The following is a 115343-nucleotide window of genomic DNA, read 5'->3' on the forward strand; positions in this document are numbered from 1 at the left end:
CTCAACTTTTGGCTTGAACCATGACAACTCCCCTCCGTTGGCTGCATCTCTCCGACTTCCATGTGGGCAAGGACAATTACGCGCAGCGGCGTTTGTTCGACAAACTCATCGCCCATGTGAAAGAACAAAAACAAGCCGGATTCGTTCCCGATTTGATCTTCATCACCGGCGATATCGCCAACAAGGGGCTGAAGGCCGAGTACGAGGATTTTCGGAAAGGCTTTTTCTCGCCTTTGCAGGAAGCTCTGGGAGGGTCGGCATGGAATGGCAAGATTTTCACCGTGCCCGGCAATCACGACGTGGACCGCTCTAAAAACGCGACGTTTGACCGGATCAAAGCCGCAAACTCCGAAACCAAGTTCTTCGAACCTTCCAAAACAGGAAGATCGGCGCGGGACGTGGTTTTGCCCAGATTCGGCCAATACCAAAAACTCGCGCCCGGCGATGTTTCACCCAGTTGGGTGAAATCCGATGAAGGCGCTTTTGCCGAAACTGTGGAAATCCAGGGCCGGAAAATCGGCGTCGTGGGACTCAATACCGCGTGGCTCGCCATGGACGAGCACGACAAGGACAAACTCACACCCGGCTATGAATTGGCCGAAACGGCGTTGAAAAAAACCGAAGGCTGTCATGCCCGCTTCGTGCTGGGTCATCACCCGCTGCGTTGGTTGATCGAAGATCAGGAGCGGCGCTTGCGTACCCTGTTCGGTCGCCATCGGGTGATTTACCTGCACGGCCACATGCACCGGGCGGAAAGTCGCCCGGAGGACGGCGCGGGTGAATCCTTCCTGGTCGTCCAAGCGGGCGCGGCGTTCCAGGCCCACGACAGCGATATATGGAAAAACGGCCTGCTATGGGGCGAGTTGGATTTTGCCCAAAACGAAGTGCGGCTGAGTCCCCGGTTTTGGAATCCCGACAATATGGATTGGCCAGTCGAAACCGGGCGGTTTCCCGAGATTCGCAAGGTGCCGGGCAATGGCGAATGGTGGCGCTATCCCCTGCCGATGCCGGAAGCCGCCCAACCCGCCCCATGGCAAGCCCCGCAAGGCTGGGAAGTATTGGATTTCACCGCGTTGGTGCGCCGGGAAATATCCGCCGAAGAAGCCAGCCGCTTTTTCGACGGTGCCGAGCCGGATTGGGCGCTGGCCCTGTGCCCGGATTTGCCGCGCCGGGCGGTGGTGGGGGCTTTGGTGGACAAGATCGCCGCCTACCCAAGCCAGGAGCGGCCCTTGGTGGTGTTGCTGACCGGGCCGGGGGGCGAAGGTAAATCCATGGCTTTGCGGCAAGCCGTGGTCGATGCGCTGGAACGCGAGCCTAAGCTGCGGGTGTTGTGGCGGAACGATGATGAAGCGGTCTTGACCGCCGAGCTTTTGCGCAGCCTGCCCAAGCACGGAACGCCCTGGCTGATCGCCACCGACACGGCGGATTTGCTGACTAAGAAGCTCTCAAACCTGCCGGAGGTATTGAAAAACGCCGGGCGTGGCGATGTGCGCCTGTTGTTGGCGGCGCGGGATAGCGACTGGCGGGCGGCGGGTGGCCTCGGCCTAGATTGGCGGCGCTCCGCCGAATTCGCCGAAGTCGTCTTGAGCGGCTTGAGCGAAACCGATGCGGCGGATATCGCCGGGGCGTGGCTGCAATTCGCCACAGTGGATGGCGATATCGACGGCGCGGCCAACCCGTCCGATTTGAGCCGCCAGTTGTTCCAAGCGGCGAAAGCCGAAGCCGCCCAGGGCGAGGGCGCATTGCTGGGCGGCGTGCTGAAGGTCCGCAAAGGCGATGGTTTGCGTGCCCATGTGCGTAGCCTGCTGGACCGCTTGAGCGAAACCAAGCTGGCGGGCGGTGGTTCGCTGTATCTGGCCTTTGCCTATATCGCCGCCATGCACGCCGAGGGCTTGCGTTTCCTATCGCGCCCGGTGTTGGCCGAAGCTTTGGGCTGTTCGACCGGGGATTTGCACAAGACCGTGCTGCATCCCTTGGGACGCGAGGCGGCGGCGGGTGGCGGTACGGTGCTGCTGACCCGTCACCATCGGATTGCCGAGTTGGCGGTTGCGGTGATGCGGGAGGATATTGGAGAAGAAATGGGCGGATTTTACGAAGCCTTGGCGAGCGCGGCTTTGAGTGCTAAATCCAAAGGGGTCTACGTCTATGAGTTGCCGCGCTGGGATTTCGACTTTCCCAACCATTTCCTTGCCCAACAGCAACCCGAGCTTGCCATCCGCATAGGCCGGGTCTTGCTGGACAAAGACCCGGAAAATAACAAGCTAGCAGTCAACTTGGCGCGTATCTACCGCAAAGCCAACGAACCCGGAGAAGGTGCCCGCGTACTGGCCGGATTCACCGGGGAAGTCGGCGATAACCGGGGCTTTTGGTACGAATGGGCCACCTGTGCCGGTGGCGCGGACAATCACGCGCTGAACGCATGGCTAAGCGGTTGGTCGCTGGCGGACCAGACCGGGGCGGCGGCACCGGATGACTACGATGCCAAATTAACCCTCGCCGGGCTGGGAGTCGCCTTTGCCGAACTGTACCCGCGTTATCACGACCGGGCTTTTGTCGAAGCCCGCATGGCGGTGGCGCAACTGGGCTTGCGCTTGCACTTGGATGATAAAACCCGTGGCTATTTCGAGAAGTATCTTGCCGAAGCCCAAGCGGCGGGCGCTAAACCCACCGAATTGCCAGAAGCCTTCGCCCGCCTGCAAACGGGACTGATCCGCGCTTGGGAAAACAGCGCCGAGCGGGAGAGCTTCCTGGCGCGGATTCCGCCGCCGGGAGCCATGGGCTTCGCGGGCTTGCGGCGGCTGTTCGGGCTGGCTTGACAGACCCGGTGTGAACAAAATGAAAGACGAATACGATTTCTCCCAAGCCGAACAAGGCAAATTTTTCGTACCCGCCGAGGCGATCCAAATCCCGGTCTATCTCGACCCGGATATCGCCCAATTCCTGGGCCAGAAATGCGGGGGCGGGGCCGACGCCCTGCAAACGATGGTCAACGACCGGCTCAGGAAAGATATCGAAATCGCCCGGTGGGTCGCGGCCTGATTCCGTTCAAGCCCCGCTCACACTCAACCAAGCCTTGATCTCCTTCTCTTCCGGCGGATTCAAGCGCACATCCAACAGGTAGATACGCTTATCCGGCAACCCCGCCTGGTTCACCAGATAATCGCGGATGACCTCGGCGCGGGCCTGGGCCAACAGCCGCAATTCCAGTTCGCTGACATTCCATTGTTCCAACACCCGCCGCTTGGCCGCGTTGAAGGTCGCGCCTTCCAGGCTGGGTTCCTGGCCGCTGGGCGGTGCCACCACGGCGGGCACAGGCGCTTGCCGCTGCCGGTAATAGCGGCTGAACAAACGCCGATAATCCTCGTCCGACAAATCCAAGCCCTCGGTCTGCGCCACCCGCCGGCCCAAGGCCCGCAATTCCGCCGCCCGGTCGCTGCGCAACTGCTTCAACAGCGCGGCCTCGGCCAGGGCCATGCGGTCCTGCACCGGATCGGCGCTGCCCTTGATGTTGAGCTTGAGTTCGGGCCGTTCCTTGAGCGCCGCCGCGACCTTGTCGAGTTCGCCCTTTTCGTCCGCCGACAACTCGGCATCCCCGGCCCGGAACCGCACGGTACTCAGCTTCTCGTCGCCGCCGCCGACCAGGTTGCCCAGCAAACTGAAAGGCGAACCCACCAGCTTGGTCAACATCTGCTGCACGGCGGTCGAGTACAGGTTGCCCAGGCTGAATTGGGGATTGCTCAAATCGCCGCTGATGGGCAGGTCGATATCGATCTTCCCCGCCGAATCCTTGAGCAAAGCCACCGCCATATCCACCGGCAGGCTGGTCGCGGTCGGGCTTTCGACCCGCTCGCCCAGGACGAGTTGATCCAGCACCATCCGGTTGGACACCTCCAGCTTGGACGCTTTGAGCTTATAGCGCAGGTCCATATCCAGCTTGCCCTTTTCGATGCGGTAGCCGGCGAACTTGCCGGAATAGGGCGAGAGCGTGGTGAGGTTCACGCCGCGGAATTCCAGGCTCACATCGGTGTTGTCCTTGAAATGGGCGGGTTGTAGCTGGCCGTAGAGCTTGGCCGGGGCACTCTGGTTGATATGGCCTTCCAACAACCATTCGGCCTTGGCGTTCTCCTGCGAGGACAGGCCGCGGATATTGCCGTTGAGGTCGCGGATTTGGGTGGCGAAACTGGGATTCAAGGTCAGGTCGCTGAAATCCATATGGGCATCGACCACCCGCACCGAGCCGATGACATAGGACCAGGGCGCGGTGGGGGCGGCGGCTTGCCTGGGCGGCGGCAGCGCGGCTTGGGCTGGCGTTTCCGCGGGCGGGACGATGAGGTCGCGGGTCAGGTTCAAAGCGCCGTCCGGGCCGATGAACACCTTGGAATAGGATTGGTCGGCGGTGATGCTGCGGATACTGGCGCGGCGCTGGGCGGTGCCGACCACCACGCCGTCGAACTTGAGCGAATGCCAGCGCAGCAAATCCTGGTTTTCGCGCCGGTCCACGGCGGTGAAATCGACGATATCGAACGCCCCGGAATAATCCACCGCGATATCCTTATCCTGGCGCACCACCAAATCGCCCCACAGGTTCAAGCGGCCCCGCGCCAAATTGAAACCGACGAATTTCTCCCAATAGGGCTGCACCGAACGCAGCCACAGCTTGTCCACGCCGAAGCGCATTTCCGATTTCAAGGGGAACAATTGGGCCTGGCCGTCCACTTCGATCTTGCCTTGTTCACCCAGGCCGGTGTTCAGCAGGAATTGGAACTCCTGGCCGGGTTCGGTGGAAAAACCATCCATGCGTAGATGGGCCGGGTCGAGGCGGATGCGGACCGGGGTGGCGGGGGTTTCGTCGCGGAAACCCAGGGTGTAGCCGGTGAGCCGGAATTGATCGACCCGGACGCGCCAAGGGTCCGGCGGCGGGGACGCACCGGCCCGGTCGCCGGAAGACGGGGCGGACGGCGCGTCGGGCAATCCCGGCACCTTCAATTCGCCCGTGGCGGTGCGGCGCAGGCCGATTTCGCCTTGGTCGGTGGTGAGCGTGCCGATATCCACCACCCGGCGTTTGAGCGACACTTCCACATCAGCGATTTTCAAGGAGCCGATGCGGACGCGGAGCGGGATTTCGCGCTTGGCTGCGGCGACCGGGGTTTCGGATGCGGCGGCGGGGTTGGGCTTGCCCTCGGCCGCGTTGGATGCCGCTTTCCGCTCCGAATCCTGGCCCGCCGCCCGCCATCGGTCGCTGGCCGCTTCCTGGTCGGCGATGGCTTCGTCCAGGGCAGCGGATTTCAGCTTGAGGCTTTGTTCGGCCACGGCGTAGGTCAAACCCCCGGCGCTGAACTGGCCGAGGCTGGCCCAGGGCGTGTCGAGGCTTTGCAGCGCCACGACATCCAGACCCAAGCTTTGTTGCGGCAGGGCGTAGGCCAGCTTGCCCAGCGTGAGTTGGCCGAGTTGGATGCCTTGCGGGGTGCTGGCGGTGGCGAGCCGGGCCGATTCCAAGGTCAACTTGCGGTCGGCCAGGGTGAAGGCCAGCTTCCCGGCGTCCAGATGGGCGAACTTGGCCCAGGTCGAATCGACGTTTTCGACCTGGATCGAATCGAGGTCCAGGCACTGCGCGGCCCCGGCGTAGCGCAGTCCGGCCAGCTTCAATCCGCCGAGCTTGATGACGGCCCCGCCCGCGCCGGTCGCGGTGGCCGCGAGGTTGGTGCCGACGACCTCCCCGGCTTTGAGGTCGATGGCTGGTTTATCCCCGGCAGCGGCGCTGAATTCAACCTGGAAACCCAGTTTGCCCGAAGTCAGCCGCCACGGCAGGGCCGGGGCCAGCCCGCCCACCCAAACCGCCAAATCCAAATCCCGCGCTTCCAACTTGCCCGCCGTGCCGAACGGTGCCAGCGCCAGCGTACCGCCGATGCTCAGGGTTTCCCGCTGGGAGGTCGTGGCGGAGAACTCGAAATGGGCGGGATTTTGGGTGGTGGAGCCCAGGTTTTCCAGGTCGAGGCGGATATCGCCCAGGCTGATGACGAAAGGTGCCGGGCCGGAAATATCGCGGTATTCGATCCGGCCCCGCGCTAGCGTGAAATGGGTCAGCAGGAATGGGAATCCTCCGCCGACACTGGGCTTGCCCTCATCCGGCGGCACCAAGGCCAGGAGATTGAGCCGGCCATCGGCCCCGCGCTGGAGGTGGACCGAGAGCGCATCCAGCTTGAGTTCGAGCGTGGCGGCGCGTTGGCCCAAGGAACCCAGGCCCGCCAGATCGGCCTCCAAACGACCCAGTCCGATCAAAGGCCGACCTTCCTTGTCCTTGAGCGCGAAGCCCTTCAGCACCAGCCGCAAGGCGAAGGGATCGAAGGCGACGGATTGGGCGCTGAGTCCGACGTTCAGGCGGGTGGACAGCCGGGGCAGGACTTGGGCGCGGACCAGCCAGGGCGTCAGGTAAAACCCGGCCAAGGCATACAAGCCCAACGGCACCAACAGCCCTAGGCTCCAAAGCATGAGTTTCCGCTGTTTCGTGGTCGGCTTGAACACGGGCCGCTCCGGCAAGTTGGGGGAGGAGGTGTCGATTTTACCGCCAGTCGCCCCCAACGTAGCCGGAGTTCAAAGCTTGCCTTGGAGACCCGCATCACCAAAACCAGCCCTGGACTCCGACCGTAGGGCCGGGCTTGGTTTTAAGTCAGTTTTAAGACCCAGGCTTTATCGTGTTCCCATCGCGAATCGTATCGCGCCTTAATCCATCGAATGGAGGTGAATATGCCTACCCAAACCCTGCGCCATAGCTTGATCGCCGCCGCCATCGCCGGTGTCCTGGTGGCGGGCTATGCCCGTTTCGGCGGCGATAGCCCGCAGCCCGCTTCGGCGACCGCGACTCCGCCCGCGCAAATCGCCGCCGCGCCGGTCCCCGCCGCCGCCCCGACCGTGACCCTGCCCGACTTCGGCAGCATCGTCCGCCAGAGCAGCCCGGCGGTGGTGAACATCAGCGTCAGCGGCACCACCAAGGTCAGCGCCCGCGACATCCCGCAGCTCGACCCCAACGACCCGTTCTCGCAATTCTTCCGTCGCTTCCAACCGCCCCAGGCCGAAACGCCGATGCACGGCATGGGTTCGGGCTTCATCGTGCGGCCCGATGGCGTGATCCTGACCAATGCCCATGTGGTGGAGGGCGCGTCGGAAGTCACGGTGAAGCTGGTGGACAAGCGCGAGTTCAGCGCCAAGGTCGTCGGCGTCGACAAGCCCACCGACACGGCGGTGCTGAAGATCGAAGCCCAGGATTTGCCCACGCTGAAACTGGGCAGCCCGACCCAGACCGGCGTCGGCGATTGGGTGCTGGCGATAGGCTCGCCCTTCGGCTTCGAGAACAGCGTCACCGCCGGGATCGTGTCGGCCAAGTCGCGCTCGCTGCCGGAAGAAGGCTATGTGCCCTTCATCCAGACCGACGTGGCGGTGAATCCCGGCAATTCCGGCGGGCCGTTGCTCAACACCCAGGGCGAGGTGATCGGCATCAATTCGCAGATTTACAGCCGCACCGGGGGCTACCAGGGCTTGTCGTTCGCCATCCCCATCGATGTCGCTCTCAAGGTCGAACAGCAATTGCTCGACCATGGCAAGGTCAGCCGGGGCCGTTTGGGCGTGGGGGTGCAGGATATGAACCAAGCCCTGGCCGATTCCTTCGGCCTGTCCAGGCCGGAAGGCGCCCTGGTCGATATGGTGCCGGAGGACGGCCCGGCGGCGCGGGCGGGGGTCAAGGCCGGCGATATCATCGTCGCCCTGAACGGCCAGCCGATCCACGATTCCAGGGAATTGCCGCCCTTGGTGGCCGATCTCAAGCCGGGTTCGGAGGCCAAGCTGACCCTCTGGCGCGATGGCCAAAACGAAGAAGTGGCGCTCAAGGTCGGCGAATTGCAAGAACCCGCCCAGGCCAGTGCCGAACCCACCGAGGCCAAGGGCCGCTTGGGGTTGGCGGTGCGCCCCTTGAGCCCGGAGGAACATCGGCAGGCCGATATCAAGGGCGGCTTGGTGGTGGAACGGGTGGCCGGCCCCGCCGCCAAGGCCGGCATCGCGCCGGGCGATGTGGTGTTGGCGGTGAACGGCCAGCCCATCAACGACGCCGGGCAATTGCGCGAACTCGCCGCCAAGGCGGGCAAACATCTGGCCCTCTTGATCCAACGCGGCGAGGCGACGATGTTCGTACCGCTGGATTTGGGCTGAACGGTTGAGGCGTGGGCCAGGGACGGCCCGCGCCATTCCCATGTGGACCAATAACGACCGGAGCGGTCCGGGCCACCCCGCCATCTTTCCTCCCGCGAGCGGATGAATTTCATCCCAGCGTGCAATCTTTCCTCCTGCCGCACCTCGAAATCGCTTCCCTCAACGCCCATATCGGCGGATTATCGAAACAATCAGCAAATCTTGTTGGTGATTGTCAACCCGACCCCTATGATTGCAGCTTCCGTTCCTGGCACCCAAGGCCGGGCAAGGATTCCCACGAACCTCCCAGGAGGATCAACATGTTCAGCAAATTCACTTCGAGCCTGAAACTCCATCTCCCAGAGTTGAGACTGCCCGAGTTCGAGCTGCCGAGCTTCAATCTACCGGCTATCGGCCTGCCCCAACTCTCCACAGCGGATTGCCAGACCCTGGCGGTGCTGGGTTTCTTCGCCACGCTACTGGCCCTTGAAGCCCCGTCTTCCCGCGCCGAGCGCCGCCCCCAGGTCTACCGGCAGTCGTACCTCGCCAACCTCGGCACCTTCTTCCTCAACGACACCTTACTGTCGCTGCTGTCGGTGTCCTCGCTGTGGCTGGTGGCCGAGCATTACGCGGGCTGGGGCTTGTTGAGCGGCCTGCGCGACTCGTTTTGGAAAGCGGCGCTGTCGTTCCTGTTGTTGGACCTGACCTTGTATGGCTGGCACCGCGCCAACCATACGTTCGACTGGCTGTGGCTGTTCCACAAGGTCCACCACAGCGACCCGGCCATGAACGTCACCACGGCTTTCCGCCTGCATATCGTGGAAGTGCTGCTGACGACCCTGGTGAAGGCGCTGTTCATCGTAGTGGTGGGCGTGGATGCCACCCTGGTGCTGGCGAACGAGGCCATCATCACCGTGTTCGTGATGTTCCATCACAGCAATCTGGCGTTCCGGGGCGAACGCTGGCTCGCGCATATCGCCATCGTGCCCGCCCTGCACCGGGTGCATCACTCGGCCCGGCGCGAAGAACACGACCATAACTATGGCTTCGTGCTGTCGCTATGGGATGCCTGGTTCGGCACCCTGGCCGACACCCGGCCCGCCGCAATGGGCCTGCGCGGTGTGGATGGGCAGAACGCCTGGCAATTGCTGAAATTCGGTTTCACCTGGCGGACCACGCCGCGGCCGTCCCCGCTCGCCAAGCCCCAGCCGCCGCGCGGGAGCCTGCTGGATGTGGTGAAATTCGGCCTGAGCCCCGCCCATGCGCCCAAGCTGCCGAATCCCTCCGCCTTGCAGGCCATGATCGCGGAGGCGGCCTATTTCCGGGCCGAAAAACGCGGTTTCGCGCCCGGCGACGAATTCCACGATTGGGTGGAAGCCGAACGGGAAATCCTGCGGCACCTGGCCCACCGCTGAACTTCAACCCACAGCGGTCCGCGGCACCGGAGCTGGCCGGGCATGGCATCCCGTCCCGGCCAGCCACTAAACTAGCGCCCTCATCCACCTCTCCCACGGGATACCTTCCATGACCACCGTCCGCAAATCCGCCACCCTGCTTTCCAGTGTCGTCCTGGGCTTCGCGCTCTCCGGCTGCGCGGGCCTCGGGGGATTGACCCAACAACTCAGCACGCTCAAGGAACCCAAGGTCTCGCTGGCCGGGCTGTCGATCAAGGACATCAGCCTGACCGAACCGAGCTTCCTGGTGAAGCTCAAGGTGGAAAACCCCAACGACTTGAACGTCAACCTGGACGGGGCCGATGTGAGCCTGGCCCTGAACGGCCAGCCGGTGGCGACCGGCATCAGCCGCAGCCCGCTGACCCTGGTCAAGCGGGGCGCTTCGACCATGGATGTGGAGGTGAAGGCCAATACCCTGGGCGTGCTACAGCAAATCATGCAGCTCGAATCCAAGGGCGGGGTGCAATACGGTGTCAGCGGCCATTTGAACCTGCTGAACTGGCTGGGCGCCTTGGGAAAAGTGCCCTTCAATTTCCAAGGTTCGGTGGACAAGGCCACGCTGTTGAAAGGCGCGGAGGGTTTGGGCGGCTTGGGGAAGTTATTGTTGCGCTAGGGCATTTCCGGTTTGGGGGTGCACGGTCCTCAGCGTAGCCCACCCTTTACGGGCCGCCGCGGTGGGCACGGGATACGCGCCCACCTCACCAACAGCCCTGGGCACGGGCGGCCCCGGTGCCCGGCCCTTTCATCAGCGGGACAGCGCCTCGTAGTTGGCCTTGTCGCGTTCGTACAGGTCTTCCAGCCGGTCGCAGGTGGGGCGGCCCGGCTCGCGGTTCTGGATGCAGGTGTCGTATTCGCGCTTGGATTCCTCCAGGCGGTCGGCGGCTTCCTCGGCGGTCAGGCCGGGCGGTGGCGGCGGATAGTGCTTGCCCAGGAGGGCGCAGCCGCCCAACAGGACGGCGATAGCGCCGGTCAATATCAGCTTCTTGTGCATGAATCCCCCTTTGGATGGATCGGGTGTCGTTGTCTGCGGCCAGGGGCAGGGTAGACGGCGGCGCGGGGCTTTGGCAAGGCGCGGCTATTTCGGCCTGGCCACCAAGACCTTACCCACGTCCAAATGCAAGTTGTAGAGGACAAAGGCCGAGACCTCGCGTTTTTCCATCAAGGCCACGGTGCCGACACCCGGCGCGAAGAAACGGTATTGCACATCGTCGAGTTCGGCGGGACCGACCCGGCCCGCGAAGCTCGATTTGATCACCACCGCGTCGAAGCTACCGAACGGCACCACCAACCGGCACGCGCCCAGATAGCGGTAGACCACATCCAATTCCCCCTCGTGTACCGGCTCCGGGCTGTCATCCTCGTAGACGCGGACCTTCATGCGCTGCCGCCGCTCCTGTCCGGGGGCCAAACCCTTGAGCAACAGGGGTTCGGGCGGGGCGTAGCGGGTCGTGGCCGCATCGCGGACTTCCCGCACCCCGGTCAGGTACACGCCATCGGCGCGGGACTCGACGAAGCCGGTTTCCTCGCCGCCGGCATCGTAGCGCCAGCGCGGGCCTTGCTCTCCGCGGCCCTCGTGGCTCCAGCGGTAAGGTTCGGCGGGATGGCCCTTCGCGCCCGTGCGGATTTGATAGGTCCACACCCCCGGCGCGAAGGCGAGGTAATGGGCGGGATCGGCGATCACCGGCGCGGGCACCGGCTTGCCCAGGACGCCCCGGCCCAGGGCGCGTTCTATCGCCGCGCGGTCGGCGGGCGGCAGGGTCAGGACCGGGCCGGTCTCGGCGGCGGCACCTGGGGGCATCATGGCCAAAGCCGCCAATAACAGCGCGGTCCCGGCCTGGAAGGGCGCATTCATAGGCAATACCCGGTGGGATTCACACTTTCAGCCGATAACCCACGCCCGATTCGGTAAGGAAATATTCGGGCTTGGCCGGATCGGCCTCCAGCTTCTGGCGGAGTTGGCTCATGTAGATGCGGAGGTAATGGGCGTTGTCCAGGGCGTTCGGACCCCAGACTTCCTTGAGGATTTGATGGTGGGTCAAGACCTTGCCCGCGTGTTTGACCAAGACCCCGAGCAAGCGGTACTGGATCGGGGTGAGATGGACTTCCTCGCCGTCGCGGTAGACCAAGCGCTTGCCCAAATCGACCTTGAGCTTGCCCGTGGTGAACACCCCGTCCTTGGCATAACCCGCCCCGGTGTTCAGATGGCGCAGCGCCACCCGGATGCGGGCCAGCAATTCCCCCAGCCCGAACGGCTTGGTCAGGTAATCGTCGGCCCCGGCGTCCAAGGCGTCGATCTTGTCCTGCTCGGCGCTGCGGGCCGATAGCACGATAATCGGCAGGGGACTCCATTCCCGCAAGGCCCGCACCACCTCGATGCCCTCCATGTCCGGCAGGCCCAAATCCAGGATGACCAGATCGGGCTTGCGCATCCCGGCCTCGACCAAGCCTTGCTTCCCGCTATCCGCCTCGAACACCTGGAAACCATGGCTGGACAGGCCGGTGCGCAGGAATCTACGGATCGGCGGATCGTCCTCGATGACGACGATGGCGGGGTTGGCTTTGCTCATGGCGGCGGCCTAGGCTTCCTCCTCGGGCAGCGGGGGCGGCGGGGTTTGGTCCTGCATCAGGGTGAAGGAGAACACCGCCCCGCCGCGGGGCCGGTTGCGGGCGCGGATATAGCCGCCATGGGACTCGACGATAGCCCGGCAAATCGCCAGCCCCAAGCCCACGCCGCTCTGGGCGCTTTCCCGGTCCACCTGGTAGAACTTCTCGAACAATTGCTCCTCCTGCCCGCGTGGGATGCCCGGCCCCCGGTCGGCCACCTCGACCGTGAGGGTGAAGTCCGATTTCTCGGCGGAGATTTCGATGGGGCTGTCGGGCGGAGTATACCGCGCCACGTTTTCCAGGAGGTTGGTCAGGACCTGCTCGATCATCACCGCGTCCACATGCACCAAGGGCATATGCGGCGGCAGCTTGACCTCGACCTCGCGGCCCTCCAAGCGCTTGCCCAGGCGGTTCAACACGGTGCCGATGATTTCCTCCAGCATGTGCCATTGGCGGTTGAGCCGGGCCGCGCCGGCGTCCAGCCGCGCCATGTCGAGGATGTTATCGATCAGGCGCGACATGCGCAGGGCTTCGTCGTGGATGGTGCGGCTGAGTTCGCGGCGGTCTTCCGGCTTGAGGCCGGAGCCGTTCTCGATCAGGGCGCTGGCCGAACCGACGATGGTGGCGAGCGGCGTCCTGAGGTCGTGGGAAATCGAACTGAGCAGGGAATTCCTGAGGCTCTCGGCCTCCATCTGCACGGCGGCGGTGCGGGCCTGCTCGGCCAGGCGCACCCGCTCGATGGCCTGGACGATCTGGCCGGTGAAGGTTTCCAGCAGCTTGCGTTGCTCGGGCAGGAACACCCGCCGCAGGTTGGCCGGTTGCACCACCAACACGCCCAGCACCTTGTCGCCCGCCGCCAGCGGGAAATAGATGGCGTTGGCCCCGGCCAGGGTATTGGTGCCCAGCCCGGCCAGTTCGTTGTGGTCGTAGACCCACTGCGCCACGCTCAAATCGCAGCCTTCCAGCGATTCTTCCTGCTTGCGGCCCACCGGGTAGACGATGCGGCCTTCCTCGTCGGCGAACAGGATGATGTTCTTGCCGCCGAATTCGCCGTGGATATGGCGCACCGCGCAGCCGACGATCTCCTCCTCGGAACGGCTGGCCGACAGTTCCTTGCTGATGGCGAACAAGGCCGTCGCCCGCCGTTCGCGGTGCCCCGCCACCTTGGCCTGATAGCGCACATGGGACATCAGATGGCTGGTCACCACCGCCACCACCAGCATGGCGAGCAAGGTGATGAGGTATTGGCTGTCCGACACCTTGAAGCTGTAGTACGGCGTCACGAACAGGAAATCCACCGACAGCACGCTCAACACCGAGGCCAGCACCGAGGGGCCGCGCCCGTAGCGGGTGGCGATCACGATCACCCCGACCAGATAGATCATCACCAGGTTGGCGAGGTCGAAACTGCCGCGCATCAGGGCGGCGATCCCGCTACAGAGCGCGGTGACGGCCAAGCTCCAGCCATAGCCGGCGTAGCTGGTGTGGCGGCGGCGGTTGACCGGATCGTTCATTCCCGGCGGCGGCGGCTTGCGGAACAGGACCGGCGCCTCCTCGACCTCCTCGCCTTGGGGCAGGCTGCCGGGGCGGGGGCTGCCGAGCAGATAGAGGTTGATGTTATGGGCCTCGGCGATGAGGACATCGACCACCGAACCCAACAGCCAGCGCCGCCAGCCGCGCCGGGTCGGCTTGCCCATCACGATCTTGGTGACATTGCGCTCCCTGGCGAATTTGAGGAGGGCGGTACTCATCTCGGGGGCGCTAAGGGTGACGGTCTCCGCGCCGAGTTGCTCGGCCATGCGCAACACCCGCAGCACCAAATCGCGGCGCTCGGCGGGCAGGCGCTGAAGCTCGGGGGTTTCGACATAGGCCACGATCCAGTTGGCCCGGAGGCTGGTGGCGAAACGCTTGCCGGCCCGCACCAGCCGCTCGGCCAGGGGCGTATGGCCGACGCAGACCAGGATCAACTCCCCGACCTGCCAGACATCGCGGATGGCGTGGTCCTCGCGGTAATCGCGCATCTGGGCATCGACCCGGCTGGCGGTCTGGCGCAGGGCCAGTTCCCGCAGCGCCATCAGATTACCCTTGCGGAAGAAATTCTCGGTGGCGCGCTGGGCCTGTTCGCGCAGGTAGACCTTGCCTTCCTTGAGCCGCTCCAGCAATTCGCCGGGCGGCAGGTCCACCAGCTCCACCTCGTCCGCCGCCTCGAACACGGTGTCGGGCACGGTTTCCCACACCCGGATACCGGCGATCTGGCCCACATCGTCGTTGAGGCTTTCGAGGTGCTGGACGTTCAGCGTGGTGTAGACATCGATCCCGGCGTCCAGCAATTCCTCGATATCCTGCCAGCGCTTGGGATGGCGCGAGCCGGGGGCGTTGCTGTGGGCCAATTCATCGACCAGGATCAAGGCCGGTTTGCGCTTGAGGGCGGCGTCGAGGTCGAATTCGCGCAAGGTGGTGCCGCGGTATTCGATGGCCTGGTGCGGCAACACCGCCAAGCCTTTCAGGAGGGCGGCGGTTTCCTTGCGGCCATGGGTCTCCACCAAACCGGCCAGGACGTTGATACCCTCGGCGCGGCGTTCGCGGGCGGCCAGCAGCATGGCATAGGTCTTCCCCACCCCGGCGGCGGCCCCGAAGAAAATCTTCAGCCGACCGCGGCGGGCCTTGGCTTCGTCGCGTTCGACCTTGGCGAGCAAGGCATCGGGATCGGGGCGTTCGGAACTCATGAGGGAGGTTCTCACAGGGTGGATGGCGGGCGGGACGCCCAGGTTAGCGGGCTTCGGTCTTGAGCGCCCCGCAACGCTCGCAGCGGTAGGCCGTGACCAGCCTGCCCTGCTTCACGTCGAACACCTTGTCCTTGTCCACCTTCCAGCGATGGAAGCCGCTACGGCAAAGGGTGGTGTCGGGTTTCTTGGCGGCCTTGGGTTTGCGGAAGGGGAGGATATCGGCCATGGCTCAGGGCGGGGGCAGGATGGCCCGGAAGGTGAGGTTGATGCGCGGGGCGCGTATTCCCGGCTGCCGCGGAACGCGGTGCCGCCAATGATGCTGCAACATCCCACCCATCAGGAGCAAGCCGCCATGGGCCAGGGGTAAATTCAGTATTTCGCGGCTCCGGTTGTGGCGCAGGTCGAAGCGGCGTTCGGCCCCGAAGCTCAGGGAAGCGATGAACGGCCAGGGTCCCAATTCCGGTTCCCGGTCGGCGTGCCAACCCATGGCGTCCTCGCCATCGCGGTAGAGATTGCCCAGCACGCTGTTGAAGCGCCGAGCGCAACGGGACTCGACCCGCTGTCTGAGCAGCGCGAGTCCGGGAGTCCAAGGTTCGGGGGCATGATCCACGCCGGCGTAGCGGTAATGGGCTTCCGCATCGCCATACCAGCACACGAGGCGCGGCACCGGCACGGCGCGGCCCGCGACGACGATGGACTCCGTCCGCCACGCCAATCCGGCCAGGAGGGTTTCCAGCCAGTGGTCGGCCTCCGCCGCGGGGATGAACTGTTCGAGGTAATAAAGCTCGCCATCCTGGCGGGCGAGATTGGGGCCGAAGCTATCCGCCGCGCTCAAACCGGACGCGCCCACGGGCCGGCGTGGCGGGATGCCGGGGTTTGGCCCGGCGCTTGGATGCGACTTATAATCCGGCGACCCCCACAAGGGCCAAGTTCCCGGCGGACCCGGCCCTGGGGCCGATTGCAACCAGCCAATATCGCTAAGAGGGTGAATGCCATGGCAACGATAGTCCTACAGGTAACCGGCATGAAATGCGGCGGATGCGAGAATACGGTCAAGACGGCGGTATCGGCCCTGGCCGGGGTCGCCGCGGTCACGCCCTCCTTCAAGGCCAACACGGTGGAAGTCGATTACGACGAGGCGCAAACCGACCCCGAAACCATCAAGCAGGCCATCCAGGGCAAAGGCTTCGCCGTCGCCTGACCCCCACCGGCGGAACAACCCCGTTGCTCCACCGCGCCGAATCTTCCCCCACCGCCATAAGGTAATCAAGATGAAAACGCCTGTGCAAATCACCGTCACGGGAGCGGCCGGACAAATCAGCTATGTGTTGCTGTCCCGGCTGGTCGCGGGCGACCTCCTGGGCGATGACCAGCCCATCGCGCTGCGGCTGTTGGAAATCCCCGAAGCCCTTGGCGTCGTGCGCGGGGTGAACATGGAACTGATCGACTACGCCTCGCCCTTGCTAGAGGACGTGATCATTTCCAGCGACCCGGAAGTGGCGTTCAAGGATGCCGACCTGGCTTTCCTGGTAGGCGCGAGGCCGCGCGGCCCCGGCATGGAGCGGCAGGATTTGTTGCAGATGAACGCCGATATCTTCTCGGTGCAGGGCAAGGCCATCGACGCGGCGGCGAAACGCTCGGTCAAGGTGCTGGTGGTGGGCAATCCCGCCAACACCAACGCCCTCATCGCCCTGCGCAACGCCCCCGGCATTTCCCCGCGCAACTTCACCGCCATGACCCGGCTGGACCACAACCGCGCGGTCAGCCAATTGGCGCAGAAATGCGGCCGCACCACCCGCGATATCCGGCAGGTCGCCGTCTGGGGCAACCACTCCACCACCCAGCATCCCGACCTCTGCCACGCCCTGGTCGATGGCAAACCGGCCTTGGACTGGGTCGGGCGCGATTGGTACGAGAACGATTTCATCCCCACCGTGCAAAAGCGCGGCGCGGAAGTCATCCAGGCCCGCGGCAAATCCAGCGCCGCCTCCGCCGCCAACGCCGCCATCGGCCATATGCGGGATTGGGTCCTGGGCACCCCGCCGGACGACTGGACCAGTATGGCGGTCCACAGCGACGGCAGCTACGGCATCGAGCCGGGGGTGATGTGTTCGTTCCCGGTGCGGGTCCGGGACGGGGATTACGCCATCGTCCAGGGTTTGGAGATCGACGCCTTCACCCAGGAACGCATCAAGGCCACCGAAACCGAACTCATGATCGAACGGGACATGGTGCGGCACCTGCTCGGTTAAGCCTTCCTTCCCCTCCCCTCCTGTGGGAGCGGTCTTCAGACCGCGCCCCACGTCCCCGCCCCGCCCCGAATCCACGCCAAACCGTTTTGGTGCGAAAATACTCCCCAATCAGGTGCATATCTTCCCATCGGCCAGATGGGCGCGATTACCCAGCCTACGCTCACCCGCCCCACATCAAGACAAAAAATAAAACCAAATTAATGATTTAAAAAAAGCCGCCTTCCTCAGGGCGACGGTTTTACGAAAATTTCGCCGCCCAGCATTCCATATCGATACGAAACCATGTAGGCTATACACCACTTTGGTGCAAAAATGCACCAATAATGTATATCACTTACAAGAACAGATCGAGAGTTTTAGGAGGAAGCCGCCATGTCGCCCAGCCTTTCCCGCGCCGTCCTAGCCATCGCCGTTTTAGCCGCCACGGGCTCCGCCCTGGCCAAACCGGACGAAGTGTCCGAAGCACAGGTCCGGGGTTGCCAATACCTCAGCACCGTCGCGGGCAGTTCGGGCTACGGCAAGCACTTCGGCTGGCAACCCATCGCCAAGGCCGACGCCGAAAAGCGGGCCGGAGCCATCGGCGCGACCCATATCGTGTGGAGCGACATCAGGCAAGTGGGTGCCTTCAACGGCGAGGCCAAAGCCAAAGCCTATGCCTGCCGCTGACCGGGGAAGCGCCGGGCAATAAAAAACGCCGCCACTCCCCAGGGAATGGCGGCGTGTCAAGCCACAGGAAAATTGGTGATCCCATCCTGGCCGCTGAAGCCAACGACCAGGACGGGATCAACTTTACCGTCCAGGTCGGCCGGTGTCTTTGAAATCGGTCACAAAAGGCCGGGCCGCATTGGCCCATCCGCTCAGTTGATGGTCAGGATTCGGGCGAACACGCTACCGTCCGCCCGTACATACCCCTCCCATTCCGCGATATCCCCAACCTTGATCGCCTTGGCTCCGCCATTGAGTTCGAGCCGGGTGCAATCGCCGTAGACCACCTTGACCGTCCCCGCGTAGTAATAGCCCGTCCCGACCGCAGTCACTTTCTTCTTGCCCTGGGTTGGCTTGGCCCCCTTGGGCAGGGTGCAGGAAAGCTGGGCAGCGGGCGCGATGATGACGGCCGCGCCCAGGCTGGCGGTCTGGCCCAGGGCGTCGGTCACGGTCAGCACCGGCTGGAAGGTGCCCGCTGCGGTCGGCGTGCCGGAGAGGGTGCCGTCCGACGCGATGTTCACGCCCGTGGGAAGGCCGGTGGCCGTCCAGGCCAGGGTGCCGACCCCGCCGCCGGCGGTCGCCGACCCCGTGTAGGCCACGCCCACCGTGCCCGTCGCCGGGAGGCTGGCGGCGCCCAGCACCAGGGCCGGGGCCGGATCGACCGTCAGGCTGGCGCTGACGACACGGACCCGCCCGGTGGCGTCGCCGACCGTGATGGTCAAGGGATAGGTGCCCTGCTGGCCCAGGGCCGGGGTGCCGACGATGGCCGAACCCTGCACGCCCAACGAAGGCGGCAAGCCGCCGACCGCCACGCTATAGGGCGGGACGCCGCCGGTCGGCGCGAGCGGGACCGACACATAGGCGCTGCCCACCGCCGCGTTGGCAAAAACGGGCACGGCGAAACCCAAGCCCTGCGAGAGCGTGGCAGTGGTGGGATGGCACATGCCGATGCCGTCCAGCGTGCCCTGAAAGCTCACCAGGTTGCCGAGGGTCCAGGCCGTGAGCGGGGTCAGGGGCGGATTGATGACCGTGGCGTTCTGGGCCGGATAGGTCACGGTCTGGCCGCCGCCGTTCATGCCGCCGTTCACCTCGAACCACGCGCCGCGGTTCGCCATATTGGTGATGACCGCGTTGCTGGCCGAGCAAACGGCGGCATCGACCACCAGTTGCGGGGTGGCGACCACCTGCTCGTGGATGGCGTCGGCGGCGGTGATGGTGAGCGTATAGGTGCCCGGCGTGGTCGGCGTGCCGGAGATGACCGCGCCATCGAAGCCCAGCCCTTGCGGCAATCCGCTCACGAACACCGTGACCGGGGCGATACCGCCGACCGGCGCGATGGAGGCCGTGGTGTAGGCGCTGCCGGCCGTGGCGGGCAGGAAGCTCAAGGCGGGCAGGTTCAGGCCCGGCAGCGAGGACAGCGTGTCCGCCACGCAATAACCCTGGCCGTCCAGCGTGCCGGAAAAGCTCAGGAGATCGCCGACCTGGTATTGGGCCGCGCCCTGGCCCGCCGGATACAGGATGCTCTGCCCGCCATTGGCGACCCCGCCGCCCACGTCCACCGAGGCCGGGCCGACGTTGGTGATGACCAGGTGGCTGTCGGCGCAGGCCACCGGCGGCGGCGGCACCGCCGCGGCGACGATGGTGACGGTCTGGCTGGCGTTGGCGATGAAACCCAGGCTGTCCTTGGCGAGCAAGGTCACGTTATAGCTGCCCGCCGTGGTCGGGGTGCCGGTGATCTGGTTGCCGGACAGCGACAGGCCCGGCGGCAGGCTGTTGTTGAACACCAGATAGGTGATGCCGCCATAGCCGCCGCCCGCGGCCAGGGTTTCGGCATAGGCCGCGCCGACCGTGCCCTGCGACAAGCTCAACCCGAACACGATGGGCGCGTCCGCCACGTTCAGCGAGGTCGTGCCGACGGTCGAGAGTTGGTTGACGGTGTCGGTGACGGTGATGTTCAAGGGGAAATCGCCGACCACGGTGGGCGTGCCGCCGATAGTATCGCCGACGAGGCTCAACCCCTGGGGCAAGCCGGTCACGGCGAAGCTCAGGGGATCGCCGGGAACGCCGGGCGTCGCGCCGATGACCTGGGAATACGGCGAATTCACCACCGCCCCGGCGAGGGTGGCGTTCAGGGTCGGCGCGACCGGGATCGGCGGGGCCGGGGGAATCTGGCCGTCGAAATTAAGCCCGGCGTTCTGGGCCACCAGGAATTTGCCGAGGTCGGCGGGATCGGGCTGTTGCGGGGTGTCGGAGGTCTTGGGCAGGGCTTGGTTGGTCTCGGGGTCGCGGGCGCCGGTATAGGCGTAGAACTCGAAGCGGTAGACCACGCCGGTCGCGCCCGGATCGAGCGCCACCCCGGTCAGGTCGATCTGGCCGGAGCCGGGACTGCCGATATCGGTCTGCAACAACTGCCATTCGACCTGGACCTGGGTCTTGGCTTGCTTGATGACCCGGTCCTCGGCCATGAGGTTCTCGATGCCGATATCCTGGAGGGTGCCGGTCGCCGTGACCTTGACCCAGCGCGGCTCGCCGAACTCGTAATAATTGGGCCGGGGCGCGGCGATGACCACGTTCACCTTGGGCGGCTGCGGCTGCACGATGGGCGGGGGCGGCGGCAGGTTGGGGGCCGGGGGCGGCGGTTGGATCACCACCGGCGGCTGCGGGACCACGGTCCAGACCGGGGTCGGCACCGCGACATCGACCGGCGCCAAGGACGCGGAACCGGGGGTGGATTCGACCAGCCAGCTGTATTTCACCGGGCCGGTAGCGACCGAGGTGGAGATGCCGAAATGGTCGCAGGGATAGTTCGGCCCGTATTGGCCGGACGCGCCCAAGGGCCAGCAACTATCGCTGGGCTTGACCGGCAGGGTGCCGGACGGCGTACCCACGGCCCAGCCGCCACTGTATTTGGACTGGAAGGTGATGCGGGTGGCATAGCCCTTGGCTGCCATGGGCTTCTGGATTTCGACGATGGCCGGGTCGCCGTAGCGGTTCATGCCGGTCCAGCGCGGCGCGACGCCGAAGATCGAGGTGATCTCGTTGGGATGCAAATCCTCGATTTCGATCTCGAACCCATGGGCGGTCTGGCCGGTGTCGTTGATGACATCGAAATTGGCCAAGGGTCCGAACGCGGTAGCGGACCCCGCCACCGGGCCTAGCGCCAAGGCCGCGCCGATGGCGGCTTGCAGCAAGTTTTCCTTCATTGATATCTCCCGTTTAAAAGCCCCAATCGGACGGATGCCGCCCAGTCCACGCCCCGGCCCGCGCCGTGCAGGCAGGATGGCTTTACCGTCAATAAATAGTGACTTTTTGTTTTAACATGTCTAAAAATTAAAGACTAAATTTAGTCTTGTAACTTTATTATGAAGATAAGCCGGAGAAATGAATTAGAAATGCATCACATATTTCTAATTTTCTACCCTGGGAGCCCATGTGAAGGATCGGGGAGGTGGCGGTGTGGCCGGGCTAGGCCCATGGATGCATGGGCCAAGGTGGGGGTAGGCACACCGCCGACAGGGGCGATAGCGATTATCGGGCCAGTCCCGGATGAACCCGTCCCGGCGCGGGGCGGATCGGCCCGATCCGCAGGTGGCGCGGGGCGGTGCGTGGATTCCGGGGTGGGGAGGTGGGCGAGACGGTGCCAGGCCCGGAACGGGGTGGACCACGAAATTTACCGACAATCTTTGCGGGAATACCGCAACGATGGTCGGATACCCACCACGGGTAGGCTACGCGTCCAGGACGCGGACGATTTCGGCGAACACGGCCTCAGACGTGGTCCCTTGGACGCATTCCATGCCGGGGCAGCCGCCGCTGAGATGGCAGGGCGAACAAGGCACGGGATGGACCAGGGTCTTGGCCGCCGGATGATAGGGCCGCCAGATCGAGGTTTGGGTCGTGCCGGAATAGATCGACACCGCAGGCACGGCGCGGGCGGCGGCGATATGGCCGGAGGCCGATTCCAAGCCCACCAGGAGCCGGGCCTGGGCGATGGCCTCGGTCATGAGCCGCCAGTCCAATTGGCCGGAAAGATCGTGGATCGTGCCGGACAGCCCGGCGATGGCCCGGCAAACCGCCTGCTCGCGGAGGCCGTGGCCCAACAGCACCAGGGACAGGCCACGCTCCAGGCACAGCGCGGCCAGTTCGCGCCAGTGCCCGTCCGGCCAATGGCGGTGGACGCCGCCCGCGCCGACATGGAAGGCGATGAACCCCGCCGGAATCCCCCGCGCCGCCGCCAATTCCCGCCATCGCCGCCGGAGGGTCTCCGAAGCATGCAGCCGGGGCCGCGCCAAGGGCAAATGCTCGCGGCAGGCGGTGAGTTGGCCCAACAAGCGCCGGTGATGGTCCACCACATGGTCCGGGCCGTGCGACCAATCCAGCGCGTGGGTCAACAGCCCGCCGCAACCGCCACTGGTCCAGCCCAACCGCAACGGAATCCCGGCGGCGAACAGCAGCGGGATGCTATTGGGAAAATAAGGATAAAGGTCCAGCGCCAGATCGTAGCCGATGGCACGGATATCCCGGATCGCGGCGTAGCGGGACCGGCCATCCCGCGCCAATTTGCGCCACAGCGCGGATTCCTGGCGGTCGAGCCGCCAATGGGAGAAACAGTGCGCCCAAGCGATATCGGGATGATCGGCCAGGACTTCGGCGGAACCGGGATGGACCAGGAAGCCGATCCGGGCCTCCGGGAACGCTGCCCTGAGCACCGGCAGGACGCTGGTGGCGAGGATGGCGTCGCCGATATGGGCCTGGTTGCAGACCAGGATTTTGCCGGGCCGGATATCCAAGGGTTCCGGCGAGGGCCGGTGCAAGGTTTCCAACACCGCATCGAGGCCGCCGATGACGGTACGCAGGGCGGGATGGCGGAACAGGTAGCGGCCCCGCTTGGGGGCGCGGCGGCGGATGTCGGCGTCGATCATGGCGGGCTAGGCGGCCTGGCCGACCAGACGGGCGATGATCCGGGACGTGGCGCGGCCCGCCAGCACCGGGATCAATTCGACCCGGCCCCCGGCGGCTTTGACCTCGGCGGCACCGACCACCTCCGCCTCGGCGTAATCGTCGCCCTTGACCAGCACATCCGGGCGCAAAGCCTGGATCAAGGCCAGCGGCGTGTCCTCGTCGAACACCACCACGGCATCGACCGCCTCCAGCGCCGCCAGCACCCGCGCCCGATCGGCCTCGTGGATCACCGGGCGGTCCGGTCCCTTGAGCGCGGCCACCGAGCGGTCGGTGTTGAGTCCCACGACCAGCCTTTGCCCCAGCCGCTTGGCGGCTTCCAGATAGCCCACATGGCCGGCGTGCAGCAGGTCGAAACAACCATTGGTGAACACCAGGGTTTCCCCTTGCGAACGCCAATGTTCCGCCTGTCGCACAAGGTCCGGGAGGGCGCGGATTTTGTCGGCCTGGGTCTCGATCCCGGCCTGTTCGATGGCGCGGAGCAATTCGGCGCGGTCCACCGGCAGGGTGCCGACCTTGGCGACCACGGTGGCGGCGGCGTGGTTGGCCAGGCGGCAGGCGTCCAGGGGACTCAAACCGGCGGCGACGCCCGCCGCCAAACCGGCGATGACGGTATCGCCCGCACCCGACACATCGAACACCTCGCGGGCCTGGGCGGGTAGGTGCCGGGTAACTTCGGCCTCGACCAGGCTGATGCCCTGCTCGCCACGGGTCACGGCGATGAAATCCAGGCCCAGTTCGCGGCGCAACCGTCCGGCCCGCTCCAGCACCGCCGCCACGTCCTGGGCCGGTTCGCCCACGGCCTGGGCGGCTTCGCGCAGGTTGGGGGTGATGGCGTTGGCCCCGCGGTATTTGCGGTAATCCAGCCCCTTGGGATCGACCCACACGAAGATGTTCTTGGCCCGCGCCGCGCCGATCAGGCTTTGGCATAGCTCCGGGTCCAATGCGCCCTTGGCGTAGTCCGACAGGACCAGGGCGGCGATGGGTGCCTGCTCCAGCCGTTCCAGCACGGCACCGAGCAAACGCCCGCGCTCCGCGCCCGGATAGGCTCCGGTCGTTTCCTGGTCCAAGCGCAGCATCTGCTGGCGTCCGCCGATGACGCGGGTCTTGGTGATGGTGGGGCGCGATGCCGAACGCACCAAGCCGCCGCCGTGGATGCCGGTGTCCGCCAACATCTCCGTCAGCCGCAGCCCGGCCTCGTCATCGCCCAGATAGCCCGCGACCCAGGTTTCGACGCCCAACCCGGCGAGGTTCGCGGCGACATTGGCGGCCCCGCCGAAGCGCTCGGTCCTGTGCCGCAAACGCACCACCGGCACCGGCGCTTCCGGGGAAACCCGTTCGACCTCGCCCCAGAGATAGCGGTCCAGCATCAAGTCGCCGACCACCAAAATACGCGGGATTTCCAAGGTTCCAGCGGCGCGGAATCCACCGCGCACGGCTTCGAGCAAGTGTCGTTGTGGGTTCATGGGAGGGTTTCCAGTAATTCGCAAAGGATATGGCCGATGAGGATATGGGCTTCCTGGACCCTGGCCGTGTCGTGGCTGGGCACGATCAAGGCGTGGTCGCAAAGCCCGGCGATCTGCCCGCCGCCCGCACCCAACAGCCCGACCGTGGTCAGGTCCATGCAGCGCCCGGCGCGGAGGGCGGCGGCGACATTGGCGCTATTGCCCGAGGTCGAGATGCCAATCAGCACATCGCCGGGCTGGCCCAGCGCCTCGACCTGGCGGGCGAACACCCGCTCGAAGCCGAAATCGTTGCCCACCGCGGTCAGCACGGAAGAATCGGTGGTCAGGGCGATGGCGGCGAGGCCGCGCCGTTCGCGGCGGAAGCGGCCAACGATCTCGGAAGCGAGGTGCTGGCTATCGGCGGCGCTGCCGCCGTTGCCCATCCACAGCAGTTTGCCGCCGCGGGCGATGCACTCGCGCATGAGCCGGGCCAACCGTTCGATGGCGGGATAGCCCTCGGGCAGCCGGTCGAGGATGGCCCGGTGTTCAGCGAGCGCTTGGTCGAAGATGGATTTGCAGTGCATGGGTTCCCTGGCGCTAGGCCGCTGCTTGGAAGGAGAGTCCGGCGACGGCGGCGGGCCATGCCTTGGCCGGGTCGAGCCCCGTCGTCGCGGATCGATGGTGTCGATATCATCCTAGGAAAAACCGGCTTCGACCATATAGGTATCGCTACGGATACCCCGGCCACCCGGCCCAGCCGTAGATTAACCCGGCTGCTATAAAGGGGGTAAGCTTTGGGATGGAAAGCCAAGGCATCGCAAGGATGCATCAACCACGGCCAGGAATTTTCCGGCGGAATGAACCGCCTTGGAATAGCCATCCGGGTCCGGCATATCACGCTGCTATGCACCCTCTTTTTTGGCGACCCGGCCTGGGGAGCCGCCGATCCCACCGATAGTTTCCAGCCGAATTTCACCGAAACCCTCAGCTACGACGACAACCTGTTCCGCCTAACCCATAATGCCAATCCCACCCTGGTGGCGAATACGGGCCAGCGCTGGGATATCATCAACCGGATCGCGGCGGGACTCAAAATCGAATATCCCTGGGGACGGCAGAGCCTGGCTGTCGATGGCAACCTGGGCTATCAAACTTACGCCAACCATAGTTATCTGGATAACCTCAACGGTTTCGTCAACGGCAAATGGAAATGGCAACTCGGCAGCGATTGGGATGGTTTGATGAGCTATGGCTATCAGCGGGCCATCGGCGGTTTCACCAATACCGGCTTCTTCGGCAAGGATATGATTTCCAACCATACCGCGCTGTTCGATATCAATTATTGGTTCCACCCTAGCTGGCGCATCAATGGCCAATACCTATGGCTGGACAGCCAACACAGCGCCGATCAACGCCAATTCCTCGATCTCGTCGCCAATACCGGAAGCGGCGGGATTTATTATCAATCCACAGCGTTCAAGGATAGTTATGTGGGTTTACGCTATCGGCATAGCGATGGTTTCCAACCCCACCGGCAAATCGATTTCCTCACCTTAATCGATAACAGCTATACCGACGACGAGGTGGTCCTAGACAGTCTTTGGAAACCCACCGGAAAATCCCAGTTGCAAGGCAATATCGGCTGGTTGCGCCGTACCCAGCCGGATTTTCCCCAACGCAATTTCCAAGGACCGACCTGGCGCTTAGATTACCTCTGGACCCCCACCCATCTGACCCAGATCGAATTCGCGACCTACCGGCAACTCCGCAGTTTCCAGGATTTGACCGCGAGTTATATCCTGGTGGACGGCATAAGTTTGACTCCGGGTTGGTCGGCCACCGAAAAAATCTCGCTACACGCCCGGCTGGCTTGGGAACTATGGTCCTACCAAGGCAATCCCAGCACCGTCTTCGGGGTCAAGACCCGCGAGGATAATTTTTGGACCGAGCAAGTGGTGGCGAGTTATCAATTCGCCCGCAATGCCGAGGCCAGCCTTACCTATCAAGCCGCCCAGCGTACTTCCAATTATCCCCACCAAAATTTCCAGGACAATATGGTTTTTGCCAGTCTGGGCCTGAAGTTTTAAAATCCTCATCGTTCCCACGTTCTACGTGGGAACGTCGCCCCGGACGCTCCGCGCCCTATTAGGGATAAATAGAATCCAGCAACATCCCCGTAGTTTTGATGGCATAGCGCTGGGTCCAGGAAAATCCGTCCAAAATCGGCTCCCGGAACGAAATTCTTATCAAACCCTTATCGTAGCGGTCGGGATTGCCCTGTAGCGAATGATATTCAGCCGAAGGTCGCACCGTGGTTTCATTCACCCAAGCAATCGAATCGACGAGATCGCGATATTCCGCACCCAACACCGTATTCAAAGCAGGCTTGGGCGCGGCGGTGAACTTTTCATAATCCAAGCGCTTAATAAGCCGGTGTTTCGCCAACAACCGGGACGAATGCTCCACTTTGAACCAATCCCAAGCCGCGCCCAGCAACGACCGCTTCCGCATCAAAGCCGTGGTCGCCTTATCCCATTTCGGCCTTTGACTGGAAAACAAGGTATCGGCAGCATCGCGGCGTATATGTAGGAAACCGACCTGCGGGTCCAGGGCAAGAATCCAAGCCCTAGGCCCAGCTTTTGAGCTATCGATGAGTATATCGGCACCCGAGCAGTGTAGGATGGCATCGAATAGCCGGGATTGGATTTCGAGAAACGCCCTACATTGCGGGTCTTGCGCCAATGTCCGCAATGAAAATCTCTTATATAATAAATATCTATTACGGATAATTTGGTTTTCAAAAAATCGCAATCTCTCCAAATCACGGCCCGCGAAGCCCGCTGCTTCCAGCGTCCGACTCCAAAATCCACATTCCTGCAACCTAGCTCCGCAGGAACATAGAATCTGAGCCCAAGGCAAACGCCATAGGCAATGGAATTCACCCAAGGCGAAAGCCTTCGGGCTGGAATCTAGAGTCCGCTCCAACACCGTCGAACCACTCCGACCAGCTCCCATGATATATATGATCCGCACGTCCATGATTTTTCTGACTGTCCTTATCGATGGTTATTTACAACAGAAATCCGCTTATCCTAAGCTTGCCATTCCTTAAAGAAAACCCAGCCATTAATTAAGATTTATTTAAGCCGTTCTGGAGCCGGATAGCTATGACTCGATAATGCTTCTCTATCCCCAAGGTCCAATAAGCACCATAAACCCAAGGCCCGATAGGATAAAATATCAAATTTTTAGCATATAACCCGCCCAAGCCATCAAAACCAAGGCGCTGATAGTCGCCGCTATCCATAGACCCAAAACCAGTCTCGCAATACGGCTTCTAATAAACTCGAAAGATGTAGCTCCTTCTGCGGTATAGGCGATTACGAATCCAGATAGCACAAAAAACACTTGCACGCCCACCCAACCAAACCATGAATATTCCCACCACGAGGGCAAATCTGGAGCGATATTGAGCTGGCTATTGAGGGCATAATTGGGTGAAGCCCAAAGCACGGAAACCCAAATGATATACCGAAACCATCAATGCCGCGAGGAAGCGGATGAGGTCCAAGCCATAGATATGATTTTTTGCACCCTTCATAGCCGCCTCAACAAAAAACCGGCCATATTAAACACTGGATAATCGCGCCCGCCCCCACCGCGCCACCGGGGCCTCAAACCAGCGGAACGAGATATAAGCCACACTTATGGTAATCAACCAGACCATCGAGAAATACAGCACACGCTCGGGAATCGGCAATTCCCGGACTGGCGAACCTAAAAAATACTTCATCATCCATAGCAACAAAGCATGGAACAAATAACCACCATAGGAAATACTCCCCACCCAAACCAGTAAACGCGACGATAATAAACCAGATAAGGGACGCCGCAAAACCGCATGAATCAGCACCGCCCCCATGAATAAGTTGACGATCAAATACAGCAAGACTTCGCGATGTTGGCCGAAGATAATCCCGGAAATGATGTTACGGAAGGCGCTAATACCTGTAGCCCCTGCCTCACGATTAATATTGAGATAAGCGGCCACGTAAACCAAACCGCATATCATAGCGACCACCCAAGCCGCATCAGACAAACGATGATTGCCGTGCAACTTCGGCTCTACCCTGGCGATCAGCGAACCCAGCAAAAAAGCATCGAAGTGACAAATGGATGAAGCGTACACGGCGAACGCGGCCCAACCTGAATCAGGATTAATAGGGGTTATTACCGAGGAATAAAAATAACGAATAATAGGACCAGATATAATAAAAAAAACCGTAATTGGCAAACGAGAATGAACCGGCACGACCAGGGCAATAATGGGAAATAGCAAATAAAATTGTTCTTCGACGCTCAGCGTCCAAAGATGTCCGAAAGCGCTCCAAGTACCTGCTCCACTGCCCGGCACGTAACCGAATATCATCTGCCAATTGAAGGTGAAGCTGGCGAGATAAGGCAAATCTTGGAGCGGCTCGGACTGGCTTAAAGCCGATAATAAGACTATATTAATGATGATATAAATAAAATATATCGGCACGATCCGAAAGAAACGCCGCAGCATAAAATGGGCATAGCGCCTACGGATATCCTGTTCGATTTTTTCTTCGGCGACGAAGCCACGGGTGATGACATAACCAGAAATCGCATAAAACAGCCAAACCCCCATCCAGCCAAACGGTAATAATCCGCAATGCTGGGCGATCACCATGGTCATGGCGATAGCCCGCAAACCATCGATTTCGAGTACCCTGGTCCGCGCTAGCCATGCCTTTCCGCTGGTTTCCATACGCTATTTCTCCGCCCGCTATTCCATGCATAAGATTCGGCGTGGGTCCATCCGACCCCGTGCCAAATCGCCCAAAGCCCTGATATTCCCTTTCAACCTACCACGCCGATCCACCCAAGGTTCCGGCCACAAGGATTTAAGGATATTCGCCAATAGGTTTTTTAGCACCATCCAACCCGCGTATCCCGGTGACATCGTGCCTTTTTTGCATAGGTAAACCGGGTTGGCGATCTGGGAATACCCGAATCTCAGGCCGGAAGTGCGGCCCCGCTTGGTGCCAAGATGAACCCCGGTCATCCGCAGACAAATCACGACACGCCCATAAGCGGCCAAAGCGCGGCTGAAATCTATATCTTCCTGCCAACCGTATAAAGGCAAATTCTCGTCGAACCTTATCCCATGCTGCCGCACCGTGGCCATCTTGATAACCATATTGCAGCCATAACCTCCATAAGTTGTCTTAATTGCGGAATCCCAGGGTGGCAATGGCTTCCTATCCGCGATCAGACGCAAAGCCTGTTCCTGCTCGATACCTGGCCCACCGATGCCGTCCGCCAATAAATATCCCCGTGCCACCACAATATTCTGTAACTGCAATAGCTTTTCAGCCTCGGCAAGGTAATCGGGGTTGGGATAATAGTCATCGTCGAAAAACACCATAATATCGGCATCAGCGCAGGCGGCAATAATCGCATTGCGCTGGGACGACGAACCCCGTGGCGCGGCCACGCTTAGCACCGGGAACGGCAGGATGCCGGCCACGGCTGGATCGTAATCCGAGACCTCCGCTGGACAAATCACCAGGGCATCCGGTAGCCGGGTTTGCTTAGCGAGTTGAAATAGGGTTTGTGTCAGTTGCTCGCGGCGACCCGCAGTCGCTATGCCCACGACTAATTTCATCCGGGTTCTCCATGAATATCTTCCGACCCAAGTCCAACTTCATCAAAACCATCGCCAGGAAACAGGTAGTCACTACCTCGGCGACCACCCGCGCCCCCGCCATCGTGGAGCCGCCCACTTCGCCGAATAAGGCGCTCGCCAATACCGTGGCGATGCTCGATACCGCGCATACCGCGGTGGCCTTGATGATGTAGGCATCTTTACGCAAAGGTATCAGGACGTAGCTGGAAACCGCTTGGTTGAACGCGGCGAAGGGGAACATAAACCCGAATATCTGCATAATCAGGATAGTTTGCTCGAAACCCGGCCCCAGGATCAACGGTATAATCCAAGCCGATAACCCGACGGCAGCGAGCAAGGCCAAACCTCCGAATCCAAGCATGAACAGTATTCCATTGCGCATCAAGCGATAAGCCTCCCATTCATTTTCGCTGGAGCTGAGATGCCGTGTCACCGTACCTATCAATACCTGGCCTACCGGCTGCATGAAACTCAAGCCAACACTGGAAAAGCGCTCGGCGGGCCCGTAATAACCAACCTGGGCAGCGGACGCGAATAAACTCAAGAGATAAGTGGAAGCATTCGCCATCATGACTCTTAAACCACGGGAAGCGAATAAAGCCGTGGAATCCCATATCAGTCGGCAGGCACCTGCTAAGCTGAGATACTTCAAATTGATTTGGCGGGTGACCAAGGCATAGGCGACACCATTGATTATTAAGCCGGATAATAACAGCGCCTCCAAAACCCGCGCGCCCTCTTCCCGGTCCCGCACCATCAGCAAGATAAACCCCAGGCTGAGCGCGAATCCGAACACTTCCAACAAGGCTTGGGTGCGGAATTGCAAAGTGCCCTGGAAATACCATCCCAGATTGAATCCAGAATTGATGCCGATGGCGATGGCGTAGGCCATCAATTCCGGCTCGGTCCGCAATACCGGGGACAGCCAAGCCCCGCCCACGCCGATGGCGATAGCCAGGGGAATCATGATGACGCGGGCCATGGTTTGCCGTCCGACCTGGGCCGCGATACCGGAACGGTCGGTGGTTCCGGCCAGATCGCGCACCCCCGCGACCGAGCAACCATATTCGACACACAGCCATATCACCTGGAATAAGGCCGAAGCCGCCAAAACCTTGCCATATTCCTCCGGCCCCAAAACCCGGCCATAATAGGGAATCAGAATCAGCCCATAGATATAGCGGAACACATGGGCGATATAGACAAACCCCAAGGAATGCCGGGTCGATAGGGGTTTTTCCTGCCGCGCCGCGAGCGGTGGGCTGGCCGGCTCCAACCGGGCGGCGCGGCGGCGCTTCTTCCCGCGCCGATTCCTGGCGGAAGACCGCTGGCCGCGCTTCATGACGGCGCCTGGAAACTCAGGGGCATAATCCCAACCGCGCCAGCAGGGGATGGTCGGACTGCCGCGCCAAGACCTGCCCCACGGCATCGGCCAAGGCTTGCCTGAAGTTCTCCTGGGAAAAGCGCTCGGCATTGGCGCGGCAGACTTCCGGCCTGAAGCCGCCCATGGACTCGAACTCGCGCACGGCTTGGCATAGGGACGCCGCCGTCTGCCGCGGGAAAAACCAGCCGGTGCCCCGCTCGGGGTCGGGATCGGCCACCACGCTTTCCAGCACGCCGCCCGCGCCGTAGGCGATCACCGGCGTGCCGCAAGCCTGGGCCTCGACCGGGGTGATGCCGAAATCCTCTTCCGCCGCGAACACCAGCGCCTTGGCCCGCGCCATGGTGTCGGCCAGCACCGCGCCGGGCTGATAACCCAGCACCTCGATATTGGCGGCCCGCCGCGCCAGGAACCGCACCCGGTCCAATTCCGCGCCCTCGCCGATCATGACCAGGCGCTTATCGGGCATGGCGGCGAAGGCTTCGGCGATCAAGGGCATGCGTTTGTAGGCCACGTAGCGCCCGGCGGCGAGATAGAAATTCTCCTTATCCCGGCGTAGCTGGAAAGTCCCGGTATCCACCGGCGGATACACCACGCTGGCCGTGCGGCCATAGACTTTCCGTATCCGTCGGGCGACATAGGCCGAATTGGCGATAAAACCATCCACCCCATGGGCGGTACGGGTATCCCAGAGCCGCAGATAATGCAGGCAAGCCCGCGCGGCCCAGGATTTCCAGCCGGTTTCCAACCGGGATTCGCGCAGGTATTGGTGCTGCAAATCCCAGGCGTAACGGATCGGTGTATGCACATAGCTGATATGGATTTGGTCCGGCCCGGTAATCACCCCCTTGGCCACCGCGTGGCTGGAGGAAATCACCAGGTCGTAATCCGACACATCGAATTGCTCGACCGCCAGCGGCATCAAGGGCAGATAATGACGGTAACAGGTCCGCGCCCTGGGCAGGCGCTGGATGAAGCTGGTCCGGGCCTGGCGCCCCTCCAGGAACGCCCGCTCGCCCTCGTCCAGGAAATCCACCAGGGCGAACAAATCGGCCTGCGGATAGACCTTGAGGATTTGCTCCAGCACTTTTTCCGAACCCGCCCGGCTCACCAGCCATTCATGGACCACGGCGACCCGCAACGGCCCGGTGGCGGCATGTGGTAGCGACGGGCTGTCGGGGGATGGGGCTTGCAATTGCAAGCGCCGTGGGCTGCCGCTCAAGTTTTGCACAAAGCCTCCTGCATGAATGCCAGATTCAGCCGGGCGCTTTCCTTCCAGGAATAGCGCTTGGCCCGCGCCAAACCGGCCATGGACAAGCGCTGGCGCAGCCCGGCGTCGGCGAACACCGCCCGGATTTGCCCGGCCAGTTGATCGGGACGCTTGGGATCGAAATACAACGCGGCCTCGCCGCAGACCTCGCGCACCGCCGGGGCGGTCGAGGCCAGCACCGGACAGCCGCAGGCCATGGCTTCCAGCGGCGGAATCCCGAAACCCTCGTAGAACGAAGGGAAGATGAAACAGCCCGCCTTACGGTACAGCGCCTTCAAGGCCGCGTCGGAGACATAACCCACCCGTTTGATCGCCTCGGGATGGGCCGCGGCGCTACGGAACACGCCAGGGTCGGCCATCCCGGCGGCGACGCAAGGCGGGGCGGCGTCGCCCAGGAGCCGGATGGCCTCGGCGATGGTGGCGAAATTCTTGTTGGGCGTCGGGCTGCTGACCGCCAGCGCGTAGGGATCGGTCCCCAGCCCGTAATGGTCGAGGACGGCGTCGTCCGCCTCGATGCGGCTCAAATGCTGCCAGCCCTCGGTGGCGATCCTGAGCCGGTCCTCCGCCACGCCGAAGCACTGGGCGATTTCCTCCGCGCTGAAGCGGGACACGGTGATGGTGAGCGGCGAGCGCCGGGTGATGGAGCGCAGCAAAACCTCGTGCCAGAGCCGGAAACGCCAGCCGAAGGATTCGGGAATCCGCCGCACCGAAGTATCGTGGACGGTGATGGACTGCCGCCGCTTCAACACCGGCCCGGTCGCGCCGAAGCTGAACAAAAAACCGCGCCCGACCCGCCAAGGCAAATCGAATTGCTCCCACAAATGGCCCCGGAAATACCCGAATTGTTCGGCGGGAATCGCCCGCAACTCGGGTAAATCGACCCCTTTGGGCGCGAGCAGCCGACAACTCAGGCCATCGCCTTCGCCATGGGCCAATAGGGAATCCAACTCCGCCAATACTTCGCGGGCATACCGTTGTATTCCCGTCACCCGCTGCCCCAGGAAACGGCCATTGATAAACACCGTTTGCCGGGGCGATAGATAAGCGATCCCGTGCTGACTCATAATCAAACCCCAAGGGCCAGCGCCCGGACCGGATAATATCCCTGATCCCGCATATCGATCACATCCCTGTCGTGTCAGACGAATAAGCCAAAACGGCCCTGACGCTATTATCCGACTAATAGTGTAGGTATTATCCAGCGCTCCTGCTGGGGTCGGCTATATGAGAAACTGCGTATGGTTCAAACCTTGCCTGGATGCCCACGCCAGGAATGGCTATCGGGATATTGGCGTGGCTTGAAACCAGCCCCGTCCCGGGCGGATTCCCATTGCGGTTTTCGGCAGACCCCACCCGCCGCCGCCACGGCGGATAGGGTATAGAAAACCATCCCAGGATCGGCCATGGTCCCGGAAATCGCCCCCGCCACCAGCACCGCCATCAGACCATGCCGCGCCGCCCTGGCCACCGCCGCGACCGTGGCGGACTCCACGAAGACCGGCACGGCGAATAACCGCGAGCAAAACAGCGTAAACAACCCGACGCCAATCACTCCGATATTCGATAACAACGCCATGGGAAAACTAGAGGCCCGCGCACTGCCAAAGCCTATCCCTAGCCCATAGGTATCGATAAAATTAACCCAAGCTTGCTGGTTCCATAAACTTCTTTCCCGGCCCGAGGCACTATCCAGTTTATTCACCAGGGTCAAATCGAAGAATTCAAAGATACGGCTGAAGATTCGCGGCTGGCTCAACGCCAGGAAACACCCAGCCAAAACCACCACCCCCACCATCAGCGTGGTCGGTCCCAAATACAAAGCCTGCCTATGCCAATAGGCCTGGGCCAAGGCCACCGCCGTGGCGAGGGTTCCATAAATCAGTAAGCCCGCATAAGCGGTCGAAGAAGTCGTCATCAATAACAAGCCCAAGGACGCCAAAGCCACGATACCGCTATAAACCCCGCGCACCCCATCCCGGCACAGGCTGGCCGTGAACGCGAACAAAGCCAGGGTAAACGATGAAAATGCCGAGGTTTCCGGGAACGTACCATAAATACGCAATAAACCTCCGACCTCGCCGCCAGTGAACGTGGCATAGCTCGCATTGCGGAATAGGTTCAATACACTGGGAAAACCCAGGTTATTCTCCGCCAACTGCAATACCCCGGCCCAGATATTCAGCATCGCGAGCAATAACACCGCATCGCGCATCCCCGCCATGCGCCGCTCGGAATCCAGCAAGCTACGCACCGAGAGGAAACACGCCAAACCGAGCAAGGCATAGATGGATTGGGTGAGGTTGGTCGAAAGCGGTTTGAGTGGCATCAAGGCCACGCCGCCGATCACACCGCGATTGGTGCTAAACACATAAGTTTCACCAGAGAACAAGCGGGGCAACCCTATGGCGCTCAGCACTTCCCATAACACCAGCAATAATAACCAAAACCCAGGTTCTGGATACGTTATCAGCCTGGGCGATAAGGATATTCCACGGTTGGCTATCGCTTTCCATATCAAAAACGGCATGAGTAAAACAGCGGGCAGGATGGGCGCATCTCCGAGCATGGAAAACGACAGGGTCGCGGTTCCGCCGAATAAAAGGCAAATCATCAGCGCATAGAGAATTCCCTCGCCCGATGCGAGCAGTCCCGCGAGAATCACGGGGATTGCGAAAACCGTGATTTCCATGAGTCGCCACACCCTATCAGCTTAATAATTCACGCCAATATCCAAAGGCGCATCCAACCAGGTGCCGGAAATATAAACCGGGGCGGCCCCCAGCTTAATCCTACGCCTGCCCTGCACGCTGGTATCGAGAGCCACGGGTTTACCCAAGACATCGACCGCCTCGATGGTCTTCTCATTCGCGGGAACACTGAGATAAGGCGCCGCGCCTTCCACGCTCCAAACCACCAGTTTCCGACCCCGCGCCCCGGTGAATACGAATCCCTGTATCCCGCTGGCGGGATGGTCGGCACCGGCGAGTTGGCTCAGCAAAATCATATCGCCCAATTGCCGGGCCATGGTTTGATAAGCGAAATAGGTTTGCCGGTGCTGCCCATTATTGCGGGTCAACCCCATGAGACCATCGACCGCATCATAGGAAGAAAACCAGCAGGTCGCCTTGATACCCGCCGCCGCCGCTAGAATATAAGTCCTGGGCAGATAAGCCACCAAGGTGGATTCTGGAATACTGCCTTTCGCCCCTTCTAATGGCCAGCCCCATTCGGTAATCCATATTTCCGGGGTATAACCCAGTTTGGCCTTGCCTTGATCGCGTAAACGGCGCACCGCCGACCGGAACGAGCGGTCCTGATCAACCACGTTGAAAGGCCGGGTCCAATCGGTATCATAGGCGACGGCGGTATATTCTGGATTAGCGGGCGCATTATAAGGATGGACCGCAAAACCGGCGATTTCCTTGGGCAGACCGGCTTCGAGAAACCAATAATGCACGATCCACATATCGTCATCGGTCAACAGCTTGATGGCAGGGTCGATAGCCTTGACCGCGCGCACCGATTCCTGGGTGATCTTGATATATTGATCCACCCAAGGCGAAGGCGCTTTACCCTGCCAATGACCCCCGAATTTTTGCAGTATCGCGTCGTTATGGGGTTCGTTCCATATTTCCAGGACGAAAGGTACCCCGGAGGCTTTCATCAAGCCCGCCACCTGGGCGGCATAACGGGAGAAACCCGATGCATTCACCGAGTGGGTAGGATTTTCTGGGGTATTGGGATAGGCTTTCTGATTGCCATAAGCGAGCATGAAAACCACGCCGATGCCATGTGCCTTATAATAGTCCAGGCGTTGCTGGAAGTCGTTGGGGAAGTGGCTTAAAAACTGTCCAGCGGTGGGCTCCATAATGGACCAGCCGACATTATCCCGTACCCAGCGCACGCCCAACTCGGAGAGATTCGATAAGCTGGCAAGCGGTTCGCCTTGGCTGAACTTCACGCCCAGGCATAAAGTCTCGCGGAAAGGCGTGGCAGCGGGCTGGAAATCGCCGCCGGGCGGAGGCAATACCGCGCCCCAATCCGCCGCCATCGCGCTTTCCAAGCCCATCCATAACACGAAGCCTAGCACTATCCATAACAATCGCTTTCCCTGCTTGGACATGGGATGGCCTCCAAAAATTATCCGCCCATACTCCACTCCCGGCCAGTAGGTTCCGGGTTTCAGATATCGTTGAACACCGCCGCGACCCATTCCACCCTGGCATCGATGAGATGGGTTTTCACCGCCTCCAAATCCTTCATCCGGGTTTGGTTTTTCCTGACCACCAGCAATACATTCTTGGTATTGGCCGCGATGATCTGGGTATCGGCATAGCGGTTGGCGGCGGGGGTATCCACGATCACCACCGCGTAAATCCGCCCGCACTCGCGCAACAAGGCCGCGAAGGCGGGCCGGTCCAGCAATTCCTGCGGATTGGGCGGCACGGTCCCGGCGGGCAGGACGGAAAGGCCACCGAAAGCCCCGATCTCGGCGATGACTTCGGTGCCGCGGCGTCCGGCCAAAACATCCGCCAAGCCTTGACGCTGGGCCAGCCCGAAAATGCGGTGCTGCCGCGGCTCGCGCAGATTGGCGTCCATCAACAAGGTCCGCACGCCCAATTGGGCGAAAGCCACGGCGAGATTGGCGGCGACATAGCTGCAACCATCGCCCCGGTCCAGGCCGGCCACCGCCAAGGCAGTGGCATCTTCCAAGCCGAACAGCCGCAAATTCAATTGGCTGCGCAAACGCCGGAACACCTCGGCGCGGTCGCCGAACGGCGCATGGGCCAGGGTCAGTTCGGGGCTGAACGCCTGGGCCTCGGGCTGGCCGGGCACGAAATAGGCATAATCAAACTGCCGGGCCAGGGCGATTTCCACATCGGCGTTCTCGACCAGACCCAGGCTCACGGCGGCCTCGCCGAAGCGCAAACCCCGCTCCTGCTGGCGGCGCTCGATGGCGTCGATATCCAGGAAACCGATCTTGCCGGTTTCGGCCAACAGTTTGCCGATGGGCTTGCTGGCCAGCGCTTGCGGGAAGCCGGCCCGGCGCTCCAAGCGCTCGACGCGGACGGGTTCCGCGTGCGATTCCTTGTGTAATTCCTTCATGGATATGGGCCTCCTCGTGGGGGCAAAGCCGGTTTTTGGAGGAAGCCCAACGCGGGACGCCGCGTCCGCCCTGGGGCGATGCTGACCAGGACCGGCACGCCCAAACCCCGCCCGATATCGTCTTCCGCCCGCACCCGGCGGTCGAAGACCTCACGCAACAGGGCGCAGGCCACGCCGAACAGGACGCCCATGACCACGCCGATGGCGAGGTTCAGCGCCAGGCGCGGCTTGGATGGCCACAACGGCGGCACGGCGGAATTCAGCACGGCGATCTCGGTCTGGCTGCGCTGGCTTTCCAGGCGGATTTGCTCGGTGCGCTGGCGGGCGCTGTCGTAGGCACGTTCGGCGTTCTCGACTTCGTGGGTCAGCACCATGGCGCGGTCGCGTCCTTCCTTCAGTTCGAGGACGCGGTTTTTCTGGCGGTCCAGGGCGTGTTCGATCTGGGTTTCGCGCTGCTGGGCCTGGGCCGCCGCGTGGGCTAGGGAACCTTTCACATTCTGGATTTCGGCGGCGATCTTGCGCTTGAGGCTGTCGCGCTCGGCGCGGGCGCTTTGGTGGACCGGATGCTTGGGGCCGAGTTGATCGGCGGTCTCGGCCAGTTTGGCCTCGGATTGGGCCAGGGCGTGCTTGAGGTTCTGGATCAAGGCGTTGCCCTGGATATCGGGCAATTCTTCCAAGCGGCCCTTGGCCTCGGCCTCGGCGACTTGGCGCTGGCGGGTCTGGATATCGTAGGTCTGGGTCTGGGCGATCACCCATTGGCTGGAGAGTTCGGCCAGCCGGGCGTTTTCCACGTCGAGCTTTTCGTCGGAAGCCACGATGCCGGTGCGGCGCTGGTATTCCGACAGCCGTTGCCGGGCCGCTTCCACCTGGCCGCGCAGATTCTTGATCTGGTCCTCGAACCACGAGGCCTGGGTGCGGGCCGGATCGACCCGCAAATCCAGGTTGGTCTGGATATAGGCGCGGGCGAAGGCATTGGCGACCCCGGCGGCGAAGTCCGGGTCGGTGCTGGAAAACTCGATGGCGATGACGCTGCTATCGCGGCCCGGCCTCGCGTCCAGGTACTTCACCAAGCGGTCCGCCACCCAATCGCGCACGCTGCCCCGGCCCTCGGTTTCCTGGTCGAATTTCTCGACCAGTTCGGGAACCTCGGTCAGTTTGAGGCTATCGACCACCCGCAGCGCCACGGCGTGGCTGGTGATGATATCGACCTGGGTCGCCAGATAGCCGGTCAGCAACTGCCCCGGCAGGATCATCCCGGTGATGGGGTCCACGCCCTTGAAATCGACCAACACCGAGGCCCGGGCGGTATAGGTCTTGGGCAGCGCCCAACTGAGGCCGGCGACCAACCCCACCACGCCCAGAAACACCGCCAGCACCGCCCGCCACCGCGCCGCCAGGATCAAAAACATTTGGGTATAGGTCATGGACGGCTCCTAGAACCAGCTTTCGCGCACATAGATCACATCGTCGGGGCGCACCAAATCCCCGAGTTCGGCCGTCTCCGTCAATAATTCGCCCTGGCCACCGCGGCGCTTCACCTCGACGCCGTCGTCGGTGCCCCGCGCCGTCAGCCCGCCGCCGATGGAAATGGCCTGGGCGATATTGATATCGCGCTCCAAACGGAACACGCCCGGATGCTGCACTTCGCCATAGATATAAAAGGTCTGGGCCTTGGGCACGTACACCAGATCGCCGCCCGTCATCCCAATATCCTTGGAGACATCGCCCGCGAACAAGGCACGCAGATCGATTTCCCGATGCTGATTGCCGCCCCCGGCGGTCCGCACCAAGACCGCCACCTCGCCGCCCTCGCTGGACACCCCGCCCGCCGCCGCCAAGACCTGCGACAAGGTACTGGCCCGCTCCAAGGCATACTGGCCGGGCTTGCTCACCGAACCCATCACCGAAACCTGCTGGCTGGCGAATTCGGTCACCACCAGATTCACATGGGGTTGCTTGATAAAACCCTGTTCGGTGAGTTTCTGGGCCAGGAGGGTTTCCGCCTGCCTGGGGCTTTTACCGCCAACCAATACCTCTCCCACCAAAGGGAAGGTAATCCCGCCCGACGCGCTGACGCGGGTTTCGACCGCGAGGTCTGGATAATCGAATACCGTGATTTTCACGAAATCACCCGGCCCCAATAAATAATCCTCGGCCCCGGCCACTCCATAACCCCCAAGCAATAGCCAGAAAACCACCCACCACCGCAAGATCGTTCCCATGCCGAGCGTGGAAACGATAGATATCTCTTTGTTCATAAGCCATCGATCCCCTTTTGTAGATGCCGCCCATCGGACGAGGTCAATTCATTTTGCCCAGCGTTGGACCGTTGCATTGTCTCGGGCTCATACCCGGCGAACTCGCCTTGATAATGAATTTCCGCCACCTGCCATAGACGGTTCAAATGTATACGGCTGACTTCCACATTGCGGACGCTGGACAAATAAGCCTCGATGGCGGGCTTGGCTTTCTCTTCGTCCACCGGCGCTAATAGAGCCGCTTCCAATTGCAGGAGCAATACGGTTTTACCCCGCTGTATGGAAGCAATATCGCCTGGTTTCATACCGACCAATCGTGGCAATAGTTCCAAGGGTGCCTGTTCCGCGCTCCATTGCAGCCATTCGGTTTGGTAGTCGATCATTTGCGCTTGCAAAATATTGGCGGTTGCCTGCGGGGTTTGTATCAGATCCAATAGTTTTTGGAGTCCTGGGTCGAATCGGTCGGCGGGTATGGAGAACGCCTGCAAGCGGTATAGCTTGCGTTGGGAAAAAAGTTCGGAATGCTCGCGATAGAAAGCCGCGGTGTCTTCGGGCGTGGGCGGAACTTTGGGCAAAACCTTGCGCTCCAGATAAGCCAAGGCCAATATCCGGCGCTTGGCGTCCTCGATAGCAAGCATAATTTTAGGATCGCGCTCTAAATCCTCCCGCATCGCTTGTTGGACTAATAACTCCTGTTCGATCAAGGTCTCCAAGGCATCGCGGCTAGCCTCCCGTGGAGTTTCCCCGGTTTTGACCCTAGTATGTGCCAGGAAGCTATTCAACTGATGGACGGTGATTTCCGCATGGTTCACCCGTGCCACAACCTGGGAAGAATGCTTGGCCTCAGAGCCACCGCAACCCGCGAGCGCAAGACTGATAAATACCAGGATGATCCTGATCAATACCTTAGTCATTCCTTTGGTCTCGCTCCGTCGAATCCTTACCATCCAAGTGACATAAATCCCAGTCTGAATCCAAAGCCTGCTTTGACCCAAACATCAAAAGCCTTCCATGGCAAACTTTGGACCCCTGGAAATTCCGCTTTAATAAGCATGTTTATCCCCGAACAAGACCTTCACAGTCTTTAGGATAATCCAGCAATCCAGGCCCAAAGACCAATTCCTGAGATATTCCAAATCGCATTCGATGCGCCCGCGCATATGTTCCAAGTCGTCACCGCCGCGGAATCCATTGACCTGCGCCCAGCCAGTAATTCCCGGCTTGACTTTATGGCGGATCATATAACCCAGGATTTGCTTGCGGTATTGCTCGTTCACCGCGATGGCGTGTGGCCTCGGTCCCACCAAACTCATACGGCCCTGTAAGACATTGATGAACTGCGGCAACTCGTCCAGTGAGGTTTTACGGATGAACTTCCCGAACACCGTTACCCGGTTATCATTCTGCGTGACCTGGGTATAATTCGCGGCGCCATCCTCGGTCACGGTCATCGAACGGAATTTGTAAACAATGACCTCTTCCCCGTCCAAGCCATAGCGCCGCTGGCGGAATAAAACCGGCCCTGGTGAATCCAATTTCACCCCCAGCGCGACCAAGAGCAAAACCGGCGAAATCACCAGCAAAATCGCCAAGGAGCCAACGATATCGAAACCCCGTTTAATGAGTCCACGTAGGCCATAAAAAGGAGTATCGCAAATCGCCACGACAGGCATTCCATTGACCTGTGAAAACCGCGCCTGGATCAAATCGAAGATAAAAATATCTGGCACGAAGAACACCGAAGCCGTGGTATCGCGCAAAGATTCTAGTAACTGCTGTACCCGTGGCTGTAAAGACATGGGCAGGGCGATATAGATCAAATCGATCCCATGTTTGCGGACATAATCAGCGGTTTCCGCCACCCGGCCCAATAACCGGTCTTCCATATTTTCGGGCAAGCGCCAAGCTTGGCGGTCGTCGAAAAAACCCACGACCCGGATACCTAGATAAGCATCCTCGGTGACTTTCTTATGCAGCGCCAAGCCCAATGGGTTGGCGGCGATAATCACGGCTTTGCGGGCTTTGGTGCGGTTCGCCACCGAGCGCAGGGCGTTACGCGCCAAAAGTTGCGAACCCAGCAATGCGACGGGCACCATCACGAACCAGGTGAAAATGATTCCATGGGAAAACATGCCCGCAGTTTTAGTGGCATAGCCCACCAAAAGTAAAACCCCGAACACCACGCACCAATTCCACAGAATAGAATTGATCGCCTCGAAGTAAGGAAACCGGGCACGGTCGCGGTATAAGTTGATTTCGTCGAACACTTGGGCCGATACCAGAAACCCCAGGACTCCGAGAATCACATAGGGTTGGTCCAGCGCATGTCCATAGCCTAGAGCGACCAAGGCCAAGCCCAAGCTAACCACCACCGGGCATAGTAGCCATTTAATCAAGATCACGCCGGGCAAATCCAGCGAGGTGGCCCCATGGGAAGGGGCTTTGGTCAGTCGGGCCGAGGGCAGGCATTCGAGTTCGGCCTGGGTTTCCGTATATGCGCCATGATTGCCTTTGAGCCAACGCGGCGGGCGGGTATTCCGCAAGAGCGTCCCTGATTTTTTCATCTGATACAACATCCTTGTTTATCCGCCACGCAGTGCAGCCTATTTCCCAAGATACAGGCCACGCATATTGATTACGGATTCCCAAACCGGGTTTGGGAACGAGTATCGATAGATGTCAGCGCAAAGCCGTTTTCAGGGGGGTCTTTGGCGCCCAAAACTTGCTTTCGGGGCCATGCACGGCCAAGACAAACCTCTTGGATTCCAAAACAGTTTCGCGGACACAGATATGCAAAATCCAGCTAACCGGAAATGGTTCCTTGTCCTTGCCCCAAAGCCTTATGCTTGCGGCGGATTTGGAAGGCGATCAAGCTGACGCCCACCACCATCATGGCCCATTCTTCGGGTTCGGAGACCGCCAACACCTGGAATGATCCCGCGAAGCCGGTGTGCGGGTCGATGGCGTTACCGCTGGCGACCAGCGTATAGGTGATACCGCTGGTAAGCCCGGCGAAGGTATAAGCATGGCGGACAGGTTTGAAAGGCTTGAGGGCGGAACTGCCCGTCAGGTTCAAATCCAATCCGGCCACGGTTTGAAAGCTGGTCAAAAACCCGCATCCGAACGCCGAATCGGACAGAAAAAAAACAATATCCTTAGTGAAACCGCCGCCCCCTGCGATATTGTCTTGGAATTCCACGAAATTACCATGATCCAGCGGGGTGCTGATGGTAAACGAATCGTTGATAGAAACACTGGATTGCAATACGTTGCGGTTGATATCCTTGACCGTGACCGAATTAATGGCCGCTCCCGCTGTGCAGGATAAAAGGCCGGACCACAGTGCAGCACTCAAAGCGATAAAATATAATTCCTTCATCGCCGTATACCTTCCATGCTGGAATGAAAAAACACCATCCTTGTCACCATCACTTGGACGATTCCGTATTGGCCTGGAACCTTATGGATCGACTTACGATCCTTAGGTTCTCCATTTTCACGTCTGCCTACAGATCGTCACACAAGCAATATCAGCCAGTTTAGGATACGTAAATCTTGCCCAGCTGGGTGTACGTAGCTTTCCTTAGTTACGCGGCGTAGATAGGGAATCGGGCTGTTTATAAGAACCCCCTCTGGTAAATACTGCATTCCCACCGGGTAGCCGTGGTGTGCCCTATCCCTATTGTCGCCAGGTGGCATACACCCCCGTCACCACGATGAACAGCGCCAATCAGCAGTATTTCCACGATATGCAGGCGGAAGGCCGTGGCCATGGTCGGGCCGCTGTGGTGGACTTTGTAGAACCGCCACAGCGAGTCGAAGGTATGGCTAGCACAGTGCCAGCCATACAAGGCCAGGTTCCAGTAGCACGAACGACAGCGCCGCTTTGATCTTACGCGCACAAAAAAGCCCGGCATCAAGCCGGGCTTTTTTGTTTTAGGCTGGCGTCCCCAGGGGGATTCGAACCCCCGTCGCCGCCGTGAGAGGGCGGTGTCCTGGGCCTCTAGACGATGGGGACAGTAACGAGGGCGCAAAGCATAGCGCCATGCGTCCCCGAGGGCAAGGCTGATTTAGCCGATCTTGGCGCAGATGGCCTCGGCCATCTGGGCGGTGCCGCAGGTGGATTCGGGATTGAGGTCGGGGGTGACGTATTTCCCTTCGCGGATCACCTCGCGCACGGCCTGCTCAATCCGGCGGGCCGCGGCCAGCTCGCCGATATGCTCCATCATCATGGCCCCGGCCAGGATCATGGCGGTCGGGTTGGCAATGCCCTTGTCGGCGATGTCGGGAGCGCTGCCATGCACCGCTTCGAACAGCGCCGCGTCGGTGCCGATATTGGCCCCGGCGGTCAGCCCCAAGCCGCCGATCAGGCCCGCCGCCAAGTCCGACAGGATATCGCCGAACAGGTTGGTGGTGACGATCACGTCGAAGCTCTGCGGTTTCATCACCATGTGCATACAGGTGGCATCGACGATCTTGTCGTCGAACTCGATGTCCGGGTATTCCTTGGCGATTTCCCGGCCGATCTCCAGGAACAGGCCGGACGTGCATTTGAGGATGTTGGCCTTGTGGACCAGGGTGACTTTTTTGCGCTGGGCCTTGCGGGCGTACTCGAAGGCATAGCGGATGATGCGCTCGGAACCGACCTTGGTGATGACCGCGATGCTCTCGGCGGCGATCTTCTCCGCGTCCACCTTGATGAAATGCTCGATCCCGGCGTACAGCCCTTCGGTATTCTCGCGGATCGTCACCAGATTGACGTTGTCGTACATCGTGTCGGTGCCCTCGAAGGAGATCACCGGGCGGACGTTGGCGTACAGGTTGAAGGCTTGGCGTAGGGTGACGTTGACGCTGCGGTAGCCCCCACCCACCGGGGTCGTGAGCGGTCCCTTGAAGCACAGGCGGTTGTTGCGGATCGATTCCAGGGTGGCGTCGGGCAGCGGGTTGGCGTGCTTCTCGACCGCCGCCATGCCGGCCAGTTGCCGATCCCAGGCGATTTCGACGCCGGCGGCTGCGATGACCTTGATCGCCGCATCGACGATGGAAGGGCCGATGCCGTCGCCGGGGATGAGGGTGATGGAATGCATGAAGGGACTCCTACGGTTACGGGATGGTTGGGCGTTTGTTTAGCCGGGATTATCCACCAGGACCCCGGCGGACTTAAAGCAGGGTGGCGGGGAACGGACCGCCGCCGGGAACGGCGGGATGGCATGCCCCATCGGCGACGGTTCCGCACCGGGGTGGTGCGCTTTCCGCCCCATGCCAATATCTGATAGATTGACTCGGAAATCACCCGCCCACGGAGCCAAGCATGGACATCAACGACCGCATCAAAGCCCAACTCGCCGAAAACCCCGTCATCCTGTACATGAAGGGCACGCCCAACTTCCCGCAATGCGGTTTCTCGGGCCGGGCCGTGCAAATCCTGGAGCAGTGCGGCACCGACTACGCCTTTGTCAACATCTTCGAAGACCCGGAAATCCGGGAAGGGCTGAAAGCCTACTCGAATTGGCCGACCTTCCCCCAGCTTTATATCAAGGGCGAATTGATCGGCGGCAGCGACATCATGCTGGATATGTTCCAGAAGGGAGAGTTGCAGCAGCATCTGGCCACGACCGGCAGCGCCAACCCGGAAGCCTCAAGCTGAGGGTTCGGGTTCGGCCCCAGGCCCATGGAACCGGCCTTCGGTTTCCACCAAGTCCGCCCAGCGGTTGACGATGCCGCAGAACAGCCGGGCGGTCTGCTCGGCGTCGTAGATGGCGGAATGGGCTTGCTCGCCGTCCCATGCCAGGCCCGCCGCCTGCGCCGCCTTGGCCAGCACGGTCTGGCCGTAGACCAAGCCGCTCAGGGTCGCCGTGTCGAAGGTGCTGAAGGGATGGAAGGGATTGCGTTTGATCCCGGCGCGTTCCACGGCGGCGTTCAAGAACCCGAGATCGAACGCCGGATTGTGCCCGACCAGGACGGCGCGGGTACAGGCGTTCCGCTTCACCGCCGCCCGGATCGGGTGGAACAGCTTGTCCAAAGCCTCCTTCTCGTCCAGCGCGAAGCGGAACGGATGGAAGGGATCGATCTTGTTGAAGCTCAGCGCCGAGGGTTCCAGCTTGGCACCGGGGAACGGCTTGACATGGCTGGCGTGGGTCTCCGCAAGATGCAGGCGGCCCTGGCCGTCCATCTCCATGATGACCGCCGCGATTTCCAAGACGGCGTTTTTGGTGGGATTGAACCCGGAAGTCTCGATATCGACGACCACCGGCAGGAAGCCGCGGAAACGGCGGGCGAAAACGGGATGCGCTGGATTGTGCATTAGAAAAGTGCGATTTTTCCTCGACTCGGCTGGGCAAGCTCATTATATTTGTGTATCTACCTGGGTTTAAAGCTTAACGCCGCGCCGAAGCTTCCGCCCAACGGCCAAGCCGGTAGACTTCCGCCAGATTTCCGAGCAAGGGCTTACCACACAATGAAAATAAGTCGCCATCCAAGCCGCGCCCGGCGTAGCCTCGGGTTCGCGCTAGCCGCCAGCCTCGCCGGTTGCGCCAATACCGGAACCCCCCCCCAGAGCGATCCCCGCGACCCTTGGGAGGGCTGGAACCGGGAAGTCCAAAGTTTCAACGACAAGCTCGACGACTACATGATGAAGCCGGTGGCCCGTGGCTACCAATACATCACCCCTTCGATAGTCGATCAAGGCGTCACCAACTTCTTCAGCAATGTGGACGACGTGGCGGTCATCGGCAACGACCTGTTGCAATTCAAGCTATTGCAAACCGGCCAGGATGTCGGGCGCCTGGTGGTCAATACCACCTTGGGGCTGGGGGGCTTCGTCGATGTCGCCAAACACCTCTCGATGCCCAAGCACAACGAGGATTTGGACCAGACCCTGGGCACCTGGGGCGTCCCCTCGGGACCGTACCTGGTGCTGCCCTTCATCGGTCCCAGCACCCCGCGCGGCGTGGTCGGCGTGGCCGGGGACACCATGTCGAACCCGATCAACTGGATCAATCCGGTCGCCATTCCTTGGGGTTCGGGCATCGTCAAGACCGTGGACATGCGGGCGGATTTGCTGAGCGCCACCAAGATCATGGACGAGGCCTCGGTGGATCGCTACGAATTCATGCGCAACGCCTATTTCCAGCAACGCAAATACCTGATCTACGATGGCAACCCGCCGGTGGACGAGGATTTGGAAAAGGAAATGGATTTGGAACTGGAAGGACTGGATTCGGGCGGTTCCACCCCACCGCCCCCGGTGGCCGCCCCCCTGCCGACGGAACAGCAACCCGCCGAAACCGCCGGCAAATGACCCCGCCGGGGCGGGTTCGCAGCCCGCCCCTACGCCGCCGCCACGATCAAAGGCACCCGCATCTCCGCCGCGCTGACACCGCCGTGCATCCCGATATGCTCGTGGCGGTGTTCGCCCGGCAGCCAATCCTTGATGACATAGTCCTCCTTCATCACCAGGGTGTAATCACCGATCCGGTCCAAGAGGGCGGGATGCGGCGTCCCCAACCCGAAAAAGCCCCGCCCGATCAATTCGGCGCTAGGCAGCCAGTCCGCGCAATGGCCCAGTTCGGCGCGGACATAAGCCTCGAAATCGCCGCAGCGCTCCGGCTTCACATAGCAATACGCCACCCGCTGTTCCCCGCACAAAGGCAGCGCCAGGCAAGCGGCCAGGGCGGGATGGTCGTCGAGGCGGATGCGCCGGTCCTCGGGCACATCGATGAAACCATGGTCCGCCGTGACCAGGACTAGGGTGCCAGTGCCCTTGATATAGTCCAGGAACCTGAGGAAACCTTCCTCGAACGCGGCGAAATGCCAATCGGCCTCGGCGCTGAGCGTGCCCGCCTCGTGGGAAATCCGGTCCAGCTCCGGCCAATAGGCGTAGACGAACTTGCGGTCCGGGGTCTTGCGGAGGGTATGGGCCAGGGTCAGGAAGAAATCCTCCTGCCCGTCGTAGGGCCGCAGTTCGGCCTTGCCCCGGTGCGCCAAATTGAAATCGGAATGGATGATCCGGCGCGGCACGGCCACATAGCCCGGCACCGGCACCCGGTCGAACACGGGCAAGTGGTCGAACAGCTTGTTGGCGTCCACCCCCGCCTGGGACAGCGCCACACCGCCATAGCGCGGCGTACCGGGCAGCACCGCGATGACCGCGCCCAGTTCCCGGAAATACATATGCCAGCCGGTCAGCCCATGTTGTTGCGGGGCGACCCCGGTCAGGAAGGTGGTGATGGCGGCGGCGGTGGTGGAAGGGAACACCGAGGTCAGGGAGCCGCGCACCAGGCCGCCGAGCCGGTTACGCCGGGCACGGCGGGCCAGGAAATCGCAGCCCAGGCCATCGACCACCAGCAGCACCACCTGCCGGTAGTCGGCGACTTCCTGGGGACTTAGGATCGACAAGGGCGCATAGCCCGTAGCTTCCCCGCCCAAGCCCTGGATCAAGCTCGCCATCAGGTTGACGATGCTTCCGCCCGCGTAGTCCGGCAATACCATGGTGTTTCCCCGTTGTTGTTGTCTTACGCCTTCCGGGCGCGTGGTCGAATCGGTGCCGGGATCGATAGGGCGCGCGCCCGGCTCGGACGGGAAGCCCAACGCGATCCCGGAGCGGCGTTCCTCAAACCGCCTCCCGCAGCCGGTCGATGGCGGACACGTCGGCGGCATCCAGACGGAGGGCCGGGGCGCGCAGGCTGTCGGCGATACTGGCGGGCTTGCTCGCGCCGGGGATCGGCAGGATGTGTTCGCCCTTGGCCAGGAACCAGGCCAGGGCGATTTGATAGCGGGTCGCCCCGTATTTTTCGGCGAGCTGGCCGAACAAGGCGTTTTGCCCCAGGCGCTGATGGCCGCGATGGCCGCCCACCGGGCTGTGCGGCAGATAGGCGATCTGGCGTTCCCGGCAAAAATCCACCAAGCCCGAGGTGAAATCATGCTGCTCGAAGGGATTGCAGCGGTTCTGCACCGAGACGATGGGCGTATGGGCCAACGCCTGTTCCAGCAGGTCGCGGTCGACATTGGACAGGCCGATATGCTCGATCTTGCCTTCCTCTTTGAGCCGGACCAGGGCTTCCAGGGAGGGCAGCAAGCCGAGCCGGGTATCGACCGCGTGCAGTTGGTAGAGCGCGATACGCTCCACGCCCAGGGCTTGCAGGCTTTGCTCGCAGGAGCGGCGCAGGAAGGCGGGATCGCCATCCACCACCCAATCGCCTTGGGGCCGCCTGAGTCCGCCCTTGGTGGCGACCAAGGCGAGGCCGCGCTGCCCGAAATGGTCCAGCGCCTGGGCGATCAAGCGCTCGTTATGGCCGATATCGGCATCGTCCAGGCAGTACACATTGGCGGTGTCGATCAAGCCGCCGCCCGCGTCCAGGAAGGTGCGGATCACCTCGAACGCCTGGCCGGGGTCCGGCCTGCCCTGGATCGACAAGGGCATCGCGCCCAGGCCGATGGGGGGTACGCGCCAGCCGGTTCCGTTGATTTCCCTGTACATGGCTTTTCCCTCCGAATGCGAGAATCGATAAACGGTGAATTTCTTGAAGCGTCGGATCATAGCATTGTTTGAGCCAGATCAAGAATCCCGGCCTCGGGAATCGCAAACCTTGCCAGAACAGCCTCGCGCCCCAAACCGGCTCCACCCCGATCCCCAAGCCCCGCCCGCCTAAAAAGCACCCCGCCGGACCGCCCTGGATGTTAAATTACCCAGCAAACCACTCCTTATCCAGCCGACCGGAACCCGCGCCATGGACCCCCATCCCCCCGCCGAATCCCCGCTACCCAACAGCGCCGCCGACCTGCTCCGCGTGGCCCTGTTCGCCGCCGAGCGCCATAAGAACCAGCGCCGCAAGGACGCCGAAGCCTCGCCCTATATCAACCACCCGCTCACCGTCGCCAACATCCTCGCCAACGAAGGCGGGGTCGGGGATGCGGTGGTGCTGTTCGCGGCCCTGCTGCACGACACCATCGAGGATACCGCGACCACTTGGGAAGAACTGGAAGCCGAGTTCGGGAGGGAAGTGACCAGCGTGGTGCTGGAAGTGTCGGACGACACCACGCTGCCGGCGGCGGAACGCAAGCGGCTACAGGTCCAGCACGCGCCCAAGGCGTCGGAGCGGGCCAAGCTGGTCAAGATCGCCGACAAGATCGCCAACCTGCGCGACCTCAGCCACCGTCCCCCGGCGGGTTGGCGGCTGTCGCGCAAGCAGGATTATTTCGATTGGGCCAAGGCGGTGGTGGATGGCTTGCGCGGGATCAACCCGGCTTTGGAAGCGGCCTTCGACGCGGAGTACGCCAAGCGGCCGCGGGATGCCTAGGAATCGCTGGCGGGCGGGTTCCCAAGCTCTGTTTGGGAACCCGCCCGCCTTGGGCACGGAATACGCGCCCACCTTACAAACAACGTGAAAATGCCCTAAAACGCCGCCAAGCCATTGATGGTCGCGGGCAACCCGGATGCCCCGCCGCTCATCGGCGCCAGCGCCCCGTCGGTTTCGATATGGAACAGGCCAATCGACCCCGCGCCGCTGTTCAGCGAATACAGGTATTGGTTGTCGTCGCTCAGGACCAGATCGACGGGCTTGGAACCCGCCGCGAAGCTGGCCGCGACCCCGCTGGGATCGAGCAAGTCCGGCTTGCCATTCTCGCTCAGCCGGAACCCGCTCACGGTATCGTTCGGGGTGTTGGCGGTGTAGGCGAAACGGCCATCCAGCGTGACCGCCACCCAGCAGGCGGCGGTTTGCCGGGTCGCCACCGGGTTGCCGACGGGCGACAATTTGCCGCCGGGTTGGGCGGTGAACACCGCCAGGCTGCTGGCCCCGGCGCTGCCGCCGTTGGCCTGGGTCACGAACAACTGGTTGCGCCGTCCGAAGGCGAAGCCGAACGGCGTCGGCGCCGGGGAATCCGTGATCATCGCCGGTCCCAGCCCGCCCAGGCCGTCCACATCGAAGCTAACGATGTGGTTGGTGGCCTTCTCGGTCACCACCAAGGTCCGGCCATCGGTGCTGAAATGGACCTGGGCGGCCCCGACACCCGTGCCGCTGAGGGTGTGGGCCGGACCGGGCAAGGGGGACAGCTTGCCGTTATCGCCGATGCGGAAACCGCTGACACTGTCGCTATCGGCGTTCAGCACGTACAGGAGATCGCCGAACACGGTGAGACTGATGGGCTTGTTCCCGCCCGAGGCGATGCGCTGGATCGACCGCAAACCGCCTTGGGAACCACCAATCGCGAAGGCGGTGATGTCGTGGCTACCCGCGTTGACCACATACAGCCAGCGGGCGTTCTGGGCGATGGCGAGGCCACCCTGGTTGCCCAACCCGGCGCTGGTGCCCAGCCCGCCGGTAGGATAAACCTGGATGGGCGACAAATCGCCATTTTTGGCGCGGTGATACGCCATCACCGCATTGCCCGCGGCGTCGTTGGTCGCGGTGTAGACGCCACCGGCCTGGACGGTGGAGGCGACCGCCAAACCCAGCCAGACGGAACGCAGCGCAAGTTTCATAGCACGCATATCGAGAACTCCATGGAAAGTGAGGATTGATCCGAACCCTTGCGTTCGGGTGGCGGAATTATGCGATTCCAAACATCACGGAATCCTCACGCGGGCTTCAAATCGCCGTGACAATACGGGCTCAAGCCCTGGGCAGGTCGAAACGGAACACCGAACCCCGCCCCGGCACGCTTTCGGCCCGGATCGTCCCGCCGTGCAAGGCCACGATCCTGCCCACCAAAATCAGGCCCAAGCCCCCGGCGATCCCGCCCCCGCGGCGGCTCAAGGGCGAATCCCAAGCGAACAAGCGCGGCAGGTGTTCCGGCGCGATGCCGACGCCGGTATCGGACACCGCGACCTCGATCCGGCCCTCCCCCGGCTCGGCCTCCACCCACACCCGCCCGCCGGGTGGCGTATGGCGCAGGGCGTTATCGAGCAGATTGGTCAACACCCGCTCGACCAAGGCCAGATCGGCCCGCACCCAGGGCAATTCCGGTCCGGCCCCGGCCCGCAATTCCACACCGCGCTGGCGGGCGCTCAACTCGAATTTCTGCGCCACGTCCTGGAGCAATTCCGCCAGCGGGAACGCCTCCGGCTGGAAACTGGACTCGTCGCATTCCAGCCGGGCCAACTCGAACAACTCCTGCGCCAACTTGCCCAGTTGCTCGCTGTGGCGCACGGCGACCGCCAGATAGCGCTCGCGTTCTTCCGGTGTCAAGGGGGCGGCTTGGGCGCTCATGGCTTCGAGATAGCCGCGCAGCGCGGTCAGGGGCGAGCGCAGATCGTGCGAGACATGGGCGACCAACTCCCGGCGCACGCGGTCCTTGTGCTTGAGTTCGCCCATTTCCAGCGCCATGCGCCCGGCGCGGCGGAAAGTTTCCGCCAGCCGTCCGAGTTCGTCGCCGCGCCCCTCCGGCAAGGCCGCGTCCAGCTTGCCTTCCATCAGTCCTTCGCCGGCGCTGGCGAGATCGCGCACCGGACGGGCGAGTTGCCGGGCCAAGGCATAGCCGCCCAGCAACGCCGCCCCCAGCCCGAACAGCGACAAACCCAGGACCAGATAGAACAGCATCGTATAGGGTTCCATGGCGCTGCCCAGGTCGAGTTGCAGCACGGCGAGGACGGGCCGGTCGGCCCCGGTCAAGGGCCGCACCGCCACAAGATAGGATTGACCCGCTAATTCGGCCCGCCGCGGCCAGGAACCTTCGCCGCCGCCCGGCCCGCCCAGCCACAGGGCCAATTCGCCCCGCGCCCTGGCAGGCAAGGAACTCGCCAGTACATAGCCATGCGGAGCGGCGGGCTCGATCAGGCTGAGCGCCAGACCGGGCGGGGCCAGATCGAGGAACCGCCCGAGATAGGCTTGATCGATATGCAAGCCTATCGCCACCCAGCCGATAGTGACCGGCGCCCGCACCGGCACCACCGCCCAGGCATGGAAAACACCGTCCAGAAAACCGAACAGGGTCGCCCTGCCCTGCTCTTCCGCCCGGACCAGCGCCGCCGGATAGGCGAAGGCCGCGCCCCGGCCCTGGGCGGCGGTATCGGCGACGACCTGGCCGTCCAGGCCGACGAACAAGGCGCGATGGCCGCGGATGCGGTCGTTCAGGTTATCCAGGGCGGAGCGGACGGTTTCGGGGTCGGCGGCACTGGCGGCGGCGCGGAAACCGAAATCGGCGACCAGGATACGCGCCTCGCTGGCGATGCCCTCGCCCCGCTCCGTCAGGAAGGCGTGGAGGATGCGCTCGTCGTAGGCCAATTCCTGGCCCAGCCGCTCCATGACATTGGCCCTGGATAAACCGTAAACCGCGAACAGGATGAACGCCTGCGCCGCCACCAGCAGCGCGGAAAAAAACAGCGCCAGCCGGGCCTGGAAACTAAGGTTCACCGGGGTAGGCTTCCTGTTGCGGATGGACGGGCGGCTTGCCGTTGCGGTGCAGGCGTTTGAGCGGAATCACCGGGTTCCAGCCCATCGGCGTATCTTCCGTCGCCATCATGGCGGGGCCGGGCAGTTCGCCGTCGCGCTCGGCGTCGGGCTGCCAAACGGCCAGCCGGTATTCCCCGGCGGGTACCGACAGCGACCAGCGCCCCTCGGCGTCGCTGACCGCGAAATAAGGCGTGTCGGCGACATAGACATAGCCCAGCATCCAATCATGGATATTGCAGCCCAACACCGCCACGCCGGCCTGGCCGAAACGGACCGGCTGCTCGGGCCGACCCTTATACAGTTTGATCTCGAAGGCGTTGCCGGGGGAAAAGGAATAGACATGGTGCTGGATGCGGTCGCTATTGGGGAAATCGACCGTATCGCCCCGCTGGATCGCCAACACATGGGGGATGAACTCACGGTCGCGCTGGTCGATGACCATTGTGGCCGGTGGACGGGGCGGCGCGGGCCGGGCCGGGCGGGCCAGGATCACCGCCTCCGCCAAGGGTTGTCCCGCCTCGTCGCGCACTTCCCCGGAGAGGACCGCCGCCCGCGCCGACAGCCATCCGGCCCATAGGACCAGCGCCGCCAACCGTCTCAAAAGAACACCCGATAGGACAACAGCCACAGATTTTCCCGCTGCCGCGCCGCCTCGCCCCACAGTTCGCGGGCCGGGCGGTTGCTGTCGATCCACACGAATTCCAGGTTCAACTGGTGCTGCACATGGAAATCGAAGCTGTAGTTGTAGTTCACCGTCCAAGCCCGCCCCGATTCCCGGTTATCGTCCTGTGGGAACAAATCGTCGCCGCCCGCGGAAAAACGATCATGCCGCAGGCTCAGGCGGTGCCCGCCGCTGGCCTTGCTGAGCAGGACCGAATAAGCATGGAAGTCGGCATCGACCGGAAACACCCCGCCCATCGGCGCACCCATCTGGGTCCGCCCGAACAAACCCTGTCCGATCAGTTCCAGCGCCCAGGGCAGTTCCGATTTAAATCCCAGGCTGGCGAAACGGGTATGCCAGCCATATTGCCCATTCTCGACCACCGAGGTGCGGGCGCGGTTGTCGTAATACAACGCCCGGAATTTGGCGAGGCCGGGCCGTTCCAGGCTCAGGCCGAGGTAATAGCCGGGACGGCCATCGACCTCGACGAAAGGTTGGGTGGAACCGGCCTGCTTGGGGAAAATGCTTTGGATCACCCCGGACCGGGTGGGCAGGGGCAGGCGGTCGCCGAAAGTGGCTTCGTAATCGTGCAGGCTGAAACCGCGCCAAGCCAGCAAGGCACCCGCCGTGTCGTTGTTGCCGAAACCGGCCCCGAACAGGCCGAGTTGGTCGCCATTCCCAAGCCGGAGGGCCCATTGCGCCTCGCCGCCGAACACGCGCAGTTCCTCGCCGACCCAGGTATTGATGGCCGAGGAAGTCAGGGTATAGGGACTGGTCCAGCCGGTACCGGTGTTTTCCAGCGAGACCGGCGGGAAGAACGCGCCCAGCCGGGCGCTGTAGCGCAGGGATTCCATGCTGGCCGGTCGCCAGTGCAAAAACGCTTCGGTGGCGTCGAGGGGATGGGTTTGGCGATCCGCCGCCTTGAGCGTGGCCGTGGCGGTCCAATCCCAGCCCAACCGCATCCGCGCCGTCAAGGCGGCTTCGTTGGCACGGACCAGATCGGTGGAACCCCCATCGCCATAGCGGAATTTGCCCAACGCCCGGTCCAGCCAGGTGGGGTCGGATTCGACATGCAAATAGCGCAGATCGGCGAAACCATGCCATTCCATCGCGGGAAACCCGGCTTCGTCGGCCCCGGCACAGGCTGGCGCGAGCGATAGCAAGGCGCTGCCCACGCCCAGGCCGATGCGCCGCCGGGCCGGGCCGGGCCGATTCATCCGGGATTCCGGCCCGTCATGCCGCCGACCCGCCGTCCGGCGCGAACTTATAGCCCACGCCCCACACGGTGAGGATATGCGCCGGATGGGCCGGATCGGCTTCGACCTTGCCGCGCAGGCGGTTGATATGGGAATTGACCGTGTGTTCGTAGCCGTCGTGGCCATAGCCCCAGACCTGGTCGAGCAATTCCAAGCGGCTGAACACCCGGCCCGGATGGCGCATGAAGAAATGCAGCAGATCGAATTCGCGGGCGGTGAGGCTCAACACCGCGCCGTCCAGCTTGGCTTCGCGGGCCACGGGATCGAGGACGAAACGTCCGCCCCGCAACGCCGCGCCCTGGGGCGCTTGGGCCAGCGCCTCGACCCTACGGAACAGCGCCCGCACCCGCGCCACCAATTCCAACACCGAGAACGGCTTGGCCAGGTAGTCGTCCGCGCCCAGTTCCAGCCCGAGGATGCGCTGGCTCTCGGCGCTCTTGCCACTGACGATGATGATGGGGAGATAGCCCGGTTGGGCACGGACCCGGCGGCAGATTTCGAGGCCATCCACGCCGGGCAGGTTGATATCCAGGATCAAAAGATCGGTGAGGGCGGATTCCAGCGCCGCCATTCCGGCTACGCCGTCCTGGACCCGGCGCACGACATAGCCCTCTTCGCGGAGGCCGCGTTCCAGCAAGGCGGCGACCTCGGGATCGTCCTCCACCACCAGGATGTGCTTGTCGGTGTTCGCCACTGGATATCTCCCCGGCCTTGCGTTGACGGATGGTCGTGCGCGGAAGCGGCCCCCGTTGGGAGCGCGGCGGGATGATGGCGGGAAAGGACGGAGGATTTCAAGCGGGACGGAGGGCGGCGGCCCGCGGCGCGGGCCGGATGATTCGCACGGAGCGGCCAGGGAATCAGCGCAAGTGCTGCGCCTTGTCCAGCTTTTCCCACGGCAGTTCGGTGAACGAAGCCCCGAAATGCCCATTCACCGGCAAGCGGGCGTAGAAGCCGCCCTTGTGCTTGGAGGGTAAATGGCGCAGGTCGAAATCGCGGATGATGGCCCCGAGCCGGAAATCGATGCACTCGGCCAGACGGCTCTCGATCAAATCCTCGGAAACGGTGCCGGTGCCGAAGGTGCGGACCTCGATGCTCACGGGCCGGGCTTGGCCGATGGTATAGCTCAGTTGCACCTCGCATTCCTCCGCCAAGCCCGCCGCCACCACGTTCTTGGCCGCGTAGCGCGCGGCGTAAGCCCCCACCCGGTCCATGCGGCAGGGGTCTTTGCCCGAGAGCGCCGAGCCCGCGTGGCGGGCGTAGCCGCCGTAGGTGTCGCTGGCGGTCTTGCGCCCGGTCATGCCGGAATGGGCCACCGGGCCGCTCTTGGCGAAGCCGCCGCGCGGATTGACGAACAAATCCGTGGCCTCGTCCGGCTTGAGGGCGACGCCCGCGAACACCGGCATCACCACATGCTTGAGCAAGTCGTTCCTGAGGTTGGCCGGTTCGACCTGGACCTTGCCTTGCTGGCCCACGATCAAGGTGACGCTGTGGATGCGCTGGGGCACGCCCTCCACGAATTCCACGCCGACCTGGGTGGTGCAATCGGGCGAGAGATAGGGAATGGCTTTGGATTCCCGCGCCGTGCGCAGTTGCCGCGCCAGCCGGTTGGCCATGGCGATGGGGAAGGGCATGAATTCCGGGGTCTGGTTGCAGGCGAAACCGAACTGGGTGGTTTGGTTGCGGACCTCGATGCGGTCGAGTTCCTTGTCGCTCAATTGCCGCTCGTCCCAAGCGTAACGCTGTTCCAGGGGTTGGGCGGTGAGGCTGGTGACCACGGTACATTCCGAGGCGTTGAAACCTTCCTTGCGGTAGCCGACCTCGCCCACCACCTGCCGCGCCAATTCCGGGATATCCACCGTGGCCTTGGAGGCGAACCGCGCCGCGACGAACACCAGCCCCTTGGACAGGGCGCATTCGGTGACGACATGGGAATAGGGGTCTTGTTGCAAGAACCTATCGACGATGGCATCGGCGATGGTATCGCAAACGCGGTCGGGATGGCCCTCGGCGACCGATTCCGAAGTGAACAGGAAGCTCTTTCTCATCGCAGCACCTCAATCTCGTTGTTATTTCCCAAAATCCGACGCGGGTTCCGGCGGGTGCTGGAGCCGCTTGATGCCCTCGTTGACCACGAAGGGCAAGGTCGCCCCGGCCCCGATGGCGAGCCAATCGACCGGGCCGATGGGCGCGAGCCGCAACAGGGCGCGTAGCGGCGGAATATACGCCGCCGCGATCTGCAACAGGATCGACCCGCCGACAGCATAGGTCAGATAGCGGTTCTTGGGCCGCTCGCCCGGATGGAACACGCCGGTCTTTTCCGAACGGCAACTGATGGCGTGGAGCAATTGCGCCAGGGTCACGGTCATAAAGGCATTGGTGCCGGCATTGGCGGTGAGGCCACCATAGCGCATCAGGCTGTAGGCATAGACGCTCATCGCGCCCCCGGTCAAGGCCAAGGACTCGCGCACCAGGCGCAGGGCGTCGTCTTTGCGGATGATGGGTTCCGCCGGGTCGCGCGGCGGTTGCTTGAGGACGTCCTGTTCCGGCGGTTCCAGCGCCAGCGCCAAACCGGGCAGGATATCGGTGACGAGATTGATCCACAGTAATTGGATCGGGTTCAGCACCTCACCCGCGCCGATGGCGGTGCCAATCAGCATCATCTCGATTTCGCCCAGGTTGCTGGACAACAGGAACCTGAGGCTTTTGCGGATATTGGCGTAGATGGTGCGGCCCTGCTCCACGGCGGTAATCATGGTGTGGAGGTTATCGTCCTCCAGCACCACGTCGGCCACCGAACGGGCGACCTCGGTGCCGCGTTCGCCCAGGGCCACGCCGACATCGGCGGCCTTGAGGGCCGGGCCGTCGTTGATGCCGTCGCCGGTCATCGCCACCACCCGCCCGGCCTTTTGCAGGGATTGCACGATTCTGAGCTTGTGCGCCGGGCTGACGCGGGCGAACACCGTGGTGTCGTTGACGATGCCGGACAAAAGTTCCGGCTCCAGCTTTTCCAGGCTGGCCGAATCGACGATTTCCAGCGGCTTGTCGCCGCTGAGTCCCAGGCGCTTGCCCACGGAAAAAGCCGTGGTGCTTTGGTCGCCGGTAATCATCACGGTATCGATGCCGGCCGAATGGAATTGCGCCATCAGTTCGGCCATGCCGGGGCGGATGGTGTCTTCCATACTGCCGAGGCCGAGCCAGATCAGGTTTTGGGTCACGGCGGCGGTCGAGGTATCGACGGAATGGCCGTAGGCCACGCCCAACACCCGCAGCGCCTGTCCGGCCAGCCGTTCGTTGCAATGCAGGATGGTGGAGCGCTGCTCATCGTCGAGTTCGATAGAGGTGCCGTCGGGCAAACAGCGATGCGAGCAGAGTTCCAGCACATCGGCGGGGCTGCCCTTCACGGCGATGAGGTGTCCGGCCCCGGCATCGGTGTGGACCGTGACCATATAGGGCCGGTCCTCGGCGCGATGCAGGGTCTTGACCAGCGGATACGCCTCGCGGATGGCCCGGACATCGGCCCCCGCCGCCAGGGCGATTTCGATCAAGGCCGACTCGGTGGGCGAGCCATCGAGGCCCAGGCTATCGCCCCGGTCGATGAATTTGACCTCGCTGCACAACGTCACCATGTCCAGCAAACGCTTGAGGTCGGCGCGTTCCAAGGGCGCGATGGGCTCGTCGTTGGCGAGGAAACCGTCGGTCCCGAACGTCACCGAATGCTCGAACAATTCCACGCCCACCGCCCGCATCCGGTTCTCGGTCAAGGTGCCGGTTTTGTCGAGGCACAAGGTTTGAATCGAGCCCAATCCTTCCACGGCGGGCAATTGCCGCACCAGTACCTTTTTCTCGCGCATCTGGCGGATGCCGAGCGCCAAGGTGGTGGTCGCCACGGCGGGCAAGCCTTCCGGCACCGCCGCCACCGCCAGCGAAATCGAGGACTTGAGCATTTGTAGCACCCCGAAGCCGCGCACCAGCCCCAACCCGAACATCCCCGCGCAAATCGCCCCCGACAGCACCGCGAGTTGGGTGCCCATCTGGTCCAATTGGCGTTGCAGCGGGGTATCCGGGGTCTTGACCTCGCCAACCAGGGATTGGATCACGCCGATTTCGGTATGCCGCCCGGTCGAAACCGCCACCGCCAAACCGCTGCCACCCGTGACCACGGTGCCGCGATGCACCATGTTCTTGCGGTCGGCCAGGGGCGTATCCTCGGCCACCACCAAGCCGTGATGCTTGCCCACCGGCAGGCTTTCGCCGGTCAGGGCCGATTCGTCCACGGTCAGGCGGTTGCTGGACAGCAAACGGGCATCGGCGGGGATGTAGGTGCCGGGTTCCAGCACCAGGATATCGCCGGGCACCACCTCCTCGACCACGATCTCCCGGCGCTGACCGCCACGGACCACCTTGGCGTGGGTCGGGGTCATGGTGCCCAGGCTGCCGATGATTTTTTCCGCCGCGCTTTCGGTGGAATAACCGATGGCGGCGTTGATCAACACCACGCCCAAAATCACCAGGGCATCGGCCACGCCGCCGGTCGCCACCGACACCGCCGCCGACAGTCCCAGCAAAGCCACCGGAGGATTCAGCAATTGGCCCGAGATCATCGACCAAGCCGAGCGCGGTTTCTGTTCGCTGAGGACGTTGGGACCGTAGCGGTCCAGGCGCACCAGGGCGTGGGTGTCTTGCAAACCTTCGCGGTGGGTTTCCAAGGCGTCCAGCACCACCCCGCCTTCCGCCGCGTGCCAAGTCTGGCAGGGCGGGGCTTGGGTCTTGGCCCAATCCACCACCGGGCGCTGGGCCTGGGACGGCTGGGCCGGGCCGCGCCGTAAGCGGGGCAAGCGGAGGCTGAATCCTGGGCGCTGTCCGGCGGCGGGACGCTGGGTACGGGCCGCAGGTTCCGCCGGAGCCGCCCGCTCGGCCTGGGCACTGGCGGCGGGCCGGATCGCGCCGCCACGCCAATGCTCGCGGACGCAGGCTTCCAGTTCCTCCACCAACCCGGCCAGGGCGAGTCCGGGCTGGAAATGCACCACCGCGCTGCCCGTGACCGGATTGGCCTGGATGGCAACGAAAATGGCGTGGGTCGCCACCAGCCCTTCCAGGGCATGGCGCATCGCCTCGGAGCGATAAAGCCCCTTGACCTTGACGCGCATCCGTCCATGCGCCCCGTAGTGGACCAAAGTGACCAGCACCGCATCGACCGGGGCTGTGGCCTGGGCGGGAACACGGCTGGGATTGAGGGAATCGTTCATCGGTGGCTCTATGGAAGCTCGAAAGGGCGGAACCGATCCGCCGGGGTTTTCCAAAGCGGACGGATGACCACGCGAGTTTAATCCCGCAAGGTTAAAAAATCGTGACAATCCGTCCTTGTACGTAGGTGGCCCGGACCTGGGCCGGACCCGCGAGATGGAGCAGGCAGAACAAGCGTTCTTCCCAACTGCCGCAACGCGCCAGCCGGGCCGCGAGATAAGCGTCGCCGCCAACGGCCAGCGCAAAGAAATCGGCGTCCTTGCCGGGCGCGAAATTGCCGGTGGCATGGTCCAGCCGCAGGGCTTTGGCACCGCCCAGGGTGCCGAGATAAAGCAGCCGCGCCGCGTCCAGCCCCAAGCCTTGCAATTGCTGCACCTTATAAGCCTCGGCCAGTTCCCGCCATAGCGAGAACCCCGTGCCCGCGCCAATATCGGTACCCATTATGACCGGGATGCCGCGCTCGACATGGCGCGTGAGCGGAAACAAACCGCTGCCCAAATACAGGTTGCTGGTGGGGCAATGGCAAACCGCGCAGCCCGCCCCGGCCATGCGGTCCAGTTCCCGCGCGGTGGAATGGAGGCTGTGGGCCAGCACCGTGCTAGGCCCGACCAACCCATAGCGGTCGTAAACATCCAGGTAATCGCGGCTCTCCGGGAAACCGGCCGCCACCGCCGCGATTTCGCCGGGGTTCTCGTTGATATGGGTTTGGAGATAGGCGGTGGGATGGTCGCGCAGGAGTTCGCCGCAAATCCCGAGCAAGGTTTCGGTGCAGGCCATGGGCCAGCGCGGGGTGATGGCGTAGTGGAGGCGCGGTTCGCCCTCGCACAAGGCCATCAGCCGGACCGTGCCGTCCAGGGCTTGATCGAGGGTTTGCAACAGGACCGACGGGCCGTTGCGGTCCATCAGGGTCATCCCGGCGATAAGGCGCAGGCCTGAACGCTTCGCCGCCGCGAACAAGGCGGCATTGGCCGGATAATACTGCGAGCCGAACACCAGGGCAGTGGTGGTGCCCGAGGCCAGCAGTTTGGCGACGAAGCGCCCGGCGGTCGCCGTGGCGAAGTCCGCGTCCTGGAAGGCCGCTTCCGCCGGGAACACCGAGCGTTCCAGCCAATCCAGCAATTGCCCGCCGGGGGCGGCGGTGGCGTAGAACTGTGGGAAATGGATATGACCATCGACCAGGCCGGGAATCAGCCAATCCGGGCCGTGATCGATACGCCGGGCCTCCGGGAAGCGGGCCAAGAGTTCGGGGCCGGGACCGTAGGCGGCGATGCGGCCCTGGGCGTCCACGGCCAACGCGCCGTCGGGGATGATTTCCAAGGCATCGGGTTGGGCGAAAGGGTCGCCGCGGAGGTGGGCGAGCGTGCCGGTGTGCAGGGTGGTGGCATTCATGGGGAAACCTCCGATGGGAAACGGAGGGGGCATTTTATAGCGGGTGGATGCCGTGGGTTTCCTTTCCCCCAATGATCTTGCCCCAGCGTCAGCCCCAGGCCATGGCGTACGCCGACACCAGGATCAACCGCGCTGGCGTAACAACACCTCCAGATGTGTCTGGAACTGGCTTTGCCCAGGCGCAAGTTCTACGGCCCGCCGTACGGCGGCAATAGCCTCATCGATCCGGCCTTGGGGGCGTAGCGCGTGACCGAGCCCATTGTGTGCTTCAGGGAAGTTGGCATCGAGCGCGATGGCCCGGCCATAGCATTCCTCCGCTTCGATCCAACAGCCCCGCCGGATCAGGGTCCAGCCCAGCACGGCTTGGGGTCGGGGGTTTTGCGGCTCCAATCCGGCCAAGTGGCGGAAATGGCGTTCCGCGCCCTCCAGATGGCCGCAGTCTAGTAATAACCTGGCAATCCAGCGGTGCAATTGGGTGGAGCGTCCCAGGGTGAACCCGGCCAACCCATTCAGATGCTCGTCCGCCTCCGCCGCCCGGCCCTGCCGGAGTCGCAAGCGGACGAGTTGTCCGCGAACCAGCGGCTGGTCGGGATCGAGGGCGATAGCCTGTTCCAGGCAGCGCCCGGCCAGGGCTAGATCGCCCTCTTGCATCGCCGTTTTGCCAAGCAGGTACAGCGCGGGCGCGTGCTGTGCGAGGTGAATGGGGGCCTCGTTGCCGAACCGGTCGGCCCCGGGATCGCCCACCGCCCGCAATGCCAGATACAGGTCGCGGTAAACCCAAGCCGACGGTGCCTGTCCCAACGCCAATACCCGTCGGTAGGCGGCGATTTCGCCAGCGATATCGCCCCGCCGCCGGAGTTCGGCAGCTTCCCGCCACAGTTCCGGCCAACGCGGATCGCCGCCCGCCCATGTTTCCCCGCCGTCCGCGCCTTCCCGCAGGCAACGGTCGAGCAAACCACCCAACTGGGCTGCCCAAGGCTCTCGTACCAGATCGAGATGCGCGCAGGCGAGAACATGGTGCCGCACGCCGCCCTGGACCAAGCCCGCCCAGCCCGCATCGGGCAGAACATAGCGTTCCTCCGGCCAGTCGTGGCTTAAAAACAACACTGCGGTACCCGGATAGCTATGGGCCGCATAGCGCTGGGAAGCGGCGCGGTTCCTGGCGGCGACCCGGTTGCGACCGGTGGAATCATTTTGCCCATGGACGGGTGTGGGACCGGGCAAAGGAGGCGGGGCATTGGCATCGATAATGCCGAGGAAAGCTACGTCTTGACTCTGAAGGCGTAATTGGCGGGCGATCTCGAACGCCAGCCGCCCGCCGAACGAATAGCCCGCCAGATGGTACGGTCCCGTCGGCTGAAGGCCGCGTATCTGCCCAAGACAATAAGCGGCCATGGCTTCCAAGGTTTCGTCTGGAACGAGGCCGTCGCCGAAACCCCGCGCCTTGAAGCCATAGACTGGCCGGTCGGTGTCGAGATAAGGCAGCAGTGGACGGGCATAGAGGCTCTGACCGAGCACACCATAGGCGAAAAACAAAGGCGGCAACCGGCCTTCCGCCCGTAAAGGTTCCAAGCCTCCCGCCACGCGGGGCGCGGACTGTTCCAGATGGCGGGCGAGCCGGGCCAGGGTCGGATGCTCGAACAAGGCCACCAACGGCAATTCCCGGCCCAACGCCTGGGTGATCCGGGTGACTAGGGTGAACGCCAGCAACGAATTCCCGCCCAGTTCGAAAAAATCGTCGTCCATGCCGATGGCATCCAACCCCAGCAGGTTTTCCCACAGGCGCTTGAGGCTCCAACCCAGCGGGGTGGTCGGCAAGACGGTTTCCGGCGGGGCGGGCGGGTCCAGTTGGGCCAGGGCGGCGCGGTCGATTTTGAAATTGGGCAGCAGGGGCAGCGCCTCGATCCGGGCCAGCCGGACCGGCACCATGTAGGGCGGCAAGCGTTCCCGCAGGAAGGCTTTCAGGGCGGCGGCATCGGGTCCGGCATCGGGGGCGGTGGCAGTAGTCCAATAGCCGACCAGGCGTGGTTCCCCGCTACCCGGCGTGGGACGGCCCAAGACCGCCGCCTCGGCCACACCCGGATGGGTTTTCAAAATGGCCTCGATAGCGGCGGGTTCGACCCGGTGGCCCTGGATTTTCAACTGGTGGTCGGCGCGGCCCAGGAACTCCAACAAACCATCGGGCCGCAGCCGTCCCAGGTCGCCGGTACGGTAGCGGCGGACACCAGGGTCTCGCGGGTGCGGGACGAAACGTTCGGCGGTCAATGCCGGGGCGTTCCAATAACCCAGGGCGATATGGCGGCTTTCCACATGGATTTCGCCGATTTCACCCGTGGCGACGGGATCGCCTTCCGGCCCCAGCAGCAGCATTTCACGGTCGGGGATGGCGTGGCCGACCGGCACCCGCTCCGGTTCGATGGGCGTGGCATGGCCGATAAAGCGGTGGCGGTAGAGGGTCGCGGCCTCGGTGGCGCCGATGCCGGTGTACAGCCACCCCCCCAGGGGGAAATGCCGCTTGAACGCGGCCACGTCGCCGCCATCCAGACGGTCGCCGGCGATATAGACGATCCTGACTTCGTCGAAACCCTGGCCGGGGTCCAGGTCGCGGACCAGATGGCGGAACACCACCGGCACGGAATGGTAGATCGTGATGCGCCGCTTCCGGACAAACCCGGCCAGGTCCACGCCCTCCCCCGGCGGCAGGATGTGCAAGGACGCGCCATTGAGCAGGGCACCATAAATATCGCGGATGGCACCGTTCACGCTGGGCGAATAGCACTGGGTCAACCGGTCGTCCGCGCCCAGGTGGACCGCGTTGGTGTATTGCATGACATCGTGCAATAGGTTGCGGTGGTTCTGGAACACGCCCTTGGGCGCGGCAGTGGTGCCGGAAGTGTAGAGGATATAGGCGAGGCTATCCGGGGTGGCTTCCGGCAGGGCGCAATCCGGCGCGGCCACCCCCGCATCGTCCATGACCAACAACGGCAACTCCGGTGCCAGCAACCCGGCGGCCTGGGCCCAATGGGCTTGGTCCGTGACCAGGGCGGCGATGCCCGCCTGGGCCAGGATCAGGCGGTTGCGCTCCGCCGGAAACCCGGCATCGAGCGGCACATAGCCACAGCCGGCCCGCAACACCCCCAACATCGCGATGGGAAACAGCGCGTCATGGCCGAGCAGGATACCGACCGGCGTGCCCGGAATCAGCCCGGCTCCGGCCAGCCTCAAGGCCAAGCGTCCAACGGATTCCCACACCTCGCCATAACTGAACCGGCGCTGCCGGTCGAGCAAAGCCGGACGGTCGGCATAACGGCGGGCGATGGTGGCGAAACGGGTCGGCACCGATTGCTCGATGGCTTCGGGCGCGAACGGTTCGAAAGGCCGGTCGGTCGGCCCACCGTGATCCAGTGGCAAAACCCCGTTCATGGCGTCGTCGCCCCCCAAACGGCCGGGCTGGGCGACCGCGCCGCATCCACGATAGCGGCGATCTGCGCGGTACCCGCCACCAAGGGCAAGGCACAACCCGCACCCAGCACGAATCGCGGCCCCCGGCACTCGGCCAGCAAGCGTCCGGTCGCCGCCGCCACCCGGGCCGCGCTCTCAGCGAACACGGCGTGGGTATGGGACAGGCCGGTGCTGATCCCGCCCGGCCAGCACCGCGTCAGGAAGGCCGGCGGCGGATTGTCGGCTTGGGTATCGTAATGGAGGATGGCCACGGGCAAGCCCGCCCAATCCCCGAGCAAATCGGTATAAACCGCCGCGCCATGCACATGCAGCACATTGCAGGGCAGCGCGGCGGCGGCGGCCAGACAGGCCCGGTCGCCGGGCAACGCATATTCCCGGTAGTCGGCGAGGGACAGTCCTGTCGGCTGGGCATGTTGGGTGGCGAAATAAATGCCATCGATGCCGGTATCGACCAAGGCCGCGATCAAGCGGAGGGTATTGGCGGTAATCTGGCCCAGGCCGGCCCGGACCTGGGCCGGGAAATCCCGCAACAAGGCCGCGAATAATTCCGCGCCCGCCAGCAGGCCAAGCTGGAACACCGGATTGAATACCGTCATCAGCACCGGGATGGCGCTGGGCAGGCTCCGCCGGGTCACCACGGCGGCGCGGAGCAATCCACCCACGAAACCGGCTTGGGGATTCAAATCGGGCAGCGCCCATAAATCATCGGCCTGGGCGACGACCCGCCCCACCACTGTGCGACGCCCGAAACGGTCGCCGTCCCAGGTATCGGTCAATCCATAATCGCGGACCTGATAGGTGGAGGCCGGGGTGATTTTGCTGAAATCGAGATCGAAAGCGCGTTGGAATTCGACGCTGGCGCGTCCCAGGGTTTCGCCATCCTGGTCGAGTCCGGGATGGTGCAGCCAGAGCGAAACCGGCGTGACCGGCAGGGCGTCCCCCGCCAAGGTCGCCATTAATAACTCCCGATAGGCCAATTTTCTCGGCATGGAACTGGAAAGGGGGCAAGCGCATATCAAATACGGAAAGGGGATGCCCGTTGTCATCCGTCCACTCCGGCCGTTCGTCCGCCGACAGGCCGATATTGGCCCGCCCTGGGTTTTTAAAATAGCTCCAGCTATCGATCCTGCAAGAGCAAGGCAATCGCACCGAAAACAGCGCGACCCCCAGGCGGATGAAGGCGCGTGGATCAACCCGCCACGCCAGCAACCTACCAACGGCGCTTATAGCCCCAAGAACCCCGGCAACTCCCGCACCGAATCGACGACGGCATCGGGCCGCACCGCCGAAGCCCGCGCATAAGCCTCCCGATACTTGCCAGTCCGCACCAAAATCCCCGCCAAGCCCGCCGCCTGCCCGCCGCCCACATCCGCATCGATATCGTCGCCGACCATGGCGACCTCGTCCGCTGCCAAACTCATCTCCCGCAACGCCACCCGGAAGAAATCCGCCGCAGGCTTGCCCATCACCAGGGCGCTCTGCCCGGTGCAATATTCCAGCGCCGCCACCAAGCCGCCGATATCCATGCAAAGCCCCGCTTCGGTCTGCCAAAAGCGGTTGCGATGAATGGCGATGAGCTTCGCCCCCAGCATCAAACGCTTGAACAGCCGGTTCAGCAACCCATGGTCCCAGGCCGGGCCGATATCGCCCAGCACCAGATAATCGGCGCTTTCAATATCAACCTCCTCCACGGCGGCGAAATCGCTTTTCACATCCCCGGTCAGCAACAGGGCGCAACGGGGTCGACCCAGGCGCTCCAAGTACAGCCGGGCCGCTTGCGGGGCGCTGATGATTTCGCTGGCGTCGATGTCCAACCCCAGGCCCAGCAGCTTCCGGTGCAGGGAAGCCAGGGACAGCGTGCTGGTGTTGGTGGCGAAGCGGAGGGCGAGACCTCCGGCGCGGAGGCGGGCGAGACTTTCCGCCGCGCCCTCGATGGGGGTCTGGCCGACATACAACACGCCGTCCAGATCGATGAGCAAGCCTTTGGCGGCGATGGGCCGCGGCGCGGCGCTGGCTATGGGGTCCATGGCGGCGAACCTCCGGGGAATCTGGAAAGCGGTCACACGGGATTGGGCCGCAGTATCTCAAAGATTTCGAAGGCCTGTATCCAGGCTTCGTCGAGGATGGGCGGGATCACGTACAAAGGCAGCCCCAACAGGTTCCAGGCGCCCTTCTCGAAACAGACGTTTTCGCCATAGAGGGCCTCGTCTGGCGAAACCGAAGGCTCGATATTGGAGGCCAGGGCGCTGGCGACATGGATCAAGGCGGCGCTCTTGCGATAGCACGGGGCCAGGCTCGGGGCCAGATAAAACGCCACGGCGGCCTGCAAACGCTCGGGCAAGCCCCACAGCCGCAACAACTCGGCCCCGAGTTCGGCATGGGTGAAGCCGAACACACTGAACTCGGCTTGGTTCAGCCCCTCCTCGCTGCTGTCGTGCTGGGCCAGGACTTGGCGGTACAAATCGGCCCGCCCCGAATACAACGCCAAGCGCCCGACCTTGTGCAGCAAGCCGGCCACGAACAAGGGTTCGCTATCGAACACCCGGCAGCGGAAAGCCAAGGAACGGGCGATCACCCCGCAGGCCACGCTATTGAGCCAGAACCGCTCCATGTCGATCAACTCGGGCGGGATGCCCTGGAAACGGTTGGTCACGGTGGTGGCGACCAAGAGGTTGCGCAGGGCTTCGCGGCCGATCAGGGCGATGGCCCCGGACACGGTCTCGATCTTGGCCGGGGAATCCATCAGCCCGCTGTTGGCCAGTTGCAGCACCCGCGCCGTCAAGGCCGGGTCGCTGATGATGACCTCGCCGATCTCGCCATTGGTGACATAGGGCGAATTCAACAACTGGCCGAGCTTGAACACCGCCTCGGGCAGGGAGAACAAGGTCTTGATTTCGTTAGCGAGCGTGAGGGCGCTCATCGCCGCGTGGGGCTGACTACTCATGGGGTGGGCCATCCATCCATTCCGAACACCGGGCCATCCAGGGCGGACCGACCGGCCCGGCGGGTTTCCCGGAAGCCGCCGTGCTTGGCACCGGCACCGGGAACGCCACGCGGTCGTCGGTTTCGGTGCCACGCCATGGAACGGTCATGCAAAGTGTAGCCGCCTCTATGACGGGCGTTAGCGCTGAAAAGCCAGGATCGGCGAATTCCTAGCGCCACGCTCGGGAATCGTCCCGTGGGGCGGGCTTATCCGGGTTGCCACCACGCCCCGGCTTCCGCCGCCGACAGCGCCTCCACCCACCACGCCAACGCCCGTCCGCGTGGTCCGGCTTTCCAGGCCATGCAGAAAGGACCGGCGGGCTTGGGCGCGGCCACTTGTTTTTCCACCAAGCGCCCGGCGGCGAGGGCGTCCGCCGCGAGGCCCAGCGGCAAATAGCCCACGCCCAGGCCCAGTTCCTGGGCCTGGAGCTTGGCCCTGAGGGTCGGCACGGTGAGGATATCCTGGCCCGACAAGAGCCCCGTGCTGCGCGGCGGCAGGTTGCGCGAACTATCGGCCACCGCCACCGCCCGGTGGGCCTGGATATCACACGAAGCCAAAGGTTCCGGGGCTGCGGCCAAGGGATGGTGCGGGGCCACCGCGAACACGAACCCATGGCTGCCCAGGATTTTCACCGCGTAGCCGCCGCCCGCCGGACCTTCGCAGGGGGCACCGACGACGAGGTCGGCCCGGTCCGAGAGCAGGGCGTCCCAACTGCCGCCCAGCACCTCGGTGGCGATCCGCAGCCGGGTGCCGGAACCGAGCCGGTAGAAGCGCTCGGCGAAGGGGAACAAGCCTTCCGTCGGCAGGATATCATCGTGGGCGATGCGCAATTCCGGTTCCCAGCCCTGCGCCACCCGCTTCACCCGCGCCTCCAAGGCCGCCGCCGCCACCAGCAAAGGCCGGCCTTGTTCCAGCAATTCGCGTCCGGCGGCGGTCAGCTTGGCGCGGTGGCCGCGGCGATCGAACACCTCGACGCCCAGGTCTTCTTCCAGCTTGCGGACGGTGTAGGTGAGGGCCGAGGGCACCCGGAACAATTCTTCCGCCGCCTGCGCGAAACTACCGCGCCGGTCGATGGCTTCCAGTACTTCGAGGGCGTCGAGGCTGAGCTTGGTCATACAAAAATCCTGAATGAATCAGCCGGAAAATTTCGCTATCCATGGCGGAGCCGGGCCTATAGCATTGTTCCCAGTTGTGGATTAAACCGCAGCCTCGTTCAAAAAAATAGAACAGTCACGTCATCACCGGGCGCTACCCAGCGCCAACCACCCCGAGGACCGCACCATGAGCCTTTCCAGTAATCCGCTTTTCGATAGCCTCGCCCTGGGATCGACCGTCCTGCGCAACCGCATCGTCATGGCCCCGATGACTCGCAGCCGCGCCGACGACGTCGGCGTGCCGGGGGCGCTGGCCCCGCTGTATTACGGCCAACGCGCCGCGGCGGGACTCATCATCACCGAAGGCACTTTCCCTTCGCCCATGGGCAAGGGCTATGTGCGCACGCCCGGCATCCACTCGGAAGCCCAGGTCGAGGCTTGGCGGCAGGTCGCCGCCACGGTCCACGCAGCGGGCGGCACGATCTTCATGCAGATCATGCACGCGGGCCGCATTTCCGATCCCAGCTTCCTGCCGGGCGGGGCCACGCCGGTCGCGCCCTCGGCGGTGCGCCCGGAAGGCCAGTCCTATACCGATGCCGGGATGCAACCCCATATCACGCCCCGCGCCCTGGACTTGGCGGAAATCCCCGGCCTGGTCGAGGAATACCGCCGCGCCACCGAGAACGCCTTGCGGGCTGGGTTCGACGGGGTGGAATTGCACGCCGCCTCGGGTTATCTGCCCGAGCAATTCCTGTCCTCGAAAACCAACCGGCGCGACGACGCCTACGGCGGCGATATTGGGCGGCGGGCGCGGTTCGTGTTGGAAGTCCTGGAGGCCATGGCCGGCGTGGCCGGGGCCGGGCGGGTGGGCATCAAGCTCTCGCCGGAGATGAATTTCAACGATATCGCCGACGACACGCCGCGAGAAACCTACATCCACCTGGTCGAACAACTGGCGGGCCTGGACCTGGCCTATCTGCATGTCGCCCTGTTCGGCACGCCGGTGGATTATCACGGCCTGTTGCGGCCGCTGTTCCCCGGCCCCTATCTGGCGGGCGGCGGCCTGACCCAGGCCACGGCCACGGCCCTTTTGAACGAAGGCAAGGCCGATGCCGCCGTGTTCGGGAGCCTGTTCATCGCCAATCCCGATCTGCCGGAGCGCTTCCGGTCGGGGGCGGCGCTGGCCGAGCCGGACCGCTCCACCTTCTACACGCCGGGCGGGCGGGGCTATACCGATTACCCGGCCCACGCCGCCTGAGACCCGCAGCCACACAACGCAATGGAGGACACCATGGCTACCCTGAACCCGCCCATCCCCACCGATACCGTGCAACGCTCCCGCCGGATCGAACAACGCATCGCCGGCCAGGCCACTTCCGACGGCGCGGGCGTGAAACTGGTCCGGGTGGTGGACCGCGCCCTGCACCGGCGGCTCGACCCCTTCCTGATGCTGGACGCCTTCGGCACCGACCGGCCCGAGGATTACATCGCCGGTTTCCCCGACCACCCGCACCGGGGCTTCGAAACCATCACCTACATGATCGCCGGGCGTATGCGCCACCGCGACAGCGCGGGCCACGAAGGCTTACTGGAAAACGGCGGGGTGCAGTGGATGACGGCGGGCCGGGGCGTGATCCATTCCGAGATGCCCGAACAGGAACAGGGCGCGATGGAAGGTTTCCAGCTTTGGCTCAACCTCCCGGCGCGGGACAAACTGGCCGAACCCTGGTACCGGGATTTCCCCAACGCCGCGATTCCCCAGTTCACCACCGCCGATGGCGTGACCGTGCGGGTCATCGCCGGGGAGAGCCAGGGCGTGGCGGGCGCGGTGCGGCGCGAGGTCACGGAGCCTTTGATCCTCGACCTGCATTTGCCCGCCGGCAGCCGCCACGCCCAAAGCCTACCCGCCGCCGCCAACGCCTTCCTCTACACCTACCGGGGCGAGGTCGCGGTCGGGGGCGGCGCGGTCCCGGCGGGGCAACTGGCGATCTTCGCCAATAGCGCGACCGCCGATGGCGTCGTCATCGAGGCGGCGCGGGATAGCCGGGTGTTGCTGGTCGCCGGGCAACCCCTGGGCGAACCCATCGTCCAATACGGTCCTTTCGTGATGAACACCCAGGCCGAGATCGAGCAAGCCCTGCGCGATTTCCGCTCGGGGCGGCTCGGAACCGCAGCTTGAGCGAGCCGCCTCACCACAACCACGCCGCGCCGCGCACCCCGCTGGAATCGCCGTGGCGCGGCGCGACCAAGCGGGTATCGACCCGGTCTGAGAACACATAGCGCCCCCACAGCTTGGGCACGTTGGCATAGAGCCGGGCGCAATTCGACAAACCCCCGCCCAAGACCACCGCGTCCGGGTCCAGGAGGTTGATGACATGGGCCAAGGCCCGCGCCAGCCGCTCCTCGTAGCGCAGCAGGGCGGCTTCGCAAACCGCGTCGCCCGTCGCGGCGCGGGCCACGATCTCCGGCCCGGCCAGGGCCGCGCCCGCGTGGCGCGCGTAATCGCGGGCCAAGCCCGGTCCCGACAGGAAGGTCTCGATACAACCCCGCCGCCCGCAATAGCAGACCGGCCCCGGCAACTCCTCCGCCGTGGGCCAGGGCAAGGGGTTGTGACCCCATTCCCCGGCGATGGCGTTGGGACCGTTCAAGGGCCGGCCCCGCACGACGATCCCACCGCCCACGCCGGTCCCCAGGATCACCCCGAACACCACTTCCGCCCCCGCCGCCGCGCCGTCGGTGGCCTCCGACAGGGCGAAGCAATCGGCGTCGTTGGCGATGCGTACCGGCCTTCCCAACAGCCGCTGCAAATCCTCGACGATGGGTTGGCCGTTCAGGCAGACCGAGTTGGAATTCTTGAGCCGTCCGCTGGCGCGGGACAGCGCCCCCGGCGTGCCGATACCCACCGTGCCTTCGGCGGACAACGCCCGCTCGGCCTCCACCACCAAATCGGCGACAACCTGCAAAATGCCCCGGTAATCGCCCTGGGGCGTAGGGGCGCGACGACGCCAAAGCTCCGCTCCGTCCTCCGGGGCCAGGGCGATGAGTTCGATCTTGGTGCCGCCAAGGTCGATTCCAAAACGTATATTGTTGTTTTCCATGGGGTTATCCGGTGGGTATATCGGAACGGGCAGCCTGGATGGCTACTGATTTTCAGCCGTTGGGAGGTTGAAGTATATCCGGGAACCTTCCGGGGCTGGTTCCAGAGGTCCGCCGAAAGCGAGAAGCCGTAATCCACGGAATAGCTCCGGTAGGCCAAGCAATGGAAACACCTCATCCTGCCGATGGCGCGTTCGACCACGACCCGCGTGGCGGCTTGTTTCCTATTCCCTGCCTGCCATTTGGGCTGAATCGTTTATGCCCTAAACAGCGATGACCGCCGGGATGTGAGGATGAGGGTCATAACCCATGATTTCAAAATCTTCAAACTTATAATCGAAGATTGATTCGGGTTTGCGCTTCATCCTTAGACGAGGTAGTGGCCGGGGTTCTCGGGTAAGTTGCAGGCGTGCTTGATCAATATGGTTTAAATAGATATGAATGTCCCCAAAACTATGAATAATTTCCCCAACATCCAGATCGCATTGCTGCGCAACCATATGAGTGAGAAACGCAACTGATGCGGTGTTATAACCCACGCCGAGAAATAAATCCCCACTACGTTGCGTCAGCATACAGCTAAGCTTCCCATTGACGACATAAAATTGATACATGACATGGCAAGGAGAGAGCGCCATTTTACCTTCTCGCGCATTTTGATCCGGTTTTTTCGACTCATCTGGAAGTAACGCGACATTCCACGCATTGATAATATGCCGCCGGCTATTGGGATTCTTGCGTAGACCTTCGATAAGCACTAAAACCTGGTCATAGGTCTTTCCGTCCCCGCCCTGCCATTGACGCCACTGGGCCCCATAGATCGGGCCAAGTTCTCCCTCCGGGGTCGCCCATTCATTCCAAATCGTGACACCATTGTCATTAAGGTATTTTATGTTCGTGCCGCCTTTCAGGAACCACAAAAGTTCATGGAGGATTGATTTGATATGCAGTTTCTTAGTTGTCAGAAGAGGGAATCCTTGACTAAGGTCGTGCCGGTACATTCGGCCAAACACCGATACTGTTCCGGTGCCTGTCCGGTCTCCTTTTGGCGTGCCGTTAGTCAACACGTCGTCCAGTAGGGCTAAATATTGTTTAGTCATATTCGACCTTCAAACCATTCGTGATTGGTATGGGGCTTACGCAAAAATCTGAAGCTCCCGCGGAATCCTAATTGATGGGCATTTAAGCTTCTTCTGCATAGACTCGGAAAGAAGGCTGTTTTTCAGCGCGTAAATCTTGGTTTCGAGTTTCCTAGCAAGGCGGGTATGGCGCAGCCGATGTGGTTTTCTGGGCGCGGGCTTTGCGGCATTGGCATTTTTCCAGGCCGAGCATTTGTTTGCCTTTCCGTCGGCCAAGTAGAAGCGCGGCTGATGGCCGAACACCGCCAAGGGACCGCCCCCGGCGCGACCGGCCTAGCCGAGGATACGCAGCAAATCAAGCTAGGGCCTCATGCCGTGGCCCCCTCCCGCGCCGGTTTGCGATAAGCCCAAGCCAACAGCGCGATGCCCAACACGATCATCGGGGTGCTGAGGATTTGGCCCATGGTCAACCAACCGAAAGCCAAATAGCCCAGTTGGGCATCGGGCATCCGCACGAATTCCACGGCGAAGCGGAACAGCCCGTACAGCAGCAGGAACATCCCGCTCATGGCCGGGGTCGGCGGCGACTTGCGCCCGAACCAGCGCAGCGCGAGGAACAGCGCGACACCTTCCAATCCCGCCTCGTACAACTGCGAAGGATGGCGCGGTTCCGGGCCCGCGCCCGGAAATACCATGCCCCAGGGCAGGCCGGTGGGCGCGCCCCAGAGTTCGCCATTGATGAAATTGCCGATGCGCCCGGCGAACAGGCCGATGGGCACATAGGGCCCGATGAAATCGGTGACTTGGAAGAAACCCGCGCCATTGCGCCGGGCGAACAAGAACATCCCGGCGAACGCCCCCAACAACCCGCCATGGAAGGCCATGCCGCCTTCCCATACCCGGAACAACATGGCCGGGTCGGCCAGGAACGCCGGGAAGTTATAGAACAGGATGTAGCCCAGCCGTCCGCCGATCACCAAACCCAGGGCGGCGTAGAAAATCAGGTCTTCGACCTGCGGGGCGGTCCAGGGGAAGCCGGGTTGCTGGGTCCTGCGCTTGCACAAATACCAGACCGTGCCGATGCCAACCACGTACATCAGCCCGTACCAATGGATTTTGAGGGGGCCGAGGCTGATGGCGACGGGGTCGATTTGGGGATAGGGGAGCATGGGGGGAATTCCTCCGAGGATGGCGGGGCCGGGCCGGGAGGGCAGACTATAGCAGAGGCATTCGATCCGCGCCGGTCCGCCCGGCCCCGCCCGCAGGGGGCTAGCCACCATCCGGCATCCGTTCGTAGGGCAGGTGGTACAGGGCCACGCGGCCCGTGCTGAGCGGCACGGCGATCCAGCACTCGCCGGTGGCGGCGGCGCAGCGGAAGTCGAAATCGGCGGGGCCGGAGTTTTCCAGGGCTTCCGGTACGCGTAGGGTGAACAGCAAGTCCAACCGATCCAGGTTCCACAGGCGGACGGTTTTGTCATCGCCGACAGTGGCTAGTTGGTGGCCGTCGGGGCTGTAGATGGCGCGAGAGACCGATTTTTTGTGGCCTTCGAGCCGGAGCGGCGGCTGGCCGGGGCGGTCGAGGTCGTAAAGCTCCACGCTTTGATCCTCGCCTACCACGGCGGCTTGCCGACCGTCGGGTCTGATGGCGATCCAGGTTGGTTTTTTTTGGGTTTGGGCGATTTCCTGCGGGGAAGATAGGTCGGGATCGGCGATATTCCAAAGCAACAAAGGGCCACCTCCCAGGCTCAGCAAACGCTTGCCGTCCGGGGTGAAGGCAAGGCTGACGGGTTTGGCCTCGTGGGCTTGTGCCGACCATCGTTCCTGGCCGGTGTCCAGGTCGAGCAGCCCGATCTCGCCCGCCCGGCCCGCCATGGCGAGAGTCCGCCCATCGGGGGCGAAGGCGATGGCGTTGACCGCCTGCCTTGGCTTCTGGCGCTGGTCGTTTTGGAAAACAGGCCACCGCGCCGAATCGCGGTCTTCGGTATGCCATATGGCGATCTCGCCATTCCGTGCCAAGGTGGCGAGCCTATCGCCCTGGGCGTTGAATTCGACGTGGACGATGGGGTTTTCGTCGGTGGCGGGGGTGCGGGGCTTCTCTCCCAGGAGCTGACCCTTTGGTAGTGGGAAAATTTGCAGGGAGCCTTCTTTCAGCCCTACCGCCAGTTTGCTCCCATCCGGCGCGACGGCGACAGAAACAGGTGGCGAGTTGTAGCTGGGATCGTCCGAGTGGGTCTTGATCGAGCCTTGCCTGGGCGTCTCCAGCGACCAATGCCTGAGGGTATCGCCGTCGATGGCATAGACATTGTGGTCGTGGATGGCCAGCGCCCGGATATTACCGGGATGGTTTCCATAGCGCTGCAAAGCACCGCTCTCGACATCCCACAGCCTCAGCGTACCATCGTCGTAACCGGACACGAGTTGGCTACCATCGCCACTGAACGCGATGCCCGAGACCTGGGTGCCCGGCAGGCCGCGCAAGGATTGCTCTAGCCATCCATTTCCCGGCTTCCAAAGGGTGACTTGCCCGTCGTCGCCCCCGGTTGCCAGGAGATTACCGTCACGCCCGAACGCGACCTGGGTGATTTTATCGGTATGCCCGTTGCTCAATAATACGGGGTAGCTGCTCTGCTTGAGTTCCGGGTCCAATCCCCAGACCCGGGCGGTTTTGTCGCCGTAGGCAGCGGCCAGCAGCCCGCCATCCGGGGAAAAAGCCAAACCATAGACTTCGCCCCAACGCTGGTCCGAGGGCAGGCTGCCCATGGGTTTGCCATCGTGTGCGGACCAGAGGCTGATTTTACCATCGCCGCCGCCGGAGGTGATTTTCTTGCCATCCGGCCCGAGCGCCAAGGACTGGATGGCTCCCGGCGTTTTCCAACGGGTGGATCGATCACCCTTAAAGGTTTCGCGAGAAATGAATCCATCCTCACCCGCGCTGTATAGCCAGCGTCCCGTGGGATCGAACACCACGGCGCGTAACGTGCCGTCCTTGGTATCCTGGTTATCCGCGTATGCCTTGGAATCCCAAAGCTTATTCCGGCTTTCGGTGTTGAACAGCGCCAGGAATCCCTCCTGGCCGACCAGGGCCAACAATTTGCCATCCTGGCTGACCGCTAGGTCGGTAAGTTTGGCGGGAGGGATATCCTTCAGCGGCGGGGTCGGGTCGTACCGCCAATCCATCATTTCCACATAGCCCGCCAAGAGGTTGCGGGCGTGGCGGTGTTCCACCGGGATGTCGGCGTCCAATTGACGGCTTTGTTCCAGATAGTCCATGGCGTTGGCATATTCCCGTGATTTGGCGAGCGAGCTTGCGGCGACGAGTTCCGCATCGAATTTTTCGAGGACGAACTTTTCAAAGACGCGCTGTTGTTCGCTGCGGGTGTAACCGAACCAAACCAAACCCACAGCCATCGCGAGGATGAGGGCGGACGCCATGAAGACCCTGTTTTTGGTCTTGAGGCGCTGGATGAATTGGTTGGCCGCGTGCCATTCGAGATCGCTGGCCTTTTCCGAAGCTTTCTTGGCTACGATTTTAATTTGTTCCTTTTTCTTGGCGCGTTCTTCTTCGACCCTTTCCTCGTATTCCCTAAGGCATTCCTCTCTCCGACGCTCTTCGACCTCTTGGCTTTTCCCGATAAAGTGGCGGGTCCGTTCAAATTCACAGGCGAGTTCGAACGGGTCGTCCGGGTACCTGCTATAGCGCCGCGCCCAGCCGGGGCCGAGTTTTGCGATGTCCTCGTTCCACCAAGCCCAGGCCCGCGTCAAGTCGGGGGCGTCCAGCAACATATCCTTCCGGCCTCCGGCCTTTCTCGCCCGTTCCGACCATTCCCGGTATTCCTCGCCGCGCCAATGTTCGTTTTCCGCCCATTGGCCGAGTTGTTTCCACTGCCGGATCAATGCCTCGTGGGTCAGGTCGATCACGCTGTTGTCCGCCAACTCTCGACCAAAATGCAGGAAACTCACCTCCGGCGCGGCGAAGATTTGGACCACTGGCTTCAAATCGTCCACCGCCGCCCCGATCCAATCCGCGATCACCGCTAAGGACTGCGGGTGCCGCACTTCCTGTCGGCCCGTTTCGCGCCATTCGGTGATAGCCCGGAACAAACCCTCGGCCCAAGCCCGTTGAGTTTCCGTCAGCGTATCCATTACCTCGCCCGCGTGAACTCCTAGCGCCCCGCTGACGCCGCCCACCGCTTCGACGGTATCCCCGTCGATCCAAGGCCGGTCTGGATGTTCCTGCTCCGCCACCCGCCACATCCGCGCCAAGGCATGCTGTAAGACCGGCAATTGATCCGAATCCCTCCGGATCGTTTCGATCAAATCCTGTACACCAGCCTCGTCCATTTCCCCGCCGAATACCCGCGCTGGACCGATGATGGCCCAGCGCAATTCCACGGCGTTGAGCCGGGGCGTCAGATACTGCGCCCGGTTGATCGCTTCAGGCAACTCCAGGAAACGCACGCATTCTCCCAGGAAATCCGTCCGCATCGTCAGCGTCACGAACACCTGGAACTCTCTTTCCGCACGCGCCGCCAACAATAAGTCCACGAACGCCTGGGCCTCGTCCGCCCCATCGCCGGTCGTCCCGGCATAGGTGAACAGTTCCTCGAATTGATCCACCAGCACCAGCAAATTGAAGGGGACAGCACCCGGCGGACGCCGCGCCGCCGCGCCGCGCAGCAAGTCCAACCAGCCCGGAACTCCACGCCGCAACTCGGCGGCAATCAAAGCCGCTTCGGCGCTCACCTCGTTGATGGCTTGGGGAACAACCACTCCGCCCAACAACTCCCGACCCAAGGCATAGGGACCGAGTAGCGCCTGGGCCAAGGCCAGTAGGGGCTGGGCACCAGGCCGCAGCAAGGCCAATTTCCAATCGCTGCCGGTGCCTAAAGCCCCGGAAGCCAGGCCGGGCAGCAAACCCGCCCGCACCAAGCTGGATTTACCGCAACCCGAAGGCCCGACCACGGCCAGAAAGCGCTCGCGTTGCAGGATTTCTAAAAGGCGGTCGGTGTGGCCCTCGCGACCGAAAAAAATCTCGGCCTCGTGCGGCTCGAAGGGACGCAAGCCTGGATAGGGCGCTGTAACAGGGCGGAATTCAAACATGGTGTTCCCGCAGGGCATCGACGAAGTTCTTGAGCGGCTCGACGCTCAAACCCTGGCGACAATCCAACACCATCAGGCTGCGGCTACTCAAACCGTGGTCCGGCTTTTCCTGCGGCGGACCATCCAGCAAGCCGCTCCATATACCTTTGCGTTGCGTCGCCAGCAGCTTGCGGGCCATGGCATGTTGGGACTGCACCCAACTAGGTGGGGCCAATCCATAGACGATCAGCACGCCATGGCTAGCCTCCAATTGCTCCCTCAGGTGGCGGTTATAGTCCTCCGGTATTTGGGTGGATATCGGTTCGGGAGCGATGGCGGAATCGACTTCGAGGTCATCGAGCAGCTTTTGCGCCGCTTTGCCGAGTTGGTGGTCGGTCTGGTCGGCATTGATGACGACGCGCAACGGCCCGCTGGGTGGCGTGGGCGGTTCGGGACAATCGGGGGGTGGAGGCGGGTCCGGCGGGATAGGCGGCAGGTCTTGAATCTGCCGGGCGATGATGGTCGCCAGCCGGTTGAGTTCGTTCCAGTAGGGCCGATCGCCTTTGGGATCGGGCACCGGCCAGCCCAAGATCATGGGATCGGGCTGGTCCAGGCTACTGGTCCAAAATTTCAGCTCGGCGATGGCTTGGACGCCAGGGTGCCAGCACTCCCTCTTCGTAGGCAAAAGCTCCACCAAGAATACCCGGTCATCGGCATGGCCTCCCGCAAGCTCCACAAAGGCGTGCATTTCCTTGGCGCACCATTCGGATTCAAGGTAACGCGGTGACATAAAAGCCAAAATAAAACGACTCTCACGGATATGCCCGAGCAACGCTTCATCCACCTTCCGTTGAGGCTCAAGCCGGTAATCTATCCAGCATTTGGCATTGTTGCCGCCGGGTTTCATACCTATGGCCTTTTCTAACTTATCGACAAACTCGGTAATCCAACCCTTGGTTCCGGCATCGAAGAGCTGATTATCGGCATGGGCGTAGCTGACGAAAATTTGTGCGGTCGGTGCGGACATGTGGCTATCTTCCCCCAGATAAAGCTAGGCATGACTTTTTTTAGCAGCGTCGCGCCTATGCTTGTTAGGTAGAAAATATATATCATCCCGCCATTGTGACGCACCTGGTTTTATAAAAGATGTATCGCCCAAGGATTAGCTAGGCGAGCGCCACCTAATCCAACCCCCCAGCCTTCATTTCCCCCGCCACGGCAACCACTGCCCGCCACCGGGCCGGAATCCCCGGCTCAAGGCCAGCCAAGTAAAACCCTGGGCCTCGCGCAGGGCGGCTTCCATCGTCCAGCCCCGCGCCAAGCCCGCCGCGCTGGCCGCCGCCAGGGTACAGCCCGAGCCATGATAGGTGCCGGGCAGGCGCGGCCAGCGGTAGCCGGTGATACCCTGGGCACTATACCAGCGGTTCACCAACTCGGGTCCGTCCTCGTGCCCGCCGGTCAACAGCACGTTCCGGCAGCCCAAATCCAACAGGGCGCGGGCCTGCGCCCCGGCCTCGTCGAGGCCGGTCAGCCGCCGGGCTTCCGGGGTGTTCGGGGTCGTCAATGTGCAATGGGGCAGCAGACGGGTCCGTACCGCCTCGATCAAGCCATCGCCGGCCAAATCCTGGCCACCGCCCGCCGCCAGGATGGGGTCCAGCACCACCGGAATCCCCGGTCCCGCCAGCTTCAATATTTCTTCCACCGCCCAGGCGATCTCCACACTGCCCAACAGCCCGATCTTGATGGCGGCGACCGGCAGATCGGCCAGCACCAGTTGGGCCTGTTCCAGGAAAGCCTCCGGGGCTTGGGGCAGCACCCGCAGCACATTGTGGGTGTCCTGGGCGGTAAGGGCGGTGATGACGGTGCAAGGATGGCAGCCTAGGCGGCGCTGGGTTTCGATATCGGCCTGGATGCCGGCCCCGCCGGTGGGATCGTGGCCGGACAGGTTGAGGACGACCGGGGGCGGATGATTCATTGGGGATACCGGATGAGGAAGGGGCGGCGATTGTGCCCAAGGCCGCCCTAGCCCGCAACGCCGGGGGCTTCGGCCAGGGCGGCGCGGTAGGCGTCCAGCACGGCCTCACCAAAGCACACCAACCAGACTTTTTCGATGGCCGGGTATTCGGCGAGACTTTGACGCAGGGTGGCGACGGCGACCCGCGCCGCCTGTTCCACCGGATAGCCATAGGCCCCGCAGGCAATGGCGGGAAACGCCACGCTCGCCAAACCATGCCGCGCCGCCAGCCGCATGGATTCGCGGTAACAGGACGCCAACAATTCCGGTTCCCCTTGCTGGCCGCCCCGCCAGACCGGGCCGACGGTGTGGATGACATGGCGGGCGGGCAGTTTGTGGCCCCCGGTGAGTTTGGCCTGTCCGGTCGGGCAGCCATTCAGGCGGCGGCATTCTTCCAACAGGCCCGGTCCCGCCGCGCGGTGGATCGCCCCATCCACCCCGCTCCCGCCCAGGAGGCTGCTATTGGCGGCATTGACGATGGCATCGACGGCGAGTTGGGTAATATCGGCCTGGATGGTTTCCAGCTTGTTCATGATCGCTCCTCGTATGGGCTGTAGGCCTTGGGATCGGCGGGCTGCGACTTGACAGCACGCACCGCCGCGGTAGCCTTTGGGCGTAGCGCCCATTTCCCGGAGCCTAGCCTTATGTTGGACAAACTCAGGGGTCTTTTGGAATCCAAACCGCCCGCCCAGAAAAAACCGGCCGAGCGCGGTAGCTGGAACCCCAATTTCATCACCGATCCGGTGCGTATCGCCTCGTTCCTCAACGATTTGGCCCACCAAAGGACGGCGCTCTTCCTACAATTGGACGGCGGCGGCATCGAGTCCGAGGACGACCAGGCGCAGAGGATAACCACTTATCTCTATAAGGTCGGCACCGAACGCGCCGCCCTCCACACCCCGGACGATCCCGAGGACGACCAACGTCTCAGGGCGGCGGGCCGGTTCAAGGTGATCACCGATATTTACAACAATATCCTGACCTTTCCCACCGAAATCATCGCCGTCCAGGAAGAAGGCGGACAGTCCTATTACATCATCAACCTGCCGGGCCGGGTGTATTACCCCAAGAACCAGAAGCCGCGCCAGATCAGGATCGACCGCCAGCGCAATATCCACGCCTATCTGCGTTTCTTCGAGCCGGCCAAGAGCTACCGGGCGCTGATCGACGACCTCAGCGTCCAGGGCATGGGCGTCCTGCTCTCGTCCGAAGACCAAACCCTACCCTATGTCCGCAAGGGCGATACGCTCAAAGCCTGCTCCATCGGCCTCGGCACCCGCCAATACCCTTGCACGGCGCGGGTGAACCAGGTCAAGCGCATCGGCGACAAGGCCATCCGCATCGATTGCGGCTTCGTTTCCCCCGGTGCCGAGTTCCTGGACGCGGTCGCGGCCATCCTCAAGGGCGCTTAGGGAATTTCCAGGATAGGATGCGCCGGCTTACAAAGCGCATCGCCCCCGAACGATGCACCGCCTACGCTCGGCCCTCCAGGGCTATCCATGTCCGGAAACCGCCTTGGGTTTAGCCGGGAAAGCCTACGGCCCCTTGCACCAGCGTCACTTCCATTTCAGCGTTTATATCGGTTTTAACGAAAAAAATCGTCCATTCACTATTATGCTTAGCCTAAGAGACCATCTGGCCGAACAACCCGGCCAGTGGATTTGGGACCGGGCCAACATCGGTGAAGAGACGCCATGCAACAAAAGAGCAGTCATAACCCGCCACAAGAAGTCATACCGCCGGATGGCGCGGCCTTGGTGGCCAAGACCGACCCCCAAGGGCGGATCACCTACGTCAACCCCGCCTTCGCGAGGATCAGCGGTTTTCCGGAAGCCGAACTCCTGGGCCTGCCCCATAGCGTGGTCCGCCACCCGGACATGCCGGGCGCGGTGTTCGCCGACCTGTGGCGGGATTTGCGGACCGGGCGACCTTGGACCGGGTATGTGAAGAACCGCTGTAAAAACGGGGATTTCTACTGGGTTGAGGCCCATATCTCCCCGATCTGGGAAGACGGGACCATCGCCGGCTATATGGGCGTGAGCCGCAAAGCCCCCTTGGCCGCCATCCGGAACGCCGAAACCGCCTATCGCGAGCTGCGGGGCCAGGCGGCGGGCCGGTGGCGCGTGGTCCATGGCCGGGTGGTGGACGCGGGCTGGCGCGGACGCGGACGGGAGGCTTGGGGACGGCTTTCGGTGTCGGCCAAGCTGATCCTGGGCTGCCTTGCCGCCATGGCCTTGGTGATGGCGCTGGGCGTGCCCATCCTCAACGGCGAAGTGGGCGACACCCTCGACCGCAACGGCGAGGCCGGGCTTAAAACCAATGTCGGGTTGATCCGCGATATTTTCGAGTTGCGCCTGGAATCCATGCGCAACAAAGCCACCCTGCTCAACCACGCCCTGGACACGCTGTTCCCCGATGGCTTCGCATTGGGCGGCACGCCGGACAACCCCCAGTTGTTACTAGGCAAAGGACCGGCCCTCAACGGCGACCACGCGGCGCTGGACCGCTTCAGCCAGGGTACCGGGACGGTCGCCACCCTGTTCGCCGCCAAGGGCGATGATTTCGTGCGGGTCGCCACCTCGCTCAGGCGCGAGGACGGCAGGCGGGCCGTCGATACCTTGCTGGGCCAACAGCATCCCGCCTATGCCAGCGTCAGCCAAGGCCGGGCCTACAGCGGCCGGGCGACCTTGTTCGGCAAGGAGTACTACACCAGCTATACCCCGCTGCGGGACGGTTCCGGCAAGGTGGTGGGGCTGAGCTTCGTCGGGATCGATTTGGCGGCGGAACTGGCCGACCTCAAACAGCGCATCAACGCGATCAAGATCGGCCAGACCGGCTATTACTACGTGCTGGACGCCAATCCCGGTCCCGATTACGGCAAGCTCCTGGTCCATCCCGGCAAGGAAGGCACCAACATCGCCGATGCCAAGGACAGCTCGGGCCGCGAATTCATCCGCGACATCCTCGAACGCAAGCAAGGCAGCATCCGCTATCCCTGGATGAACAAGGAACTGGGCGACACCAAGCCGCGCGAGAAAGTGGTGGTGTTCGACACCTTGCCGGAAACCCGATGGGTGGTGGCGGGCGGCACCTTCAGCGAGGAGTTCGAGTCCTTGTCCACCCGGATCGGCCTTTACGTGATCCTGGGCGGGGTGGCGATGATGTTGTTGCTGATCGGCATCCTCTACGGCTTGGTGCGGCGCTCGGTCATCCGGCCCTTGCAGGCCGAGGTGTTGCCGGCCTTCCGGGCGCTGTCCGCCGGGAAATACGACACCCGCCTGGACCTGGGCGGCCGCGACGAAATCGCCCAGGTGCTCCAGGGCTTGGAAACCATGCAAATCCGGCTGGGCTTCGAGGTGTCCGAGGCCAAGCGGCGGGCGGACGAAATGGCCCGGGTCAAGATGGCCCTGGACAGCGTCAGCACCCCGGTGCGCATCGCCCAACCGGACGGCGAGGTGATCTACGCCAATCCGGCCTTGCTGGCGGTCTTGAGGCGGATCGAACCCGTCTTGCGGGCCCAGAATCCCGGTTTCGATATCGAGCGCTTCGTGGGCGGCAGCATCGGGGTGCTGTACCCCGACCCGGACGGGGCTTTGGCGCGGCTGGCCGCGTTGCGCACCGGCGAGGAACGGGTCCTGGACATCGGCGACCGCACTTTCCGGGTCTTCACCAGCCCGGTGTTCGATGGGGACGGCGAGCGCTTGGGTTCGGTGGGCGAATGGCAGGATATTACCGACCCGTTGCGGGCGGAGCGGGAGATTTCCACCATCGTCGAATATGCCGGATTCGGCGATTTCGACCGGCGCATCGCCCCGGACGGCAAGGAAGGCTTTTTCCTCACCCTGGCGCAGGGCATCAACCGCCTGCTCGACGGCACCCAAAGGGCGCTGGCGGAAACCTCGGACATCCTGTCCCGCATCGCCCACGGCGACCTGAGCCGGACCATGGAAGCGGATTATCGCGGCGTGTTCGGGCAATTGAGCGACGATATCAACGCCACCATCGCCCAATTGCGCGGCGTGGTCGCCCAGATCAAGGACGGTGCCGAGGCTATCGACACCGCCGCCAAGGAAATCGCGGCCGGCAACCTCGACCTCTCGCGCCGCACCGAGCAACAAGCCGCCAACCTGGAACAGACCGCCAGTTCGATGGAACAACTCAGCGCCACCGTCCAGCAGAACGCCGAACACGCCCGCAAGGCCAGCGAGCTGGCGGAATCCAGCAACGCCATTGCCCGGCGCGGCGGGGAATTGGTCAAGCGGGTGGTGGATACCATGGACCGCATCCGCGATAGTTCGAAGCAAATCACCGATATCATCGCCGTCATCGATGGCATCGCCTTCCAGACCAATATCCTGGCCCTGAACGCGGCGGTCGAGGCGGCCCGCGCCGGGGAACAGGGCCGGGGTTTCGCCGTGGTCGCCGGGGAAATCCGCGGCCTCGCCCACCGTTCGGCCAGCGCGGCCAAGGAAATCAAGGCGTTGATCGAAGCCTCGGTGGAGAAGGTCGAGGAAGGGACGCGTTGGGTGGCGGAATCGGGGTCCAACATGGACGAGATCATGGCGGGTTTCCAGCGGGTGGCGAACTGGGTCGGCGACATCAGCACGGCCAGCGCGGAGCAAAGTTCGGGAATCGCCCAGGTGGCCCAGGCCGTCCTGCACATGGAGGAAACCACCCAGAAGAACGCGGCCTTGGTGGAGGAAGCCGCCGCCGCTTCGGAAAGCCTGGAGGAGCAGGTCCAGGGCTTGGTCGGGGCCATCAGCCATTTCAAGCTGTCCTGAGGACGACGGCGGGACCACGGCCCGCCGGTCTTTTCCAGCCTACATCCCGTCTGTTCGCCGTCCGCCGGTGTGGCGCTGCTTCCGTGGCAATGCGACAATTCCAGCGCCATTGTCCCCATGGAAGTAGCTTGCGCTTCACCCGGACAATACAATAACCAGGTCCGCCAACCCGCCCACTGTCGTTTCCAACCCTGCTCCCGGTGCCCCTATGCAACCTATCCGCGCCCGTATCGCGCCCGTGCTTTGGTCGTTCTCCCTACTTTACAATGCCGCTGGCGCGGCCACCCCACCGCTCACGGTCGAGACCAGCCACCGCGAAGAAACCCGGAATTTCTTCAACGCCCTGTTCTTCGCTTCCGAGGATGTGGCGATGGGCTGGACCGGCGGTTCGATAGCCGGTTGCCAAGCGGGCACCACCAGCGCGGAATTCCAAGCCGCCAGCCTGTTGCGTATCAACCTGTTCCGCGCCCTGGCCGGGGTGCCGGCCAGCATCGTCCTCGACGACGCCTTCAGCGCCCAGGCCCAGCAAGCGGCCTTGATGATGAGCGCCAAGAACGCCCTCAGCCATACCCCCGCCGCGCCCTGGCCCTGCCTGACCACCACCGGGACTGAGGCGGCGGCCAAATCCAACCTGAGCCTGGGCCATGCCGGACCCGCCGCCGTATTCGGGCAGATGCAGGACCAGGGCGGCAACAACGCCGCCGTGGGCCACCGCCGCTGGTTGCTCTATCCCCAGACCCAGGCCATGGGCGTGGGCGATGTGGCCGGGGATGGCACCTCGGCCCACGAATCCGCCAACGCCGTCTGGGTACAGGACGGCCATTTCGGCGACCCGCGCCCCGCCACCCGCCATGATTTCGTAGCCTGGCCCCCGCCGGGATTCATCCCTTATCCCTTGATGTTCCCGCGCTGGTCCTTGTCCTACCCGAAAGCGGATTTCAGCCAAGCCCAGGCCAGCGTGGTCCGCGATGGCGTCAAACTGCCGGTCTCCCAGGAGAGCGTGGCCAGCGGCAGCGGCGAAAACACCCTGGTGTTCAAACCCAGCGATCCGGCCATCGGCGATCCCACGCCCGCCCCGGCCAGCGATATCCGTTTCGATGTCACGGTGGAGAAGGTCAAGCTCGACGGCGCGGAGTTACCGCCCTTCACCTATAGCATGACCCTGTTCGACCCCGCCGGTTATGGCACCGACACCGTGCTGGCCGATGTCAGCGGCCCGGAACATCCGGTCGCGGGGCAAGCCGCGGTCTACGATATCTTGGGTTCCGTGCCGGGGGCCGACGGCTATGAATGGCTGCAAGCACCGCCCAATCCCTACGCCACGGTGCAAAGCGCCGAGTCGGGGGTGGACCCGGACATGCTGGCCCAGACCACCGTCGGCTACAACCCCGTCACCGGCGAATTCGCCGCCGAGGGTAGCCATGCCTACGTCCTGCGCCATTTCCGCCCCGAGGCCCAAACCCTGACCCTGAAGAAGCTGTTCCTGCCCGGTGCTGCGGCCAAGTTGAATTTCCAAAGCCGTTTGGGCCGGGCCAGCGCGTTCGAGGTGGCGAAAGTGCAATATTCGCTGGACGGCGGGCAGGCTTGGCACGATCTCTACGCCCAGGCCGGGCAGCAGGACGGCAGCGTCCCGGTCGAGAATGGTTTCAGCCCGCGCAGCATCGACCTGGATAGCCTCGCCGGACGCCCGCTCCGCCTCCGCTTCCGCTACGATCTGGTCGCGCCGGGAGCCGGTGCCTTCACCACGCCGTCCAGCGGCGACGCCGTGGGGTGGTATATCGACGCGGTGGCGCTCGAAGATGTGGAAGCGCTGGAGCCGGTCGCCGTCGCCACCGCCGAGGCCGGACCCGGTTTTACGTTCACCGGCGCGGCCCCCGGTGCCCTGGTCTTGGCGGGGCGCGGCAGCTTGAGCGGCCAACCGCTGGAATGGGGTCCGGTCAAGGCCGTGTGGGTGTTTTCCAGCGCTGCCAACCAAACCCCGGTGGCGGACGCCGGTCCCGCCCAGACCGCCACCGTCAATACCCTGGTCACGTTGGACGGCAGCCATAGCCTCGATCCCGACCATAGCCCGGCCAACCTGCATTATCAATGGATACAGCAGTCCGGTCCCAACGCGCCCTTGGCCGCCGCCAACACCGCCCATCCCAGCTTCACCCCGACCGCCACCGGCACCTATGTATTCGCGCTCAAGGTGGACGACACCCAGGCGACCAGCGCCGCCGCCACGGTCGCCATCAAAGTGATCCCGCCCAACCAAGCCCCCATCGCTGATGCCGGGCCGGATCAGCAAGGCGTGGTGGACAAGCCGGTCACGCTGGACGGCGCTGCCAGCCACGACCCCGATAATGGCCCGAAGTCCCTGGTCTATCTCTGGCAACAAGACGCGGGACCGATTGCGATCAAGCTGGACCCCGTGGCCCAGCCCAGCTTCGCCACCCAGGTGGCGGGTAGTTACGCTTTCCATCTCAAGGTCAACGACGGGGCCTTGGATAGCGCGGTGGACATGGTGAACGTGACGATCCGGGAATCCGACCAAGCGCCGACCGCCAACGCCGGGCCGGACCGCAGTGTGGTCCTGGGTTCGACCGTGACCCTGGATGGCGGCCAGAGCCGCGATCCCGACAACGGTCCCAGCCCGCTCAGCTACGCCTGGGACGCGCCCAACGGCGTGGTCCTCAGCGGGGCCAACACCGCCCATCCCAGTTTCAAACCGGCGCAACTGGGCACCTATGGCTTCCGCCTGACCGTGAGCGATGGCGTCGCGGCTTATAAAAGCTCCGACACCGTCACCATCACCGTGACCAACGCCGCCCCGGTGGCGAACGCCGGACCGGACCGGAGTGTCCCGCTGGGTTCGACCGTGACCTTGGACGGCAGCCAGAGCCGCGATCCCGATAACGCGCCGAATCCGCTCAAATACCTGTGGGAAGCCCCGCCCGGCTCGAATATCGCCCTGACCGGGGCCGATACCGCCCACCCCAGCTTCAAGGCCGACAAGACCGGCGCTTTCGAGTTCGGCTTAACCATCGACGATGGCAACCAGAAGAATTTCGACACGGTGAAGATCAGCGTGACCAACGCCGCCCCGGTCGCCAACGCCGGGCCGGACCAATCCGTGCTCTTGGGTTCGACCGTGATTTTGGACGGCAGCCAGAGCCGCGATCCCGACAACGTGCCGGGTCCGCTGCAATACCAATGGCAGGCACCGCAAGGCTCGGGACTCGCGCTGAGCGGGGCCGATACCGCCCATCCCAGCTTCACGCCCACCCAGCCCGGCAGCTATGAGTTCGGCCTGATCGTCACCGATGGCAACCTGCAAAACTTCGACAAGGTGATCGTCGTCGTCACCAACCAAACCCCGGTGGCGAACGCCGGTCCCGATATCGGCGCCGAGACCGGAGCCACCGTCACCCTGGACGGCAGCGCCAGCGCCGATCCCGACCACGCGCCCGGTCCCTTGGCTTATCATTGGCTGGTGCCCACGGGCATTGTCCTGAACGGGTCCGAGACCGCCCACCCCAGCTTCGTACCGAATGAACCCGGCACCTATAGCTTCGGCTTGGTGGTCGATGATGGTGCCGCCCAGAGCGCCACCGATGCCGTCACGGTGACGGTCGCCCCGCCGCCGCCCCTGCGCCTGCTCAGCCCCCAACCCGGCGACAACCTGAGGGCCAAGCAAAAGCAGGCGGTGACTTGGCAATCGAACGGCATCGCGGGTTCGGTCAAACTGACGCTGTCCTTGTCCAAGAACGGGGTGAAATGGACCAAGCTCGCCACGCCCAAGAACACGGGCCGCTATACCTGGAAAGTCACCAAGGCCCAGGCGGGCGCGGCGGTGCGGCTGCGGCTGTGCGCCCCGGCCAGGCTACCACTCAGCGGTCCGCGTTGCGACGAAACCGACGGTTCTTTCACGGTATCGCGCTGAGGGATAATCCGCGGGCATGGCCGGAAACCATGCCCGCCGTGCGCGTTGGCGGGCGGATACGGCGGGTTCCACCCCGGAAACCCCGCCCCGGCGCCTCCATATCGCCCATCCCAATCCCTGCCATCCTATGAATAATCCTCCATCCGCCGAATCCCAAGCCGCCACCCTGCTCCAAACCCTCCGCGCCGAACTCTCCAAAGCCCTGATCGGCCAAGCCGACCTGATCGACGAAGTCCTGATCGGCTTGGTTTCGGGAGCGCATGTGTTGTTGGAGGGCGTCCCCGGCCTGGGCAAAACCCTGCTGGTCAAGGCGCTGGCGCGAGCTTGCGCCGGGCAATTCGGGCGCATCCAATTCACGCCCGACCTGATGCCCTCGGATGTGGTGGGCCATACCTTCTTCGATATGGCGAGCGGCCAGTTCATCACCCGCCGGGGTCCGGTGTTCGCCCATTGGCTGCTGGCCGACGAGATCAACCGCGCCCCGGCCAAGACCCAGGCCGCCCTGTTGGAAGTCATGCAGGAAAACCAAGTGACCCTGGACGGCACGGCCCTGCCCCTGCCCCGGCCCTTCATGGTGCTGGCGACCCAGAATCCCATCGAGCAGGAAGGCACCTATCCCCTGCCCGAAGCGCAATTGGACCGCTTCCTGCTCAAAATCCGCATCGACTACCCCAGCCTGGAAGATGAATTACGCCTCACCCGCCAAGTCACCCAAGGTCGCACCGGCGGCGACCTGGACGTAGACGCGGTCGCCACGGTGTTGACGCCCGAGCAGGTGCTGGGTTTGCAACGGGCGGCGGCGGCGGTGGCGGTGGACGAGCGGGTGCTGGCCTACGCCGTCGCCATCGTCCGCGCTACCCGCGACGATCCGCGCTTGGCGCTGGGGTCCGGGCCGCGCGGCGGCATCGCCCTGGTGCGGGCGGGCCGGGCGCGGGCGGTATTGGCCGGATGCGGTTATGCCACCCCGGACGATATCAAGGCCGTGGCCCTGCCCGCGTTGCGGCACCGGGTGATGCCCGCGCCGGAAGCGGATATCGAGGGACTGACCGCCGACGATGTGCTGCGGGCCTTGTTGGAATATGTGCCCGCGCCCCGGCTGTAGGATGGCGGGGTTATTGCCGCACCGGCCCTTGCTCGTCGCCCTGGCGGGCTGGTTCGGCAGCGCGGTGTTGGCGGTGGTGTGGCCTGGGCTGTTGCCGGTTTGGCAATGGGGCGGGGCGGTCCTGCTGGGCGTGGCCTTGGCCGATGCCGGGCTGGCGTTGCGTTTCGGCAAACCGCCGACGGTGCGGCGCGAGGTCCGGGCTGTCTGGCCTTTGGGCGTGGCGCAAACCATCGGCTTGCGCCTGACCGGCGGGGATGGCGCGGGCTGGGTGTTCGACCGCCCGCCCCTGGCGTTCGCCGCCGCGGCCCAAGCCCAGGCGTTCCGGGTGCGGGATGGGGAATGGACCCAGGTCCATTATCGGCTCACGCCCACCGAGCGCGGCGAGCATCGCTTCGGCGCGGTCGAATTGCGGCTGTTGTCGCCCTTGCGCTTGTGGCTGACCCAGCACCGGGCGGGGGAAACCCAGACGGTGCGGGTCTATCCCAATTTCGCCCAGATCGCCGAATACACCTTGCTGGCGACCGACAACCGGCTGTCGCAACTGGGCGTATTGCGGCGGCGGCGGCGCGGCGAAGGCTCGGATTTCCAGCAACTGCGCGAGTACCGCCGCGACGATGCCCTGCGTAGCATCGATTGGAAAGCCACGGCCAAGTACCGCAAGCCCATCGTCCGCGAATACCAGGACGAGCGCGACCAACGGCTGGTGTTCCTGTTGGATTGCGGCCAGCGCATGCGGGCGCGGGACGGGGTGCTGTCCCATTTCGACCATACCCTGAACGCCTTGCTGTTGCTGGCCTATGTGGCCCTGCGCCAGGGCGACGGGGTGGGCCTCGCCACCTTCGCCCATGCCCAGCCGCGTTTCCTGGCCCCGCGCAAATCGCTGGGCACCGTCCAACACCTGCTGGACGCCACCTACGACCTGCAACCCACGCCGCGCACCCCGGATTATTTGAGGGCGGCCCAATCCTTGGCCGAGCGGCTGGAACGGCGGGCGCTGATCATCCTGCTCACCAATCTGCGCGACGAGGACGAGTCCACCCTGGTCCCGGCCTTGCGCCTGTTGGGACGGCGGCATCCTGTGCTGGTCGCCAATTTGCGGGAAACCGTCCTGGACGCGGTGTTGGCCCGGCCCATCGCGGATTTCGACGCCGCCTTGGGCTATGCCGCCGCCGTGGATTACCGCCGCGCCCGGCGGCGGCAATGGGCGGTGTTGCAGGCCCAGGGTGCCCAGGTGTTGGAGGTGGCCCCGCCCGGATTGCCCACGGCCCTGGTCAACCGCTATTGGGAGATGAAGCGTGGCGGTCTGCTATGAGGAGTAATATCGCTGTTTCGCCATATCTTGTTCAAACCCGGAGCCCTCCATGAGCACGCCAGAACCCACCCCCGAGGCCGACGAAACCCAGAATCCCTACGAAGCGCCCCAGGCCAGGGTGGACGATCCCGGCCTCGAAGGTCTGGGCGAATTACTGGAGACGCCCCGTGCGCTCGAATTCATGCGGGGTTTGGGGTGGTTGGCCGGCGGCTGGGAATTGTTCGCCAGGGCACCCGCCACCTGGATCGGCATCGTGATCCTGTGGATGGTCATTATCGGCTTGATCCTGTTGGGCCAGAGCCTGGTGGCGAATCTGGTGGTGGGGCTGGTCAATACACTGTTCATGGGCGGCCTGATGTATGGCTGCCATGCGCTCACCCAGGAACGGGACGGCCTGGGGGTCGAACACCTGTTCGCGGGCTTGCTCCGCCGCTTCCTCAGCTTGGCCTTGATCGGGCTGGCCGGGAGCGCCGCCAGCGCCGCGGTCCTGTTCGGCTCGTTCATCGCCGCCCTGGGGCTGCCGACGGGATTCAACATCCTGATCCACGGCGAAGCGGTGGCGATGATGCCCGATCCGGTCCGCTTGTTGCTCGCCGTGTTGATGATATCGGCCCTGATGATGCCGGTGATGATGGCGCTGTGGTTCGCCCCGGCCCTGGCCGTCTTGCACGATGTGCCGCCGGGGCTGGCCTTGGGCCTCAGCTTCCGGGGCTGCCTGCGGAACCTCATGCCATTCCTGGCCTATGGCCTGGGCGGCGCGGCCTTGACGGTCCTGGCCGTCCTGACCCTGGGCCTGGGCTGGCTGGTGTTGTGGCCGGTGTTGATCGCCTCGACCTATGTGGCCTACCGCAACATCTTCACCGAGTGAGCGATGACCCGCCCGCCTCCCGATACCGTCCGCGTGGTCGTGACGCCCGAAGGCTGCGAATTGGTCCTGCGCTTGGCGGGACCGGCGGCGCGGGCGCGGGCGTTTTGCATCGACGCCTTGATCCGTTTCCTCGTGTTCGTGGCCGCGGCCACCTTGCTGGGGCGGCTGGGTTCGATGGGCATGGGGCTGTTATTGCTGGCCTATTTCGGGCTGGCTTGGGGGTATCCGGTGTTGTTCGAGGTCTTCAATGCCGGGGCCACGCCGGGCAAGCGCCTGTGCGGGCTGGCCGTGCTGCGCGACGACGGCACCCCGGTCGGCTGGGACGCCGCTTTCCTGCGCAACGCCCTGCGTTTCGTGGACGCCGCCCCGGTGGGCTATGCGGTGGGCTTGGTGACCATGGGCTTGAATGGCGATGGCAAGCGCCTGGGCGATATCCTGGCCGGGACGGTGGTGGTGTATCGGGGCATGAAAACAACCGATCCGGGCGGCGCCGCCGCGGTGGAGGGCGTGGAACCGCCCCCTTTTCCCCTCGGCACCGGAGAACAGCGGGCGCTGTTGGAATACCGCCGCCGGGCCGCGCTGCTGACCCCGGAACGCGCCTTGGAACTGGCCGCTTTGGCCGCGCCCCTGACCGCCGGGCTTCCCCCGGAAGCGGGCCGGGCGCGCTTATTCCGCCTCGCCGATTTCCTGCTGGGCCGCGCCGTCCGGGGCCGGGATTGAAGCCCGGCTGTAATGATCCTGTAAACTGGCCGGGTAAACCTTAGCGCTTGGCCCAAGGGCCACCACCGGGCAAACTTCCCCCCCATCCCGGCGGGGCTGGCATAATACCCCCCGACTCTCCGCCTTATTTCCCTGGAATTCGCGCCACCCGTCCGGTTTTTCCATGGCGGGAGCGTACGGCGCGGATTCCGGTTGTTCCCCGCCCGGACGGTATTTCCCAAGGAATGCCGGGCGCGGGCGGTTCCACGAAGAGTTCATGGAGGCATCATGGCAAAACTCACCAACATACTGAAAAGCGATATCACCAAGGGCGTGGCGATTGGCCTGGGCGTGGCCGCCGCAGGGCTGCTACTGACGCCGGCCTTGCGACCCGTCACCCGCGGCGCGATGAAGAGCGGCATCCTCTTGTTCGAAAAAGGCCGCGAATGGATGGCGGAAGCCAGCGAATCCCTGGAAGATTTGGTCGCCGAGGTGCGGGCCGAATTGGCCGAGCAACGCTTCGCCGATGAAGCCGTGTTCGAAGAAGACGGGGATATCGAAGACGCCATGGAGACGGCCGCGGCAACCGCCGAAGAAGCCCAGGGCTGAAGCCCCCATCGCGCGGCGCGGCCCATCGGGCCGGTCGCGCACCCGCCGGACCCCATCCTTTCCTACCGGCCTTCCGGCCGATCCACCCTCCGCCCCATCCTTGGTTCCAGCGGTGCCGATTCAGCGCAGGCGTTGATGCAGGGGGCTTTTGCGGGGGAAATGCGCCTTGAGGAATTCCATTTGGTCGCTCAAGACCCGGCGGCCCTGTAGGTAGATGTACTCGGCGTGGGTGGGCACGAAGGGGATCGCCAGGAGTTGCATCCCGGCTTGCTCGGGGGTGCGGCCGGCCTTGTGGTTGTTGCAGCGCTTGCAGGCGGTGACGACATTGTTCCAGATATCCGCGCCGCCTTGGCTGATGGGGGTGATGTGGTCGCGGGAGAGGTCGCCCTGGCCGAAATGCTGGCCGCAATAAAGGCAGAGGTTGTTGTCGCGGCGGAACAGGGCGGGGTTGCTGAGGGGGGGGATGTAGTTCGGGTCGGTGCCGTAACCGCTGCCGTGCTGATGATAGGTGGCGATGATCGAGTTGACCTCGATGATGCTGCGCCTGCCGGTCTTGGCGTTGATGCCGCCGTGTAGGGTGTAGAGGTGCGTGCCGCAGCTATAGGCGACCTGCCCCAGGTGATAGAGTTTCGCCGCCTCCTGGTAGCCTATCCATTCCAGGGGCATGCCGGAGGCGTCGGTTCGCAACACCTGTAGATGATAAATCTCCATGTTTCCTCCATAGTTGAGCGCTGGCGGGTTTTCATTCGGGATGTGTGCTTAGGGTTCACTGCAAAAGATCGGAAAAGCAAAGACTTATGCACAGTGTATTCAATTTGGCCGGAGAGGGAAAACTTTGCGGGTGTCGGCCCGGCCCTGGGTTTTGGCCTGGACATAGGTATTTGCTTTTCAAGGGGTTTTTTCGCTGGATCGAAATCCCGTGGAGCGTGCGCGTCCAGGAAATCCCATCGGATCGACGCGATCCCGCGCCAATAATCCACAAAGTTATCCACAGCCTTGCGAACGGCTCCAAGCCGCGGTTTCCAGGCGTATGCTAGGCGGCTTTTATGTCCTGGGTTTGACATGCCCAAGGTGCTGAAAATCGCGGTCCAGGCTCCATTGCGGAGCGTGTTCGACTATCTGCCGCCCGCCGGGTCCGATCCCGACACCTTGCGGCCCGGCGTCAGGGTCCAGGTGCCGTTCGGACCCCGGCGGCGGATCGGCGTGCTGCTGGAAATCGCCGATTCTTCCGAACTCGATCCCGCCAAGCTCAAGCCGGTCCTGGCCGTGTTGGACCCCGAACCCCTACTCTCGGCGGACGATCTCGCCCTCTTAACCTGGGCCAGCCGCTATTACCATTATCCCATCGGCGAAGCCCTGGCCCTGGCTTTCGCGCCCTTGCTGCGGGAGGGAAAATCCGCCGCGCCGGAAACCGTCCGCGTCCTCTGCCCAGAGGGTCCCGGCGCCGCCGGGGCCGCTGCCTTGGTGAAACGCTCGCCCCGCCAAGCCGAATTACTGCGCCTGTTGTGGGAACATCCCGGCGGTTTGCCGCCCGCGATCCTGGCCGGGCTGGACGGTGGCAAGCACACCGCCAACGCCTTGGTCGGCAAGGGCTTGGCGCGGTGGCGGGAACAAGCGGCCCAGGTAGCCGCCGCCCTCCCCGCCCCAGCCCCGGCTTTGGAACTCAATCCCGGCCAAACCGCCGCCGTGGCGCGGGTGCTGGAAGCCTTGGGCGGCTTCCGGGCCTTCCTGTTGGATGGCGTCACCGGCAGCGGCAAGACCGAGGTGTATTTGCGGCTGGCGGGCGAGGTGCTGGCGCGGGGCGGACAGGTCATGGTGCTGGTGCCCGAAATCAGCCTGACCCCGCAATTGGAAGCCCGCTTCCGCGCCCGGTTCCCGGCCCCTTTGGCGGTCTATCATTCCGGGCTGGCCGCTGGCGAGCGCCGCCGGGCCTGGTTGGCGATGCAGCGCGGCGAGGCTTCGATCCTGCTCGGCACCCGCTCCGCCGTGTTCATGCCCCTGCGCGCGCCGGGCTTGATCGTGCTGGACGAGGAACACGATGCTTCGTTCAAGCAGCACGACGGCTTCCGTTTCTCGGCGCGGGACGTGGCGGTGATGCGTGCCCATCTGCTGAAAATCCCGGTGGTGCTAGGTTCCGCCACGCCGTCCCTGGAAAGCCTCCACAACGTCCGCCAAGGGCGCTACCAGCATTTACACCTGCCGGAACGGGCCGGGGGCGCGGCCCCGCCGCTGTTCCGTTTGTTGGATATCCGCGGCCAGCGCCTGGTGGAAGGCCTGTCCCCCCGGCTTTTGTCCGAAATCGGCCAAACCCTGGGTAGGCGGGAGCAGGTCTTGCTGTTCGTCAACCGGCGGGGGTTCGCGCCGACCTTGATCTGCCATGCCTGCGGCTGGGTCGCACAATGCGGCTGTTGCGACGCCAACCTGGTCATCCATTTCGGGGAGGACCGCCTGCGCTGCCATCATTGCGGCCACGAACAAGCCTTGATCCGCGCCTGCGCCAAGTGTGGCGATACCGGGTTGCGGCCCTTGGGCCTGGGCACCGAACGCATCGAGGCCGCCCTGGAAGAACACTTCCCCGAAGCCCGCGTGGCCCGCATCGACCGCGACAGCACCCGGCGCAAGGGTTCCTTGCAGCAATTGCTGGACGATATCCAAGCGGGCCGGGTCGATATCCTGGTCGGCACCCAGATGCTCGCCAAGGGCCATCATTTCCCCAAGGTCACTTTGGTGGGCATCGTCGATGTGGACGGGGGGCTGCACAGCACCGATTACCGGGCGGGCGAGCGCACGGCGCAATTGATCATGCAGGTGGCGGGGCGGGCCGGGCGCGAGGACAGGCCGGGTTCGGTGCTGCTGCAAACTCGCCAGCCCGGCCATCCCCTGCTATGCAGTTTGATCCGCGAGGGCTACGCCGGTTTCGCCGAGGGTTGCGCGGCGGAGCGGGCCGCGGCCGGGTTGCCGCCGTTCGGCTATCAGGCGCTATGGCGGGCCGAATCGGCCGAGGCGGACAGGCCGGGCCGGTTCCTGGCGGGGTTGGCGGAATCGGCGGGACGGATGCGGGCACCGTCCTTGCAGGTGTTGGGTCCGGTGCCCGCGCCCTTGGCCCGGCGGGCGGGGAAGCACCGTGCCCAATTGTTGCTGCAATCGCCCCGGCGCGGGGAATTGCATGGCGTGGTGGAAACGCTGTTGGACGCGGTCCCGGCATTACTGGCCGGGTGCCGGGTGCAGTGGTCGATGGATATCGACCCGGTGGATGTGTATTGAGGGAGAACCGCCCGTGCCGTGGGCACCGACGCGGGGGGCGCGGGGCGGTCAAGTCCCGCCCGGCTCCATGCCCAAGCCGGATCGTAGCGCCGCCAGCCGTCTGGGGTCGGGCCGTTCCACGCAGGCGATGGCCCGCAATCCCCATGTCCCCACCTGTTCCACGGCGACTTCGGCGAACCCGGCGGCCCGCAGCGCCCGTTCCAGCGCCCCGGCGGTGAAGCCGGTATGGTGGGGGGCGGCGCGGTCTCCATAGATCAAGTCCAGTGGGGTCGCGGCGGCGGCGGGAATCTCTTCTTCCAATTCGTCTCCGGCGATCCATTCCGCGATGGCTCCCAAATCCGGCACTTCCACCCAAACATAGCCCCCCGCCGCCAGCATCCGGCGGAATTCCCCCAATACCACCGGCACCGCCTGCGGATACAACCGCTGTAGGCAGCGTTGCGCGACGATGGCGTCGAGCGAACCTGTCGCCACCTGGGCCAGCGCCGCCGGGTCGGCGCGGTCCAGCCGCATCGTTTCCCAGTCCGGGGCGGAGAATACGCTGGGCCGGGAATCGCCGCCGATATGCAGCAGCTTCCGGGCGGGCCGGACTTCCCACGGCAAGGGCGGAACGGCGAAAGATTCGGGTGCCCCGCCCGCCTGCCAGATTTCCCACATGCGGACATAGGCCGCTTCCAAATGCGAACGCGAGCGCTCCAGATCGAACAAGGGCTGGGTGGCGCGGTGGCGTTCGAGCTTGGCCTTGAGCGCGGCCAGTTCTTCCGGCCGGGTGGCGAGGCGCAAGGCCAGGGCTTCATAGGCTTCCGGGGTGGCGGCGATGAGTTCCGGCAGTCCCGCCGCCCGCAACAGGCTACCGGCCATGCGGCTGGCGAAGGCGCGGCCCGGCAGGGTCAGCACCGGCAAGCCCATCCACAGCGCGTCGGCGGCGGTGGTGCCCGCGTTGTACGGCAGGGTGTCGAGGAACACATCGGCCTGCCGGAACCGCGCCAGATATTCCGGCCTGGGCTTCCGGCCCCCGAACACCAGCCGCGCCGGGTCCACGCCCCGCGCTTCGGCCTCGCGGCGCAGGTTGGTTTCCACTTCGGCATTGGCTTGGTAAAGCCATAGCACGCTGTCCGGCACCTGCCGCAACAGCCGCATCCAAATCTCGAAGATCGGCGGATGGATTTTGTAGGTGTTGTTGAAGCAGCAGAACACGAAGCCGCGTTCGGGCAGGCCGAGTTCGGCACGGGAGGGTGTGGGCGTGTCGAGCGGACGCAGGGCGGCACTTTGGAAGCATTCGGGCAGCCGGACCACCCGCTCGACATAGAACTCCTCGTCGCCCGGCGGCACCACGAAGTCGTCGGCCAGGAGGTAGTCGATATAGCCCGCACCCAGGGTGCCGGGATGGCCGAGATAATTGACCTGGATCGGCGCGACGCGGCAGGCGAAGAGGCCGGTGCGGGCATTGCGGGTATGGCCGGCCAAGTCCACGGCGATATCGATTTCCAGGTCGCGGAGTTGTTGGGCCAGCGCCGGGTCGGAATAGCCATGGGCGTCGATGAAGCGGTCCACCGCCCGCTCCACCCGCGTCCGCCATGCGTCCGCCGCCGGTTGGCCCAGGGCGACGGCGGTGATCTCGAAGCGGGTCCGGTCGTGCCTTTCCAGCAGGTCGGCGGTCAGATGGGCCACGGGATGATCGCGCCAATCGGGCGAGATATAGGCGATGCGGATGCGGTCGTGGCGGTGGCGCGGCAGCGGCGGCGCGGGTTGTTCGGGGTATTTGTCGCGGACATGGATTTCGGCGCCCAGGCGTTGTTCCAGCGGATCGCCGCCGACATTGAGCAAGGTCCAGGGCGGGCTGCCGCGATAACCGGCGTGTACGCCCTGCCGGAGCCGCTGGTGGAGTTCGGCCTGGCCGCGCCAATCGCAGACGAGGTCGCGGCACAACACCGCCATCCCGGCGGAATCCGGGTAATCCGGCTTCAGGGCCAGGGTGCGCTCGAAACAGGCCAGAGCTTCGTTCCACAGCCGGTTGTCAAAATACAGGGAGCCCAGGTTGTCGTGGATATCGGCGCGGTTGGGGTCCAGGACCAGGGCTTGGCGATAGGCGGCTTCGGCCTCTTGCTGGCGTCCCATGTAGCGGAGCAGGTTGCCCAGGTTGCTGTAGGCGTCGGGGTATTCCGGCCGGAGCGCCAGCGCCTTGCGGAAAGCGGCTTCCGATTCTTCCAGCCGCACGCTGACCTTGTACAGCACGCCCAGGTTGCTATGGACCTCGGCATAGTCCGGCTTCAATTCCAAAGCCTTGAGATAGGCGGCCTCGGCCTCGGCGTAGCGGTTGCCGTCGTTCAGCAAATTCCCGAGTTCGTTGTAGAACGTGGCGGCGTCCGGTTTGAGCGCGATGGCCCGGCGCTGCATGGCCTCGGCTTCCGCCCGGCGCCTGGTTTCGCGGAGGACGGCACCCAAGGTGTTATGGGCCTCGGCATAGTCCGGCTTGAGCCGGATCGCCTCCCGGTAGGCGGCTTCGGCGTCCGCCAGTTTCCCCTCTTGCTTGAGCAGATTGCCCAGGTTGTTCCAGGCTTCCGGGTAATCCGGTTTGAATGCCAGGGCTTGGCGATAAAAGGCTTCGGCCTCGTCCGGGCGCAAGGCTTTGCGGAGGGTGACGGCCAGGTTGTTGAGCGCCTCGGGATTGTCGGGCTTGAACGCCAGGGATTGGCGGTAGGCGGCTTCCGCCGCTGCCAGGCGTCCGCCTTCGCTCAGGGCGTTGCCGATGGTGTTCAACTGTCCGGGTTGGGTGGGGTTCAAGGCCAGGGCGCGTTGGTAGAGGTCCAGCGCCTCCGGTTGGCGGCCCCTGTGCCGGAGCAGTTGGGCCAGCGACAGATAGTGGCCGACCTCGTCGGGTTCGGTTTCCAACAAATGGCGGTAGGCGGCTTCCGCATCGGCGGCGCGGCCCCCATCGCGGTAGATGATCGCCAGATTGCGGCGGGCTTCCCGGTGCGCGGGTTGGGCGGCGATCAGCTTGAGCAGGAGTTGTTCCGCCGTCGCGTAGTCTTGGGTACGGGCGGCGATCACAGCTTGGAAATTGAGCGCTTCCGGGTCGTCGGGGCGCAGGGTGAGGTATTTCGCCAACCGGGTCCGGGCCGCTTCCAATTGGTTGGCGTGGTAGAGGCGGGCCGCTTCTTGATAAATCTGGGCGGCCTGGGTGGGTTTGGGCTGGTGTTTGGCCATGGTGGATTCGTCGGGCGTGGGTAGGGGTTCGATAGCGAGATGGGTGGGCGCGGCCCCGCGCTGCCAGTGTTCCCACATCGCCGTATAGGCGGCTTCGAGGGTTCTGGCGGAACGCGGCACGTCGAACAAGGGCTGGTGCCGGAGGTTGCGTTCCAGCTTGGCCTTGAGCGTGGCCAGGGTATCCGGCTCGGTGGCGAGCCGCACGGCCAGGGCTTCGTAGTCCGCCGTGTTGTGGACGATCAATTCGGGCAGGCCCGCCGCCCGCAACAGGCTCCCACCCATGCGGGCGGCGAAAGAGCGCCCGGCCTGGGTCAACACCGGCAGGCCCATCCACAGGGCGTCGCTGGCGGTGGTGCCGGCGTTATAGGGCAGCGTGTCCAGGAACAGATCGGCGCGGCGGTAACGGGCCAGATAGTCCGGCGGCGGCAGGCGTCCGCCGAACACCAACCGTTCAGGGGCAACGCGGCGGGCCTGGGCTTCGCACCGGAGGTTGTCCTCAACCTGGGGATGCGGTTTGAGCAACCAGAGGACGCCGCCCTCGACCCGCCGCAACACCCGCATCCATAGATCGAATTGCGGCGGGTGGATTTTATAGGTGTTGTTGAAACTACAGAACACGAAGCCCGTCTCCGGCAGGCCGAGTTCGGCGCGGGTCGGGGTCGTCGCGGCGGGCTGGCGGTAGGCGGCGCATTGGAAGCTGTCGGGGAGCCGGACGATGCGTTCGGCATAGGCGCCCGCTTCCGTCTCCGGGACGACGAAGGCGTCGGCCAAGAGGTAATCCATGTAATCCACGCCCAGGGTGCCGGGATAGCCCAGGTAGTTGACCTGGATCGGCGCGGCGCGGCGGGCGAACAGGCCGGGCCGGGCGTTGCGGGTGTGGCCGGCCAAATCCACCGCGATATCGATTTCCAAGTCGCGGAGACGCCGGGTCAGGTCGGCGTCGGAAACGCCGTGGCCGTCGATGAACACATCGAAGCCCCGTTCCAGCCTTTGCCGGAAGGCGTCTTGGACCTTCGGCCCCAGCGACACGCCGACCACCTCGAAGCGGGCGCGGTCGTGGCTTTCGATCAAATCGACGACGAGGTGGGCGACGGGATGGTTCTGGAAATCCGGGGAAATGTAGGCGAGGCGGATTTTCGGATGGCGGTGGCGCGGCAGGGGGTGCCCGGCATCGGGGAACGGCGGCGGCGCGTACAGCGCCGCGCAACGGCGTTGGGCCTCGGGGTCGTCGAGGGCGTTCATCAGCGAGAACGGCGTGGCGCAGGGCAGGCCCGCCGCGATGCCCCGCGCCAAGCGTTCCAGCGTGGCGGCGTGGTCGGTCCAATCGCAGAGCTTGGCCCGGCTATGCGCGGCCATGCCCTGGGCGTAGCGGTGATCCGGGGCGATGCGCAAGAGTTCGTCGAAGCATTCCACCGTTTCGACGAAGGCATCGTTCCGCCCGGACAACAGGCTCGCCAGGTTATAGAGCACCGCCGGATTATGGGGGGCAAGCCGCCGGGCTTCGCGGTATTCGGCCTCGGCTTCCTGGAACCGGCCCATCTGTTTCATCAACACGCCCAGGCCGTTATGGGCCTCGGCATGGCCCGGTTTGAGCTCCAAAACCCGGCGGTAGGCGGCCGCGGCTTCCTGGGGCCGGGCCAGTTCGGTGAGCAAGCGGCCCAGGTTGTGATGGGCCTCGGGGAAATCGGGTTGCAAATCCAAGGCGCGGCGGATCAAGGCTTCGGCCTCGTCCAGGCGGTGGCTTTGCTGCATCAGCACACCCAGGCCCAAATAGGCCGCCGCCAAGCCGGGGTTGCGTTCCAGGGCCTGCCGGAAGCTGACTTCGGCTTCCGCCTCCCGGCCCGTTTTCAGGAGCAGGTTGCCCAGGTTGATCCAAGCGTTGGCATGGCCGGGATCGAGGTCCAGGGTTTGCCGGTAGAGGGCTTCGGCCTCGGCGTTCCGGCCCAAATTGACCAGGAGTCCGGCCAGGTTGCTATGGGCTTCGGCGAATTGCGGGAAGGTTTGGATGATCGCCCGGAAATCGACTTCCGCTTCGGCTTCGCGCCCGGTCTGGGCGGCGACGAGGGCGGCGAGATGGCGGGCGTCCCAATGTCCGGGGTTGGCGGCGAGCAGGGCCAGAGCCATCGCCTCGGCTTCGGTCCAGCGTCCCGCGCAATAAAGGCGGGCAGCTTCGGCATAACTGGGGCTGGGGACTGGATTCCCTGGCACGGCGGTCCGGGAGGAAGGGGTCATGCGGTGTCACGCTCGGGGTGGCTGTGGTTCGGCGCTTCATTATAGGGATCGACGCGGCGCGGGCCGAACATTGGCGGGACGGGGACGGTTGGATTGGAACGCCGGGGGATGGACGGTCCTTGTCCTGGTGGTGGGCGGGTTCTGGAGAGGATGCTGAGGCTTGGGGGCGTAGCGGTCGGGCTTGGGCTTATTGGGGGGGAGGTTGCTGGCCCAACAGCAGTTTGCCCGCCGCGATGAAAGCGGTGTTTTGATAGGCCACGAACACGCCCCGGCATAGGGCTTGGTAGCGCGACTGCACCCGGACCACGATCCGCATGGGCTGGGCGGGATTGAGCGCCGCTTTGAATTCCAACTCCTCGAACTCCCTGGACAGTCCCGGCAAAGCGTCCAGGGATAAGGGGTCGCGCAGATCGGAGGCAAGTACCGCGCCCATGACCTGGACCACGCTATCGAGGACCCATTGCCGGATGGTTTCGGGATTGGTCCAAACTGTCGAACCGGCCCAGTCCTGCGGTGGGTTGACCGCGGTAGAACCGTGGTAGCCAGGAGTTTCGATGGTCACGGCCTGGGGCTGGAAGGGGGGAATCCGGCCCGGTGGCACGGTTTCGTGGATATCCGGTTTCATGGGCTTGTTCTCTTCGCGAATGGGGGGAAGGCTCTGGGTTTTTGGGGTTGCGCCGGAGTCAGGCTTTACTTTAACGGTCGGCACGGTATCACTCAGTGAACTGCTGCCCCCAGGGAAGGTGATTATTCACCACCGGATCGGATTGCGCCGCAGAAGTTTGGGCGGGGTTGATTGCCGGTTTGGGCGCGGACTTCCATACTATTTTCCACTATTTACATGTCGATTTCCGGGAGGGACCGCCCCATGTTGCGTGCTATTTGGCTATGGTTTTGCGTGGTCGTTCCGGTGTGGGCGGGGGAAGCCCATGCGCCCCGTGTCGAGGTTTTTTCTCCGCACGGCACGGTGAAGGACGTGCGGCAGGTGGCGGTGCGCTTTTCCGAGCCGATGGTGGCCCTGGGCGATCCACGGCGACCGGCCCCGTTCACGGTCGATTGCCCCGCACCGGGCGCGGGCCGCTGGGCCGATACCCGCAACTGGGTGTACGACTTCGAGCGCGATTTGCCCGCCGGGGTGGCATGCCGATTCACCCTCAAGCCCGGCCTGCCAACCCTGGCGGGCGCGGCCCTGGCCGGGGAACGGGATTTCGGCTTCGACACCGGCGGACCCGCCATCCGCGCCTCCTTGCCGGAGCAAGGCGACGAAGCCATCGACGAGCGCCAAGTGTTCATCCTGGGCTTGGACGGCGAAGTCGATCCCGCTTCCCTCCGCGAGCGTGTGCGTTGCGAAATCGCGGGCCTGTCCGAGCAGGTCGAAGTCGATCTCTTAACCGGGGCGGCGCGGGAAGCCATCCTGGCCCAGCGCCGCCGCCTGGGCTATGCCTATTACGATGTACTGTGGAAGAACGGCGCGGAAAGCCTGCTCAGGGTCGAGGACAAAACCCTGCTGGAAAAAGCCGAGTCGCAATTGGTGGTACTGCAATGCCGCCGCACCCTGCCCCCGGCAACCGAATTGAAGCTGGTGTGGGGCCAAGGCATCCGTTCCGCCAGCGGGGTCGCGACCGCCGATGACCAAGTCCTGGCGTTCAAAACCCGCCCCGGTTTCAGCGCCCGCTTGCAATGCCAACGGGTGAACGCCCAGGCCGATTGCCTGCCCATGTTGCCGATCCGCTTGGCGTTCAGCGCCCAGGTCAAGGCGGAAGATTTGGCCCGGACCCGCATCGTCGATGGTACCGGCAAAACCTATCCGCCCGAGCCTATCGACCCGGCCAAGACCCCGACCGCCGACGAAGCGGTGTTCAAAGGACCGTTCCCGGAAAAAGCCAAGCTGCGGGTGGAATTGCCGGACGGCTTCCAGGACGACGCGGGCCGTCCCCTGGAGAACGCCGCCCGCTTCCCCCTGCCCGCCTCCACCGATGTTTATCCGCCGCTCGCCAAGTTCTCCGGCGATTTCGGCATCATCGAACGCGAGACGGGCGGCGTGTTGCCGGTGACTTTGCGCAATCTGGAACCCACGGTGGCGGGCCGGAATTTGACGGTGGCCCCGGACGGCATTCCCGGCCAGATTAAGCGCTTCGACCAGGACGATGCCGAAATCGCCCGTTGGATTCGCCGGGTCGGCGAAGCGGGCCGGGTACGGGGCCAGTGGTTGGAGCGCACCGGACCCGATGGCAAACCCATTTGGCGAGAAGAAACCGGCGCGGAATCGGTGTTCGGTGCCCAAGACCAAGCCCAAGCCATCACCCTGCCCAAGCCCCTGGGTGGGAAGGAATTCGAGGTGGTCGGCATCCCTTTGGAAAAATCCGGCTTCTATGTGGTGGAACTCGCCAGCCCCAAGTTGGGGGCCGCCCTGCTGGGCGATAGCCGCCCGCGCTATGTCGCCACCGCCGCCTTGGTGAGCAATCTGGCGGTGCATTTCCTCTGGGGCCGGGAAGGCTCGGTGGTGTGGGTGACGCATCTGGATAAAGCCGATCCGGTGGATGGGGCCGAGGTGCGGGTCAGCGATTACTGCAACGGCCAGCGCTTGTGGCAAGGCCGGACCGGCCCGGACGGCATCGCCCGGATCGAAACGCCGGAGGTCTTGGGGGTGCCCAGCGATGTGGCCTACTGCGACGAAGGTTGGGAGGCGCATCCTTTGTTCGTCAGCGCCAGGGTGCCGGGCGATCTCGGTTTCACGGTGTCGACGTGGAACCAGGGCATCGCGCCCACCGATTTCAACCTCCGCACCGGCGGCTATGACGGGCAGGCATTGGCGCATACGGTGCTGGACCGGGCCTTGTTCCGGGCCGGGGAAACCGTGTCCATGAAGCACTTCCTGCGGCGACATACTTTGCAGGGTTTCGCCGCCTTGCCCGAGGCCGCCGCCCCGACCCGGCTGGAAATCTATCATACCGGCAGCGGCCAGAAGTTCGAGATGCCGGTGCGGTTCGACGCAACCGGCGTGGCCGAAAGCACCTGGGCCATTCCCAAGGATGCCAAGCTGGGCGAATATAGCTTGATCCTGGTCGCCGAGGACAAGCGCTTCACCGCTGGAATGTTCCACGTGGAACAATTCCGCCTGCCGACCATGAAGGCACTCATCCAGCCACCCGCCGCCCCGCTGGTCAATGCCCGCTCGGTCCCGTTGGACCTGTTCGTTGCTTACCTGAGCGGCGGTGGCGCGGGCAATGCGCCGGTGAAACTGCGCAGCTTGGTGGAACCCAAGGCGCTGAAGTTCGCCGATTACCCGGATTACAGCTTCGGCGGCACAGCCGTGCGGGAAGGCTTATTCGAGGAAAACGATTTCGATGCCGACGAGTCCGCCACGGCCCATAAGCCCGCCCAAACCTTGGCGCTGACCCTCGACGCCCAAGGTGCCCGCCGCGCCACCCTGACCGATCTGCCGGTCGCCACCCAGGCCCAGGACTTGGTCGCGGAACTGGAATACCAGGATGCCAATGGCGAACTCGAAGCCGTGACCCAGCGGATTCCGCTGTGGTCGGCCCAGGTTGTGGTCGGTGTGCAAACCGAGGGTTGGGCTTCCAGCCGCGACCAAGTCCGGCTCCGGGCCGTGGCCTTGGATTTGGCGGGCCAGCCGGTCTCCGGGCAGAAAATCGCCGTGGAACTGTACCAGCGGACTTATTATTCCTACCGTAAGCGGCTGATCGGCGGCTTCTACGCCTACGACAACCGCTCCGAGGTCAAGCGCATTGGCGGCGGCTGCGAAGGCAGGACCGATGCACAAGGCTTGCTGCTCTGCACCTTGACCCCGGACGCCAGCGGCGAAATCCTGCTGCAAGCCAAAACCCAGGACAGCCAGGGCAACCCGGCGCTCGCCGTGGCCAGCGCCTGGGTAGCCGGGGAGGATGACGGGTGGTTCCAGGGCGGTGCCGCCGACCGCATGGATGTGCTGCCCGAACAAAAGGAATACCAGCCCGGCCAAACCGCCCGGTTCCAGGTGCGGATGCCGTTCCGCGAAGCCACGGCCTTGGTCAGCGTGGAACGCGAGGGCGTGGCCGAGACCTTCGTCACCCATTTATCGGGCCGGACGCCGGTGATCGAAGTGCCGGTCCTGGATCATCACGCGCCGAACGTTTACATCTCCGTGTTGGCGGTGCGGGGCCGGGTGGGCGATGGGCGATCCTGGTTGGCGGATCTGGCGCGGAAGTTCCATTGGCCCTGGCCGGTCGAAGGCGGCGCGCCCACGGCGCTGGCCGATTTGGGCAAACCCGCCTACCGTCTGGGCCAGGCCGAAATCCGGGTGGGTTGGAAGCCGTACCGGCTGGACGTGAAGGTCGAACCCGACGCGCCGGTCTACCAGGTGCGCGATAGCGCCAAAGTGAAAGTGAAGGTCGAACGCGCCGATGGCGGTGCCCCGCCGCCCGGCACCGAGGTGGCCCTGGCGACGGTGGACGAGGCTTTGTTGGAACTCAAGCCCAACCCTTCCTGGCAATTGCTGGAAAAGATGATGGACCCCAGACCCATCGAGGTCTACACCTCCACCGCGCAGATGCAGGTGGTGGGCAAGCGCCATTATGGCCGCAAAGCCGTGCCCCATGGCGGCGGCGGCGGACGGCAAGCGGCGCGGGAGTTGTTCGATACGCTATTGCTGTGGCAAGGCCGCCTGCCCCTGGATGGTAACGGCGAGGCCGAGGTGGAAATTCCTCTGAACGACTCGCTCAGTTCGTTCCGGGTGGTGGCGGTCGCCAGCGCTGGCCTGGATCGGTTCGGGACCGGCTCCGGGGTGTTGCGTACCCACCAGGACGTGATCCTGCATTCCGGCCTGCCACCCATGGTCCGCGAGGGCGACCGCTTCTCCGGCGTGGTCACGGTCCGCAATGCTTCCCAGCGTCCCATCGCCCTCGCGGTCGAGGCGCGGGTCGCCAATGCCGCTGGCACCGCCCTGCCGGAATTCCCGCCCCGCACGCTGGAACTCGCGCCCGGTGCGGCCCAGGAATTGGCCTTCGAGCTGACAGTCCCGGTCGATGCGGGCAAGCTGGTTTGGGAAATCGCCGCCCGCGAGCCCGCGGGTAAGGCCGGGGACCGGCTGCGGGTGGGCCAGGACGTGGTGCCGGTGCATCCGGTGCGGGTCTATCAGGCCACCCTCGAACAACTCGACCATCCCCTAAACATGGCGGTGGCGATACCGGCGGGCGCGGTGCCGGGACGCGGCGGGGTGCGGGTGGATGTACAGGCCCGTTTGGGCGACGCCACCGGCGGGGTCGCCGCCTACATGGCCCGCTATCCCTATATCTGCCTGGAACAAAGGATTTCCGTGGCCGTCGCCCTGCGCGATCCGGCCCGCTGGCAAGCGGTCATGGACGCCTTGCCCGCCTATCTGGACCGCGACGGCTTGTTGAAATATTTCCCCAGCGACCGCTTGGAAGGCAGCGATACCCTGACCGCCTACGTCCTCGCCATCGCCCACGCCGCCGGTTGGGAATTGCCCGAAGCCGCCAAGGACCGGATGACCGGGGCGCTGCAAAATTTTGTCGCGGGCCGCGTGGTGCGGGACTCCACCCTGCCCACGGCGGACCTGTCCATCCGCAAATTGGCGGCGGTGGCGGCTTTGGCGCGTTATGGCCTGGCGCGGCGGGAATCGCTGGATTCCATCGCCATCGAGCCCAACCTGTGGCCGACCTCGGCGCTGTTGGATTGGTTCGACATTTTGAACCGCCTGGAAACCCTGCCCGAGCGTGGGCGGCGCAAGGCGGAAGCGGAGCAAATCCTGCGCTCCCGGCTGAATTTCCAGGGCACGACCCTGGGCTTTTCGACCGAACGCGACGATGCGCTGTGGTGGCTGATGCTGTCCGGCGATGTCAACGCCGTAAGGATGGTGCTGGAAGTGCTGGAGGAACCGGAATGGCGGGCTGACCTGCCGCGCTTGGTGCGGGGCGCGGTTGGCCGTCAACAAAAGGGGCATTGGAATCTGACCACGGCCAACGCCTGGGGCGTGCTGGCCTTGGAGCGATTCAGCGCGGCCTTCGAGTCCGCGCCCGTGACCGGGGAGACCCAGGCCACGCTGGCGGGTACGACGCGGGGTTTCGCTTGGAACGAGGAAAGCCGCCGCGGCAGCCTGAATTTCCCCTGGCCGCAAGAACAAGCCGCCTTGGGCATCCGCCAGGCAGGCACGGGCCAACCTTGGGTGATGGTGCAATCCAGGGCCGCCCTGCCCCTGGACGCGCCCTTGTCCAGCGGGTTCAAACTACACCGCACGGTGGCTCCGGTGGAGCAAAAACGCCCCGGCATGTGGACCCGCGGCGATACCGCCCGCGTGACCCTGGCGTTGGAAGCCCAGTCGGATATGGCCTGGGTGGTGGTGGACGATCCGGTACCGGCGGGTTCCACCGTGCTGGGCACCGGGTTGGGGCGGGACTCCCAACTGTTAACCCAAGGCGAACAACGCGACGATGGCTGGACCTGGCCCGCCTACGAGGAGCGCCGCTTCGATGGCTTCCGGGCCTACTATCGCTTCGTGCCCAAGGGAACATGGACGGTGGAATATACGGTGCGCTTCAATAATCCGGGCCGTTTCGAGCTACCCGCCACCCGTATCGAAGCCATGTACGCGCCGGAGATGTTCGGGGAATATCCGAACGCGGCGGTCGAAGTCCGGCCCGCGCCCTAAGCTTTCCTTTCGATCCAGCGTGGATGGCGGTTGGCAACGCCCTCCCCCGCTTGCTCCCGACCTATGCACATCATCCGCAAACCGTTGGTTTTCGCCCTGGGTTCGATCTTGCTGATCGCGGCGCTGCCCGTCGGCGTATGGCTGGCAAGCTGGACGATCCCAGTGCCCGGTTTCGATGAAATCCAGGCGCTTTGGGTACCTTCCGAAGCCTATCTGCTGGACCGCCATGGCGAGGTGATCCACAGCCTGCGGCTCGATCCCACGGTGCGGCGCTTGGATTGGACGCCCTTGGCCGATATCTCCCCTGCCCTGCCCAAGGCCGTCGTGGTCGCGGAAGATCGGCGGTTCTACCGGCATCCGGGCGTGGATGTCGTGGCGGTCGCAGGGGCCGTGGCGGACCGCATGTTCCACGGGCGCAGGCGCGGGGCCAGCACGCTGACCATGCAGGTCGCGGCTTTCTTGGATGCCGGTTTGAACCGGCACAACGGGCGCGGCATCGGCCAAAAGCTCCGGCAGATGGCCGCAGCCCTGGCCTTGGAGCGACAGTGGAGCAAGGCGCAAATCCTGGAAGCCTATTTCAATCGGGTTGGATTCCGGGGCGAATTGCAGGGCATCGCCGCCACCGCCCAGGGATTGTTCGGCAAGCGGCCTTCCGGGCTGGACGAAACCGAGTCGGTGTTGCTGGCCGCGTTCCTGCCCGCGCCCCAAGCCGATCCGGCCCGGCTCCAAGCCCGTGCCCGCGCTATCGCCCAGGCCGGAATGTTCCACGTGGAACATTCCGGCCTGGAAACCCTGGCGAGTGGCTTGCTCAAACCTAAGCCCGGCTTGCTGCACGAACTGAACTTGGCCCCCCATTTGGCCCGGCGCTTTCTGAAAAAACCCGGAGAACGGCTACGAACCACCCTGGATGCCCGTTGGCAAGGGCTGGTTTTGGAGGCGCTGAAACAACAATTGGCGGGCTTGGATGGGCAGAATGTCCGCGACGCCGCCGCCGTGGTGGCCGATAACGCCAGCGGAGAAATCCTGGCCTATGTGGGTTCGGCGGGGGACGATTCGCGCTCGCCCGGCGTGGACGGTGCCGCCGCCCGCCGCCAGGCCGGTTCCACGCTCAAGCCTTTCCTGTACGGGTTGGCCGTGGCACAAGGTTATCTCACTGCGGCTTCGGTGCTGGAGGATTCGCCGGTCAACCTGGAAACCACCACCGGACTCTATATCCCGCAAGATTACGACCGCGATTTCAAAGGCCCGGTCAGCGTGCGTACCGCCTTGGCGTCTTCCCTGAACGTCCCGGCGGTGCGGGCCTTGGGCTTGGTCGGGGTCGAGCGCTTCCGCGACCTGCTATGGGATTTGGGTTATGCCGGCTTGACCGAGGACGGCGAGTATTATGGATTCTCCCTGGCCCTGGGCTCGGCGGAAGTGAACTTGCCGGAACAAGTGAATGCCTATCGCAGCCTCGCTAACGGGGGACTATGGAGCCGGTTGCGCTTATTGCCAGAGGCGTCGGGCGCGGAGCCGCCGCGCCGGGTGCTAGCTGCGGGGGCCGCTTTCATCGCCGCCGATATCCTGAGCGATAGCGCCGGTCGGTCCTTGACCTTCGGCCTGGATAGCCCTTTGTCCACCCGTTACTGGACCGCCGTGAAAACCGGCACCAGCAAGAATATGCGGGACAACTGGTGCATCGGCTTCAGCCGCCGCTATACGGTGGGCGTGTGGGTGGGGAATTTCGAGGGCGATCCCATGCGCGGGGTCTCGGGCGTGACCGGGGCAGCCCCGGCGTGGCTGGCGATCATGAACGGCCTGCACGCGGCGGAACCGGGTCCGCCCCCGGCAGCGCCCGCCGGTCTGGTCGCACGCGATATCCGCTATGAACCCGCCATCGAGCCACCGCGCCGGGAATGGTTCCTGGCGGGCACCGAGGCGGAGACGCTACACCTCGTGGAGGCCGGCACCCATGCGCCGCGGATCGAATCGCCACCCCGTGGCGTCGTCATCGCCCTCGATCCCGATATTCCGCCGCGCCATCAGCGGGTTTGGTTCAAGGCGAAAGGAGGCGCGGAAGCCCGCTTCGCGCTGGACGGGGTCGATCTCGGCCCGGCCCGCCCGCCATGGGCTTGGTTACCCGTGCCGGGCCATCATAGGTTGGAACTCAAGCGCGGGGATGGCGCGGTGTTGGATAAGGTGGAATTCCAGGTACGGGGACCGCAGCCTTGATGCGCTGGGTGCGGGTTGATGCCCAAGGTTGATAAGACCCGAGTTCGGGGTTGATTTAAACCATCGGTGCATCTTACCAACCCCTTGGGAGATTTGAACCAGAAATTATCTTTGCAATATCAAGCGGCTGGATGGCCATCAAGGCTGGCATGGTCGTCGCATCCCGGCTTGGACTTCATCCTACTTCACCGCTTTGTTATGAATGCTCCATCCCGCTCCCTGCCCAAAACCGGTTTTCCCGGTCTGGTCGAAAACTGGCGCTCCGATCTGATCTCCGGTTTTCTGGTCTTCCTCATCGCCCTGCCTTTGTGCCTGGGCATCGCCATGGCCTCGGGATTCCCACCGATGGCCGGTATCATCACCGCCGTGATCGGCGGCGTGGTGGTGTCCCGGCTCAGCGGCTCCTATGTCACCATCAATGGTCCTGCCGCCGGTTTGATCGTGGTCATCCTCTCGGCGGTGCAATCGTTGGGCCAGGGCGATGCCATGGCGGGTTATCGCTATACCCTCGCCGCCATCCTGTTCGCCAGCGGGTTGCAAATCCTGATGGGCTTGATGAAGGCCGGCAAGCTCAACGCCTATTTCCCGGCCTCGGTGGTGCATGGCATGTTGGCCGCCATCGGCATCATCATCATGGCCAAGCAAATCCACACCATGCTGGGCGTCAAACCCGAGGCCAAGGAAATCCTGGAGACCATCGCCGAGGTGCCGCACAGCTTCGTGGAGATGAACCCGGAAATCGCCTGCATCGGCTTCACCGGGCTGGCCATCCTGATCGCGTGGTCCTTGGTGAAGAACCGCTACCTCAAGATGATTCCGGCCCCCTTGGTCGTGGTGGCGGTGGGCATGGCCTTGGAGCGCTATTTCGACCTGGATCACGAACATGTCTATGGCTTCCTGACCGATGCCCAATTCCTTCCGCACCATGAATACACCATCGGTCCCAAATTCCTGGTGACGATCCCGGAAAATATCACCGAGGGCTTTTATTTCCCCGATTTCGGCAAGGTCGCAACCCCGGAGTTCTGGGCCGCCGTGCTGTCGATCTGCTTGGTCGGCAGCCTCGAATCCCTGTTGAGCGCCACCGCCGTCGATAAGCTCGACCCCCATAAGCGCTATTCCAACCTGAACCGCGACCTGACCGCAGTCGGTGTGGGTAATTTGCTGGCGAGCGCCATCGGTGGTTTGCCGATGATCGCCGAGATCGTTCGTTCTTCGGCCAATGTCAACAACGGGGCCAAAACCGGCTGGGCCAATTTCTTCCATGGCCTGTTCCTGGCTTTGTTCGTGGTGTGCTTCCCCCGGTTGATCCATGAGATTCCCCTAGCCTCGCTGGCTTCGCTCCTGGTCTATACCGGCTTCCGCCTGGCTTCCCCCAAGGAATTCGCCAAAACCCTGGACCTCGGCAAGGAGCAATTGGCGATTTTCTGCGTCACCATCGTCGGCGTGCTGGCGACCGATCTCTTGGTCGGCGTGTTCATCGGCATCTTCGTCAAATTGCTCGTCCATATTTTGCGCGGCGTCGATTTCCGCCAGTTGTTGAAGATGTCCTACCATGTCGAACAGACCCATCCCGGCATCTACCATATCCGGGTCGAAGGTTCGGCGATCTTCTCCAATTTCATCGGACTCAAGAGCGAAGTGGCTGAATTGCCCGAAGGACGGACGGTGGTTTTCGACCTGTCCGAGGCTTATCTGGTCGATCACACGGTGATGGAATTCATCGACCATTACCGCCACGACTACATCGGCCGGGGTGGACGTTGCGAAATCCATGGCCTAGAGAATCACGAGCCTTATTCCGACCATCCGCTCGCGGCCCGCAAGCGCAAGACCGACGACCACGAAGGCGAACTCAGCACGCCGCGGTAACGGTCGGTCCTGGGCATCGTCCATGCCGGAGGTAGGCGATGCGCGGGTTCATCTTGCCTCCGGCACCCGGACCGGCCCCGATCCCCGGCAGGTCCGCTTCCATCCCCGCAGGGGACGGACCCCGTCCGCCCCACCCCGCCGAATCCGTAGTCCGGCATCCGCCCGCCACGGCTTATAATCGAGGGGGTCGATTCCACTCCCGGACCCCGCTTGTGAGATCTTTTTCCTATAAATACGCCCAATGGCGCGGCTGGGCCGTGCTGCTCCTGGTCCTTTTGGTGTTCGCCCTGCTCGGGGGGATGATCTGGCGCAACCTCGAACGCTTCGAGACCATGCGGGCCTATGTCAGCTATGCCCATCGCATCCAGCAAGTCACGTCCGATTTGCAGGCCGCGCTCACCGATTATTTCATCCACCACACCAAGCGCCTGGACGCCGCGCAATTGTCCCGCTTGTCCGCCGAGATCGGGGATTTGGCGCGGGAGGATTATCACGTCGCCCCCGCCACGCCGACCCAATTGGCCGAGTTGAGCGCGATGGTGTCCGACTTGGCGAACGAGGGCGCGACCACCGAACAGCAGGAAGCCCGGCTGTTGCAGGCGCTGAATATCACCGGCGCGATGATGGACGCGGAGACCTTGGAGCGCGAGCGCCTGCTGGAGGATATCGGCAAGGAAACCCGCACCGAGGTCGAGCTGGCTTTCGTCGTGGTGGCGGTCTTGTTGTTGTTCGTGGGCTTGTTCATCAACCGCCGCATCCTGTCCCCGTTGCACGATCTCAAGGAATTGCTGCTGCGGCTGGCCCGCGAGGATTTCACGCCGATAGGCACCCAAGCCATCGATCCCTTGTTGCTGCCAGTGTTCCACAGCTACAACGAGATGGTGTGCCATCTGGCCGAGTTGGAGGAGGCCAAGCGCCATTACGCCGAATCGTTGGAAGCCGAGGTGCGTTCCGCCACCCGCGCCCTGCTGGAGCAACAGGCCAGCTTGGCGCGGACCGAACGCCTGGCGGCGGTGGGCGAATTGGCGGCGGGGATCGCCCACGAACTCCGCAATCCCCTGGCCGGCATCCAGATGAGCATCGCCAACCTGCGCAACGAACTGGCCGATCCCGAACAGACCGAGCGGGCTTCCCTGGTCATGGAGGAACTCAAACGGATGGGCCGTTTGCTGAATGAATTGCTGGACCAGAGCAAGCACACCCCGGCCCCGGTCTGCGAATTCAATCTATCGACGATGGTGGGCGAACTGGTGTCGCTGGTGCGGTATCAGGTGCCGCCAGGGGTGCGGCTGGATTTCGAGGGACCGGAGCGGTTGATCTGCCGTCTACCGGAATGCCGGTTGCGGCAGAGCCTGTTGAACCTAGTCCTGAATTCGGCGGAAGTATTGCGCAATGGCGAGGGCCATATCCTGATCGAAGTCCAGGCCGAGGACGAGCGGGTGGTGTTGAGCGTCACCGACGATGGGCCGGGCTTTGGCCGGGAAATGCTGGAAAGCGGCATCCGGCCCTTCGCCACCGGCAGGCCGGGCGGGACCGGCTTGGGTTTGGCGATGGTACAGCGTTTCGCCCGCGACCTTGGCGGCCAGCTCAGCCTCGCCAACATCCGGCCCCATGGCGCCCGCGTCAAGTTGCTGCTGCCGTATCGCTGTGGCTGAAGGCTTCCCGGCGCGCCTGGGCCACCGCCCGGATGCGCTCCCGCCGGAGTTCCCGGCCCAATTCCACGCCCTTGTGGCCTTTTTCCAACAGCGGAGCCACCGGCACCGCCGCCGCCGCGCTCCGCGCCGCCCTCAGCCAA

Annotated in this window: 82 protein-coding genes and 1 tRNA gene (1 of these 83 only partly in view); 28 read left to right on the forward strand and 55 right to left on the reverse strand. The window is 63.8% G+C overall.

The features are described 5' to 3' along the window. Positions 1–20: 20 nt before the first annotated feature. Together B9N93_RS00305 and B9N93_RS00310 are read left to right on the forward strand one after the other, a co-directional pair. Complete coding sequence (locus B9N93_RS00305; protein WP_085209813.1) at positions 21–2816, forward strand: metallophosphoesterase family protein; 2796 nt, start codon at positions 21–23, stop codon at positions 2814–2816. Positions 2817–2835: 19 nt separating this feature from the next. Continuing rightward, positions 2836–3039, forward strand: a complete 204-nt coding sequence (locus tag B9N93_RS00310) for a hypothetical protein (RefSeq protein WP_085209814.1) — start codon at positions 2836–2838, stop codon at positions 3037–3039. Between the two features lie 6 nt (positions 3040–3045). Here B9N93_RS00310 and B9N93_RS00315 read toward each other — a convergent pair whose 3' ends face one another. Beyond that, the gene (locus B9N93_RS00315) at positions 3046–6522 is read right to left on the reverse strand and encodes a DUF748 domain-containing protein (protein ID WP_439897110.1); all 3477 of its coding nucleotides are present in this window, start codon (positions 6520–6522) and stop codon (positions 3046–3048) included. A 222-nt stretch (positions 6523–6744) separates the two neighbouring features. On the opposite strand from B9N93_RS00315, the gene B9N93_RS00320 reads away from it, so the two are divergent. The 3 genes from B9N93_RS00320 to B9N93_RS00330 all read left to right on the forward strand — a co-directional run bounded on the left by B9N93_RS00320 (position 6745) and on the right by B9N93_RS00330 (position 10245). Next, positions 6745–8199 (forward strand): DegQ family serine endoprotease, encoded by a 1455-nt coding sequence (locus tag B9N93_RS00320; RefSeq protein WP_085216120.1) that lies wholly within the window; start codon positions 6745–6747, stop codon positions 8197–8199. A 299-nt stretch (positions 8200–8498) separates the two neighbouring features. Then, positions 8499–9593 carry a sterol desaturase family protein gene (locus B9N93_RS00325; protein ID WP_085209819.1) on the forward strand — a complete coding sequence of 365 codons (1095 nt, stop codon included), beginning with the start codon at positions 8499–8501 and terminating at the stop codon, positions 9591–9593. A 109-nt stretch (positions 9594–9702) separates the two neighbouring features. Continuing rightward, positions 9703–10245, forward strand: coding sequence for an LEA/WHy family protein (locus tag B9N93_RS00330; RefSeq protein WP_085209821.1), 543 nt, complete (start codon positions 9703–9705; stop codon positions 10243–10245). A gap of 132 nt (positions 10246–10377) precedes the next feature. On the opposite strand, the gene B9N93_RS00335 is transcribed toward B9N93_RS00330, so the two are convergent. The 6 genes from B9N93_RS00335 to B9N93_RS00360 all read right to left on the reverse strand — a co-directional run bounded on the left by B9N93_RS00335 (position 10378) and on the right by B9N93_RS00360 (position 15797). Continuing rightward, positions 10378–10623, reverse strand: a complete 246-nt coding sequence (locus B9N93_RS00335; RefSeq protein ID WP_085209823.1) for a YdgH/BhsA/McbA family protein — start codon at positions 10621–10623, stop codon at positions 10378–10380. 84 nt (positions 10624–10707) lie between these two features. Continuing rightward, positions 10708–11484 carry a hypothetical protein gene (locus tag B9N93_RS00340; protein WP_085209825.1) on the reverse strand — a complete coding sequence of 259 codons (777 nt, stop codon included), beginning with the start codon at positions 11482–11484 and terminating at the stop codon, positions 10708–10710. 19 nt (positions 11485–11503) lie between these two features. Continuing rightward, entirely contained in the window at positions 11504–12199 is a 696-nt protein-coding gene (locus tag B9N93_RS00345) for a response regulator (protein WP_085209828.1), read from the reverse strand. 9 nt (positions 12200–12208) lie between these two features. Then, positions 12209–14962, reverse strand: a complete 2754-nt coding sequence (locus B9N93_RS00350) for a sensor histidine kinase (RefSeq protein ID WP_085209831.1) — start codon at positions 14960–14962, stop codon at positions 12209–12211. 43 nt (positions 14963–15005) lie between these two features. Then, positions 15006–15188, reverse strand: a complete 183-nt coding sequence (locus tag B9N93_RS00355) for a hypothetical protein (RefSeq protein ID WP_085209833.1) — start codon at positions 15186–15188, stop codon at positions 15006–15008. 3 nt (positions 15189–15191) lie between these two features. Next, positions 15192–15797: an alpha-ketoglutarate-dependent dioxygenase AlkB family protein gene (locus tag B9N93_RS00360; RefSeq protein ID WP_085216121.1), complete on the reverse strand. Its 606-nt coding sequence runs from the start codon at positions 15795–15797 to the stop codon at positions 15192–15194. Between the two features lie 159 nt (positions 15798–15956). On the opposite strand from B9N93_RS00360, the gene B9N93_RS00365 reads away from it, so the two are divergent. The 3 genes from B9N93_RS00365 (at position 15957) to B9N93_RS00375 (ending at position 17880) form a co-directional block, all read left to right on the forward strand. Next, on the forward strand, positions 15957–16163 hold the full coding sequence (locus B9N93_RS00365) for a heavy-metal-associated domain-containing protein (RefSeq protein WP_085209834.1): 207 nt from the start codon (positions 15957–15959) through the stop codon (positions 16161–16163). A gap of 70 nt (positions 16164–16233) precedes the next feature. Next, positions 16234–17214: a malate dehydrogenase gene (locus tag B9N93_RS00370; protein WP_085209836.1), complete on the forward strand. Its 981-nt coding sequence runs from the start codon at positions 16234–16236 to the stop codon at positions 17212–17214. 372 nt (positions 17215–17586) lie between these two features. Beyond that, complete coding sequence (locus B9N93_RS00375; protein WP_085209838.1) at positions 17587–17880, forward strand: hypothetical protein; 294 nt, start codon at positions 17587–17589, stop codon at positions 17878–17880. Positions 17881–18071: 191 nt separating this feature from the next. On the opposite strand, the gene B9N93_RS00380 is transcribed toward B9N93_RS00375, so the two are convergent. The 4 genes from B9N93_RS00380 to B9N93_RS00395 all read right to left on the reverse strand — a co-directional run bounded on the left by B9N93_RS00380 (position 18072) and on the right by B9N93_RS00395 (position 24907). After that, positions 18072–21122, reverse strand: a complete 3051-nt coding sequence (locus B9N93_RS00380; RefSeq protein ID WP_085209839.1) for a putative Ig domain-containing protein — start codon at positions 21120–21122, stop codon at positions 18072–18074. Positions 21123–21647: 525 nt separating this feature from the next. Beyond that, positions 21648–22841 (reverse strand): glycosyltransferase family 9 protein, encoded by a 1194-nt coding sequence (locus tag B9N93_RS00385; RefSeq protein ID WP_085209841.1) that lies wholly within the window; start codon positions 22839–22841, stop codon positions 21648–21650. 6 nt (positions 22842–22847) lie between these two features. Continuing rightward, positions 22848–24344 (reverse strand): D-glycero-beta-D-manno-heptose-7-phosphate kinase, encoded by a 1497-nt coding sequence (rfaE1, locus tag B9N93_RS00390; RefSeq protein WP_085209843.1) that lies wholly within the window; start codon positions 24342–24344, stop codon positions 22848–22850. Further along, positions 24341–24907 carry a D-sedoheptulose 7-phosphate isomerase gene (locus B9N93_RS00395; protein ID WP_085209845.1) on the reverse strand — a complete coding sequence of 189 codons (567 nt, stop codon included), beginning with the start codon at positions 24905–24907 and terminating at the stop codon, positions 24341–24343. The genes rfaE1 and B9N93_RS00395 overlap by 4 nt, the downstream gene beginning before the upstream one ends. A 273-nt stretch (positions 24908–25180) precedes the next feature. Here B9N93_RS00395 and epsL point away from each other — a divergent pair, with 273 nt between their 5' ends. Continuing rightward, the gene (epsL, locus tag B9N93_RS00400) at positions 25181–26410 is read left to right on the forward strand and encodes an XrtB/PEP-CTERM-associated polysaccharide biosynthesis outer membrane protein EpsL (RefSeq protein ID WP_085209847.1); all 1230 of its coding nucleotides are present in this window, start codon (positions 25181–25183) and stop codon (positions 26408–26410) included. 58 nt (positions 26411–26468) lie between these two features. Here epsL and B9N93_RS00405 read toward each other — a convergent pair whose 3' ends face one another. The 8 genes from B9N93_RS00405 to B9N93_RS00435 all read right to left on the reverse strand — a co-directional run bounded on the left by B9N93_RS00405 (position 26469) and on the right by B9N93_RS00435 (position 35055). Next, positions 26469–27362: a sulfotransferase gene (locus B9N93_RS00405; protein ID WP_085209850.1), complete on the reverse strand. Its 894-nt coding sequence runs from the start codon at positions 27360–27362 to the stop codon at positions 26469–26471. A gap of 201 nt (positions 27363–27563) precedes the next feature. Continuing rightward, the gene (locus B9N93_RS26780; protein ID WP_176225070.1) at positions 27564–27836 is read right to left on the reverse strand and encodes an acyltransferase family protein; all 273 of its coding nucleotides are present in this window, start codon (positions 27834–27836) and stop codon (positions 27564–27566) included. A 115-nt stretch (positions 27837–27951) separates the two neighbouring features. Next, complete coding sequence (locus B9N93_RS00410) at positions 27952–29115, reverse strand: acyltransferase family protein (protein ID WP_085209852.1); 1164 nt, start codon at positions 29113–29115, stop codon at positions 27952–27954. Positions 29116–29133: 18 nt separating this feature from the next. After that, on the reverse strand, positions 29134–30015 hold the full coding sequence (locus tag B9N93_RS00415; protein WP_085209854.1) for a glycosyltransferase family 2 protein: 882 nt from the start codon (positions 30013–30015) through the stop codon (positions 29134–29136). Then, a complete protein-coding gene (locus B9N93_RS00420; RefSeq protein ID WP_176225071.1) occupies positions 29942–31378 on the reverse strand; it encodes a lipopolysaccharide biosynthesis protein in 1437 nt (478 codons plus the stop codon). The genes B9N93_RS00415 and B9N93_RS00420 overlap by 74 nt, the downstream gene beginning before the upstream one ends. Before the next feature lie 16 nt (positions 31379–31394). After that, positions 31395–32648, reverse strand: coding sequence for a glycosyltransferase family 4 protein (locus B9N93_RS00425; protein WP_217807242.1), 1254 nt, complete (start codon positions 32646–32648; stop codon positions 31395–31397). Continuing rightward, on the reverse strand, positions 32636–33751 hold the full coding sequence (locus B9N93_RS00430) for a glycosyltransferase family 4 protein (RefSeq protein ID WP_085209860.1): 1116 nt from the start codon (positions 33749–33751) through the stop codon (positions 32636–32638). The genes B9N93_RS00425 and B9N93_RS00430 overlap by 13 nt, the downstream gene beginning before the upstream one ends. Positions 33752–33930: 179 nt before the next feature. Then, positions 33931–35055 carry a hypothetical protein gene (locus B9N93_RS00435; RefSeq protein WP_125468775.1) on the reverse strand — a complete coding sequence of 375 codons (1125 nt, stop codon included), beginning with the start codon at positions 35053–35055 and terminating at the stop codon, positions 33931–33933. A gap of 34 nt (positions 35056–35089) precedes the next feature. On the opposite strand from B9N93_RS00435, the gene B9N93_RS24350 reads away from it, so the two are divergent. Further along, entirely contained in the window at positions 35090–35308 is a 219-nt protein-coding gene (locus tag B9N93_RS24350; RefSeq protein WP_125468776.1) for a hypothetical protein, read from the forward strand. An 89-nt stretch (positions 35309–35397) separates the two neighbouring features. Here the strand turns inward: B9N93_RS24350 and B9N93_RS00440 are convergent, their stop codons facing one another. The 9 genes from B9N93_RS00440 to B9N93_RS00480 all read right to left on the reverse strand — a co-directional run bounded on the left by B9N93_RS00440 (position 35398) and on the right by B9N93_RS00480 (position 45138). Further along, positions 35398–36810: a cellulase family glycosylhydrolase gene (locus B9N93_RS00440; RefSeq protein ID WP_125468777.1), complete on the reverse strand. Its 1413-nt coding sequence runs from the start codon at positions 36808–36810 to the stop codon at positions 35398–35400. Positions 36811–36869: 59 nt separating this feature from the next. Next, entirely contained in the window at positions 36870–37793 is a 924-nt protein-coding gene (gene epsG / locus B9N93_RS00445; protein ID WP_085209867.1) for a chain length determinant protein tyrosine kinase EpsG, read from the reverse strand. Then, entirely contained in the window at positions 37790–39217 is a 1428-nt protein-coding gene (gene epsF, locus B9N93_RS00450; protein WP_085209869.1) for a chain length determinant protein EpsF, read from the reverse strand. Before epsF ends, epsG begins: the two co-directional genes overlap by 4 nt. Positions 39218–39226: 9 nt before the next feature. Continuing rightward, a complete protein-coding gene (gene epsE / locus B9N93_RS00455) occupies positions 39227–40051 on the reverse strand; it encodes a polysaccharide export protein EpsE (protein WP_125468778.1) in 825 nt (274 codons plus the stop codon). Next, complete coding sequence (locus tag B9N93_RS00460) at positions 40048–40998, reverse strand: EpsD family peptidyl-prolyl cis-trans isomerase (protein ID WP_085209871.1); 951 nt, start codon at positions 40996–40998, stop codon at positions 40048–40050. Before B9N93_RS00460 ends, epsE begins: the two co-directional genes overlap by 4 nt. Before the next feature lie 96 nt (positions 40999–41094). Continuing rightward, positions 41095–42615 (reverse strand): undecaprenyl-phosphate glucose phosphotransferase, encoded by a 1521-nt coding sequence (locus B9N93_RS00465; protein ID WP_176225072.1) that lies wholly within the window; start codon positions 42613–42615, stop codon positions 41095–41097. Between the two features lie 239 nt (positions 42616–42854). Then, positions 42855–43160 carry a hypothetical protein gene (locus B9N93_RS25235; RefSeq protein ID WP_125468780.1) on the reverse strand — a complete coding sequence of 102 codons (306 nt, stop codon included), beginning with the start codon at positions 43158–43160 and terminating at the stop codon, positions 42855–42857. 833 nt (positions 43161–43993) lie between these two features. Further along, a tRNA-Glu gene (locus B9N93_RS00475) sits at positions 43994–44069 on the reverse strand. Between the two features lie 52 nt (positions 44070–44121). Then, positions 44122–45138, reverse strand: a complete 1017-nt coding sequence (locus B9N93_RS00480) for an isocitrate/isopropylmalate dehydrogenase family protein (RefSeq protein ID WP_085209875.1) — start codon at positions 45136–45138, stop codon at positions 44122–44124. 224 nt (positions 45139–45362) lie between these two features. Here B9N93_RS00480 and grxD point away from each other — a divergent pair, with 224 nt between their 5' ends. Next, positions 45363–45698 carry a Grx4 family monothiol glutaredoxin gene (grxD, locus tag B9N93_RS00485; protein ID WP_085209876.1) on the forward strand — a complete coding sequence of 112 codons (336 nt, stop codon included), beginning with the start codon at positions 45363–45365 and terminating at the stop codon, positions 45696–45698. Here the strand turns inward: grxD and rnt are convergent. Then, positions 45690–46355, reverse strand: a complete 666-nt coding sequence (gene rnt / locus B9N93_RS00490) for a ribonuclease T (RefSeq protein ID WP_085209878.1) — start codon at positions 46353–46355, stop codon at positions 45690–45692. The two genes, grxD and rnt, sit on opposite strands and share 9 nt — an antisense overlap. A gap of 153 nt (positions 46356–46508) precedes the next feature. On the opposite strand from rnt, the gene B9N93_RS00495 reads away from it, so the two are divergent. Next, positions 46509–47351: an MlaA family lipoprotein gene (locus B9N93_RS00495; protein ID WP_085209879.1), complete on the forward strand. Its 843-nt coding sequence runs from the start codon at positions 46509–46511 to the stop codon at positions 47349–47351. A gap of 29 nt (positions 47352–47380) precedes the next feature. On the opposite strand, the gene B9N93_RS00500 is transcribed toward B9N93_RS00495, so the two are convergent. Then, positions 47381–48541: an alkaline phosphatase family protein gene (locus B9N93_RS00500; protein ID WP_085209881.1), complete on the reverse strand. Its 1161-nt coding sequence runs from the start codon at positions 48539–48541 to the stop codon at positions 47381–47383. Between the two features lie 121 nt (positions 48542–48662). Beyond that, positions 48663–49529 (reverse strand): aldo/keto reductase, encoded by an 867-nt coding sequence (locus tag B9N93_RS00505; protein WP_085209883.1) that lies wholly within the window; start codon positions 49527–49529, stop codon positions 48663–48665. Between the two features lie 250 nt (positions 49530–49779). Between B9N93_RS00505 and B9N93_RS00510 the strand changes: the two genes are divergently transcribed. Continuing rightward, entirely contained in the window at positions 49780–50349 is a 570-nt protein-coding gene (locus tag B9N93_RS00510; protein ID WP_085209885.1) for an HD domain-containing protein, read from the forward strand. 95 nt (positions 50350–50444) lie between these two features. On the opposite strand, the gene B9N93_RS00515 is transcribed toward B9N93_RS00510, so the two are convergent. From B9N93_RS00515 to B9N93_RS00575, 13 genes are all read right to left on the reverse strand, one after another. Beyond that, positions 50445–51542, reverse strand: a complete 1098-nt coding sequence (locus B9N93_RS00515) for a lactonase family protein (protein ID WP_085209887.1) — start codon at positions 51540–51542, stop codon at positions 50445–50447. A gap of 121 nt (positions 51543–51663) precedes the next feature. Then, positions 51664–53403, reverse strand: coding sequence for an ATP-binding protein (locus tag B9N93_RS00520; protein ID WP_085209889.1), 1740 nt, complete (start codon positions 53401–53403; stop codon positions 51664–51666). Then, the gene (locus B9N93_RS00525; protein ID WP_085209891.1) at positions 53393–54043 is read right to left on the reverse strand and encodes a methylamine utilization protein; all 651 of its coding nucleotides are present in this window, start codon (positions 54041–54043) and stop codon (positions 53393–53395) included. The genes B9N93_RS00520 and B9N93_RS00525 overlap by 11 nt, the downstream gene beginning before the upstream one ends. Further along, on the reverse strand, positions 54040–55320 hold the full coding sequence (locus B9N93_RS00530) for a hypothetical protein (protein ID WP_085209893.1): 1281 nt from the start codon (positions 55318–55320) through the stop codon (positions 54040–54042). Before B9N93_RS00530 ends, B9N93_RS00525 begins: the two co-directional genes overlap by 4 nt. 16 nt (positions 55321–55336) lie before the next feature. Then, positions 55337–56053, reverse strand: coding sequence for a response regulator transcription factor (locus tag B9N93_RS00535; RefSeq protein ID WP_254899310.1), 717 nt, complete (start codon positions 56051–56053; stop codon positions 55337–55339). Positions 56054–56216: 163 nt separating this feature from the next. Then, positions 56217–57404 carry a methionine adenosyltransferase gene (gene metK, locus B9N93_RS00540; protein WP_085209897.1) on the reverse strand — a complete coding sequence of 396 codons (1188 nt, stop codon included), beginning with the start codon at positions 57402–57404 and terminating at the stop codon, positions 56217–56219. 21 nt (positions 57405–57425) lie between these two features. After that, the gene (locus tag B9N93_RS00545; RefSeq protein WP_085209899.1) at positions 57426–60605 is read right to left on the reverse strand and encodes a cation-translocating P-type ATPase; all 3180 of its coding nucleotides are present in this window, start codon (positions 60603–60605) and stop codon (positions 57426–57428) included. Between the two features lie 91 nt (positions 60606–60696). Beyond that, positions 60697–61992, reverse strand: coding sequence for a guanine deaminase (gene guaD / locus B9N93_RS00550; protein WP_176225073.1), 1296 nt, complete (start codon positions 61990–61992; stop codon positions 60697–60699). A gap of 123 nt (positions 61993–62115) precedes the next feature. Continuing rightward, positions 62116–65415 carry an amino acid adenylation domain-containing protein gene (locus B9N93_RS00555; protein ID WP_125468781.1) on the reverse strand — a complete coding sequence of 1100 codons (3300 nt, stop codon included), beginning with the start codon at positions 65413–65415 and terminating at the stop codon, positions 62116–62118. After that, a complete protein-coding gene (locus tag B9N93_RS00560) occupies positions 65412–66443 on the reverse strand; it encodes a uroporphyrinogen decarboxylase family protein (RefSeq protein ID WP_176225074.1) in 1032 nt (343 codons plus the stop codon). Before B9N93_RS00560 ends, B9N93_RS00555 begins: the two co-directional genes overlap by 4 nt. A 234-nt stretch (positions 66444–66677) precedes the next feature. Further along, entirely contained in the window at positions 66678–67481 is an 804-nt protein-coding gene (locus B9N93_RS00565) for a TIGR01458 family HAD-type hydrolase (protein WP_085216125.1), read from the reverse strand. A gap of 32 nt (positions 67482–67513) precedes the next feature. Continuing rightward, the gene (locus B9N93_RS00570; protein ID WP_176225075.1) at positions 67514–68398 is read right to left on the reverse strand and encodes an HDOD domain-containing protein; all 885 of its coding nucleotides are present in this window, start codon (positions 68396–68398) and stop codon (positions 67514–67516) included. 245 nt (positions 68399–68643) lie between these two features. Next, positions 68644–69552, reverse strand: a complete 909-nt coding sequence (locus B9N93_RS00575) for a LysR family transcriptional regulator (RefSeq protein WP_085209908.1) — start codon at positions 69550–69552, stop codon at positions 68644–68646. A gap of 166 nt (positions 69553–69718) precedes the next feature. Between B9N93_RS00575 and B9N93_RS00580 the strand changes: the two genes are divergently transcribed. Then, positions 69719–70789 (forward strand): alkene reductase, encoded by a 1071-nt coding sequence (locus B9N93_RS00580; protein ID WP_085209909.1) that lies wholly within the window; start codon positions 69719–69721, stop codon positions 70787–70789. A gap of 33 nt (positions 70790–70822) precedes the next feature. After that, on the forward strand, positions 70823–71710 hold the full coding sequence (locus B9N93_RS00585) for a pirin family protein (RefSeq protein WP_085209911.1): 888 nt from the start codon (positions 70823–70825) through the stop codon (positions 71708–71710). Between the two features lie 10 nt (positions 71711–71720). Here B9N93_RS00585 and B9N93_RS00590 read toward each other — a convergent pair whose 3' ends face one another. The 7 genes from B9N93_RS00590 to B9N93_RS00620 all read right to left on the reverse strand — a co-directional run bounded on the left by B9N93_RS00590 (position 71721) and on the right by B9N93_RS00620 (position 81332). Next, positions 71721–72629, reverse strand: coding sequence for an ROK family protein (locus B9N93_RS00590; RefSeq protein ID WP_085209913.1), 909 nt, complete (start codon positions 72627–72629; stop codon positions 71721–71723). Between the two features lie 261 nt (positions 72630–72890). Further along, positions 72891–73727: a thymidylate synthase gene (locus B9N93_RS00595; protein ID WP_085209915.1), complete on the reverse strand. Its 837-nt coding sequence runs from the start codon at positions 73725–73727 to the stop codon at positions 72891–72893. A 347-nt stretch (positions 73728–74074) separates the two neighbouring features. Then, complete coding sequence (lgt, locus tag B9N93_RS00600; RefSeq protein WP_085209917.1) at positions 74075–74875, reverse strand: prolipoprotein diacylglyceryl transferase; 801 nt, start codon at positions 74873–74875, stop codon at positions 74075–74077. A 100-nt stretch (positions 74876–74975) separates the two neighbouring features. After that, positions 74976–78806, reverse strand: coding sequence for a WD40 repeat domain-containing protein (locus B9N93_RS00605; protein WP_176225076.1), 3831 nt, complete (start codon positions 78804–78806; stop codon positions 74976–74978). After that, positions 78799–79812 (reverse strand): toll/interleukin-1 receptor domain-containing protein, encoded by a 1014-nt coding sequence (locus B9N93_RS00610; RefSeq protein WP_085209921.1) that lies wholly within the window; start codon positions 79810–79812, stop codon positions 78799–78801. Before B9N93_RS00610 ends, B9N93_RS00605 begins: the two co-directional genes overlap by 8 nt. Positions 79813–79986: 174 nt before the next feature. Beyond that, positions 79987–80760, reverse strand: a complete 774-nt coding sequence (gene thiD, locus B9N93_RS00615) for a bifunctional hydroxymethylpyrimidine kinase/phosphomethylpyrimidine kinase (protein ID WP_085209923.1) — start codon at positions 80758–80760, stop codon at positions 79987–79989. Between the two features lie 47 nt (positions 80761–80807). Continuing rightward, positions 80808–81332, reverse strand: coding sequence for an O-acetyl-ADP-ribose deacetylase (locus tag B9N93_RS00620; RefSeq protein ID WP_085209925.1), 525 nt, complete (start codon positions 81330–81332; stop codon positions 80808–80810). Between the two features lie 111 nt (positions 81333–81443). On the opposite strand from B9N93_RS00620, the gene B9N93_RS00625 reads away from it, so the two are divergent. The 8 genes from B9N93_RS00625 to B9N93_RS00660 all read left to right on the forward strand — a co-directional run bounded on the left by B9N93_RS00625 (position 81444) and on the right by B9N93_RS00660 (position 94095). Beyond that, positions 81444–82211 (forward strand): flagellar brake protein, encoded by a 768-nt coding sequence (locus tag B9N93_RS00625; protein WP_085209927.1) that lies wholly within the window; start codon positions 81444–81446, stop codon positions 82209–82211. Between the two features lie 282 nt (positions 82212–82493). Beyond that, complete coding sequence (locus B9N93_RS25905) at positions 82494–85580, forward strand: Cache 3/Cache 2 fusion domain-containing protein (protein WP_085209929.1); 3087 nt, start codon at positions 82494–82496, stop codon at positions 85578–85580. Between the two features lie 208 nt (positions 85581–85788). After that, positions 85789–89505 carry a PKD domain-containing protein gene (locus B9N93_RS00635; RefSeq protein ID WP_085209931.1) on the forward strand — a complete coding sequence of 1239 codons (3717 nt, stop codon included), beginning with the start codon at positions 85789–85791 and terminating at the stop codon, positions 89503–89505. 16 nt (positions 89506–89521) lie between these two features. Further along, positions 89522–90607: an AAA family ATPase gene (locus B9N93_RS00640; RefSeq protein ID WP_217807244.1), complete on the forward strand. Its 1086-nt coding sequence runs from the start codon at positions 89522–89524 to the stop codon at positions 90605–90607. Position 90608: 1 nt separating this feature from the next. Beyond that, positions 90609–91919, forward strand: coding sequence for a DUF58 domain-containing protein (locus B9N93_RS00645; protein WP_085209933.1), 1311 nt, complete (start codon positions 90609–90611; stop codon positions 91917–91919). A gap of 49 nt (positions 91920–91968) precedes the next feature. Beyond that, positions 91969–92787, forward strand: a complete 819-nt coding sequence (locus B9N93_RS00650; RefSeq protein ID WP_085209935.1) for a BPSS1780 family membrane protein — start codon at positions 91969–91971, stop codon at positions 92785–92787. A 3-nt stretch (positions 92788–92790) separates the two neighbouring features. Then, positions 92791–93507, forward strand: a complete 717-nt coding sequence (locus tag B9N93_RS00655; protein ID WP_085209937.1) for an RDD family protein — start codon at positions 92791–92793, stop codon at positions 93505–93507. Between the two features lie 267 nt (positions 93508–93774). After that, positions 93775–94095: a DUF5132 domain-containing protein gene (locus B9N93_RS00660; protein WP_085209939.1), complete on the forward strand. Its 321-nt coding sequence runs from the start codon at positions 93775–93777 to the stop codon at positions 94093–94095. Between the two features lie 120 nt (positions 94096–94215). Here B9N93_RS00660 and B9N93_RS00665 read toward each other — a convergent pair whose 3' ends face one another. Beyond that, on the reverse strand, positions 94216–94806 hold the full coding sequence (locus B9N93_RS00665; protein WP_085209941.1) for an HNH endonuclease: 591 nt from the start codon (positions 94804–94806) through the stop codon (positions 94216–94218). Positions 94807–95157: 351 nt separating this feature from the next. On the opposite strand from B9N93_RS00665, the gene B9N93_RS00670 reads away from it, so the two are divergent. Beyond that, a complete protein-coding gene (locus B9N93_RS00670) occupies positions 95158–97359 on the forward strand; it encodes a primosomal protein N' (RefSeq protein WP_085209943.1) in 2202 nt (733 codons plus the stop codon). Between the two features lie 48 nt (positions 97360–97407). On the opposite strand, the gene B9N93_RS00675 is transcribed toward B9N93_RS00670, so the two are convergent. Together B9N93_RS00675 and B9N93_RS00680 are read right to left on the reverse strand one after the other, a co-directional pair. Then, positions 97408–102798, reverse strand: a complete 5391-nt coding sequence (locus tag B9N93_RS00675; protein WP_085209945.1) for an O-linked N-acetylglucosamine transferase family protein — start codon at positions 102796–102798, stop codon at positions 97408–97410. 187 nt (positions 102799–102985) lie between these two features. Beyond that, a complete protein-coding gene (locus B9N93_RS00680) occupies positions 102986–103423 on the reverse strand; it encodes a hypothetical protein (protein WP_085209947.1) in 438 nt (145 codons plus the stop codon). Positions 103424–103666: 243 nt separating this feature from the next. Here B9N93_RS00680 and B9N93_RS00685 point away from each other — a divergent pair, with 243 nt between their 5' ends. The 4 genes from B9N93_RS00685 to B9N93_RS00700 all read left to right on the forward strand — a co-directional run bounded on the left by B9N93_RS00685 (position 103667) and on the right by B9N93_RS00700 (position 115203). Then, positions 103667–109465, forward strand: coding sequence for an alpha-2-macroglobulin family protein (locus B9N93_RS00685; protein ID WP_085209949.1), 5799 nt, complete (start codon positions 103667–103669; stop codon positions 109463–109465). Between the two features lie 63 nt (positions 109466–109528). Then, complete coding sequence (pbpC, locus tag B9N93_RS00690) at positions 109529–111676, forward strand: penicillin-binding protein 1C (RefSeq protein ID WP_085209952.1); 2148 nt, start codon at positions 109529–109531, stop codon at positions 111674–111676. Positions 111677–111874: 198 nt separating this feature from the next. Then, positions 111875–113548, forward strand: coding sequence for a SulP family inorganic anion transporter (locus B9N93_RS00695; RefSeq protein WP_085209954.1), 1674 nt, complete (start codon positions 111875–111877; stop codon positions 113546–113548). A gap of 212 nt (positions 113549–113760) precedes the next feature. Next, positions 113761–115203: a sensor histidine kinase gene (locus B9N93_RS00700; RefSeq protein ID WP_254899311.1), complete on the forward strand. Its 1443-nt coding sequence runs from the start codon at positions 113761–113763 to the stop codon at positions 115201–115203. Here B9N93_RS00700 and B9N93_RS00705 read toward each other — a convergent pair. Then, positions 115172–115343, reverse strand: partial view of a multifunctional CCA addition/repair protein gene (locus B9N93_RS00705; protein WP_085209958.1) — the 3' end only. It continues 1082 nt past the right edge of the window; only the last 172 of its 1254 coding nucleotides appear in the window; its start codon lies off the right edge, out of view; its stop codon occupies positions 115172–115174. The genes B9N93_RS00700 and B9N93_RS00705 overlap by 32 nt on opposite strands.

This window comes from Methylomagnum ishizawai (assembly GCF_900155475.1).
GTDB lineage: Bacteria > Pseudomonadota > Gammaproteobacteria > Methylococcales > Methylococcaceae > Methylomagnum > Methylomagnum ishizawai_A.

Excerpts from the sequence above, each read along its gene's own strand:
- B9N93_RS00305 (WP_085209813.1), top strand. The coding sequence starts at position 21 with ATGACAACTCCCCTCCGTTGGCTGCATCTCTCCGACTTCCATGTGGGC.
- B9N93_RS00310 (WP_085209814.1), top strand. The coding sequence starts at position 2,836 with ATGAAAGACGAATACGATTTCTCCCAAGCCGAACAAGGCAAATTTTTC.
- B9N93_RS00320 (WP_085216120.1), top strand. The coding sequence starts at position 6,745 with ATGCCTACCCAAACCCTGCGCCATAGCTTGATCGCCGCCGCCATCGCC.
- B9N93_RS00325 (WP_085209819.1), top strand. The coding sequence starts at position 8,499 with ATGTTCAGCAAATTCACTTCGAGCCTGAAACTCCATCTCCCAGAGTTG.
- B9N93_RS00330 (WP_085209821.1), top strand. The coding sequence starts at position 9,703 with ATGACCACCGTCCGCAAATCCGCCACCCTGCTTTCCAGTGTCGTCCTG.
- B9N93_RS00335 (WP_085209823.1), bottom strand. The coding sequence starts at position 10,623 with ATGCACAAGAAGCTGATATTGACCGGCGCTATCGCCGTCCTGTTGGGC.
- B9N93_RS00340 (WP_085209825.1), bottom strand. The coding sequence starts at position 11,484 with ATGAATGCGCCCTTCCAGGCCGGGACCGCGCTGTTATTGGCGGCTTTG.
- B9N93_RS00345 (WP_085209828.1), bottom strand. The coding sequence starts at position 12,199 with ATGAGCAAAGCCAACCCCGCCATCGTCGTCATCGAGGACGATCCGCCG.
- B9N93_RS00350 (WP_085209831.1), bottom strand. The coding sequence starts at position 14,962 with ATGAGTTCCGAACGCCCCGATCCCGATGCCTTGCTCGCCAAGGTCGAA.
- B9N93_RS00355 (WP_085209833.1), bottom strand. The coding sequence starts at position 15,188 with ATGGCCGATATCCTCCCCTTCCGCAAACCCAAGGCCGCCAAGAAACCC.
- B9N93_RS00365 (WP_085209834.1), top strand. The coding sequence starts at position 15,957 with ATGGCAACGATAGTCCTACAGGTAACCGGCATGAAATGCGGCGGATGC.
- B9N93_RS00370 (WP_085209836.1), top strand. The coding sequence starts at position 16,234 with ATGAAAACGCCTGTGCAAATCACCGTCACGGGAGCGGCCGGACAAATC.
- B9N93_RS00375 (WP_085209838.1), top strand. The coding sequence starts at position 17,587 with ATGTCGCCCAGCCTTTCCCGCGCCGTCCTAGCCATCGCCGTTTTAGCC.
- B9N93_RS00380 (WP_085209839.1), bottom strand. The coding sequence starts at position 21,122 with ATGAAGGAAAACTTGCTGCAAGCCGCCATCGGCGCGGCCTTGGCGCTA.
- B9N93_RS00385 (WP_085209841.1), bottom strand. The coding sequence starts at position 22,841 with ATGATCGACGCCGACATCCGCCGCCGCGCCCCCAAGCGGGGCCGCTAC.
- rfaE1 (WP_085209843.1), bottom strand. The coding sequence starts at position 24,344 with ATGAACCCACAACGACACTTGCTCGAAGCCGTGCGCGGTGGATTCCGC.
- B9N93_RS00395 (WP_085209845.1), bottom strand. The coding sequence starts at position 24,907 with ATGCACTGCAAATCCATCTTCGACCAAGCGCTCGCTGAACACCGGGCC.
- epsL (WP_085209847.1), top strand. The coding sequence starts at position 25,181 with ATGAACCGCCTTGGAATAGCCATCCGGGTCCGGCATATCACGCTGCTA.
- B9N93_RS00405 (WP_085209850.1), bottom strand. The coding sequence starts at position 27,362 with ATGGACGTGCGGATCATATATATCATGGGAGCTGGTCGGAGTGGTTCG.
- B9N93_RS00410 (WP_085209852.1), bottom strand. The coding sequence starts at position 29,115 with ATGGAAACCAGCGGAAAGGCATGGCTAGCGCGGACCAGGGTACTCGAA.
- B9N93_RS00415 (WP_085209854.1), bottom strand. The coding sequence starts at position 30,015 with ATGAAATTAGTCGTGGGCATAGCGACTGCGGGTCGCCGCGAGCAACTG.
- B9N93_RS00420 (WP_176225071.1), bottom strand. The coding sequence starts at position 31,378 with ATGAAGCGCGGCCAGCGGTCTTCCGCCAGGAATCGGCGCGGGAAGAAG.
- B9N93_RS00430 (WP_085209860.1), bottom strand. The coding sequence starts at position 33,751 with ATGAGTCAGCACGGGATCGCTTATCTATCGCCCCGGCAAACGGTGTTT.
- B9N93_RS24350 (WP_125468776.1), top strand. The coding sequence starts at position 35,090 with ATGGCGCTCAGCACTTCCCATAACACCAGCAATAATAACCAAAACCCA.
- B9N93_RS00440 (WP_125468777.1), bottom strand. The coding sequence starts at position 36,810 with ATGTCCAAGCAGGGAAAGCGATTGTTATGGATAGTGCTAGGCTTCGTG.
- epsG (WP_085209867.1), bottom strand. The coding sequence starts at position 37,793 with ATGAAGGAATTACACAAGGAATCGCACGCGGAACCCGTCCGCGTCGAG.
- epsF (WP_085209869.1), bottom strand. The coding sequence starts at position 39,217 with ATGACCTATACCCAAATGTTTTTGATCCTGGCGGCGCGGTGGCGGGCG.
- epsE (WP_125468778.1), bottom strand. The coding sequence starts at position 40,051 with ATGAACAAAGAGATATCTATCGTTTCCACGCTCGGCATGGGAACGATC.
- B9N93_RS00460 (WP_085209871.1), bottom strand. The coding sequence starts at position 40,998 with ATGGTAAGGATTCGACGGAGCGAGACCAAAGGAATGACTAAGGTATTG.
- B9N93_RS00465 (WP_176225072.1), bottom strand. The coding sequence starts at position 42,615 with ATGAAAAAATCAGGGACGCTCTTGCGGAATACCCGCCCGCCGCGTTGG.
- B9N93_RS00480 (WP_085209875.1), bottom strand. The coding sequence starts at position 45,138 with ATGCATTCCATCACCCTCATCCCCGGCGACGGCATCGGCCCTTCCATC.
- grxD (WP_085209876.1), top strand. The coding sequence starts at position 45,363 with ATGGACATCAACGACCGCATCAAAGCCCAACTCGCCGAAAACCCCGTC.
- rnt (WP_085209878.1), bottom strand. The coding sequence starts at position 46,355 with ATGCACAATCCAGCGCATCCCGTTTTCGCCCGCCGTTTCCGCGGCTTC.
- B9N93_RS00495 (WP_085209879.1), top strand. The coding sequence starts at position 46,509 with ATGAAAATAAGTCGCCATCCAAGCCGCGCCCGGCGTAGCCTCGGGTTC.
- B9N93_RS00500 (WP_085209881.1), bottom strand. The coding sequence starts at position 48,541 with ATGGTATTGCCGGACTACGCGGGCGGAAGCATCGTCAACCTGATGGCG.
- B9N93_RS00505 (WP_085209883.1), bottom strand. The coding sequence starts at position 49,529 with ATGTACAGGGAAATCAACGGAACCGGCTGGCGCGTACCCCCCATCGGC.
- B9N93_RS00510 (WP_085209885.1), top strand. The coding sequence starts at position 49,780 with ATGGACCCCCATCCCCCCGCCGAATCCCCGCTACCCAACAGCGCCGCC.
- B9N93_RS00515 (WP_085209887.1), bottom strand. The coding sequence starts at position 51,542 with ATGCGTGCTATGAAACTTGCGCTGCGTTCCGTCTGGCTGGGTTTGGCG.
- B9N93_RS00530 (WP_085209893.1), bottom strand. The coding sequence starts at position 55,320 with ATGAATCGGCCCGGCCCGGCCCGGCGGCGCATCGGCCTGGGCGTGGGC.
- metK (WP_085209897.1), bottom strand. The coding sequence starts at position 57,404 with ATGAGAAAGAGCTTCCTGTTCACTTCGGAATCGGTCGCCGAGGGCCAT.
- B9N93_RS00545 (WP_085209899.1), bottom strand. The coding sequence starts at position 60,605 with ATGAACGATTCCCTCAATCCCAGCCGTGTTCCCGCCCAGGCCACAGCC.
- guaD (WP_176225073.1), bottom strand. The coding sequence starts at position 61,992 with ATGAATGCCACCACCCTGCACACCGGCACGCTCGCCCACCTCCGCGGC.
- B9N93_RS00555 (WP_125468781.1), bottom strand. The coding sequence starts at position 65,415 with ATGAACGGGGTTTTGCCACTGGATCACGGTGGGCCGACCGACCGGCCT.
- B9N93_RS00560 (WP_176225074.1), bottom strand. The coding sequence starts at position 66,443 with ATGCCGAGAAAATTGGCCTATCGGGAGTTATTAATGGCGACCTTGGCG.
- B9N93_RS00565 (WP_085216125.1), bottom strand. The coding sequence starts at position 67,481 with ATGGACCCCATAGCCAGCGCCGCGCCGCGGCCCATCGCCGCCAAAGGC.
- B9N93_RS00570 (WP_176225075.1), bottom strand. The coding sequence starts at position 68,398 with ATGAGTAGTCAGCCCCACGCGGCGATGAGCGCCCTCACGCTCGCTAAC.
- B9N93_RS00575 (WP_085209908.1), bottom strand. The coding sequence starts at position 69,552 with ATGACCAAGCTCAGCCTCGACGCCCTCGAAGTACTGGAAGCCATCGAC.
- B9N93_RS00580 (WP_085209909.1), top strand. The coding sequence starts at position 69,719 with ATGAGCCTTTCCAGTAATCCGCTTTTCGATAGCCTCGCCCTGGGATCG.
- B9N93_RS00585 (WP_085209911.1), top strand. The coding sequence starts at position 70,823 with ATGGCTACCCTGAACCCGCCCATCCCCACCGATACCGTGCAACGCTCC.
- B9N93_RS00590 (WP_085209913.1), bottom strand. The coding sequence starts at position 72,629 with ATGGAAAACAACAATATACGTTTTGGAATCGACCTTGGCGGCACCAAG.
- B9N93_RS00595 (WP_085209915.1), bottom strand. The coding sequence starts at position 73,727 with ATGACTAAACAATATTTAGCCCTACTGGACGACGTGTTGACTAACGGC.
- lgt (WP_085209917.1), bottom strand. The coding sequence starts at position 74,875 with ATGCTCCCCTATCCCCAAATCGACCCCGTCGCCATCAGCCTCGGCCCC.
- B9N93_RS00605 (WP_176225076.1), bottom strand. The coding sequence starts at position 78,806 with ATGTTTGAATTCCGCCCTGTTACAGCGCCCTATCCAGGCTTGCGTCCC.
- B9N93_RS00610 (WP_085209921.1), bottom strand. The coding sequence starts at position 79,812 with ATGTCCGCACCGACCGCACAAATTTTCGTCAGCTACGCCCATGCCGAT.
- thiD (WP_085209923.1), bottom strand. The coding sequence starts at position 80,760 with ATGAATCATCCGCCCCCGGTCGTCCTCAACCTGTCCGGCCACGATCCC.
- B9N93_RS00620 (WP_085209925.1), bottom strand. The coding sequence starts at position 81,332 with ATGAACAAGCTGGAAACCATCCAGGCCGATATTACCCAACTCGCCGTC.
- B9N93_RS00625 (WP_085209927.1), top strand. The coding sequence starts at position 81,444 with ATGTTGGACAAACTCAGGGGTCTTTTGGAATCCAAACCGCCCGCCCAG.
- B9N93_RS25905 (WP_085209929.1), top strand. The coding sequence starts at position 82,494 with ATGCAACAAAAGAGCAGTCATAACCCGCCACAAGAAGTCATACCGCCG.
- B9N93_RS00635 (WP_085209931.1), top strand. The coding sequence starts at position 85,789 with ATGCAACCTATCCGCGCCCGTATCGCGCCCGTGCTTTGGTCGTTCTCC.
- B9N93_RS00640 (WP_217807244.1), top strand. The coding sequence starts at position 89,522 with ATGGCCGGAAACCATGCCCGCCGTGCGCGTTGGCGGGCGGATACGGCG.
- B9N93_RS00645 (WP_085209933.1), top strand. The coding sequence starts at position 90,609 with ATGGCGGGGTTATTGCCGCACCGGCCCTTGCTCGTCGCCCTGGCGGGC.
- B9N93_RS00650 (WP_085209935.1), top strand. The coding sequence starts at position 91,969 with ATGAGCACGCCAGAACCCACCCCCGAGGCCGACGAAACCCAGAATCCC.
- B9N93_RS00655 (WP_085209937.1), top strand. The coding sequence starts at position 92,791 with ATGACCCGCCCGCCTCCCGATACCGTCCGCGTGGTCGTGACGCCCGAA.
- B9N93_RS00660 (WP_085209939.1), top strand. The coding sequence starts at position 93,775 with ATGGCAAAACTCACCAACATACTGAAAAGCGATATCACCAAGGGCGTG.
- B9N93_RS00665 (WP_085209941.1), bottom strand. The coding sequence starts at position 94,806 with ATGGAGATTTATCATCTACAGGTGTTGCGAACCGACGCCTCCGGCATG.
- B9N93_RS00670 (WP_085209943.1), top strand. The coding sequence starts at position 95,158 with ATGCCCAAGGTGCTGAAAATCGCGGTCCAGGCTCCATTGCGGAGCGTG.
- B9N93_RS00675 (WP_085209945.1), bottom strand. The coding sequence starts at position 102,798 with ATGACCCCTTCCTCCCGGACCGCCGTGCCAGGGAATCCAGTCCCCAGC.
- B9N93_RS00680 (WP_085209947.1), bottom strand. The coding sequence starts at position 103,423 with ATGAAACCGGATATCCACGAAACCGTGCCACCGGGCCGGATTCCCCCC.
- B9N93_RS00685 (WP_085209949.1), top strand. The coding sequence starts at position 103,667 with ATGTTGCGTGCTATTTGGCTATGGTTTTGCGTGGTCGTTCCGGTGTGG.
- pbpC (WP_085209952.1), top strand. The coding sequence starts at position 109,529 with ATGCACATCATCCGCAAACCGTTGGTTTTCGCCCTGGGTTCGATCTTG.
- B9N93_RS00695 (WP_085209954.1), top strand. The coding sequence starts at position 111,875 with ATGAATGCTCCATCCCGCTCCCTGCCCAAAACCGGTTTTCCCGGTCTG.